The sequence below is a fragment of the Streptomyces sp. NPDC059909 genome, from assembly GCF_042730885.1.
Classification (GTDB): domain Bacteria; phylum Actinomycetota; class Actinomycetes; order Streptomycetales; family Streptomycetaceae; genus Streptomyces.
Map to the genome: position 1 here is coordinate 1 of NZ_JBHWKX010000019.1, position 112,100 is coordinate 112,100.

A 112,100-nucleotide genomic window follows, 5' to 3' on the forward strand; every position below is an offset into this window, starting at 1 on the left:
GCGGCCAGTACTTCATCGAACGCACCGGCCGGGCCAGGCAGACCCGACGCCTGGTGAGCCAGCTCAACCAACTCGGCTACCAAGTCACCCTCCAAACAGAAGGAGCTGCCTGACCAGCGGCTACGGACACGGAACGGGGGATTTTCGAATCAGGCGACCCCTTCTCCGAGCTCTTCAACCGCTTCTTCGGCATGAGCCCGGCGGCCTCTCCGCCGGCTGTGCAACGGGTGCCCATCGGCCGCCTCCTCAGCGAGTCCTCGCACGAGCTGCTGGCGGCTGCGGGCGCCCGTGCGGCTCAGGACGGCTGTGACCTGGACACCGTGCATCTGCTGTGGGCCGCCACCCGGACACCGTCGGCCCGGCATGTGCTGGAACAGGCCGGTGCCGATCCGGACAAGATCGCGGAGGATCTGAGCGAGGCACTGCCGTCCGGCACCGGGTCGGGGGACCCCGCCCTCACTCCTGCCGCGAAGCGCGCGCTGCTCGCCGCCCACGCGCGTTCCCAGGCAGCCGGGGCCTCGTACATCGGCCCGGAGCACATCCTCGCCGCGCTGCTGGAGGACCCGCGCTCCGACGCCGGACGGGCGCTGCGATCCGAAGGAGCATCGCCCGGCGCGCTGGGGGCGCGCCCGGGAGGGCAGCGGGCGGCCGCGGGCGGTCACAGCGGCACCCCCACGCTCGACGAATACGGCCGCGACCTCACCGACGAGGCCCGCAGCGGACGGCTCGACCCGGTCGTCGGGCGCGCCGAGGAGATCGAGCAGACCGTGGAGGTCCTCTCCCGCAGGTCGAAGAACAATCCCGCCCTGATCGGCGAACCCGGCGTCGGCAAGACCGCCATCGTGGAGGGCCTCGCCCAGCGGATCGTGTCCGGTGACGTACCCAAGGCGCTGAAGGACCGGCGGGTCGTCGCCCTCGACATGGCGGGACTCGTCGCCGGGTCCCGGTACCGCGGCGACTTCGAGGAACGGCTGAAGAAGGTGATCGACGAGGTCACCGCCGCGGAGAAGAACATCATCCTGTTCATCGACGAGGTGCACACCGTCGTCGGCGCCGGGAGCGGAGGCGAGGGCGCCATGGACGCCGGCAACATCCTCAAGCCCGCCCTGGCCCGCGGCGACCTCAGTCTCGTCGGGGCGACCACCATCGACGAGTACCGCAAGAACATCGAGAAGGACGCCGCCCTCGAGCGCCGCTTCCAGCCCGTGATGGTGCGGGAGCCCACGGTGGAGGAGACCATCGAGATCCTCCGCGGGCTGCGCGACTCCTACGAGGCGCACCACCAGGTGCGCATCACCGACGAGGCCATCGACGCGGCGGCCGCGCTCTCCGACCGCTACATCACCGACCGCTTCCTGCCCGACAAGGCCATCGACCTCATCGACCAGGCGGGGGCGCGAGTGGCACTGCGCGGCGCGGGCGGCAGCACCGAGGCCGCCGACCTCCAGGACCGCCTGACCGGACTCAGCAGGGAGAAGGACGAGGCCGTCAGCAATGAGGACTACGAGCGCGCGGCCGAGCTCAAGCAGCGCATCCAGGAGACCGAGCGCCAACTCGCCGGTCTCGGCGAGGAGCGGGAGCAGGTCGGCGCCGTCACCGCCGAGGACATCGCCGAGATCCTCTCCCGGCGCACCGGGATTCCCGTCTCGCAGCTCACCGAGACCGAGCGCGAACGGCTGATGAAGCTCGAGGAAGCCCTGCACAAGCGAGTGATCGGCCAGGACGAGGCGGTCACCGCCGTCGCCCAGGCCGTACGCCGCGGCCGGGCCGGCATGGGCGACCCGGACCGTCCCACCGGCAGCTTCCTCTTCCTCGGCCCCACCGGTGTCGGCAAGACCGAACTGGCCAAGGCGCTCGCGGAACTGCTCTTCGGCGAGGAGGACCGGATGGTCCGCTTCGACATGAGCGAGTTCCAGGAGAAGCACACCGTCTCCCGGCTCGTCGGCTCCCCGCCGGGATACGTCGGCTACGAGGAGGCCGGGCAGCTCACCGAGGCGGTACGCCGCAAGCCCTACAGCGTCCTGCTCTTCGACGAGGTCGAAAAGGCGCACCCGGACATCTTCAACCTGCTGCTGCAGGTCCTGGACGACGGGCGGCTGACGGACGCGCAGGGCCGCACGGTCGACTTCCGCAACACCGTGGTGATCATGACCAGCAACATCGCGTCGAAGCACATCCTCGACCACGAGGGCTCGGTCGACGAGATCAGGGACGACCTCATGGCCGAGCTGCGGGCGCACTTCCGGCCCGAGTTCCTCAACAGGATCGACGAGATCGTCGTCTTCCACGCCCTGACCCGGGCCGACCTGATCCGGATCGTCGATCTGCTGCTGGAACGCAGCCGCCGCAGGCTGCACGCGCAGAAGATCGGTCTCGAGATCACCGAGACGGCAAAGGAGTGGCTGGCCAACCGCGGCTACCAGCCCGAGTTCGGTGCCCGGCCGCTGCGCCGCACGATCCAGTCCGAGCTGGACAACCGGCTGTCGAACATGCTGCTCGACGGGACCGTCAGCCCCGGCGACACGGTCGTCTGCGGCGTCCGGGACGGCGAGCTCACCTGCTCCGTCGAGGCCCCGGATAGCTCGGGCGAGGAGGCCGTGAGCGAGCCGTCCTGACCCCGGATCCCCGCAGCCCGATCCCGCCGACCGGCTCGGGGACAGACCTTCCCCGGCGCCCCCTTACCCTGGAGGAATGACCAGCAGCGACCGGAGCGAAGCAGTGGACGTCAAGGGAACATACGAGGTGCGCACCTACGGGTGCCAGATGAACGTCCACGACTCCGAGCGGCTCTCGGGCCTGCTGGAGGACGCAGGTTATGTGCGTGCGCCCGAAGGCACCGGCGAGGGTGAGGCCGACGTCATCGTCTTCAACACCTGCGCGGTGCGGGAGAACGCCGACAACAGGCTGTACGGCAACCTCGGCCGGCTCGCCCCCATGAAGGCCGCCCGCCCCGGGATGCAGATCGCCGTCGGTGGCTGTCTGGCCCAGAAGGACCGCGACACCATCGTCAAGAAGGCGCCCTGGGTCGACGTCGTCTTCGGTACGCACAACATCGGCAAGCTGGCGGTCCTGCTGGAGCGCGCCCGGGTCCTCGAAGAGGCACAGGTCGAGATCGCCGAGTCGCTGGAGGCGTTCCCCTCCACGCTCCCGACGCGACGCGAGTCCGCCTACGCCGCCTGGGTCTCGATCTCCGTCGGCTGCAACAACACCTGTACGTTCTGCATCGTCCCCGCCCTGCGCGGCAAGGAGAAGGACCGCCGGCCCGGCGACATCCTCGCCGAGGTCGAGGCGCTCGTCGCCGAGGGCGTCTCCGAGATCACCCTGCTCGGCCAGAACGTCAACGCGTACGGCTCCGACATCGGCGACCGAGAGGCGTTCAGCAAGCTGCTGCGCGCCTGCGGAAAGATCGAGGGCCTGGAGCGGGTCCGCTTCACCTCGCCGCACCCGCGCGACTTCACGGACGACGTGATCGCCGCGATGGCGGAGACCCCGAACGTGATGCCGCAGCTGCACATGCCGCTCCAGTCGGGCTCGGACACGGTGCTCAGGGCGATGCGCCGCTCGTACCGGCAGGACCGTTACCTCGGCATCATCGAGAAGGTCCGCGCCGCGATCCCGCACGCCGCGATCTCGACCGACATCATCGTGGGCTTCCCCGGCGAGACCGAGGAGGACTTCGAGCAGACCCTGCACGTCGTGCGCGAGGCACGCTTCGCGCAGGCCTTCACCTTCCAGTACTCCAAGCGGCCCGGGACCCCGGCCGCCGAGATGGAGGGGCAGATCCCCAAGGAGATCGTCCAGGCGCGCTACGAGCGGCTGGTCGCCCTCCAGGAGGAGATCTCCTGGGAGGAGAACAAGAAGCAGGTCGGCCGGACCCTGGAGGTCATGGTCGCGGAGGGCGAGGGCCGCAAGGACGGCGCCACCCACCGCCTGTCGGGCCGGGCCCCCGACAACCGCCTCGTGCACTTCACCAAGCCCGGGACCGAGGTGCGTCCCGGCGACGTCGTCACCGTCGAGATCACGTACGCGGCCCCGCACCACCTGCTGGCCGAGGGCCCGACGACGGCGGTTCGGCGCACCCGCGCGGGCGACGCCTGGGAGAAGCGCAACGCCGCCCCGCCCCAGCCGGCGGGCGTCATGCTGGGCATCCCGACGATCGGCGTCCCGGCACCGCTCCCGGCCGCGATGGGCGGCTGCTCGGCGGTCGGCTGACCACGGCCACGTCCTGGGGCCCGTCCAGCGGACGGGCCCCAGCCACTAGGCTGCGATCATGCTCGTCGCCGCCGCCGTCTGCCCCTGCCCTCCGCTCCTCGTGCCCGATGTGGCCTCAGGAGCCGCACCCGAGCTCGACGCCGCCAGGACCGCGTGCGCGGATGCGCTGAGCGTGCTCGCCGCGTCGCGCCCGGACCGGCTCGTCGTTGTCGGCCCCGCCGCGGGCGACGAGCAGGGCGCGTACCCCCAGGGTGCGTGGGGCTCCTTCAAGGGCTTCGGGGTCGATGTCGGCGTACGTCTCGGGGGGCCCGGTTCTGCGGAGTCCGGCCCGGATGCGTCCGGATCCACGGCGTCGCCCGGTTCCGGGGTGCCCGAGCGTCCGCTTCCCGCGTCGCTCGCCGTCGCCGCCTGGCTGCTCGAGCGGGTGCGATGGGCCGACGCCCCGGTCGAGGGCATGGGCGTCGACCAGGAGCTGGCGGCGGAGCGCTGCGCCGAGACCGGCCGTGAGCTCGCCGCCCTCGCGCCGCGCGTCGCGCTGCTGGTCATGGGCGACGGCAGCGCCTGCCGCACCCTGAAGGCGCCCGGCTACCTGGACGAGCGGGCCGCCGCCTTCGACGCCGGGACGGCCCGGGCCCTCGGCGCGGCGGACACCGCGGCGCTCAAGGCGCTGGACGCGTCACTCGCGTACGAGCTGAAGGCGGCGGGCCGCGCTCCCTGGCAGGTGCTCGCGGGCGCCGCCGAGGGCGCGGACCTCGCCGGGCAGCTGCTGTACGAGGACGCTCCGTACGGCGTCGGCTACTTCGTGGCCGCCTGGTCCTGAGGACCACCGGGAGCGTCCCGGCGGCAGGGCTCAAGGCCCACGGCTGATCGCTGACCGCCAGGGACAACCCCCGCCGCGAAACGGCGGACGGCCGCGAAGTTTTTGACTCCGCGGCCGTCCGCCGTTCCTCCGCCCACGCCTCGTCGCGTCGGCGCGTCACCGTCTCAGGAGGCCGGGGGCATCGTCCCCTCGTCCTTCCGCTCGGTGCCTTCGTCCCTGTGGGCGAGACGGTCCAGTGCCTCCTTGGCCTTGCCGGTGCCCGACTCGATCTTGTCGCTGTACTTGCCTTTGGTCCGGTGGTCGACCTTCTGCGCCGCCTTCTCCAGACCGTGCTCGATCTTCTCGATCTTGTCCCCGTGCTGGTGCGCGAAGTCGGAGACCTTGTCCTTCGCGGGGGCGAGCTTGGTTTTCAGCGTGTCCAGGAAGCCCATGGGTCACCTTCGCTTGTGGGATCTCTCGTGGGATCTACTTCCGGGCGCCCTCTCCGGCTTCGTTGTCCGCGGCCTCCTCGGCGGACTGCTGCTTCGGAATCTCGACGCTCTCCGCGGCGGGTGCCCCCGCCTCCTCGGACGCGGACACCGAAGCGGCCGCTGCCGCCTCGGGCGCCTCCGCGGACGCCGCCCCGGAATCGGACTCGGTGCCGGCCGCAGCCCCGCCCTCGGAATCGGACTCGGCCGTCAGAGTGCCGGCCGAGCCACCCGCGGTTGACGCCTCGGCAGTTTCCTTGCCCTTCCGGCGAAACCTTGCAAAAACGCCCATATCCACTCCATAGCGTACTCGTGTGGGCGAAATTCCGCCCCGCCCGGGGCGTCCCATGGCGCCGCCCGGGGGTGCCGGTCCGAAACCGGCCGCCGGAACCTCGCAACAGGCAACGACCATGGTCGTACGCCGTCACGTAGCTCGTTCGGGGACGGCCCGCGAGGTTTGCGAGACTGGGGCGGTGAGAAGTGCAGCTCCCGCACCGCGGGTCATCGCCGTCGTCGGTCCCACCGCGGCCGGAAAGTCCGATCTGGGCGTCCATCTGGCCCAGCAGCTCGGCGGCGAGGTGGTCAATGCCGACTCGATGCAGCTGTACCGCGGGATGGACATCGGCACCGCCAAACTGACACCGCAGGAGCGCGCCGGCATCCCGCACCACCTCCTCGACATCTGGGACGTCACGGAGGCGGCGAGCGTCGCCGAGTACCAGAAGCTGGCCCGCGCGGAGATCGACCGGCTGCTCTCCGAGGGGCGCACCCCCGTGCTCGTCGGCGGCTCCGGGCTGTACGTACGCGGAGCGATCGACGCCCTCGAGTTCCCCGGCACCGACCCCGAGGTGCGTGCGCGACTGGAGGCCGAGCTGGAGGAGCGCGGCTCCGGCGTCCTGCACGCCCGCCTCGCCGCCGCCGACCCCGATGCGGCCCGCGCGATCCTGCCCAGCAACGGCCGCCGCATCGTCCGCGCGCTCGAGGTCATCGAGATCACCGGCAAGCCCTTCACCGCGAACCTCCCCGGCCATGACGCCGTGTACGACACCGTCCAGATCGGCGTCGACGTCGAGCGTCCCGAACTCGACGAGCGCATCGCCCTGAGGGTGGACCGCATGTGGGAGGCGGGACTCGTCGACGAGGTGCGCGCCCTGGAGGCGCAGGGACTGCGCGAGGGGCGCACGGCATCCCGCGCGCTCGGCTATCAGCAGGTCCTCGCGGCGCTCGCGGGAGAGTGCACCGAGGACGAGGCGCGCGCCGAGACCGTACGCGCCACCAAACGCTTCGCGCGCCGCCAGGACTCGTGGTTCCGCCGCGACCCGCGTGTCCACTGGCTGAGCGGGGCCGTCGCCGACCGCACGGAACTCCCCGGGCGTGCCCTGGCGTTGGTCGAACGAGCGGTCACAGCCTGATCACGTGATGGCATCGGGACGCCCTGCCCGTCATTCCGGCGGCCGGGGCCATGCCATCATCAAGCATCGATCCACCAGTGGAGTCCGAGTTGGGAGGGCGCGTGGCGATGGAGGCCGGCCCTCGCGAAAGAGATCAGGAAGCTCGGCAGGGCGCACCGCGTCTGAGCCCGGACGGTCCTGACGACGCTCTGGACGTCACGCTGGACCTGCCCCTGGACGACGCCGGGACCGGGGTCGTGGTCGGCGCGGAGGTCGAGGTCGAGCTCCGGCCGCAGCGCCGGCTGAGGATCTGGCAGCTCGCTCCCATCGTCGGGCTCGCGGCCGTCGGCTCGCTCATGTTCGCGTTCCCCCTCGCCTTCGGCTCCGGGGACGGCGGCGCGGTCGTCGCCATGCTCGGACTGCTGATCAGCAGCTGCGCCGCCGGCTGGGGCATGATGGCCGCCCGCCGGGTCGGCCACACCTGGCCAGGACTCCCGGAGCGGGGCTCGGGGGAGCGGCCGGACTGGCGTGTGATCGCCCTATATGTCGTCGTCGTGGGCGCGCTGGTCGCGCTCGCGGTCTGGCGGGTCGCCCGGCTCCGCTGAGTGCCGGACCCGGGAGAGCCCCGTTGGGTGCCGGACCTGGCGGGTCGCCCGGCCCCGCAGGCTGTCGGAGCCGCCCCGTACGATGGGCGAGTGACCATCTCCGAGACCTCGCCGATCGCCTTCCTCAAGGGCCACGGCACCGAAAACGACTTCGTGATCGTCCCGGACCCGGACAACGCGATCGAGCTGCCCGCGTCCGTCGTCGCCACGCTCTGCGACCGGCGCGCGGGCATCGGCGGGGACGGCCTGCTGCACGTCGTGCGCTCCGCCGCCCACCCCGAGGCGCGCTCCCAGGCCGGCGAGGCCGAATGGTTCATGGACTACCGGAACGCGGACGGCTCGATCGCCGAGATGTGCGGCAACGGCGTACGGGTGTTCGCCCGCTATCTGCAGCGTGCCGGCCTGGTGGACGCCGGCGATCTCGCGGTCGCCACGCGCGGCGGCGTGAAGCGGGTGCACATCGCCAAGGCCGTGTCCGACAGCGGCTCCGCCACCGGCGACATCACGGTCTCCACGGGCCGTGCCGTCCTCCCCGAGGACGGCGTCACGGTCAGCGTCGGCGGCCGCAGCTGGCCGGCCCGCAATGTGAACATGGGCAATCCGCACGCGGTCGCTTTCGTCGAGGATCTGGACCATGCGGGCGAACTGCTCTCCGTGCCGCCCTACTCCCCGGCCGAGGTGTATCCCGAAGGGGTGAACGTCGAGTTCGTCGTCGACCGCGGCCCGCGTCATGTTGCCATGCGCGTCCACGAGCGCGGCTCGGGCGAGACCCGCTCGTGCGGCACCGGCGCCTGCGCCGTCGCTGTCGCGGCGGCGCGCAGGGACGGCGCCGACCCGGCCGTGACCGGGTCCCCGGTGACGTACACGGTGGATCTTCCCGGCGGGCGGCTCGTGATCACCGAGCACCCCGACGGCGAGATCGAGATGACCGGCCCGGCGGTGATCGTCGCCGAGGGCCTGATCGACCCCGGCCTGATCGAGCCTGCCTGAGCGACGTGGTCCGGGCTGCCTGGTTCTGGCCTGGCCCGGGCGGCCCGGAGCGGCCCGGACACGTCGGACAGCCAAACGGCAGTCGCATAGAGCTTCGCTCGAATGGGTGATCCGGTTCACGCTGAGCGAGAGCCGGACTCCGCCACGTGGTGGGCTCGGTAGCATCAAGCACCGGCCCGGAGGGCAAGCCTGCCGCTCCCACCGCCGGTCGACGCTGCCGGAGGTGCCCCATGAGTGCAGAGGCCACCAACCCTGATGCGCCCAGTCGCCGGCGCGGCCGCCCGAGGATCGACCTCCGTCGGCTGGGCCGGGCGGCGCTGCTCGGCCCCGCGGCACGGGACCGGCTGCCCGACGCGATCGGACACGTCGCGGAGGCTCACCGCGCCCACCACCCCGACGCCGATCTCGCCATCCTGCACCGGGCCTACGTCCTCGCCGAGTCCTCGCACCGCGGCCAGTTCCGCAAGAGCGGCGAGCCGTACATCACGCATCCGCTCGCCGTGACCCTCATCCTCGCCGAACTGGGCGCGGAGACCACGACCTTGACAGCATCGCTGCTCCACGACACCGTCGAGGACACCGAGGTGACGCTCGATCAGGTGCGCGCCGAGTTCGGCGACGAGGTCTGCTACCTCGTCGACGGCGTCACCAAGCTGGAGAAGGTCGACTACGGGGCCGCGGCCGAACCCGAGACCTTCCGCAAGATGCTCGTCGCCACCGGCAACGACGTCCGGGTCATGTCGATCAAGCTCGCCGACCGGCTGCACAACATGCGCACGCTCGGCGTGATGCGCCCCGAGAAACAGGCCCGCATCGCCAAGGTGACCAGGGACGTGCTCATCCCGCTCGCCGAACGGCTCGGCGTACAGGCCCTCAAGACCGAACTGGAGGACCTGGTCTTCGCGATCCTCCACCCCGAGGAGTACGAACGCACGCGTGCGGTCATCGCGGAGAACGCCGACGCCGCCGACGCGCTCGGAGCCATCGCCGAGAGCGTACGGTCCGTGATGCGGGAAGCCGGGATCCAGGCCGAAGTCCTCATCCGGCCCCGCCATTTCGTCTCCGTGCACCGCGTCCGGCTCAAGCGCGGCGAGCTGCGCGGGACGGACTTCGGGCGGCTGCTCGTCCTCGTCGGCGAGGATGCCGACTGTTACGCGGTCCTCGGTGAGCTGCACACCTGCTTCACCCCGCTGATCTCGGAGTTCAAGGACTTCATCGCCGCCCCCAAGTTCAACCTGTACCAATCGCTGCACACCGCTGTCGCCGGCCCCGACGGCTCCGTGGCCGAAGTCCTCATCCGCACCCACCAGATGCACAAGGTCGCCGAGGCGGGCGTGATCGCCCTCGGAAATCCGTACGCGGCGACGGACGGTCCCGAGACGGACGGCCCCGACCCGGGCGAGGCCCGCCGCCAGGAACAGTCGGACAACGCCGACGGAGAGCGCGCCGACCCGACCCGGCCCGGCTGGCTCTCCCGGCTGCTGGAATGGCAGGAATCCGCCCCCGACCCCGACACCTTCTGGACCTCGCTGCAGGCGGACCTCGCCGAGGACCGCGAGATCACCGTCTTCCGCGCCGACGGCGGCACACTCGGCCTCCCCGCCGGGGCGAGCTGCGTGGACGCGGCGTACGCGCAGTACGGCGAGGCGGCGCACGCCTGCATCGGCGCCAGGGTCAACGGCAGACTCGCCACGCTCAGCACCCAGCTCGGCGACGGCGACACCGTGCAGCTGCTGCTCGCCCAGGACGCCCCGTCGGGGCCGTCGCCCGAATGGCTGGAGCACGTCCGGACACCCGCCGCGCGGATCGCCATCAGCAGCTGGCTGGCCGAGCACCCGGAGGACGCGAAGCCGCCGGCCGCCGCGCCGCGTGCGCCCATGGCCACGGCCGTCACCGCGGGCCGCCGGGCCGCCGTGAACGCGGTGACCGACCTGCCGGGCGCGACCGTACGCCTCGCGGGCTGCTGCACTCCCGTACCGCCCGACGCGGTCACCGGCTTCGCGGTGCGCGGCGGTGCCGTCACCGTGCACCGCGTGGAGTGTCCCGCGGTGGCCCGGATGCAGGGACTGGGGCGGGCACCCATCGGTGTGCGCTGGGGCGACGCGGCCGAGTGCCGGGTCACGCTCGTCGCCGAGTCGTTCGGGCGGCCGCGACTGCTCGCGGATCTCACCGAGGTCATCGCGACGGCGGGCGCGGCGATCGTCTCCGCCATGGTGGAGCCGCCGAGCGAGCAGCGCGTACGGCACACGTACACCCTGCAGCTCCCGGACGCGGCCGGGCTTCCGGGGCTGATGCGGGCGATGCGCGACGTGGCCGGGGTGTACGACGTGAGCCGCGCGCAGCATCCGGCGGGCACGACCTGATCCACGGGGCGGACGCCTGTCACGGAATCCGCGGGCGGACGTCTGCCGCCCCCCGGGCGGAGCCCGTTCGGGTGGGCGCGGAGCGCGCCGTCGCCGAACCGGATCATCGCACTGGTAGCGGTGGTGCATGCCGCTCACCTCTCGACGCCTGCGAGCCGCCCTGCTCGCCGCCGCCTCGGTCACCCTGGTGGCCGCCGCACTGCCCGCGCCCAAACCCGTACCGCTCGGCATCGGCGACCCGCTCTTCCCGCACCTCGGCAACCCGGGGTACGACGTCCTCGCGTACGACATCGCGCTCACTTACAAGGGTTCGAACAGCAAGCTTCTGGATGCCGTCACGAAGATCGACGCGCGGGCGACCAAGCGCCTGGAGCGGATCAACCTCGACTTCACCCGCGGCACCGTGCGGAAGGTCGAAGTGAACGGCCGCAGTGCCGAGTTCGCAACCGCCGGTGAGGACCTCGTGATCGCGCCCGCCGGCGGCGCGGTCGCGGCAGGTGCACCGCTGAGGATCACCATCACCCACACGAGTGACCCGAAGGGCAAGGGCGACGGTGGCTGGGTCCGCACCACCGACGGGCTGGCGATGGCGAACCAGGCCGATGCCGCCCACCGCGTCTTCCCCTGCAACGACCACCCGGCCGACAAGGCCTACTTCACGTTCCGCATCACGGCCCCGGCCGAGTTGACGGCCGTGGCCAACGGACAGTTCGCGGCGAAGGCCCGGGCCGGTTCGACCGCGACCTGGCTGTACCGCACCCGGCACCCGATGGCGACCGAGCTCGCCCAGGTCAGCATCGGAAAGTCGGCCGTCGTCCGCCGCCAGGGCCCGCACGGGCTGCCCGTGCGGGACGTCGTCCCGACGGCCGACCGCGAGAGCCTCGAACCCTGGCTCAAGAAGACGCCCGCGCACATCGAGTGGATGGAGCGCAAGGTCGGGCGCTACCCCTTCGAGACGTACGGTGTGCTCGTCGCCGCCGCCGACACGGGATTCCAGCTGGAGACCCAGACGCTGTCGCTCTTCGAGCGGTCGCTCTTCACGCGCCCCGAGTTCCCCAAGTGGTACGTCGACTCGATCATGGTCCACGAACTGGCCCACCAGTGGTTCGGGAACAGCGTCACACCGCGCGGCTGGTCGGATCTCTGGCTCAACGAGGGACACGCCAGCTGGTACGAGGCCCTGTACGCGGAGGAGCACGCAAAGCAGTCCCTGGAGACGCGGATGCGCCAGGCGTACACGCACTCGGACAGCTGGCGTGCGGCGGGCGGGCCGCCCGCGGCCCCCAAGCCGTCGAAGCCGGGGCAGCAGATCGGACTGTTCCGGCCGGTCGTGTACGACGGGAGTGCACTGGTGCTGTACGCGCTCAGGCAGAAGATCGGGAAGAGCGCCTTCGAGCTGCTGGAGCGTCGCTGGGTCGCCGAGCACAGGGACGGGACGGCGACGACGGCGGACTTCACGAAGCTCGCATCGAAGGTCGCCGACCGTGATCTGTCCGGCTTCTTCAAGGCGTGGCTGTACGGGAAGAAGACCCCGAAGATGCCCGGGCACGCCGACTGGCGCAGCGCAGCGCCGAAGCCAAAGGCGTAACCGGGGCCGGGCCGTCGGCGGGGGGCGAAGCCCCCTGCCGGGACTCGGGCGGCCCGGCGTGGACCGGTGACCGGGGGTCGACCGTGGCTTCGGCGGGTAAAACCGGGGTGACGGCCGTGGTGGCACCGTGCGACCATCGACACAACGGGCGGTGCCGCCGGGCCGTGGCCTGCCGGAGTCCATCGGGAATCTTTCCGGCCCGTCACGCGTTGTGACCGGCGTACTGTACTTTCCGTACCGTATTTCCATCGACGTAAGGATCCAATGACCTCCTCTTCATCCCCTTCCAGGAACGCGCAGAGCTTCGCGGACACGAACCGCACCGAGAGCCTTCGGGCCGATGCCCTGATGGAAGAGGACGTCGCCTGGAGCTACGAGATCGACGGAGAGCGGGACGGCGATCAGTTCGACCGCACCGAGCGTGCCGCGCTGCGGCGCGTGGTGGGCCTCTCCACCGAGCTCGAGGACGTCACCGAGGTCGAGTACCGGCAGCTGCGCCTGGAGCGCGTGGTGCTGGTCGGCGTCTGGACTTCGGGGACCGTGCAGGATGCGGAGAACTCCCTGGCGGAGCTCGCGGCGCTCGCCGAGACGGCGGGTGCGCTCGTGCTCGACGGCGTCATCCAGCGCCGTGACAAGCCGGACCCTGCCACCTACATCGGCTCGGGCAAGGCGCAGGAGCTGCGCGACATCGTGCTCGAGAGCGGAGCCGACACCGTCGTCTGCGACGGTGAGCTCAGCCCCGGCCAGCTGATCCAGCTGGAGGACGTCGTCAAGGTCAAGGTGGTCGACCGCACCGCCCTGATCCTCGACATCTTCGCGCAGCACGCCAAGTCCCGAGAGGGCAAGGCACAGGTGGCGCTGGCACAGATGCAGTACATGCTTCCCCGGCTCCGGGGCTGGGGTCAGTCGCTGTCCCGGCAGATGGGTGGCGGCAGCGGCGGCATGGCCACCCGAGGCCCCGGTGAGACCAAGATCGAGACGGACCGGCGACGGATCCGCGAGAAGATGGCGAAGATGCGCCGGGAGATCGCGGACATGAAGACGGGCCGCGAGATCAAGCGGCAGGAGCGCCGGCGGAACAAGGTCCCGTCGGTCGCGATCGCGGGATACACCAACGCGGGCAAGTCCTCGCTGCTCAACCGACTCACCGGCGCCGGTGTCCTGGTGGAGAACGCACTGTTCGCCACGCTGGACCCGACCGTGCGCCGGGCCGAGACCCCGAGCGGCAGGCTCTACACGCTGGCGGACACCGTCGGATTCGTCCGGCATCTGCCGCACCACCTGGTCGAGGCGTTCCGCTCCACCATGGAGGAGGTCGGCGAGTCCGATCTGATCCTGCACGTGGTGGACGGCTCGCACCCGGCTCCGGAGGAGCAGCTCGCCGCCGTGCGCGAGGTGATCCGTGAGGTCGGCGCGCTGGACGTGCCCGAGATCGTGGTGATCAACAAGGCGGACGCGGCCGATCCGCTGGTGCTGCAGCGCCTGATGCGGATCGAGCGGACCGCGATGGCCGTATCGGCCCGCACGGGTCAGGGCATCGACGAGCTGCTCGCGGTGATCGACGCCGAACTGCCGCGTCCCGAGGTCGAGATCGAGGCCCTCGTGCCGTACACGCAGGGCGCGCTCGTCTCGCGGGTGCACGCCGACGGGGAGGTGCTCTCCGAGGAGCACACCTCCGAGGGCACGCTGCTCAAGGCGCGCGTCCACGAGGAACTGGCCGCGGCACTCGGGCCGTACGTACCGGCGACGCACTGATCCGCCACACGGCGGACGGACCCGGACCAAGGCCGAAGGCCCGCCCCCTCCAGGTGAGGGGGCGGGCCTTCGATCGTTCAGCGTTGCCGGAGGGGACTCACTGGCCGGCGAACTTGTCGCTCATCATCGTGTAGATCTCCTCGGCGCCCTCGCCCAGGCGCGGCCCGGCCAGCCAGCCCGCGGTCACCGGACCGATCGAAGTGTTGGAGACCAGCGCCGGCTTGCCGTTCGGCTGCTCGGCGAACCAGCCGCCGCCGGAGGAACCGCCGGTCATGGTGCAGCCGATGCGCCACATCGTCGGCGTGCCGGGGCTGATGGACAGCCGCCCGGGGCGGTCGACGCACTTGTGCATGAGCAGGCCGTCGAACGGCGGGGCTGCCGGGTAGCCCCAGGCGCCCATGGCGTCGATGTCCTTCGCCTCGGGGGCGTCGAAGTTGACGTCGAGGGCGGCGCCCACGGTCTCCTCGAGGGACTTGCCGCCGTTCTCGGGCTTGACGTGCATCACGGCGTAGTCGTACGGAGCACCCGCGCCACCGGTCGGGCCGCCCTGGGTGATCCATTCGGCCGAGGTCGAGACCCAGTCCGCCCAGTAGACGCCGTACGGGGCGATCTCCTGCGGCTTCGCGTTCTCCAGCTGGGCCGAGGACTTGCCGAGGTCGTTGTAGGCCGGGACGAAGGCGATGTTGCGGTACCAGCCGCCCGCCTGGCCTGCGTGCACGCAGTGGCCCGCGGTCCAGACGAGGTTGGACCTGCCCGGGGCCTTCGGGTCCTTGATCACGGTGGCCGAGCAGACCATCGTGCCCTCGGGGGCATCGAAGAACACCTTGCCGACCGGCGCCGCGTTCTTGTGGTACGGCTTCTCCTCCGGTTCGGCCTTCACCGGGGCCGGCTCCGGGTCCGTGACGCCCTGGTCGCCCGAGATGTCACCGGCGGCCATGGTCTTCTGCGGGGACTTGGCCTCCTTCATCCGCTCGGGCTTCCACAGGCCCTCGATCACCGGGTTGACGAAGTCCTTGGCCTCACTCAGCCACTTGTCCTTGTCCCAGTTCTTCCACCCGCCGTTCTTCCACTTGTCCAGGTCGACACCGTGCTCCTTGAGCTTGTCGGCCAGGTCGGCGGGGAGGTCGGCATCGCCGCCGGCGTCCCCGACGGTGGCGGAGGCGGCGGGCTTGTCGGCCGCGCTGTTCTCACTCGGGCCGCAGGCCGTGGCCGTCAGCGAGAGGGCCGCGGCGAGGCCCGTGACGGCCAGCAGCGGACGTATGGATCGCATGGAAACGAGTCCCCCTGATGTGAATTGCCATGAACGTGTCACGTGACAGGCACGCGAAAGGGCGGTCGTCAGCGGACCGCCCGTGGTGCGCCCCCACTTTATTCCCGTAAGGCCCACGCCAGTTGAAAGGGGTGCCCACCTGCACGGAGTCTCCACGCGCGGCTTACGGCGGGCGCTGACCCGGGCGGCTGACGTGGCGTGGGAACGATGGAGAGGGCGCGGGGGCGCGCGGGTGGGGTGTGGGGCGGGAGCACAAGGGGGCCTCCGGAGAAGCTCCGGAGGCCCCCTCGGACGAGCGGGGCGCCGCTGCCACCCGCTGCCTTCTACCGGCCCGCGAACTTCTCGCTGACCGCGTCGTAGATGCCCTTGGCCTCGGGACCGAGCCGCGGTCCGGCCAGCCAGCCGGCCGTCACCGGGCCGATGGACGTGTTCGACACCAGTGCGGGCTTGCCGTCCTTGCCGGCCGCGACCCAGCCGCCGCCGGACGAACCGCCGGTCATCGTGCAGCCGATGCGGTACATCGTCGGCTGGTCGGCCTTGAGGGACAGCCGGCCCGGCCGGTCCTCGCACTGGAACATCCGCTCACCGTCGAACGGCGGCGCCGCCGGGTATCCCGTGGCCGTCATGCTGCTGATCTTCGGCGCGGCCGAAGCGTTGAACTCCACGGGAAGCGCCGAACCGACCGTCTCCTCCAGCGACTTGCCGGTGCTGCCCTTCTCCGGGGTCACATGGATCACCGCGAAGTCGTACGGCGCACCCTGTCCGCCGGTCGCGGCACCCTGGGAGATCCACTGCTCGGAGGTCTGCGCCCAGTCGCCCCACCAGACGCCGAACGGAGCGATCTCCTCCTTCGTCGGCTTCCGCTGCTCGGCGGCGGACTTCGCGTCGTTGTTGTAGGAGGGAACGAAGGCGATGTTGCGGAACCAACCGCCCTCCTTGCCGGCGTGCACGCAGTGGCCGGCCGTCCAGACCAGGTTGGACTTGCCGGGGTTCGCAGGGTCCTTCACGACGGTCGCGGAACAGACCATCGAGCCCTGGGGTCCGTCGAAGAACACCTTCCCCGCCTCGGCCACGTTGTCGTGGTACGGGGCCTTCACGGCCTGCGCCTCGACCGGCTGCGGCGTCGGGTCGGTGACACCCTCGTCACCGGAGATGTCCTCCTCCTCGACCGGCTGGTCGGGCTGTTCGGCGTCCCGCATCCGGTCCGGGTCCCAGAGGTCCTCGATGATCGGGTTCACGTAGTCCTTGGCCTCACGCAGCCAGGTCTCCTTGTCCCAGTTCTTCCACTCGCCGTTCTTCCACTTGTCCAGGTCGATCCCGTGCTCCTTGAGCCGGTCCTTGAGATCGTCCGGAATCGTGATCTTGTCGTCGGCGGACGGGGCGCTCGCGCTGGGTGTGCCCCCCGCGGTGTCCTCGCTCGGACCACAGGCCGTGGCCGTCAGTGCGAGCGCCGCGGCGACAACGGCCGCAGCGAACGCCGGAGTTCTGCGACCGGCGCTCCTCCCACGGCGTGCTGCGAAGGTCGGGCGATTGAGTCGCATGTCGTGATCCCCCTGGGACTTCATGAATTCCGTACCTGCTGGAACGAACTGCCGTCGCACACCGGGCGGCCCTGCCCGGTGCCGGAAGTGCAGCCCCCCACTATGCCGGTGCCGATGGGGACGGTGTGCGGCAGGGCGCGGTTCCCCCGCCGCAACGATCTTTCGAAGAACCGTGATCCCTCGGTGCCGTCGTCGTTGGTACGTACGGGCAACACAAGGTCAGCGTTCAGCCCCGCGGTCCGGCGCAGGAACTCCGTACCGACGTGGAACGCAACTGTGACAGCTGGAGGACACAGAGCAGTGGCCGTGACCGAACCTGCCCCTGTGGCGCAGCCCGCCGCGCACGAAGGGATCCTCCGGCGCCAGTCGCTCCGCGAGTCGGCGGCCCGTACGTATGCGCGCTCGCTCCCGATCGTTCCCGTACGGGCGAGGGGGCTGACGATCGAGGGGGCCGACGGCCGCCGGTACCTCGACTGTCTCTCCGGCGCGGGCACCCTGGCCCTCGGCCACAACCACCCCGTCGTCCTGGAAGCGATCAAAAAGGTCCTCGACTCGGGTGCGCCCCTGCACGTCCTCGACCTCGCCACTCCGGTCAAGGACGCCTTCACCACGGAGCTGTTCGCCACGCTGCCTCGCGCGCTCGCGGACAACGCCCGCATCCAGTTCTGCGGACCGGCCGGCACCGACGCGGTCGAAGCGGCACTCAAACTCGTCCGCACCGCCACCGGCCGTACGGGCCTGCTCGCCTTCACCGGCGCCTACCACGGCATGACCGCCGGAGCCCTCGACGCCTCGGGCGGTGCCACCGACGTCCGTGTGACCCGGCTGCCCTACCCGCACAACTACCGCTGCCCGTTCGGGATCGGCGGTGAGCGCGGCGCGGAACTCGCCGCGCGCTGGACCGAGAACCTCCTCGACGACCCCAAGGGCGGAGTCCCCGCCCCGGCCGGAATGATCCTCGAACCGGTGCAGGGCGAGGGCGGAGTCATCCCGGCTCCCGACGCCTGGATGCGGCGGGTGCGCGACATCACCGCGTCCCGCTCCATCCCCCTGATCGCCGACGAGGTACAGACGGGTGTCGGCCGCACCGGCACCTTCTGGGCGGTCGAGCACAGCGGAATCGTCCCCGATGTAATGGTCCTGTCCAAGGCCATCGGCGGCTCCCTCCCCCTGGCCGTCATCGTCTACCACTCGGATCTCGACGCCTGGCAACCCGGAGCCCACGCGGGGACGTTCCGCGGCAACCAGCTCGCCATGGCCGCGGGCGCGGCCACCCTCGCCTACGTCCGCGAGAACCGCCTCGCCGAACGGGCAGCCACCCTCGGCGCCCGTATGCTCGGCCGGCTCCAGGGCCTCGCCGCGACCCACCGGTGCATCGGTGACGTTCGAGGCCGCGGCCTCATGATCGGCGTCGAACTTGTCGATCCCGACGTCGACGCCCCGCATGCCGTCGCCCCACCGCCCGACACCGCCCTCGCCGCCGCAGTCCAGCAGGAATGCCTGAGCCGTGGCCTCATCGTCGAACTCGGCGGCCGCCACTCGGGCGTTGTCCGCCTGCTGCCTCCTCTCACCCTCACCGACGAACAGGCCATGGCCGTCCTCGACCGCTTCGCCGACGCCCTGGCAGCGGCCGAACGCTCCCCCCGGCGCCGGAACGAAACCGGACCGGCTCACTGACCCCGTCTCCTGATCCCGGACGACATCACAAGGAAGTCCCCCGTGAACCCCACTTCTGCACCCGACGCTCCCGAGCCCGACAACCGCCCCACCGCCCACGCCGGAGTGCAGAGCAGTACGCGCAGCCCCCTCACGGTCGAGCAGGCGACGGTGCCGCGACAGATGTCGGGGTCCCCCGGCGAGCGGACTGCCCCAGCCCCCACTCACGTCGCCACCGTTCCCGCATCGGCGTCCGCCGCGACGGGCGCGCCGGCCTCGGTTCCGGTTCCTGCCCTGGCCGGTGTCGAGGCGCCCGACCCGCTCGACCACCCCGAGCCGCACATCGCGGGGGACGCGGCCACGGTCGAGAGCCTGCTGCGCTGCTGGGTCCGGGAGAACGATCTCCCCCGGCCGGACGGCCACACCTTGCGTATCCCGCTCGATGCCAGCGGCACCGCCCTCCTCGTTCCCGTCCTCTACTGGTCCGCCACCGGCTGGCACCGCTTCGGCCCGCCCTTCCTCGAAGGCGCTCCCCACGATGCCCCGCCGGCCGACGCCGTCACCGTCGCCGCCTTCCTCACCCGCGAGACGGGCGGCACCGACCAGGCCGCCGCACTCCCCGAGACCGCCGGTCCCCGTTCCGGCCGTGAGGAGCCCCTCCTCGGGCGGCTTTCCGAAGGCGCCGATCTCGTCGGCAGGGTCGCCGACTCGCTCCGGCGGACCGCCGATTTCATCGCCGACCGCAGGCAGCGCCCCGGCCCACGCCCCGATGCCGATCTGTTCCTCACCGCCGAACAGTCGCTGATCCTCGGACACCCGCTCCACCCCACGCCCAAGAGCCGGGAAGGACTCTCCGAGGCCGAGGCACGCCTCTACTCACCTGAGTTGTACGGTTCCTTTCCGCTCCACTGGATGGCCGTCGACCGGAGCGTCGTGGCCACCGACTCGGCCTGGACGGAAGAGGGCCGCGTCGTCCCCGCCGAGCGGCTCATCCACCGCCTCGCGGGCGACCTCCGACTCCCGCCCGGCACCGTGCCGTTGCCGCTTCACCCATGGCAGGCCCGTGAACTCGGCCACCGCCCCGCAGTCGCCGAACTGCTCGACGCCGGCCTGCTCCACGATCTCGGCCCGAGCGGCGACCCCTGGCATCCCACGTCATCGGTCCGCACCGTTCACCGGCCCGGTGCCCCCGCCATGCTCAAGCTCTCCCTCGGCGTACGCATCACCAATTCCCGCCGGGAAAACCTCCGCAAGGAACTCCACCGCGGAGTGGAGGTCCACCGTCTGCTCCGGACGGGTCTGGCCGAGCAGTGGCAGGCTGCCCACCCCGGCTTCGACATCGTCCGCGACCCGGCCTGGCTCGCAGTCGACGCACCCGACGGCCTGCCCGTGCCGGGACTCGACGTCATGCTGCGCCACAACCCCTTCGGCCCCGGAGACGACGCCGTCTGCATCGCCGGACTCACCGCACCCCGGCCGTGGCCGGGCCGGACCGGGATGCACTCGCGCCTCGCCGACGTCGTGAACCGGCTGGCCATCCGCACAGGCCGGCCCAGCGCCGCCGTCGCCGCCGAGTGGTTCCTGCGCTACCTCGACCAGGTGGTGCGCCCGGTGCTCTGGCTGGACGCCAAGGCCGGAGTCGCTCTCGAAGCCCACCAGCAGAACACCCTGGTGATCCTCAGCCCCGAGGGCTGGCCGGTCGGCGGCCGCTACCGAGACAACCAGGGCTACTACTTCCGAGAGTCCCACCGCGTGTCTCTCGAAAGCCGGTTCCCCGGCATCGGCAGCGCGAGCGACACCTTCGTTCCCGACTCCGTCACGGACGAGCGCTTCGCCTACTACCTCGGCATCAATAACGTCCTCGGCCTGATCGGGGCCTTCGGCGCCCAGCGCCTCGCCGACGAGCGCGTACTGCTCGCGGCCTTCCGCCAGTTCCTCACCTCCGCCGTCGCACTCGGCTCCCCCCTTCCCGCGCTGCTGCTCGAGACCCCCACCCTGCGCTGCAAGGCCAATCTGCTCACCCGGCTCCACGGCCTCGACGAGCTCGTCGGACCCGTGGACACCCAGTCCGTCTACGTCACGATCACCAATCCCCTTCACTCCGGAATGACATCGACCCCTCCGAACCGCTGAGAGGAGAGCTCTTCCATGCCTCCCACCGACTCGAGCACCGACACCGGACCGTTTCCCGCCCCCCACTCAGGGGGGAGCACCGAGGACACGCTGGACCTTCGGCTGCCCGACGAACTCCTCGCGCTGTTCGGACAGGACGGGCTGATCGACGACCGATCGCAGGCACCGGACGCGAGGAACCCCGGGGATGCTGCCGACGCGGGGCTCGACCACGAAGACCTCCTCGACTGCCTTGCCAGCTGGGGCACGGCCACCACCCCGCTCGGCTCCTTCCAGCTCCTCCCCGTCCGTATCGACCGCGACCTCCAGCTGATCAGCCGCTGGATGAACGACCCCGCCGTCGCGGCCTTCTGGGAACTGGCCGGACCCGAGTCGGTCACCGAAGCCCACCTCCGCCCCCAGCTGGACGGCGACGGCCGCAGCGTCCCCTGCCTCGGCGTCCTCGACGGCACGCCCATGAGCTACTTCGAGATCTACCGCGCCGACCTCGACCCGCTCGCCCGCCATTACCCGGCCCGACCCCATGACACCGGGCTGCACATTCTTATCGGCGGTGTCGCCGACCGCGGACGAGGCGTCGGCACCGCGTTGCTCCGCGCCGTCGCCGAACTCGTCCTCGACAACCGTCCCAGCTGTGCACGCGTCATCGCAGAACCCGACTTGCGCAACACCCCCTCCGTGTCCGCCTTCCTGAGCGCCGGCTTCCGCTTCTCCGCGGAAGTCGACCTCCCCGACAAGCGAGCCGCGCTCATGGTCCGCGACCGAGCCTTGACCAGGCTGCTGTGATCGACCCGCTGCTTTACATACACCGCTCGCCCTGCATCGGTTCCATTCGAGGAGTCCCCGTGCCGAAGTCCCCTGCCAGCCCAGACTCCGACGAGCCGCCTGCCCTTCTCTCCCCGCCCGAGCTGAACCCGGAAACGTGGCGCCGCGCATCCCGCCGTCTCCTCGCCAAAATGATCGGTGAGTTCGCGTACGAGGACCTCATCCAGCCACTTCCGCACGGCAGCGCCAATGACGACCGCACAGCAGAGGGCAACGGCCACGTCGACGGCAATGGCAACGCAGACGCCCACGGCGACGGAAACGGCCAGGGGGACCGTGACCGCTACACCCTCAGCCTCGATGACGGCGGGACTCTCACCTTCCGCGCCAGGCGTGGCGCGTACGGCAGCTGGCGCGTCGCACCCGACTCGATCGAACACGGCGGAGAGCCCTTCACCGATCCGCTCCGGTTCCTCGTCGCAGCCCGTCGCCTCCTCGCCCTCGACGGGGCGACGCTCGGCCATCTCATCCGCGAACTGAACACGACACTCGCGGCCGACTGCAGGCTCGACAGCACTGCTCTCCCCGCCACGCTCCTCGCCGACCTCGACTACGCGTCACTCGAAGGCCACCAGACCGGCCACCCATGGCTCGTCCTCAACAAGGGCCGCATCGGCTTCTCCGCCCGCGACGCCGCCCGCTGGGCCCCGGAGGCCCGCACGCCGGCCCGCCTGCCCTGGATCGCGGTGAGCACCACCCTCGCCACGTACCGGGGAGTCCCCGCGCTCGCCACCCCCGACCGCCTCTACACCCAGGAACTCGACGCCGCCCTACGCGACACCTACGCGGCAGAACTCCGCGCCCGCGGCCTCGACCCCGAGAGCTACCTCCTCCTCCCGGTGCACCCCTGGCAGTGGGACCAGGTGCTGCTCCCCCTCTACGGGGCCTCGGTCGCCAAGGGCGACATCGTCCCGCTGACCACCGCGGACAACGATCTCCGGCTGCCCCAGCAGTCCGTCCGTACCTTCCTCAACACCAGCCGGCCCGACAGGCACACCGTCAAGCTCCCGCTCTCCGTCCTCAACACCCTCGTCTGGCGCGGACTGCCCACCGAGCGCACCCTCGCGGCGCCCGCCGTCACCGCCTGGGTCCACGGCCTGCGCGACACCGATCCCTTCCTGCGCGACGAATGCGGCGTCATCCTGCTCGGCGAGGTCGCCTCCGTCACGGTCGAGCACCCGCACTACGACCGGTTGCCCGAGGTCCCGTACCAGTACAAGGAGCTCCTCGGCGCCATCTGGCGCGAACCCCTGCGGCTGCCACCGGGCGAGCGGGCGCGCACCCTCGCCTCGCTCCTGCACACGGACCCGGAAGGACGCGCCTTCACCGCTGAGCTCGTCGAGCGCTCCGGACTCGCTCCGACCGCATGGCTGCGGCATCTCTTCGCCGCTCTCCTGCCACCCCTGCTCCACTTCCTCTATCGCTACGGCACCGTGTTCTCCCCTCACGGGGAGAACGCCATCGTCGTCTTCGACGACCACGACGTGCCCGTACGGCTGGCGATCAAGGACTTCGTCGACGATGTGAACATCAGCGCCCGCCACCTGCCGGAGCACGATGGGATGCCCGACGAGGTCCGGGCGATCCTGCTCACCGAGGAGCCCGCCTTCCTCACCCAGTTCATCCACTCCGGGCTCTTCGTCGGCGTCTTCCGTTTCCTGGCCCCGCTCTGCCAGGAACAACTGGGTGTGCCGGAGCGCGACTTCTGGTCCCTCGTACGGGCGGAGATCCTGCGCCACCAGGCCCGCTTCCCCCGGCTCAAGGACCGCTACGAGACGTTCGACCTGCTCACGCCCCGCATCGAGCGGCTCTGCCTCAACCGCAACCGGCTTCACCTCGACGGCTACCGCGACCGGTCCGAGCGCCCGCACGCCGCCGTCCACGGAACCGTCCCCAACCCGCTTGCCGAGGGCTGAGACCGGGCCCCGATCGGCCGTGTTCGGCGTTCACACCTGCTATCGAAGCGGGCTCAACTGCGCTCCCCTCCTCACCCGTCCGGCTGGACAAAGTGCCCTCCCGCCTACGACGATGATCCGCGCAGCAGCGCGGCACTGCTGGGGGAGCAAACCGCACACAATGTGAAGTCCCTCCGCCCGGACCGCCTTTGTCCCAGATTCGCCAACGGAGGGAAATCGCCATGAGCTTCGGCGACCCGAACAACCCGTACAGCCGGCAGCCTCCGCAGGGCCAGCCCCCTTACGGCTACCCGCAGCAGGCGCCGCAGGGCGTGCCGCACCAGTACGGCCAGCCGCAGCAGCAGGGCCGGCCCCAGCCGTACGGCTACCCGCAGCAGCAGCCCTCCCCGTACGGGGCCTACCCGCCGGCCGGCATGCCGGGCATGCCCGGAGCCAGCCTGCCCCCGCTGGCCCACTGGGGCCTGCGCGTCGGCGCGTACCTGCTCGACATCCTGATCATCGCGGGTCCGATGTACGCGCTGGCGTTCGTCGACCTCGCCACCAGCGACGATCCGTCCAGCCCGCGGGTCCTCGGCGTGATCGGCATGCTGTACGCCCTCGGCATGTGCATCTTCCAGCTCTACAAGGAAGGCAAGACCGGCCAGACGATCGGCAAGAAGGTCCTCGGGATCAGCCTCCACCGGGAGAGGGACGGCAGCACCCTCGGCTTCGGCATGGCCTTCGTCCGTAAGCTGGCCCACTTCCTGGACAGCCTCGCCTGCTACCTCGGCTGGCTGTGGCCGCTGTGGGACGACAAGAAGCAGACCTTCGCCGACAAGGTGTGCGGCACCGTCGTCATCCGCGTGAAGTAGGGGCCGAGCCCCAGGCAAGCAGGGGCCCGAGCACCGGGCCCGCGGCGGACTCCACCGCTCGAACAGCCCGTAACAAGGTCTCGTCTCGTCCGGGACTGTCAGAGCGACGGATTAGGGTGGACGGCCTATGACGAAGCCATCCCTCCCCGAGCTCCTCCACGCCGCCGTCGCAGCCGTCGGCGGGATGGAAAGGCCTGGCCAGGTCACCATGGCCGAGTCCGTCGCCGCGGCCATCGACGACGGCTCCCACCTGCTCATCCAGGCCGGTACGGGCACCGGAAAGTCCCTCGGCTATCTGGTGCCCGCCCTGGCTCACGGGGAGCGGGTCGTCGTGGCCACGGCGACGCTGGCGCTGCAGCGCCAGCTCGTGGAGCGCGACCTTCCGAGGACGGTGGAGGCGCTGCATCCGCTGCTGCGCCGCCGCCCCGAGTTCGCCATGCTCAAGGGGCGGTCGAACTATCTCTGTCTGCACCGCCTGCACGAGGGCGTGCCGCAGGAAGAGGAGGACGGCCTCTTCGATCAGTTCGAGGCCGCCGCGCCCACCAGCAAGCTGGGCCAGGACCTGCTCCGCATGCGGGACTGGGCGGACGAGACGGAGACCGGCGACCGCGACGACCTTACCCCCGGCGTCTCCGACCGCGCCTGGTCGCAGATCTCCGTGTCGTCCCGGGAGTGCCTGGGCGCCAGCAAGTGCGCGTACGGGGCGGAGTGCTTCGCCGAGATGGCCAGGGAGCGTGCCAAGCTCTCCGATGTCGTGGTCACGAACCACGCCCTCCTCGCGATCGACGCGATCGAGGGCGCTCCAGTGCTCCCGCAGCACGAGGTGCTGATCGTCGACGAGGCCCATGAGCTGGTCTCCCGGGTCACCGGCGTCGCCACGGGCGAGCTCACACCCGGCCAGGTCAACCGCGCGGTGCGCCGTGCCGCCAAGCTCGTGAACGAGAAGGCCGCCGACCAACTGCAAACGGCGGCCGAGGGCTTCGAGCGGCTGATGGAGCTCGCCCTCCCGGGCCGTCTGGAGGAGATCCCGGAGGATCTGGGGTACGCACTGATGGCGCTGCGCGACGCGGCCCGTACGGTCATCTCCGCCCTCGGCTCCACCCGCGACAAGTCCGTCCAGGATGAGGACGCCGTGCGCAAGCAGGCCCTCGCCTCGGTCGAGAGCATCCATGACGTCGCCGAGCGGATCACCAACGGCTCCGAGTACGACGTCGTCTGGTACGAGCGCCATGACCGCTTCGGGGCGTCCCTGCGCGTCGCACCGCTCTCCGTCTCGGGGCTGCTCCGCGAGAAGCTCTTCGCCGACCGGTCGGTGGTCCTCACCTCGGCGACGCTCAAGCTGGGCGGCGACTTCAACGGTGTCGGCGCGTCGCTCGGGCTGGCCCCGGAGGGCACGGAGAGCGAGGACATGCCCGTATGGAAGGGCATCGACGTCGGCTCTCCCTTCGACTATCCGAAGCAGGGCATCCTCTACGTCGCCAAGCATCTGGCTCGACCCGCGCGCGACGGCGATCGCGGGGACATGCTCGACGAGCTGACTGAGCTGATCCAGGCGGCGGGCGGCCGCACGCTCGGTCTGTTCTCCTCGATGCGAGCCGCCCAGCTCGCGGCCGAGGAGCTCCGCTCCCGCATCCCGGAGTTCCCCATCCTGCTCCAGGGCGAGGAGACACTCGGCGAGCTGATCAAGAACTTCGCGGCCGACCCCAAGACCTGTCTGTTCGGCACGCTTTCGCTCTGGCAGGGCGTGGATGTCCCGGGTCCCAGCTGCCAGCTGGTCGTCATGGACAAGATCCCGTTCCCGCGGCCCGACGACCCGCTGATGAGCGCCCGCCAGAAAGCGGTCGAGGACGCCGGCGGCAATGGCTTCATGGCCGTCGCGGCCACGCATGCGGCGCTGCTGATGGCACAGGGTGCCGGCCGTCTCGTACGGGCGACGGGGGACCGCGGTGTGGTCGCCGTGCTGGACCAGAGGCTGGCCACGGCCCGCTACGGCAGTTACCTGAAGGCGTCACTGCCCGGCTTCTGGTACACGACGGACCGTAATCAGGTGCGCCGTTCGCTGGCAGCCATCGACGCCGCGGCGAAGACGGACGGCGCTTAACACGCAAGAGCGCTTAACACGCAGGAGCGCGTCAGGCGTAGGAACGTGGGCCCAGCCGGCCACTGGCCGTGGACACAGCTGGGCCCCGGGACCGGCGCAGTGGTTCCCGGGGCCCGGTCAGAGCCGACGAGGTGGGGTCACACCCGCCGGAGCACCGCCACCACCTTGCCGAGGATCGTCGCCTCGTCGCCCGGGATCGGCTGGTAGGCAGCGTTGTGGGGGAGCAGCCAGACGTGGCCGTCCTCCCGCTTGAAGCGCTTGACCGTGGCCTCTCCGTCCAGCATGGCCGCGACGATGTCACCGTTCTCCGCGACCGGCTGGCGGCGGACCGTCACCCAGTCACCGTCGCAGATCGCCGCCTCGATCATCGAGTCACCGACGACCTTCAGCACGAAGAGCTCACCGTCGCCGACCAGCTGCCGGGGGAGGGGGAAGACATCCTCGACGGACTCCTCCGCGAGGATCGGGCCACCGGCGGCGATACGGCCGACCAGCGGTACGTACGACGCGGCGGGCTTGCCGGTCGTGTCCGTCGGCTGTGCGCTCGGCTGGTCGGAGCCGCGCACCTCGTACGCCCGCGGCCGGTGCGGGTCGCGGCGGAGGAAGCCCTTGCGCTCCAGGGCCATGAGCTGGTGGGCGACGGACGACGTGCTGGACAGGCCCACCGCCTGACCGATCTCGCGCATCGACGGCGGGTATCCCCTGCGCTGCACGGAATCGCGAATGACCTCGATGACCCTCCGCTGCCGGTCCGTGAGACCCGAGCTGTCCGCACGGATCCCTGGAGGTCGGCCGGGCAGCGAGCGCGTGGGCTTGGGCCCCTCCGGGGTCGTGGCTGCGTCATTCATGGCATGCACCGGCTCGAATCGGTTCTGGGAGCGGTCCTGGGCAGTGATGGTGGCACTGTCTGCGGTGGTGGTCACGTCGGCCCCTCTCGAGATGGTCTCCCTAGCTGGACAACGGTAGTTGCTTTCGAAAGGTTGCGCCAAACACACGTTCGAGTGAAAAATCGCAGATCACCTGACGTGTGTATGTGACCGGGTGTATAGGCGGGTGTGACCGCGTCGGCTGTCGCGTCGGCGGTCCCGGCTACGACGGTAGCCTTCGTCGCCGGCAGCGAGGCCCTGGGGGTGGGTGTGTCTCCAGTGTGTCACCCAGGGGCCCGGAATCGGGGGAGCGGAGCGTTTCCCGTACCCTCGTGGCCGGCCGCTGGCGCCCGGCCCCGCCCCGCTTCCGTGGCCGTCGCGCGCCGCGCCGCGCGACACGCGCTGGGCCGTAATGGGCGACCAGACCCCAGATCTAGTGGTTGGATTGTGGCAGCCGCCCAGAAGTTGTGGTCCCCGGTCATCAAGACCGCGGCCATCGCCTATGCTTGTGGCTGCTTCGAGGGGGCCCGTCCGGTCCTTCCGGGGCTATTCAGTCGTGCTGTGAAGGAGGGTTGGGAGCCATGCACTGCCCCTTCTGCAGGCACCCGGACAGCCGTGTCGTCGACAGTCGGACCACCGATGACGGAACGTCGATCCGGCGTCGCCGCCAGTGCCCCGACTGCTCCCGTCGCTTCACGACGGTGGAGACCGCGTCGCTGATGGTGATCAAGCGCAGCGGGGTGACCGAACCCTTCAGCCGTACCAAGGTCATCTCCGGCGTGCGCAAGGCATGCCAGGGGCGGCCGGTCACCGAGGACGCCCTCGCTCAGCTCGGCCAGCGGGTCGAGGAAGCGGTGCGCGCCACCGGCAGCGCCGAGCTGACCACCCACGACGTGGGGCTGGCCATACTCGGCCCCTTGCAGGAACTCGACCTCGTCGCATACCTGCGCTTCGCGTCCGTGTACCGAGCATTCGATTCGCTCGAAGACTTCGAGGCCGCCATCGCGGAGCTCCGCGAGCAGCGGCCCCCCGCAGAAGAGAGCGGGCCCGGCGTGACCTCCGAGGTCCCCGTGCCCGCCACCGCCGCCGCCGACTGACCGACCGGCCCCGCGAGGGGCCCGGCGATCGGCCGCAGAGCGGCAAAGGACCTGCCACGGGCGCTGTGTGCGGCGCCGGTGGCGACAGACAGAGACTGTGCCACGGGAAGATCTGGGCACTTCAGGGCGTTTTTGCCCGTATATGGGAGGCGGCATGACAGAGACGACGAGCGGCCCGGCACGGGGCTCCCGAGCCAAGGGGTCCAAGGCCGCAGCGGCCCGGCAGGGTCTGCGTATCGAGCGCATCCACACCACGCCCGGCGTGCATCCGTACGACGAGGTCGTCTGGGAGCGCCGTGACGTCGTCATGACCAACTGGCGCGACGGCTCGGTCAACTTCGAGCAGCGCGGCGTCGAGTTCCCCGACTTCTGGTCGGTGAACGCGGTCAACATCGTCACCAGCAAGTACTTCCGCGGGGCCGTCGGCACGCCGCAGCGCGAGGTGAGCCTCAAGCAGCTCATCGACCGGATCGTGAAGACCTACCGCAAGGCCGGCGAGGACTACAACTACTTCGCCTCGCCCGCCGACGCGGAGATCTTCGAGCACGAGCTGGCGTACGCCCTCCTGCACCAGATCTTCAGCTTCAACTCGCCGGTGTGGTTCAACGTCGGCACGCCCCAGCCGCAGCAGGTCTCCGCCTGCTTCATCCTGTCCGTCGACGACTCCATGGAGTCGATCCTCGACTGGTACAAGGAAGAGGGCATGATCTTCAAGGGCGGCTCCGGCGCCGGCCTGAACCTCTCCCGCATCCGCTCCTCCAAGGAGCTGCTGTCCTCCGGCGGCAATGCCTCCGGCCCGGTCTCCTTCATGCGCGGCGCCGACGCCTCCGCAGGAACGATCAAGTCCGGTGGCGCGACCCGCCGCGCCGCCAAGATGGTCATCCTCGACGTCGACCACCCCGACATCGAGGACTTCATCGAGACCAAGGTCAAGGAAGAAGAGAAGATCCGCGCGCTGCGCGACGCGGGCTTCGACATGGACCTGGGCGGCGACGACATCACGTCCGTCCAGTACCAGAACGCCAACAACTCGGTCCGTGTGAACGACGAGTTCATGAAGGCCGTCGAGGCCGGCGGCAAGTTCGGGCTGCGCGCCCGCATGACCGGCGAGATCATCGAAGAGGTCGATGCCAAGGGCCTCTTCCGCAAGATGGCCGAGGCCGCCTGGGCCTGCGCCGACCCGGGCATCCAGTACGACGACACGATCAACCACTGGCACACCTGCCCCGAGTCCGGCCGGATCAACGGCTCGAACCCGTGCAGCGAGTACATGCACCTGGACAACACGTCCTGCAACCTGGCCTCGCTGAACCTGATGAAGTTCCTGAAGGACGACGGCAAGGGCACCCAGTCCTTCGACGTCGAGCGCTTCCAGAAGGTCGTCGAGCTCGTCATCACGGCGATGGACATCTCCATCTGCTTCGCCGACTTCCCGACCCAGAAGATCGGCGAGAACACCCGCGCCTTCCGCCAGCTCGGCATCGGCTACGCCAACCTCGGCGCCCTGCTGATGGCGACCGGCCACGCCTACGACTCCGACGGCGGCCGCGCCCTGGCCGGCGCGATCACCTCCCTGATGACCGGCACGTCGTACCGGCGCTCCGCCGAGCTCGCCGCGGTCGTCGGCCCGTACGACGGCTACGCCCGCAACGCCGAGCCGCACAAGCGCGTCATGAAGCAGCACTCCGACGCCAACGGCAAGGCCGTCCGCATCGACGACCTGGACACGCCGATCTGGGCCGCCGCGACCGAGGCCTGGCAGGACGTGATCCGCCTCGGCGAGAAGAACGGTTTCCGTAACTCCCAGGCGTCCGTCATCGCCCCGACCGGCACCATCGGTCTCGCGATGTCCTGCGACACCACCGGCCTGGAGCCCGACCTCGCGCTGGTCAAGTTCAAGAAGCTCGTCGGCGGCGGCTCGATGCAGATCGTCAACGGCACCGTGCCGCAGGCGCTGCGCCGCCTCGGCTACCAGCCGGAGCAGATCGAGGCGATCGTCGCCCACATCGCCGAGCACGGCAATGTGATCGACGCCCCGGGCCTGAAGACCGAGCACTACGAGGTCTTCGACTGCGCCATGGGTGAGCGCTCCATCTCTCCGATGGGCCACGTCCGCATGATGGCCGCGATCCAGCCGTGGATCTCCGGTGCCCTCTCCAAGACGGTCAACATGCCGGAGTCGGCGACCGTCGAGGAGGTCGAGGAGATCTACTTCGAGGCGTGGAAGCTGGGCGTCAAGGCGCTCGCGATCTACCGCGACAACTGCAAGGTCGGCCAGCCCCTCTCCGCCAAGAAGAAGGAGCAGGAGAAGGCCGAGATCACCGAGAAGGCCGAGGAGACGATCCGCACCGCGGTCGAGAAGGTGGTCGAGTACCGCCCGGTCCGCAAGCGCCTCCCGAAGGGCCGCCCCGGCATCACCACCTCCTTCACCGTCGGTGGCGCCGAGGGGTACATGACCGCCAACTCCTACCCGGACGACGGTCTCGGCGAGGTCTTCCTGAAGATGTCGAAGCAGGGCTCGACCCTCGCGGGCATGATGGACGCCTTCTCGATCGCCGTCTCGGTCGGTCTGCAGTACGGCGTGCCGCTGGAGACGTACGTCTCGAAGTTCACCAACATGCGCTTCGAGCCGGCGGGCATGACGGACGACCCGGACGTGCGGATGGCGCAGTCGATCGTCGACTACATCTTCCGCCGCCTGGCGCTCGATTTCCTGCCCTTCGAGACCCGCTCGGCGCTCGGCATCCACTCGGCCGAGGAACGCCAGCGTCACCTGGAGACCGGTTCGTACGAGCCGGCGGACGACGAGGTGGACGTCGAGGGCCTGGCCCAGTCCGCTCCGCGCGCGCAGGAGACGCTGAAGGCGGTCGCCCCGCCGAAGGCCGAGGTCCCGGCCCCGAAGCAGGCGCACACCTCGGCCGAGCTCGTCGAGATGCAGCTCGGCATCAGCGCGGACGCGCCGCTGTGCTTCTCGTGCGGTACGAAGATGCAGCGCGCCGGCTCCTGCTACATCTGCGAGGGCTGCGGCTCGACCAGCGGCTGCAGCTGATACGGAGAACCGAGGGATCCACCGGATCCAGTGGATCCGCTGCGGAGGCCCACCGCGCCTGAAAAGGTCCGCGGCTCGCTGATCCGTTGCTCACGGAGGGCGTCGACCGGTGGTCGGCGCCCTCCGCCGCGTCGTCGGTTCGGACGGCCGCCACGAGCGTGAGGGCGGTACGGGAGCCGGGGCTCAGGGAGACGCGGAGCCCATCAGCTCCGCGAACTCGGCCGGGTCAGCGGCGAAGCCGCGCACGACGGTACGGAGCTGCCATGTGCCGCTGCCGTCACGGGTGAACTCCGCGACCGTCGCGGCGGTGGCGTCGGGCACGCCCGAGAGGTCGTCGTTCGCCAGCTCGACAGGGCCTTCGAGTATCCGCACACCGGTGTTCCTGATGTCGGAGAACGTCCGCTCGGCGCTGCGCTGCTGAATGACCACACCGACCACGACCCGGGCGTATCCCTCGGCCAGGCGGTCCAGTTCCAGGGTCATCACCTCGTCCGCGCCGAAGCCCTGGCCGGTCCGGCTGTCCCTGTTGAGGGTGATCGTGCCGTCGGGGGACCGGCTCCCGAAGTGCACCAGATAGGCGGGCTTGCCGTGCGGAGCGTCCGCGCTGTAGGTCGCGGCCACGATGTCGAGGTCGATGGACGGTGCGCCGATGGGGCTGGGGTCCCACTTGAGCGACACCTGGACCTTGCGGAGCCCCTTGCTGAGACTGCTCACCCTGCTTCCCTTCCTCGTGGACGGTCGTTGTGAACGTCAACGCCCCCTATGGAAGGCCATGTTGTCACGCGAGAGAGCACGCACTCCGATCACTTTCGGCCGCTCGGTAGGTGTCAGTGGGGGATGTGCCGGGGCGGGCGCTGCCGTGCGACCCCCTCCCGGAAGAGCGCGATGGCGCTGCTCACCTGGCGGATCAAGTGTGTCTCCTCTATCTCTTCGAGATAGAGGCAACGCCGTGCAATGCCTTCCAGTTCGAAGGCGAAGTAGAGCGACATCAGTGGGTTGATGAAGAGTTCGCTTGCGCGAGTGCGTGAAGTGAACTGGACGTCTCCGAACGCACCTCGGACCGCGGCGGCTATGGAGCCGTTCACGATGCTCGGGTGCTCGGGAGTGTGTTCCTGGGCGTGCGCGACCGCGTCCACGAAGAGGGCGCCCTCCCGGGTCGTACGGGAGACCGAGAAGCTGCCCAGATAGGCGCCGTCGCGCTCCAGCGCCGCGATGTTCTCCAGAACGAGGCCGTGGCTCACCCCGTGATACGCGTCCACGCCGAAGCCGAGCGAGAGGACCAGGCGTTCCGGTACGTCGAGTCCATGGAGGGCGGCAACGCTGGTCAGGTCCTCCTCGGGTGTGCCGAGCCCCGATTCGTCACCGCGCATGAGGATGTCGGTGCCGCCGTCGACGAGGACGACCGCGTCGATCCCGTACCGCTCGATCAGTGACCGGTAGGCGGCCCGCAGCGGCTGCACTCCGACGCGTGCGAAGGCGTGGACCGTGCTGGGGTAGCCGTGGCGGTCGAGCCACTGGGCGAGGGTGCGCTCCGGGAAGTAGGTCTGGTGGAGAGCGGTCGTGGGCGTCACGACGGCGACGTCCGGGGCGAGCCAGGCCTCGAGCGGCAGCCCTTCGACCGCGCTGAAGGACAGGTTGGCGAGATGGACGTCCTTGCCCTGGTGGAGCAGGGAGAGCGCCACGGGCAGCCCGGCGTAGATGTCGAAACCGCCACCCGCACCCGCGACGAGGATGCGCTCGGCGGACTCCAGGCGTGCGAAGAGGGGATTCATGTGAAGCGCGGTCATGTCGATCATTGTGCGGAGGATGTGCCGGACGCTGTGCGGAATTTCCGGCAGACCGTGTGGCCGGTGCCGGTGCCGGATCTGGAGCCCGTGCCGGTGTCCGTTCCCGTAAGGAGTGACGGCGGGTATCGGCTTCTGCCGGAGAGTGACCAGAGCCTCACTCCGGGCCGTACGATGGCGCGGTGCTGGTCAAGTGGATTCGCTGCACCGTGGTGGACCGTCGAGGGTTCGAGCGGGGGCAGCGGAAGTGGGCGGGGCTGCTGGGTGAGCCAGGATTCCGGGGACAGGGCGGGGGATGGAGTCGGCTGCGGCCGGACGTCGCCCATGTCTTCGCGTTCTGGGAGACCCGTGCGTTCTACGACTCGTTCATGGCACGCTCGCACGACCGGTTGGCGGCCGCCCAGTCGGGCACGTACAAGAACGGTCAGGTCAAGCTCTTCGACCACCGCTTCGACGTGAAGACGGGCTTCGAGCCCCGCTTCACCGACGCCGACGTCGTACGGGTCGCGCACTGCAAGGTGCACGAGCACCGGGTCGAGCACTTCGCACTGATGCAGGAGAAGGTGTGGAACCCCGCGATGGCGGGGTCGCCGGGGATGGTGCGCGGGTTGTTCGGGGAGGCGCCCGGGAGCGAGTTTCTGGTGCTCTCGATGTGGCAGTCGGCCGCGGAGCACGGCAAATACCGCGCGGAGCGGGTGGAGCGCCTCTCGTTGCGCGCGCAGACGGAGGCGGACGTCGCCGCCCTGGCCGGGGACGTCGTGGCGCTCGAGCCTTCCTGGTCGGTGTGAGGGAACGGTGTGGTCGACGGTGGCAGCGATTCATGGCGCTCCACGAGGCTCCACGGCCTCCACGCCTTCCACAACGCTCCACGGCGCTTCCATGGGAGGACACGCCGGTCACGGATCGGACAGGTGCTCGGCCCGGGCCCTTCCAGATCTAGGGTTTGTCGTATGGCACGACCGCGGCGCATCGTTCTCGTCCGGCACGGCGAGTCAGAGGGGAACGCCGACGACTCGGTGTACGAGCGAATGCCCGACCACGCCCTGCGGCTCACCGAGCGCGGCTGGCGCCAGGCCGAGGAGGCCGGGGAGCGGCTGCGTGAGGTGTTCGGGCGGGAACAGGTCAGCGTCTACGTCTCGCCGTACCGCCGTACCCATCAGACCTACCGGGCCTTCCGCCTCGACCCGGCGCTCGTCAGGGTCAGGGAGGAGCCCAGACTGCGCGAGCAGGACTGGGGAAACTGGCAGGACAGGGACGACGTACGGCTGCAGAAGACCTACCGCGACGCCTACGGACACTTCTTCTACCGTTTGCCGCAGGGCGAGTCGGGTGCCGATGTGTACGACAGGGTGGGGGCGTTCCTGGAGAGCCTCTACCGGAGCTTCGAGGCGCCGGACCATCCCCCCAACGTCCTGCTCGTCACCCACGGGCTGACCATGCGGCTGTTCTGTATGCGCTGGTTCCACTGGACGGTGGCCGAGTTCGAGTCGCTCTCGAACCCGGGCAACGGGGAGATGAGGATGCTGCTGATGGGCGAGGACGGGCGCTACGCGCTGGACCGGCCGTTCGAGCGCTGGTGCATTCCCGAGTCGTACGGGACCACCGGATAGAGTGGCCGTTGCGATGACCGCTGACTCCTTTCCCGCCTCTCCGGACTCTTCCGGCTCTTCCGCGTCCGCCGACCGGCGCTTCGACCGCGCCCTGGCGAGTCTGCGCGGGCTGTCCGTGGGCGATGCCCTGGGCTCCCAGTTCTTCGTCCCCTCGAACTATCCGCTGCTGAAGCGGCGCGAGCTGCCGCCCGGCCCCTGGCAGTGGACCGACGACACCGAGATGGCGTGCTCCGTTGTGGCCGTGCTCGCCTCCCACGGTCGGATCGACCAGGACGAACTCGCCCGTTCCTTCGCCGAGCACCATGACTTCGACCGCGGCTACGGGCCTGCGGTGAACCGGATGCTCCGACTGATTCGTGAGGGCGGCGACTGGCGTGAACTCGCCGCGGCGTTGTTCAACGGACAGGGCTCGTGGGGAAATGGTGCAGCGATGCGGATCGCCCCGCTCGGCGCCTGGTACGCCGACGATCCGGAGCAGGCCACGCACCAGGCCGAGATCTCGTCGTACACGACGCATCAGCATCGCGAGGCCGTGGTGGGCAGCATGGCGGTCGCGGCGGCCGCGGCCCTGGTCGCCTCCCCGGCAGGGCCGCCCACGCCCACCGAGCTGCTCGACGGGGTGGTCGCGCTCGTGCCGCGCAGTGCGGTGGGGGCGGGACTGCGCAGGGCGCGGGACATGCTGGACTACGGCGACGCGAGCACGGTCGCCGCGGTGCTCGGCAGCGGGCGGCGTACGAGCGCGCACGACACGGTGCCGTTCGCGCTCTGGTCGGCGGCCCGGGCGCTCGGCGACTTCGAGCAGGTCTTCTGGACGACCGCCCAGGTGGGTGGGGACGTGGACACGACCTGCGCGATCGCCGGCGGAGTGGTCGCAGCGGCGGAGGCGGGCTCCCCGCCGGCGGAGTGGCTGGACCGCACCGAGGACCTGCCCGCCTGGCTCCCGACCCGGGTGGTCTGAGCTCCGGCCCCGGCGCTGGTCGGTTCTGGTCAGATCGATGGTGGGGTGGCTTGAGGTGTGGCGGCGGGCCGAGGTCCGCACGGCCCGGCCGACACGAGCCGTCCGGACGCCTGGCCAGTAAGGCCCGGCGGTACGGCGCCGGGTGGCAGGTCGCCCGGAGGCGGCGCACCCGGGGGCGGTGCATCCGGCAGTGCGACCCGTTGCGGCCGGCCTGAGACCTTTGACCGGGCCTGAGACGGGACGGCTCGTACGACTCGGCGCACCGGAGCCAGTGGTGCGGTCCGACTGTCACGGTCCTGCCACAGCACGGCCGCGGACGACCGTGCCGGTTTGCGGCGGGCTACCCTTTCGGCCACGCGACTGCGTTGATCATGAACGGCGCACGCCAATGAGACGCCGGGACCTCAGTGCCGCCATAGGGCAGGGCAGGGGCCACCCGGTGGGGAGGGGGTTCCCGTGTCAGACGTATCGTCCACACCATCCGGCCTCGGGCCGGAACCGGAAGACCGGCCCGGCGGCGAGGCGCCCGGTCCGCGCCAGGGCGGGGTCCAGGCACCTGCCGTGGGATCGGCCCCGGAGCCTGCGGGTGACCAGGGTCCGAATGCGCATGCGGACGCGGGGCTCAGCCTGCGTCCGGGGCCCGGCTCGGACGAGGCCGGTGATCGAATACCGGATCAGGAGCGAGACCAGAGCCAGGAGTCGGGGCACGTCACGGGCTCCGACCGGACCGAGGAGCGGAAACGGGGGCAGGAGGCTTCCGGGCCGAGCGCCTCGGCCACGGTGACGCCGCCGCAGTCGCACGGCCCGGTTCCGCAGCCGGCACCGGGACCGGGATACGCGCCCCCGTCGCCCTGGCCCCACCACACACAGTCCTGGCCACCGAAGGCGCCGACGGCCCCGTCCCGGCTTGCCGGCATACGGCCCGCACCACCCTCTCCCGTACGCGTGGCCACGCTCTGGTCCGCCCTCGCCACCGCGCTGCTGAGTGCCCTGCTGCTCGGCGACGGGATCGGGGTGAATCTGCTGATCGTGGCCGTGCCGACCGCCCTCGCCGCCTTCTTCGCCGCCCGGGCTGCCGGTCGTCGGCTCCGCCCCTGGACTGCCGTCTGGGCGATCGGTGTGCTGGCCCTGCTCGTCGTTCCCGCACTTCGCGACGCAGGATGGCCCACATTCCTGGCCGTTGTGTCCGCGCTCGCGGTCGGCTCGCTCGCCCTGCACGGTGGGCGCGGCTGGCCGGGCGTGCTCTTCGGCTCGGTGGGACTGGTCGACTCGCTCGTCTCCGGGCCGGTCTGGGGCTGGCGCGGGCTGCGTGAGCGTGCGGACGGCTCCCGCGGCCGCTGGGGGCCCGTCGTCCGGACGATCGCCGTGGCGGCGGTGCTGCTCGTCGTGTTCGGCGCCCTGTTCGCGGGCGCCGACGCCGCCTTCGCCGATCTGCTCGGCGAGCTGATTCCCGACGTCTCGATCGTCGATGGTCCCTGGCGGTTCTTCCTCTTCCTGCTCGGCCTCGTCGGCGCACTCGCCGCGGCCCGCACCGCCGCCGCCCCGCTCCGCTGGGACAGCCTCACCATGGGACCAGGGAAGGCCCGGGGCCGGTTCGAGTGGGCGCTGCCCCTCGTCGTCCTCAACCTCCTCTTCGCCGCCTTCATCGCGGTCCAGCTCGCCGTCCTCTTCGGGGGCTACGACAAGGTCCTGAGCGAGACGGGACTGACCTACGCGGAGTACGCCCGCCAGGGCTTCTGGCAACTGCTCTGGGCCACCCTGCTCACGCTGATCGTCATCGGGCTCGCCCTGCGCTGGGCCCCCCGCGACGGCGCCCGCGACCGCACCCTGGTGCGCGCGGTGCTCGGCACGCTGTGCGTGCTCACCCTTGTCGTTGTGGCGTCCGCGCTGCGCAGGATGGACCTGTACGTCGACGCGTACGGGCTGACACGGCTGCGGGTCTCCGTCGCCGCGATGGAACTGTGGCTCGGTCTGGTGATCGTGCTGATCATCGCAGCGGGGCTCTTCGGCAGCCGCTGGCTGCCCCGCGCCGTCGTGGGCAGCGCCGCGGCCGCCGTGCTGGCCTTCGGCCTCGCGTCCCCGGACGCATTGATCGCCGAGCGGAACGTGCAGCGCTACGAGAGGACCGACAAGATCGATGTCGACTATCTGCGCGATCTGTCGGCAGATGCCGTGCCCGCCCTCGACCGGCTGCCTGAGCCACTGCGCTCCTGCGCGCTGACGAGCCTCGAGGCCGATCTCGACGAAGCGGAACCCTGGTATGCCACCAGTTGGGGCCAGGTACGGGCCCGGTCGATCCTGGAGAAGCGGCCTGCCGAGGTCGACCGGGACGCTTGTCCGGGGGAGGGGCTGTACGGCGGGGAACGGGACGAATACGACGGGGACGCCGAGTTCGGCGACGGCGACAGCTACGACGATTACGACCCCGGCACCGGCATGGACTGAGGCCAGGGCGCGTACGGCAGGGTGTGCGGTCCGTCCCCCCGTGGGACGGACCGCACACCCTTGCTCGGGCACCCGCTATGCGGCGGGTCCGGCCGCCCCCGCCGCGCCGCTCAGCGCATCCAGGTCGCTCTTGCGGACGCGTATCACCACGACCGCCGTGAGCAGCGCCAGAAGCACCATCCCCACCGCCGCCGTGAACGACGTGGAGATGCCTTCCGTCAGCACCTCGTGGCCCCAGGGCGCGGGCAGCTCCTGCGTCTTGGCGAACTCCGCCTGCTGCTCCGGTGTCGCCTGCGCCAGGAAGGACGGAACCTGCTTCCCCGCTTCGTCCCGGCTCGCCGTACCGAACACGGTGACCAGGATCGAAAGACCCAGCGATCCGCCCACCTGCTGCGTCGCGTTGAGCAGCCCCGAGGCCGCACCCGCCTCGTGCTGGGCCACCCCCGAGACGGCGGTCAGGGTCAACGTCACGAAGTTGAGGCCCATGCCGAAGCCGAAGAGAACCATCGGGCCGAGGACGCCGCTCACGTACGAGCTGTCCGGGCTGATGAGGGTCTGCCAGAAAAGGCCGATGCCGGTGAGCAGGGAACCCGTGACCATGAACGGCTTGGGGCCGAGCACCGGCAGCAGCCGCTGGGACAGCCCCGCGCCGGTGATGATCGCGACCGTGACGGGAAGGAATGCCAGACCGGCCTCGATCGGGCTGTAACCGAGCACATTCTGGACGAACAGCACGATGAAGAAGAACATGCCGAACATCGCCGCGGCCAGGCTCAGCATGATGACGTACGTACCCGATCGGTTCCGGTCGGCGAACATCCTGAGCGGAGTGATGGGTTCCCGCGCCCGCGACTCGACGATCGCGAAGGCCGCGAGCAGCACCACCGCAGCGCCGAAGGACCCGAGGGTGAGCGAGTCCCGCCAGCCCTCCTCCGATGCCCGGATGAATCCGTAGACCAGCGAGGCCATACCGGCGGTGGAGGTGAGTGCGCCCGCTATGTCGAACCGGCCGGGATGGCGCTCCGACTCGGTGATGTACAGCGGGGTGAGGAAGGCGATCAGGATGCCGATCGGGACGTTGACGAAGAGCACCCAGCGCCAGTCGAGCCACTCGGTGAGCATGCCGCCGGCCAGCAGTCCGATCGCGCCACCGCCGGCGGAGACGGCGGCGAACACGCCGAACGCCCGGTTGCGCTCCGGTCCTTCGGGGAACGTCGTCGTGATCAGGGCGAGTGAGGTGGGTGAGGCGATCGCGCCGCCGACGCCCTGGAGCGCTCGCGCGGCGAGCAACTGCCACGGCTCCTGGGCCAGTCCGCCGAGCAGCGAGGCGAGCGTGAAGATCAGGATGCCCGCCATGAACACCCGGCGGCGGCCCAGGATGTCACCCGCCCGACCGCCGAGCAGCAGCAGTCCGCCGAAGGTCAGGGTGTAGGCGCTGAGTACCCACGAGAGGTCGGTGGTGGAGAAGCTGAGCGCGTCCTGAATATGCGGAAGCGCGATGTTCACAATCGTCGCGTCGAGTACCACCATGAGTTGGCAGGCGGCGATGACGGTGAGGGCGATGCCGGGGCGCCCCTCCCGGCGTGGCGCGCCCGGCTTGCGCTGTGCTTCTAGCTGAGAGGTTGTCACTATGGTCCCCCCGCACTTGAGTTAGTGAACGGATCCGTTCACTGTGTTCTCAACGGTAGTGAGTCCCCGACAGTGAACGCAAGCGTTCACTGGAGCTACCGCACTGCTGCGATGGAGAGTTGTTGATGGTTACTTCGCGATCTGCGGCCACCGCTCGGCCGCGGTCGATGTCGTTGCGACGCCGTGGACCTGTGCTGGAGCGGGCGATCCTCGACGCCGCGCTCGACCAGCTGAGCACCGTCGGCTGGAACGGGCTGACCATGGAGGGAGTCGCCGCCGGCGCCCAGACCGGCAAGGCCGCGGTCTACCGCCGCTGGCCGTCCAAGGAGGATCTCGTCGCGGACGCGCTGCAGGCCGGACTCCCCAGTCTCGGTGACGCACCCGATCACGGAAGTGTCCGCGAGGACCTCTATCAGCTCTGCCGGCGGATGCGGGCGGCGATGTACTCCAAGCCGGGGTGTGCGCTCCGCTCGGTGCTTCACGAATGTGATACCTCCACGGCCGAGCGCTTCCATGCCCTGATCTTCCGGGGGGTCATCGAACCGTCGGTCCGCCTTTTCCAGGAGGTGGTGCACAGGGGTATCAAGCGGGGTGACGTCCGCGCCGGCGCCACCGGCGGCCTGGTCCTCGATGTGATTCCGGCGATGATGATGTATCGCGCCAAGGTGTGCGGAAGCGAATGGAGCGACGCTGATATTGCCGAGATGATCGACCAGATCATGGTGCCCCTGCTGAGCCCGCGTACACGATGAGACCCGGTCGGGGTCCGGGGATCGGGATCCGGGGTGTTGTGGCCCGTCCGGGCGGCGTAACCTGTCTGGCGCCATGCCGTACGAACCACCCACCCACACCGTTGAGCGCTCGCTCCGGGCCACCACCGGTGCCAAGATCATCGCCGGAGTCGATGAGGTCGGGCGCGGGGCGTGGGCCGGGCCGGTCACGGTATGCGCAGCCGTCACAGGGCTGCGCCGGCCCCCTGCCGGACTCACCGACTCCAAGCTGATCACTCCCAAGCGCCGTACGGAGTTGGCGAAGGAACTGGAGACGTGGGTCACGTCGCATGCCCTCGGGCACGCGTCCCCGGAGGAGATCGACGAGTTCGGGATGACCGCTGCGCTGCGGCTGGCGGCCGTGCGTGCCCTGGACGCACTGCCGGTGCGGCCCGACGCGGTCATCCTCGACGGCAAGCACGACTACCTGGGTCTGCCCTGGCGCGTTCGTACGGTCATCAAGGGCGACCAGTCCTGTGTTGCGGTCGCGGCCGCCTCGGTGATCGCCAAGGTGCACCGGGACGCGATGATGACCGAGCTGGGGCTGGAGCCGGTGTGCGAACCCTTCGGGTTCGCGGAGAACGCCGGCTATCCGTCGCCCGTGCACAAGGCGGCGCTCGCGGAGCTGGGCCCCACGCCGTACCACCGGCTGTCCTGGGCCTTCCTCGACGCGCTGCCGCAATGGCGACACCTGAAGAAGGTCCGGATCTCCCCGGAGGCGGCCGCTTTGGAGAGTGGGGGCCAACTCGGCTTCGACTTCTGATCCGGCCGGTCGACCGACCGCTGTGCGAGCGGCCTGACGAGTCCGGTCGCACTTATGTGCCTACCCGCCGATGTCAGACGCATCGGCGTTTGATAGACATCCACCCATGCCTCTCATCCCCGAGGAGCCTCAGATTCACGAGAGTGCCCAGGGTCCCCGCGCTACTCCGGCCGCCGGCCGCACCGCGCCGACCCCCCGTCCCGTACCCGGTCCGCGTACCGCGGCCGCGCCCCGTCCCGGTCGCCCGGGCCCCGGTCCGGCCAGGCCCACGCCGCCTGCACAGCGCACGCACCCCTCTGTCGGGCAGAGCGCTTCTCCCCGGCAGGAGAATCGTTCCGTACCGCAGATCCAGCTGATCCCGGCCACAGCCACGGGCGCGCTCGACGCCGCCGACGAGGCTGTCGACCTGCTGCTCGACTCCGGTCGGGCGCCCGGCGACATCCTGGTGCTCACCACGGGTGAACAGCATCCGTGGGCGGCGCACGAGCTGTCCTTCGGCGAAGGCGCCTACTGGGCGCAGCACGACGCCCGTGACGACGTCTTCTACGCGGACGCCGCCTCGGCGGGACGTGCTGCGACCCGGCACGTGGTCGTCGTCGCCGTCAACGGCGGCAGCGACGACGAGGCCGCCCGGGCCCTGCCCGTCGCCATGAGCCGCGCGGGAGCGCTGCTCATCGTGTGCGGAGATCCGCAGCGCATCAACGCCGTGCTCGGCGCGGGCGTCTGAGTCAACGCCGCGCCGCTGCCACGGTGCCGCCCGCGCCCAGTGCGTGGTGCGGTCGTCGTGTCAGGCCGGCCGTGCACCGCGGCCGGTCACTTCGACGTACGCGTACGGGGACAGCCCCGGCGGGGAGGGACCCGGAGAGGTGACCGACGTCCCGCGGCGCCCGGCTCAGCGGGCCGCCGTCCGGCGCAGCACCTCGGCCGCCCCGCTCGCCGTGCGCAGCGGAAGCACCGCCGGATCCTTCACCTCGTCACCGAAATCGCCGGGCCGGGACTCGGAGTGGGGCCGGCGCCCGCCGCGCCCCTCACCGAGCACCTGCCACCCACCACGCGTCAGCGTGATGTACGCGCCGCAGCGGAGCCCGTGCAGGGTGCAGGCGTCGCGCAGGCCCCACATCCACGCCCCGTCCTCCTCCGTCCAGCGCTCGTCGCCCTCGCGGCAGTAGAGCAACACGGCGGTGCGGACCGGGGTGCGGCGGCGCAGATCGTGCGGGATGACCCGGCGCAGTTGGGCCAGCAGCGCGTTGCGGAACTCCCAGCCGTCGGCAGGGGCGGCACGCCGGGTGAACGAGGCGCTGGCCGCCAGTCGTTCCTCCTGGTCCAGCACGGCCACGACGGCTGTCGACGGAGTCGGCCGGTGGCGGGTGTGCAGGCCGCTGACGACGTCGCGGGGATTGCGCAGCAGAGGGATCCCGGCTGCCGCCCACTCGGCCGGCTCCAGCATCCTGGCGAGGCCGGCGGAATTGGCCGATCCGTTGATCGAAGTGGCTGCGGACGAAGCGAATCCGAAGGTCACGTTCCTCCCTTCGCATACGCGCCCACAGAGCGGGCAGGGGTCGGTGAGTCGCACCGCAGCACAGCCCTTCGGGACCGCGAACGGGCCGTGCGGGGGACAGTTCCAATTCTTGCGGGCCTGCGGGCGAGCGGCAACGAGCAATTGAGCACGCTGACTGGAATAGGCAGGTATGACGCTCATATCCCTGCCCAATCGGGCCAACCACCACGCCTTTCAGGCTTGAACCGCGAGGACCAGCGGAAACACCCCCTCTGCTCCGGCTCGGCGCAGCAGCCGCGACGCGATGGCGAGAGTCCAGCCGCTGTCCGAGAGATCGTCGATGAGCAGAACCGGCCCGGCCGCCGCCTGGACCGCTGCGGCAAGCGCGGGCGGAACGACCAGCGCATCGTGCAGCCCCCGCACCCGCTGTGCGCTGTTCGTTCGCGAGATGTGCGTGTCCTGCCACTCCGGCGCGTACTCGACCGTACCGAGCAGCGGCAGACGACCGGCTTCGGCGATGCGGGACCCGAGCGAGGCGACGAGCCGTGGCTTGCTGCGCGAGGCGATGGTGACCACGCCGACCGGGCGGGGCGGTGCGTCCGCTGCGCCCGACGACCAGCCGCCGGGCCCTTTGGCCCAGTCGGCCAGGACGCTCACGACCGCGTTCACCACATCGTCCGGAACCTGTCCGTCCTGAGCCTGCGGGGCAAGCATCGGGCGGAGCCGGTTGCCCCAGCCGATGTCGGACAGCCGACCCAGCGCCCGGCCCGTGAGCGACTGCTCGCCGATCGGGATACGGCCCTTCAGATCGACTCCGACGGCCGCCAGTCCGGTGGGCCACATCTTGCGCGGCTCCACCTCCACACCGGGCCGGCCCAGCTCCCCGCGCGCTGCGTCCAGCGCCCCGGTCGACACGCCGGTGTCGAAGCGGGCTCCCGCACAATTGTCGCAACGGCCGCATGGGGCCGCCTCTTCGTCGTCCAGCTGCCGCCGCAGGAACTCCATCCGGCAGCCCACCGCCGACGCGTAGTCACGCATCGCCTGCTGCTCGGCCTCCCGCTGCCGTGCCACCCAGGCATAGCGCTCCGCGTCGTACACCCAAGGCTCGCCCGTCGTCGTCCAGCCACCCTTCACCCGGCGCACCGCGCCGTCCACGTCGAGCACCTTGAGCATCGTCTCCAGCCGCGTGCGCCGCAGTTCGACCAAGGGCTCGAGGGCGGGCAGCGAGAGTGGCCTGCCCGCGTGGGCGAGCACGTCCAGGGTGCGCCGCACGAGCTCCTCCGGGGGGAAGGCGACCGAGGCGAAGTACTGCCAGATCGCCTCGTCCTCCTTGCCAGGCAGGAGCAGCACCTCGGCGTGCTTCACGCCTCGCCCGGCCCGGCCCACCTGCTGGTAGTAGGCGATGGGGGAGGAGGGCGAGCCCAAGTGGACCACAAATCCGAGGTCGGGCTTGTCGAAGCCCATGCCCAGGGCGGAGGTGGCCACCAGAGCCTTGACGCGGTTGGCGAGCAGGTCGTCCTCGGCCTGCTGCCGGTCCGCGTTCTCCGTACGTCCCGTATAGGACGCGACGGTGTGTCCGCAGTGCCGCAGATATGTCGTGACCTCTTCGGCCGCCGCGACCGTGAGCGTATAGATGATGCCGGAGCCGGGCAGGTCGCCGAGATGGTCCGCCAGCCAGGCCAGCCGGTGAGCGGCATCGGGGAGTTGAAGCACGCTCAGGCTGAGGCTTTCCCGGTCGAGCGGACCCCGCAGGACCAGCGCGTCGGTGCCCGCACCCGTCCCGAGCTGCTCGGCGACATCCGCGGTCACGCGGGCGTTGGCGGTGGCAGTCGTCGCGAGCACCGGAACACCCGGTGGCAGGTCGGCGAGCATCGTGCGCAGTCGCCGGTAGTCGGGCCGGAAATCGTGGCCCCAGTCCGAGATGCAGTGCGCCTCGTCGACGACCAGGAGCCCGGTCGCGGCGGCGAGCTTGGGCAGCACCTGGTCCCGGAAGTCCGGGTTGTTGAGCCGCTCCGGACTGACCAGCAGCACGTCGACCTCGCCGGCGGCGACCTCCGCCTGGATCGTGTCCCACTCCTCGGTGTTCGACGAATTGATCGTCCGGGCCCGGATACCCGCGCGGGCTGCGGCCTCCACCTGATTGCGCATGAGCGCGAGAAGTGGCGAGACGATCACCGTCGGACCGCTTCCGCGCTCCCGCAGCAGAGAGGTCGCGACGAAATAGACGGCGGACTTGCCCCAACCGGTCCGCTGGACGACCAGGGCTCTGCGCTTGTCGGCGACGAGCGCTTCGATGGCACGCCACTGGTCCTCGCGCAGCCTGGCGGAGCCGGTGGCGTCCCCGACGAGGCGTGCGAGGACGGAATCGGCCGAGGCCCTCAGATCTGCGCGGTCTGTGTTGGTCATGCCCCCATGCAACCCGATGGCACGGACAATGCGCGAACGTGGCGGCCAGCCTGTGGATAACGTTATCCACAGGGCTGGCGAGGATGTCTTGATCACGGGACCGTCGAGGCATGCGAAACAGCAACGAACACAACAGCTCCCATGAATCCCACGAGCCCGACGGCCGGGCTGAGTCGCGCGATCGGGCGGAGTCCGGTGGTCTGGCCGAGCCTCACGGCCGGGCGGAGGCGGGCGGCCGTGGCGGTCGGGGCGAGTCGCGCGATCGGGCCAGGTCCGACGGTCGGGCAGGCGAGCGCCGCGCCGCGCCGACTGAGTCCCACGGTCGGACGGAGGCAGAAGATCGGACCGAGTCCGACGTTCTGGCCGCCGGCGATCCTCATGGCGCGCCCGCTGAGTCTCATGGTCGGGTCGGAGAATCCCGCGATGGGGCAGGTGAGCCTCTCGGCCTGGCGGCCGGGTCCGGCGGTCGGGCCGACGAGCCGTCCATCACCCTGCGCGGCCCCGCCGAGCTCGCCGATGCCCTGCCGTATCTGATGGGATTTCACCCGACCGATTCGGTGGTCCTGGTCGCCCTCCACGGCCCGCGAGGCCGCTTCGGCGGACGGCTCAGGGTCGGCATTCCCTCCGCTCAGCGGGAGTGGCTGCCGGTGGCCGAGCAGCTTGCCGAGTGTCTCGTCGAAGCCAGCGAGCGGCGGGGAGCCAGGCCGGACGGCATTGTCGTCTTCCTCTGCCAGGATCCGGCGGAGGGAGAGACCGGCCAGTCGGTGATGGAGCGGCTCCGACCGCTGGCGCAGTGGCTGCGGACGGCTTGCGGCTCGCTCGACGTGCCCGTGTACGAAGCACTGTGCATCTCCGGCGGCCGCTTCTGGTCCTACTGCTGTCCGGACTCCCGGTGCTGTCCGGTGGAGGGGACTGCCATGGCGATGCAGGGCACGTCCGTGATGGCCGCGGCCGCCGCCTACGCCGGGATTCAGGTGCGGGGGTCGCTGCGGGAGTTGGAGGCACGGCTGGAGCCGCGGACGCCCATGTCGGCCGAGCAGGAGCGAGCGCTCGACACCACGGCTTCCGCGATGGTGCCCAGGATTCTGGACCAGGAGAGCCGGGAGCAGGTCGGTGCGGAGACGCTGCGGCTCGCCCGCCGCCTGATGAAGCGGCTAGGGGAGAAAGCGACCCTGGGTGTCGGATGGCCGGAGGCGGACGCTGGGGACGACAGACTCATCTCGCACGATGAGGCGGCCGCCGTCATCCTCGGGCTCCAGGACCGGGACACCCGGGACCGTGCCGCGGCGTGGATGGAGGGGCAGGAGGCCGATCAGGCGCTGCGGCTCTGGCGGGCGCTGTCGCGGCGTTGCGTCGGGCCGTACATGGAGCATGCGGCCGCACCGCTCGCCCTGGCCGGGTGGGTCTCCTGGTCGATCGGCGACGAGCCCGGTGCCCGAGTGGCTCTCAGTCTCGCCCTGCGCACGGACCCGGAATACGTCTTCGCGCGGTTGCTTCACCAGGCGTGCAACGACGGGCTGGATCCGGAGTCGCTGCGTCGCTGCCTGCGGGGGGAGCGACACGCATCGGAAGGCGCCGCCCCGGCCGCGGCCGGGGATGTGCCGGGCGGCCGGACCGCGACGCCGACGCAGTCGTCCCGGTCGCGCTCGGGGACAGGGCGCTTGCCGGAGAAGGCTGTGAAGAGGAAGGTCCCGCGGCCCGGTCCCTCGGCACCGGGGGCGGCCACCCCGTCCCGGCGCCGCCCAGCTCCGAGCCCCGGCACGGTGGCCGGCCGAGGCAGGACACGCACGGTGGGTCGTGGCGGTGGGCGGCGCAGTTCAGGAGACGGACGATGACGGGCGTGACCCTTGCGGGTGCGGGGCCGTTCATGTGTGTGGCGGTGTCGTTCGACCCGTGCCGCCGTACTCGTAGCGGCTGTCCTGAGCGCACAGAAGGCACAGCAGAATCCACATGGCCCTCAGCGACCATTTCCAGGCCTCCGCCCAGGTCCCTGCGTCGGCATCGGCCTCCGGCACACCTGGATTCACCCTCGCGTCCTCCGCTTCCACCCCCGGCACCGGGCGCGCATCACTCGCCACAGGCGCGCCACCCGGAGCCGGGCCACCCGGCACGAGGCGGCCCATGGCTCCGCCTCCGCTGCACCACACGCTCATGTGTGTCGCGCTGCCGAGCCTGGCCGTGTCGGCGGAGCACGGTCAGCTCACCGGACTGGGCCTCGAGGGTGTCTACCGCTCGGGCCGCAGACTCCTCTCCCGCAGCCGGTTGCGGATCGCAGGGACCGAACCGGTCGTCGTCCAGGGGAGGTTGGTCTCGGCGGACAGGGCCGTGTTCTTCGCCCTGGCACGTACCCCCGCCGACGCCGGACCCGACCCCGAGATCGGCGTCGAGCGGTCGAGGGACGCCGACGGCACCGAGCGGATCACGCTGCGCAGCTGGTCCGGCCGCACCCTCCGGTTCCCCGTCGAGCTTTCGCTCGGCACCGATCTCGCCGACCTGGGCGCGGTGGCGGCGGGCCGCGCCGGACCCGAGCTGCCCGCCGGCGTCCACGCCTCGGGCCTGCGCTGGTCCGCGCCCGGTGGCCACCACACCTCCGTCACCGCGGTCCCGCCACCGGCGGACGCCCTGGCCTCCGCGGGGCTGCTGCGCTGGGATTTCGAGCTGGCGCCCGGAGAGAGCCGGACCATCGAGCTCCGGGTCGGCGGCGCCGGCCGGCCCGCCGGACCGTCCGGCAGCACCGGAGGGAGTCCCCTGGCGGATGCGCGGGCCGAGAGCGACGATCCGCGCGTGGCGAGCCTGCTCCAGGCATGCCTCGCCGACCTCGGCGCGCTGTTGCTGCGCGACCGTGACCAGCCCCTGGACGTGTATCCGGCCGCCGGTGCGCCCTGGCGCTGCGGGCTCGCACCCGCCGAGGCGCTCTGGGCGGTGCGCATGGCGCTGCCGGCCGGCACGCGACTCGCGGCGGCCACTCTGCGCACGCTCGCCCGCAGCCAGATCGGCGGCACGGGACCTGACTGCGGCCGTATCCCCGGACCCCTGCGGGACGTGGGCCCGCACCTTCCCCCAGGCTGCACAGGAATCGAAGCGACGCTCGCCTTCCCGGCAGTCCTCGCCGAGGCGTGGCGCTGGGGGCTGCCCGAGCGGGAGCTGGAGGAACTGCTGCCGGTGGCGGAGCGCTGTCTGGCCTGGCTGCGCGAGGCCGCCGGCGACGACGGGCTGCTGCGCGAGCCGGGCCCCGCCGCCGTCGAGCGCGCCGAGACGCAGGCGCACGCGCATCGTGCCGCGTTGCTGGGAGCGGATGTCCTGGAAGCATGCGGGCGGCCGGGAGCCGGGTGGTGGCGGGAGTGGGCGAGCAGACTGCGCCGAAGCTTCCGTGAGGGGTTCTGGCTGGACGACCGCAGTGGCGGGCGGCCGGCGGCGGCCCGCACCCGCGGCGGCAGGCCCGTGCTCCACCTGGGCGGCGCAGCGGTGCACCTCCTGGACACGGGCTTGCAAGGCGGCGGCCGGCAAGCCCTCGGACTGCTCGACCACGTACAGACGGAAAAGGTGGCGAGACTGCTCGGCGGCCCCGGCCTGGACTCCGGCTGGGGGCTGCGCAGTCTGGACGCCAAGGAGCCCGGACACAATCCGTTCGGACACCGCTCGGGAGCGGTGCGGGTGCACGAGACGGGCGTGGCCGTCGCGGGTCTGGCGGCCGCCGGATACGAGAGAGAGGCGAGTTCCCTGCTCCGCGGTGTCCTCGACGCGGCTGAGTTTTTCGGGTACCGGCTCCCGGAGATGTACGCGGGGAGCAGCGGACCGCCGGTGCCGTGCCCGTTCCGCACCCAGCGGCCTGCCGTCCGGCGGCGGTGTCCGCCGCTGCGGGGATCCAGTTGCTGACCGCCCTCGTCGGCATCCGCCCCGACGCACCGGCCGGCACGGTCGCGCTGCACCCGATGCGCTCCGCTCCGCTCGGTGCCGTTCAGTTCTCCGGGCTGCGGGTCGCCGGGGAGCCCTTCTCCGTACGGGTCAGCAGACTCGGGCTCGGCATGGTCGAGGAAGCCGCCGACGGACTTCAGTTGGGAGTCGGAGGGAGAGCATGAGGGGGATGGCCACGACGATCCGAACAGGGCACGGGGTGCGGGAAGAAGTCATCGCTACCGATCACGAAGGGAGTGTTTATCGTCAGGAAGACGACTATGATCGCGGCATGTCGCCCTACGACCCGTCGGCCTTTCCGCCCTTCGCAGTCACCGTCGACCTGGTCGTGCTCACCGTGCGTCGCCACGCGCTCTGCGCCCTGGTCGTACGCCGCGGGGAGCCGCCGTTCCAGGGCCGCTGGGCGCTGCCCGGAGGATTCGTACGGGCCGATGAGGACTTGGCGGCGGCAGCGGCGCGGGAGCTCGTCGAGGAGACGGGGCTGTGTGTGCACGACCCCGGTTCGCCCGAGCCGGACAACGGTGCCCACCTGGAGCAGCTGGCCACCTACGGCGACCCGAAGCGCGACCCCCGGATGCGGGTGGTGAGCGTCGCCCATCTCGCGCTCTCACCGGATCTGCCGTCGCCTCGCGCCGGCGGCGACGCGAACAGTGCGCGCTGGGCTCCCGTCGAGTCGCTGCTGAACCAGGAGCACGGCGGACGCGAAGGTGAGCCGCCCGCGCCGCTCGCCTTCGACCATGCGCAGATCCTGGCGGACGGTGTGGAGCGTGCCAGGTCCAAGATCGAGTACTCGTCGCTGGCGACGGCGTTCTGCCCGCCCGAGTTCACGGTGGGCGAGCTGAGGCGGGTGTACGAGGCGGTGTGGGGTGTCGCCCTGGACCCCCGGAACTTCCATCGGAAGGTGACCGGGACGCCGGGCTTCCTGGTGCCCGCGGGCGGGACGACGACCCGCCAGGGCGGTCGCCCTGCCCAGTTGTTCCGGGCCGGTGGCGCGACGCTGCTCAACCCGCCCATGCTGCGGCCCGAGGTCTGAGGCGGCGGGTCTCCGCCGGATCGTCATCGGTTCGCTGTCGGATTGCTGCGGGATCGCGGTTGGACGTGCGCCGACGTATGCCGGCGTCGTGGGGCGAGGTCGTGCGGCTGGGGCGTCCGACAGGGACCGTGCGCGGTTGGCCTGCCCACCACCCGGGCCGTCTTGCCCTAAAAGTCGGAAATGTCGCGTTATCTTTCTGCGGTACCCGCATGCGACCGCGTACCCGCCCTGCCCGCTCAGCGGTCTCACCTCCCGCGAGAGAAGCGATGCTCCAGGCCATCGGACTCACCAGCATCCCGCGCCAGGGCGCCCCGCCCGCCGTGGACGACCTGACCTTCGAGGCGCTGCCCGGCACCGTCACCGCACTGCTGGGCGTGCGGGGCTCCGGCAAGACGACGGCCCTGCGTCTGATGCTCGAACTCGAAGCGGGCCGCGGGGTCGCCTACTTCCGAGGTCGCCCCCTGCACCGCATCGCACACCCCGCGCGTGAGGTGGGGGTGCTGCTCGGCGATGTGCCCGGGCATCCGGCCCGTACAGTGCGCGGCCAGCTCCGAATGCTCTGCGCCGCCGCAGGAGTGCCTGCATCGCGCGCCGACGACATGCTGGAGGTCGTCGGGATCGGCGCCCTGCGGGACGCCCGGCTCGGCAGCCTTTCCCTCGGTATGGACCGCAGACTCGGCGTGGCCTGCGCCCTGTTGGGGGATCCGCACACGCTGCTGCTCGACGATCCGGCCAAAGGGTTGTCCCCGCGGGAGAGCAGCTGGCTGTTCGGGCTGCTGCGTGCCCATGCGGCGCAGGGCGGCACAGTCCTGTACACCACCGAGGACCCCAAGGAGGCGGCCCGGACCGCCGATCGCGTCGTCACCGTCGACGGAGGGCGCCTGGTCGCCGACCAGGACATCGCCGCATTCGCCCGCACGCGGTTGCGGCCGCGCGTCGTGGTGCGTACCCCGCACGCCGCGCGGCTCGCCGCCGTGGTGAGCCGCGAAGCCCGGGCAGCGCAGCGCTCCGTCGAAGTGGTCACCGAAGATGGCAACCGACTCTTCGTCTTCGGCAGCAGCTGCGCCGAGATCGGCGACACCGCATACCGGCACGGCGTCCTCATCCACCAGCTCGCCGACGAGATCGGCGACACCGCGCCCCCGCCCCCTCCCGCCCCCACTCCCACCACCGCCTCCTCAACCGCCCCCACTCCCACCCTTGCCCCCGCGCCGAGGCCCGTCCCGGACACCCCCGTCGTCCCCACCTCCACTCCTCCCCCGGCCGCAGAGGCCAGGAGGTCGTCGCCTCCGCTCCTCGTCCGCCCGATGCGCACGCCTCTCCAGCCCGTGCGTTACGAGCTCCGCCGCCTCATCGGCGTCCCGACAACCCATCTGCTCGTGGCGGCCGTTCTTGTCGTCTCCGCCGGCCTCTCGGCGCTGCTCGCCCACACCGGCGGCACCCCGCTCCCGGGCCTCCTCGCCGCCTGGCCCAGGGTGCTGCCGCTGCCGCCCGCCGCCCTCGGGGCAGGACTGCTCGGCGCCCTCTCCTTCGGCAACGAGTTCCGCTACCCCGCCCTCGCGTCCGGTCGCGGGACCGTCCCGCGCCGCCTCGGGCTGCTGCTTGCGAAGCTCGCGGTGACGGCAGCGGCCGCGCTTGTGCTCGGGTTTCTCGTCGCCGTACTGAACTGGCAGGTACTCGGCCTCGCCTACGGACGCGACTTGGCGTCCGTCCCGGAAAACTGGGGGGCACTTTCGGCGAGTTGGTCGGGCCTGGTGGTCGGCTGTGCCTGGTCGGGCCTGCTCGCCGCCGGGATCTTCCGGTTCACTGCTGCGGGAGTGGCGGCCGTGCTCGCCGTACCCGTGCTGGTCGTACCACTGGTGCAGAAGGCACTCGCAGGGCCGTCCGCGCGTTCGATCGCCGGACTTCCGGGCCGTTTGCGCGAGCTGGCCTGGCTGCAGTGGCCGTACGAGATGGACCGCTGGTTGCTCGCAGGTCTGCGCGTGCTCGCTCAACCTGTGGGCGCGGCACTGGCGTTGTCGCTGTGCGCGCTGCTCTGCGGGTATTTGCTCACCGGCCTTCGCGGGAGGGTCCGTTGGTGACAGAAAGGGCCCGTGAAAGCAATGAGCGCCACGCAGCTCCCCGGCGAATGACCGTTTCTTCCTGATAAGTCGTCAATTGTGGAGTGGGCGGCGATCACCCTTTCGTGTGCTTTTCACCAAAGACCTCAAGGGTCGAGAGGGGCACGCCGACAAAGGATGCGTGAGTACCCTTGCGCACACCATGATGACCGCCGCCCGCCCCGCCGAGTCCGGCCTCGCCGGCCCGGGCGATCTCGACCGATACCCCTACCCGGAGGTGCCCGGCGTCGACCGCGTGGACCGTGTCGGCCCCCCGGCCTGGGACACCTCGGACGCCGATCTCGGCCGGGCGGCCGGCCGCCGCGCGGCGGGCAGCCGGGGCCGCGGCCTCCACGGCCAACTCGTCCAGCAGCTGGGGCAGATGATCGTCTCCGGCGACCTCGGGGCCGACCGTCCGCTCGTACCCGAGGAGATCGGCCAGCGCTTCGAGGTCTCCCGGACCGTCGTCCGCGAGTCGCTCCGCGTCCTCGAGGCCAAGGGCCTCGTCAGTGCCCGCCCGAACGTGGGCACCCGGGTCCGTCCCGTCAGCGACTGGAATCTGCTGGACCCCGACATCATCGAGTGGCGCGCCTTCGGCCCGCAGCGCGACGACCAGCGCCGCGAGCTCACCGAGCTCCGCTGGACGATCGAGCCGCTCGCCGCCCGTCTCGCCGCCGGACACGGCCGGGAGGACGTGCAGCAGCGCCTCGGCGACATGGTGGAGATCATGGGTCACGCGCTCACTCAGGGTGATGGCATCACCTTCGCGCGTGCCGACGCCGAGTTCCACTCCCTCCTGATCCAGGTCGCCGGCAACCGCATGCTGGAGCACCTGTCCGGGATCGTCGGCGCCGCCCTCCAGGTGTCGGGTGGCCCCGCCGCCGGATGCGACCGCGCCTCCGAGCCGTCCCTGACGCACCACGCTCGCATCGTCGACGCCCTTGCCTCGGGCGACGCGAACAGCGCCGAGACGGCCATGCGTCAACTTCTCACCGTCCACCCGGAGGTCGAGCGCGTCGTGCCCGCTCCGCGCGAGCACTGATCGCTGACGCGGCCGGGGCGTTCCAGGGCGTACCCATCGTGTGTCGCCGGACCTCAGGGGTCCGGCGACACGATCATGGAAACGTTCCAGCGGACAGCCGTACGAATCGCCATGCGGAGCGCTGTTCGAAGTGTCGTGCGGAACGTTCCATGCGGAACTCCGTACGGAATCGGCGTCCAGACGCCGTACGGAACCCGTCCGGACGCCGTACGAAGCCCCGTGTGCAGGCCGCGCGAAGCGTCGTGCAGGATCGCCCGGACGGTGTAGGGCAGTGGCGGCTGGGTAGGCAATCGTCGAGGCGATTGCGGAGTGAACTTCCCATCTGGTCGTTTTGTCGCAAATGAGGTGTGACTCGGGCCACGCGGATTGGGCGTAACACTCCTCGAAACAGTGCGATGACCTAAGAGGTGACAGCCGCAGAAGGGAATACAGACGCCGTTCACGGCGCTGTCCAGCTCTGAGGTTCAGCCCGCGCCGTCGGTACATCCCCAACCGGCGGTCGTCGGCTCCGGCCCGATCATGGGCGGGGCCGGAAGCCGTTTTCCATCGTTCCGAGAGGTTGTTCGTGTCGGCCAGCACATCCCGTACGCTCCCGCCGGAGATCGCCGAGTCCGAGTCTGTGATGGCGCTCATCGAGCGGGGAAAGGCTGATGGGCAGATTGCCGGCGATGACGTGCGTCGGGCCTTCGAGGCTGACCAAATTCCGCCAACCCAGTGGAAGAATGTTCTGCGCAGCCTCAACCAGATCCTCGAGGAAGAGGGTGTGACGCTGATGGTCAGTGCCGCGGAGTCGCCCAAGCGCACCCGCAAGAGCGTCGCAGCTAAGAGCCCGGCAAAGCGCACCGCCACCAAGACCGTCGCGGCCAAGACGACCACGACGAAGACCGTCGCGGCCGCCACCGCGGCACCGGCGGTCACGTCCGAGGAGATCGCGGCGGCCACGTCCGACGAGACCGCAGCGCCCGAGAAGAAGGTGGCCGCGAAGAAGACCGCGGCCAAGAAGACGGCGGCCAAGAAGACCGCCGCGAAGAAGACGACGGCCGCGAAGAAGACCACGGCCGCCAAGAAGGACAGCGACGAGCTGATCGAGGGTGACGAGGTCCTCGAGGAGGCGCAGCCCGGCAAGGCCGGCGCCGACGAGCCCGAGGGTGCCGAGAGCGCGGGCTTCGTACTCTCCGACGAGGACGAGGACGACGCTCCCGCACAGCAGGTCGCCGCGGCCGGTGCCACCGCCGACCCGGTCAAGGACTACCTCAAGCAGATCGGCAAGGTCCCCCTGCTCAACGCCGAGCAGGAGGTCGAGCTGGCCAAGCGCATCGAGGCGGGACTGTTCGCCGAGGACAAGCTGGCGAACTCCGACAAGCTCGCCCCGAAGCTCAAGCGCGAGCTGGAGATCATCGCCGAGGACGGTCGCCGCGCCAAGAACCACCTGCTGGAGGCCAACCTCCGACTGGTCGTCTCGCTGGCCAAGCGCTACACCGGCCGCGGCATGCTCTTCCTGGACCTGATCCAGGAGGGCAACCTCGGTCTGATCCGCGCCGTCGAGAAGTTCGACTACACCAAGGGCTACAAGTTCTCCACGTACGCCACCTGGTGGATCCGTCAGGCGATCACCCGCGCCATGGCCGACCAGGCCCGCACCATCCGTATCCCGGTGCACATGGTCGAGGTCATCAACAAGCTCGCGCGTGTGCAGCGCCAGATGCTCCAGGACCTGGGCCGCGAGCCCACCCCGGAGGAGCTGGCCAAGGAGCTCGACATGACCCCCGAGAAGGTCATCGAGGTCCAGAAGTACGGTCGCGAGCCGATCTCCCTCCACACCCCGCTGGGTGAGGACGGTGACAGCGAGTTCGGTGACCTGATCGAGGACTCCGAGGCGGTCGTCCCGGCCGACGCGGTCAGCTTCACGCTCCTCCAGGAGCAGCTTCACTCGGTGCTCGACACCCTGTCGGAGCGTGAGGCGGGCGTGGTCTCCATGCGCTTCGGCCTCACCGACGGTCAGCCGAAGACGCTCGACGAGATCGGCAAGGTCTACGGCGTGACGCGTGAGCGGATCCGCCAGATCGAGTCGAAGACGATGTCGAAGCTGCGCCACCCGTCCCGTTCGCAGGTGCTGCGGGACTACCTCGACTGAGTCTGCGCACTGCGCAGGACAGCCGCGTGACCGAGGGCCCGGTTCCCATGAGGGAGCCGGGCCCTCGGTCGTCGTGCGGCAGGCAGGGCGGCGTCGTGCAGTGGGCTTCGGTCGTCGTGCAGCGGGTGCGGGCCGACGTGGGCTGACTGACTCTGAGTGGACGGAGTCCACCGGAGAGTCAGGAGATCTGTATGAGTCGCCCCATCGCCCGAGCACTGGCAGGACCCATGGCCCTGGCGGCTGCAGCGGTCCTGGTGCCACTCGCCCACCCGGCTCCCGCATCCGCCGACAGTGTGGTCATCGGCGGCCGCCCGGCGCGGTCCGTGGACAGCCCCTGGGTCGTCGCCCTGTCCAGCCGTGACCGGTTCGGAGGTATGCGGGCCGGGCAGTTCTGCGGCGGAGTCGTCGTGGCGCCGACCAAGGTGCTCACCGCCGCTCACTGCCTCAGTCGCGAAGTGCTGGGGACGGCCGTGAAGGAGGTCCGCGATCTGCGCGTCATCGCGGGCCGGGAGGAACTGCGCGGAGCGGAAGGCCAGGAGATTCCCGTACGGGAGGCACGGGTCGCGCCCGCGTACGACCCGCACACCAACACCACCGATGTGGCCGTACTGACGCTGGCGAGCGCGCTGCCGGCCGGCCATGTGATCAGGACTGCGGGCGACGGAGACCCGGCGTACAAAGCCGGCACCTCCGCCGAGGTCTACGGATGGGGCGACACGACCGGGGTCGGCACCTACGCGCACGCGCTGCGCGTCGCACCCGTGCGGGTGCTGCCGGACGAGGCGTGCGCTCAGGCATACCCGGGGGGCGCGGTCGGCCGCTACGAACCGTCCACGATGCTCTGCGCGGGAGACGAGCGAGGTGGGCACGATGCGTGCCAGGGGGACAGCGGAGGGCCACTGGTGGCGGGCGGCCGGCTGATCGGCCTGGTCTCCTGGGGCAGCGGCTGCGGACGGGCGGAGAGCCCCGGGGTGTACACCCGGATCTCGGCGGTGCTGCGCTCGGCGGCCGATCTGCTGTGAGAGCCGGGTAGTTGGTCATCCGCTGTGCCAATTGCTCCAGCGCGTACGGTGATCGAGCGAGCGCAAAGGGTTATGAGAACGGGCGGTCGCCCCGGTGGGAGGGGCGGCCGCCCATCGGCCGGTCCTGGACCGGCCCTTGGCTCGTCGTCGGACGCGAGAGTCAGCGTTCGTCGTCGCCGGTGCTTGCCGGAACGGCGGTCAGCCGGTCGGTCTCATCCAGTATCTCCGCGGCGATCTTCTTGAGTTCCGGCTCGAACTTGCGCCCGTGGTGGGCACAGAAGAGCAGCTCACCGCCGCTTGTCAGGACGACGCGCAGGTACGCCTGGGCGCCGCAGCGGTCGCAGCGGTCAGCGGCCGTCAGCGGGCTCGCGGGGGTCAGAACAGTAGTCACGTCGCCTCTTCTCTAGCTCGACGAGCTGTCGTACCAGGGTCAACATCCAACCAGGCCGAAAACGTTCCCGCCCGGGCCTTTTCCTTGAAACTTCTTCGTCAAGGTGGCTGTCTGCTGCCGGTTGGCGGCGAATGTGCCGTATCGCTGCTTCGCTTTACGGTTTCGCTTGGCTTGCTGGGCTTGCTTGTCTCGTTCAGTCCTCCCGGCTGGGTTGCCGGTTGTTCATGAGGACGTGCCCGGAGCCTAAATGGTTCATGCCCGGAAGGGAACGTGATGTGCGCTTCACTCCATCGAGGGATCGAACGTGTATGCGACTCTGGACTAGCATGAGGAATCACGAGGGTGGCGTTACATCGGCTCTACCAAGCCTCGGTACCCTCTGACCGGCGACCGACGCCGGGGCCTTTACCCCACAGGGGCCAGATTCAAATTCAGCGAGGAGCGAACCGCGTGACCGCCGAAACGTCCGTGCCGTCCAGTGCGCTGCTGACCGCAGACCGTGACGGTTCCAACTACACCGCGCGGCACTTGCTGGTTCTCGAAGGGCTCGAGGCGGTCCGCAAGCGGCCCGGCATGTACATCGGGTCGACCGACAGCCGCGGCCTGATGCACTGCCTCTGGGAGATCATCGACAACTCCGTCGACGAAGCCCTCGGGGGCTACTGCGACCACATCGAGGTGATCCTCCACGACGACGGCTCCGTCGAGGTCCGGGACAACGGACGGGGCATCCCCGTCGACGTCGAGCCCAAGACCGGACTGTCCGGCATCGAGGTCGTCATGACCAAGCTGCACGCCGGCGGAAAGTTCGGCGGCGGTTCGTACGCGGCCTCCGGCGGTCTGCACGGCGTGGGCGCCTCCGTCGTGAACGCCCTCTCGGCCCGCCTCGACGTCGAGGTCGACCGCAACAGTGCCACGCACTCGATCAGCTTCCGCCGCGGTGTCCCCGGCATCTTCACCGAGTCCGGCCCCGACGCCCCCTTCGACCCGGCCAACGGGCTGATCAAGGGCAAGCGGGTGCCCAAGACCCGCACCGGCACCCGCGTGCGCTACTGGGCGGACCGCCAGATCTTCCTCAAGGACGCCAAGCTCTCCCTGGAGACGCTCCACCAGCGCGCCCGCCAGACCGCCTTCCTCGTCCCCGGCCTCACGATCGTCGTCCGCGACGAGCGCGATCTCGAGGGCGAGGGCAAGTCGGAGGAGATCTTCCGCTTCGACGGCGGCATCAGCGAGTTCTGCGAGTACCTCGCCCAGGACAAGGCCGTCTGCGACGTCCAGCGCCTCACCGGCCACGGCACCTTCAAGGAGACCGTCCCGGTCCTCGACGACCGCGGCCACATGACGCCGACCGAGGTCACGCGCGATCTCGCCGTCGACATCGCACTGCGCTGGGGCACCGGCTACGACACGATGGTCAGGTCGTTCGTCAACATCATCGCCACGCCCAAGGGCGGTACCCACGTCACCGGCTTCGAGCGATCCCTCACGAAGACGGTCAACGAGGTGCTCCGCTCCACGAAGCTGCTGCGCGTCGCCGAGGACGACATCGTCAAGGACGACGCCCTCGAAGGTCTCACCGCCGTCGTGACCGTCCGGCTCGCCGAGCCGCAGTTCGAGGGCCAGACCAAGGAGGTCCTCGGCACCTCCGCGGCCAACCGCATCGTGGCCAACGTCGTCGCCAAGGAGCTCAAGGCGTTCCTCACGTCGGTCAAGAAGGACACCAAGGCGCAGGCCCGGGCCGTCCTGGAGAAGGCCGTGGCCGCCGCCCGCACGCGTATCGCGGCGCGCCAGCACAAGGAGGCGCAGCGCCGGAAGACGGCCCTGGAGACCTCGTCCCTGCCCGCGAAGCTCGCCGACTGCCGCAGCGACGACGTCGAGCGCAGCGAACTCTTCATTGTCGAGGGTGACTCCGCGCTCGGTACGGCCAAGCTCGCCCGGAATTCCGAGTTCCAGGCGCTGCTCCCGATCCGCGGCAAGATCCTCAACGTTCAGAAGTCCTCGATCTCGGACATGCTCAAGAACGCCGAGTGCGGAGCGATCATCCAGGTCATAGGAGCAGGCTCGGGCCGGACCTTCGACATCGACGCCGCCCGGTACGGCAAGATCGTCCTCCTCGTCGACGCCGATGTCGACGGCGCGCACATCCGCTGTCTGCTGCTCACGCTCTTCCAGCGGTACATGCGCCCCATGGTCGAGGCGGGCCGGGTCTTCGCCGCCGTCCCGCCGCTGCACCGGATCGAGCTCGTCCAGCCCAAGAAGGGCCAGGACAAGTACGTGTACACGTACTCGGACAACGAGCTGCGCTCCACGCTGCTGGAGTTCCAGCGCAAGGGCATCCGCTTCAAGGACTCCATCCAGCGCTACAAGGGCCTCGGCGAGATGGACGCCGACCAGCTGGCGGAGACCACGATGGACCCGCGGCACCGCACGCTGCGCCGGATCAACATCGGCGATCTGGAGGCCGCGGAGCAGGTCTTCGATCTCCTGATGGGCAATGAGGTCGCCCCGCGCAAGGAGTTCATCACCAGCTCCGCCGCGACGCTCGACCGTTCGCGCATCGACGCCTGACGACAACCCGGGTGGCGGTTGCGGCCGTCACCTGATGGGGTGAAGCGAGGGAAGAGAAGAGTCCTGGATCTCCCCGTTCTGTCCATCCTTGGGCAAGCGGCCGAAACGGTTCGCTGACAAGGAGAGTTGAGCGTGGAGATGCAGGAAGGCCGGGACGCCGGGGCGGTGCGGCTCGACGACCCGTGGTACGACGCGCTGGCCTCCGGCTGGGGCGAACTGGACGGAACGGGCGTGCCCGCGACGCCGGCCCCGGAGACCGCGGGCGGCGAGCCCCGGCACAGCGCGACGGACATCTATCAGGAAGTCCAGCGCAGTGCGGCCTTCCAGGAAGTCCGCAGCCGCTACCGGCGATTCGTCGTCCCGGCCACCGCCGCCTTCTTCGTCTGGTACGTGGCGTACGTCGTCGCCGCCATCGCCGCTCCGGGGGTGATGGCCAGGCCCGTGGCGGGCGCGGTGAACGTGGCCATGGTGGCGGGGCTCGGGCAGTTCCTCAGCACCTTCCTGCTCACCTGGGCGTACGCCCGGCACGCCCGGCTCCGCAGGGACCGTGACGCACTCGATCTGCGGTGGACGGTCTTCGACCGGACCCGCTCCAAGGAACCGGTCGAAGCCGGGGAGACGGCGCGGGGGAACGAGCGTTGACCGGCGACCACCAGACCCTCGCCCTGCTGCTCTTCAGCGGCTTCATCGCGGTGACCCTGGCCATCACCACCTGGGTCAGCCGCAACCGGCACGGCTCGGCGGAGGAGTTCTACGCCGGCGGTCGGCTGTTCTCGCCCATGGAGAACGGATTCGCCATCGCCGGCGACTACATGTCGGCGGCCTCCTTCCTCGGTATTTCGGGGCTCATCGCGCTGTACGGCTACGACGGAATGCTCTACTCCGTCGGTTTCCTCGTCGCGTGGCTGGTCGTTCTGCTCCTGGTAGCCGAACTCGTGCGCAACTGCGGCCGGTTCACGCTCGCCGATGTCGTCGCCGCCCGGATGAGCGAACGGCCGGTCCGTATCGCGGCGGGAACTTCCTCGGTCACCGTGTCCGTTCTCTATCTGGTCGCACAGATGGTGGGGGCGGGCAGCCTGGTGGCGCTGCTCCTGGGCGGGACGAGCGAGGCCGCGCGCTCGTGGACCGTCATCGGTGTCGGCGCCCTGATGGTGATCTATGTGTCGTTGGGAGGGATGCGAGCCACTACGTGGATCCAGATCGTCAAGGCCGTGCTGCTGCTGGCGGGCACGATCGCGCTCACCGTGCTCGTCCTCATGCGCTTCCAGGGCAATATCAACGAGCTGCTCAACTCCGCTGCCGAACAGAGCGGCCACGGCAAGGACTTCCTCTCGCCCGGCTTGCGCTACGGCGGGGACTGGACCGCGCGTCTCGACTTCATCAGTCTCGGACTCGCGCTGGTGCTCGGCACCGCCGGTCTGCCGCACATCCTGTCCCGCTTCTACACCGTGCCGACCGCGCGGGCCGCCCGCCGCTCGGTCGTCTGGTCCATCGGTCTCATCGGGGGCTTCTACCTGATGACGATCGTGCTCGGCTTCGGCGCCGCGGCCATCCTCGGCTCGGACGAGGTGCGCGCGTCCAACGCCGCGGGAAACACGGCGGTTCCGCTGCTCGCGTTCGACCTCGGCGGGGGAGCGGGCTCCACCGGAGGCACGGTGCTGTTCGCCGTCGTAGCGGCGGTGGCCTTCGCGACGATCCTGGCCGTCGTCGCGGGGATCACGCTCGCCTCCTCGGCCTCGGTCGCCCACGATCTGTACGCGTCGCTGAAGCGCCGCCACGCGAAGCAGCGCAGCGAGGTCGCCGTGGCACGCGTCGCCGCGGTCGGTATCGGCGCGGCCGCGATCGCCCTCGGTCTGCTCGCACGCGATCTGAATGTGGCGTTCTTGGTGGGCCTGGCCTTCGCGGTCGCCGCCTCGGCCAATCTTCCGGTGCTGCTCTACTCGCTCTTCTGGCGCGGCTTCACGACGCGCGGCGCCGTGTGGTCGGTGTACGGCGGGCTGATCCCCGCGGTGCTGCTGGTGCTGCTCTCGCCGGTGGTGTCGGGCAGCCCCGAATCCCTCTTCCCCGGCGTGGACTTCCATGTCTTCCCACTGCAGAACCCGGGGCTCGTCTCCATTCCGCTCGGCTTCCTGGCGGGCTGGATCGGCACGGCCACCTCCTCCGAGGAGCCGGACGAGGCGAAGCACGCCGAGACGGAGGTACGGGCGCTGACGGGGGCGGGCGCGGTCTGAGAACGAGAAGCGTCGGGGGGACGGGGCGCAGTGACGCGGGACCGGGAGACGGGGGCCGGGGGAGGGTCTAGATGCTCGCCGCCCACGTGTACCGGTGCTCCGGGCGCCCCGTCTCGCCGTATCTCAACGACAGCCGCACCCGGCCGGAGCGTTCCAGGAGCTTCAGATAGCGCTGGGCGGTCTGGCGGCTCACGCCGGCCCGTTCCGCGATCTCCTGGGTGGACAGTGGGGCGTCGGCGGCCATGAGGACCTTGCGGACCAGTTCGGCAGTGGTCGGGGAGTGGCCCTTGGGGAGGGCGGGGGTGCCGGCGCTGGAGAGGGCGCCGAAGATCCGGTCCACCTCGGCCTGCTCGGCCTCGCCGCCGCCCGCCAGGGTCCTGCGGAGCCCGGCGTAGGCCTCCAGCTTGGCGCGCAGTCCCGCGAAGGTGAAGGGCTTCACCAAGTACTGGAGGGCGCCGTGCCGCATCGCCGCCTGGACGGTGGCGACGTCGCGGGCCGCCGTCACCATGATCACGTCGGTCTGATGACCCTGCCGGCGCAGCTCCCGGACCACCGAGAGCCCGTTGTCGTCCGGCAGATAGTGGTCCAGCAGGATCAGATCCACCGGCACTTCGGCAACCCGGGCGAGTGCCTCCGCGGCCGTGTGGGCCAGGGCCACGACCCGGAAGCCCGGCACCTTGGCCACGTACGCCGCGTTGATCTCCGCGACCCGGACGTCGTCGTCCACGACCAGGACGTTGATCAGCGCGTCGGCGTGCGCGTCGGCGTGGGCGTCGGGCAGGGCAGTCATCGTGTCTCTCCCACGGTCGCGAGTCCCGGCTCCAGCCCCGGCTCGGTCAGCGCCTCGGGGAGGACGACGGTGAACTCGGCGCCGCCGCCCACGGCCGCCCCCGCCTCGGTCACCCGGGCGCTGCCGCCCTGCCGTTCCGCGAATCGCCGCACCAGCGCCAGCCCGAGGCCCCGCTTGCCGTGCGCGGGGAGTTCCTTGGTGGACCAACCCTCGGTGAAGATCAGTTCGCGCTGGTCGGCCGGGACGCCGGGTCCGCTGTCGGAGACCCGCAGGACGACCGTGCGTCCCTCGCCGCGCAGCTCGACCTCGATGCGCGGATCGTCGGAGCCGGCGGCCGCGTCCAGTGCGTTGTCGACGAGATTGCCGACGACCGTGACGAGACCGCGCGGGTCGACCAGCCGGTCCGGCAGCAGCGTCCCGGGCGCGATCCGCAGCGACACGCCACGCTCCGCCGCGACCGCCGCCTTGCCGACCAGCAGCGAAGCCAGCAGCGGATCGTGGACCTTCTCGGTGACCTGCTCCGCGGTGGCCCGGTGCACACCGACGACCTCGGTCACGAACTCCACGGCCTCCTCGTGCATCTCCAGCTCCAGCAGCCCGAGCAGCGTGTGCATACGGTTCGCGTGCTCATGGTCCTGGGCGCGGAGCGCGTCGATCAGTCCGCGCGTGGAGTCCAGCTCACGGCCCAGCTGCTCCAGCTCAGTGCGGTCGCGGAGCGTGGCGACGGCGCCGCCGTCGTGGGTCGGCATCCGGTTGGCGATCAGTACGCGATGGCCGCGTACGGTCACCAGGTCCTCGCCGGTGACCCGGCCGGCCAGCACGTCCGTCGTGCGGCCCGCGCCGAGCACCTCGTCGAGCGGCTGCCCCGTGGCCTCGGGCCCCAGGCCGAGGAGTCGCTGTGCCTCGTCGTTCATCAGGCGGATCCGGCCGGCCCCGTCGAGGGCGACGACCCCCTCCCGGATGCCGTGCAGCATCGCCTCGCGCTCGGCGAGCAGAGCCGAGATGTCGGAGAACGCCAGGTCGTGGGTCTGCCGCTGGAGCCGCCTGGAGATCATGTACGCGGCGAGGGCACCGACGGCCAGGGCGCCGCCCGCGTAGGCGAGGAGCCCCGGGATCGCGGCGAGGAGCCGGTCGCGGACGCTGGCGTACTCGATTCCGACCGAGACGGCACCGATGATCCGGCCCTGGTCGTCGCGGAGCGGGACCTTGCCGCGGGCGGAGCGGCCGAGTGTGCCGCTGTCGATCTCCATGACATGCTCGCCGGCGAGCGGCTGGCTGGGGTCGGTGGAGACGACCCGTCCGATCTCTCCGGGGTCGGTGTGTGACCAGCGCACTCCACGGGTGTCCATGACCACGACGTACTCGGCGCCCGCGGCCTGTCGGATGCGCTCCGCCTCCCGCTGCACCGGGCCGCGGACGGACGGCTGCGAGGTGAGGAGGTCCTCGGCGACCCGTGGCGAGGCGGTCGTCTCGGCGATCGCCAGCGCACGCCGCATCGCCTGGTCGTCGAGCTGTTCGCTCAGCGGGGCCAGGAAGAGGCCGGTGGCCAGCACGGTGACGCCGGTGGCGATGGCCAGCTGCATCAGCAGGACCTGTGCGAAGACCCGCCGCGGCCAGCCGAACCGCCGCCGTCTCGCGGGTGCGCCTGCGGGGCCGGTCGGTGCGGGGCTCATACATATGCACGGTAGAGGGCCGGGCCACGCTTCCGGAAATCCCTCCGCACCGCCCTCCGCAATTCACGCAAGCCGCTTGCGTGAATTGCAAGCCCGTTGCCGCGTCCGGACGAGCCCGCCGAAAGCTGCTGGTACGTGGTGCAACAGCCCGGCAACGGAGACGCTCACGTTTCACATCGGCCACTGTTGGCCGACTTGGACGGTGGACGACGTGGCATATCTCTGCAACTCTCCAACCGCAGACCGCAAATAGCTCAGTTTCTCCATGCACAAACGCATGTCGACCCAGGGATCGGGGACCGATGAGAAACCCATGCTTGAGCCGGCGGGCTCTGACCGCCATGATCGCCGCCTGTCTGATGCTGCTCGGGCTGCCGTTGACGGGAGCGTCCGCGGCCGGCGGACCCAATGCCGCCGCCGGGCGCCCCGCAGCCGCCAGCAGCGCGCACAGCGAGTACGGAGCCGCCAACATCACCGACGGAAACCCGGCCACCTACTGGCAGAGCGCCGGGACCGCCTTCCCTCAGTGGGTCCAGGCCGACCTGGGCACCGCCACCCGCATCGACCAGATCGTGCTCCGTCTCCCCGCAGGGTGGGAGAGCCGCAGCCAGACCCTCTCCGTGCAGGGCAGCACCGACGGCACCGCCTTCGCGACCCTCAAGACCTCCGCGGCGCACAGGTTCGCACCGGGCGACGGAAACGCGGTGACCATCGCCATCCCGGCCACCGACGCGCGGTACGTACGCATCCACATCACGGCCAACACCGGCTGGCAGGCCGCCCAGCTGTCCGAGCTCGAGGTGTATGCGGCCGGCACGTCCTCCGGGAACCTCGCCCTCGGCAAGACCCTCACGGCCGCCGGCCATACCCAGACGTACGCCGCGGCCAACGCCAACGACGGCAACAAGGCGACCTACTGGGAGAGCGAGAACAACGCGCTGCCCCAGTGGATCCGGGCCGACCTGGGCGCCTCCGTCCGTATCGACCGCGCCGTGCTGCGGCTCCCCGACGGCTGGGGGACCAGGACCCAGACGCTGCAGCTCCAGATCAGCTCGAACGGCACGGACTTCACCGACCTCACCGCCTCCCAGGGGTACGAGTTCGGCGCCGCCAACGGCCAGTCCGTGACGATCTCCTTCGGCGCCGTCACCACCCGCCATCTGCGGGTCCTCTTCACCGCCAACACCGCGCAGCCCGCGGGGCAGCTGTCCGAGCTGGAGATCTACGGTCCGGCGGGCGGCGACACCGAGGCACCGGCCGCGCCCGCGAACCTCGCCTACACAGAGCCCGCCACCGGCCAGATCCGGCTCACCTGGGACGCCGCCACCGACAATGTCGGCGTCACCGGCTACGACATCTACGCCGACAACGAGCTGCGCACCAGCGTCGCCGGCAATGTGACCACGTACACGGACACCCAGCCCGCGAGCGCGACCGTCTCGTACTACGTGCGCGCGAAGGACGCGGCCGGGAACCAGTCCGCGAACAGCAACACCGTCACCCGCAACGGTGACAACGGCGACACCCAGGCGCCCACCATCCCCGCGAACCTGACCTTCACCGAGCCGGCCGCCGGCCAGATCCGGCTGACCTGGGGCACCTCCACGGACAACGTGGGCGTCACCGGCTACGAGATCTACGCCAACAACTCCCTGCGCGCGAGCGTGGCCGGGAACGTGACGACGTACACGGACACCCAGCCCGCGAGCGCGACCGTCTCGTACTACGTGCGCGCGAAGGACGCGGCCGGGAACCGGTCGGGGAACAGCAACACCGTGACCCGCAACGGCAGCGGCGGCACCGGCTCCAACCTCGCCGTCGGAAAGCCGATCACGGCCTCGGGCCACGTCCACACCTTCGTCGCCCAGAACGCCAACGACAACAGCGCCACCACCTACTGGGAGGGCGCACCGGGCAGCTACCCGAACACCCTCACCGTCAAGCTCGGCGCCAACGCCGACATCAGCAGTGTCAAGCTGCTGCTCAACCCCGACAGCGCCTGGGGCACCCGGATCCAGAACATCCAGGTCCTCGGCCGGGAGCAGGACGAGACCGGCTACAGCAGCCTCGTGCCCGCCGCCGACCACACCTTCGACCCGGCGGCCGGGAACGCCGTGACCATCCAGGTCTCCGCACGGGTCGCCGACGTCCAGCTGAAGATCACCTCCAACACCGGAGCGCCGGCGGGACAGGTCGCGGAGTTCCAGGTCGTCGGCGTCCCGGCGCCGAACCCCGACCTCCAGATCACCGCGCTGACCGCAGCCCCCGTCGCACCGGTCGAATCGGATCCGGTCACCCTGACCGCGACCGTACGCAACACCGGACCGGCGCCCTCCGGTGCCACGGCCGTGGCCTTCCGGCTCGGCGGATCCACCGTCGGCACGGCGTCGGTCGGCGCACTGGCCGCCGGCGCGTCCACCACGGTCAGCGCCGGAATCGGGGCACGGGACGCAGGTACGTACCCGCTCGGCGCGGTCGTCGACGAGGCGAACGCGGTCATCGAGCAGAACGAGACCAACAACTCCTTCACCGCCGCCGCTCCGCTGGTCGTGAAGCCGGTCGACAGCTCCGACCTGGTCGCCGGCGCGGTGAGCTGGTCCCCGAGCGCCCCGGCCGGCAGTGACACCGTCACCTTCTCCGTCGCGCTCAGGAACCAGGGCACGGTGGCGTCCGCGGGCGGCAGCCACGGCATCACCCTGACCGTGGCCAACGCGTCGGGGGCGACGGTGAGGACCCTGACGGGCGCCCACACCGGAACCATGGCCCCCGGTGCCACGGCCGCCCCGGTGAACCTCGGCACCTGGCCGGCCGCCGACGGCAAGTACACCGTCAAGGTCGTGATCGCGGACGACACCAACGAACTGCCGGTGAAGCGCGCGAACAACACCAGCACCAAACCGCTGTTCGTCGGGCGCGGCGCGAACATGCCGTACGACATGTACGAGGCGGAGGGCGGAGTCGCGGGCGGCGGCGCCAAGGTCATCGGCCCGAACCGGACCATCGGCGATCTCGCGGGCGAGGCGTCGGGACGCAAGGCCGTCACCCTCGACAACACCGGCAACTACGTCGAGTTCACGACCCGGGCCGCCACCAACACCCTGGTCACCCGCTTCTCCATCCCCGACGCACCCGGCGGCGGAGGCATCAGCTCCACGCTCAACATCTACGTCGACGGCACCTTCCGCAAGAGCATCGACCTCACCTCGAAGTACATGTGGCAGTACGGCGCCGAGGCGAGCCCTGGCAACTCGCCGGGCGCCGGGGCACCGCGTCACATCTACGACGAGGCGAACGTCATGCTGGGCGAGACGGTCCCGGCGGGCAGCACGATCCGGCTGCAGAAGGACGCGGCCAACGGGCACACCTACGCCATCGACTTCGTCAGCCTGGAGCAGGTCACGGCGCTGCCGAACCCGGACCCGGCGGCGTACACCGTCCCGGCCGGAACCAGCCACCAGGACGTTCAGAACGCCCTGGACAGGGTGCGGATGGACACGACGGGCACGCTCGTCGGCGTGTATCTGCCGCCTGGCACCTACCAGACGTCCAACAAGTTCCAGGTGTACGGAAAGCCGGTCAAGGTCGTGGGCGCGGGGCCGTGGTTCAGCCGCTTCGCCACCCCGGCCGACCAGGAGAACACGGATGCCGGCTTCGACGTCCAGGCGACCGCGAACGGCTCGACGTTCTCCGGCTTCGGCTTCTTCGGCAACTACACCGCACGCAACGACGGCCCGGGCAAGGTCTTCGACTGGGCCAACGTCTCGAACATGACCATCGACAACGTGTGGGTCGAGCACATGATGTGCCTCTTCTGGGGCACGGACACGGACCGGATCACCATCAAGAACTCGCGGATCCGTGACATGTACGCCGACGGTCTCAACTTCACCAACGGCAGCAGCGACAACCTGGTCGGCAACGTCGAGGCACGGACGACCGGGGACGACGCCTTCGCGCTCTTCCCGGCCGTGGACATCGTCAACGCGGACGAGACCGGCAACGTGTACGAGAACATCACCTCGCTGCTGACCTGGCGGGCGGCCGGCATCGCCGTCTACGGCGGCAGCGACAACACCGTGCGCAACGCCTATGTCGCGGACACGCTCACGTACTCCGGACTCACCATCGCCACGCTGAAGTTCGGTCCGATCCCGGCACTCGGCTTCGGCAGCACCCCGTCGACATTCGAGAACATCACGCTGGAACGGGCCGGAGGGCACTTCTGGGGCAACCAGACCTTCCCGGCGCTGTGGATGTACTCGGCGGAGTACGAGTTCCAGGGCATCCGGATCACCGGCCTGGACATCACCGATCCGACCTACTCCGGGATCATGTTCCAGACGAAGTACAACGGCAGCCAGTCGCTGTACCCGATCAAGGACAGCATCCTGACCGATGTGTCGATCAGCGGGGCGAGGAAGAGCGGTGACGCCTTCGACGCCAAGTCCGGCTTCGGGCTCTGGGCGAACGAGATGCCCGAGTCCGGCCAGGGCCCCGCGGTCGGTGACGTCACCTTCAACGGGCTGAGGTTCAGCAACAACGCCCAGGACATCAGGAACACCACGTCCACCTTCAGGATCACCGTCAACCCCTAGAAGCACCGCCTGAACGACTAGCGCAAGCCACTTGCATGGCTTGCGCTAGTCTTGCGTCCATGACACGACGACTTGCTCAGGTGGCGAAGAAGGTTGGAGTCAGCGAGGCCACGGTCAGCCGGGTGCTCAACGGCAAGCCCGGTGTCTCCGACGCGACCCGGCAGGCCGTGCTGACCGCTCTCGACGTGCTCGGCTACGAGCGGCCCACCCAGCTCCGCGGCGAGCGCGCCCGGCTCGTCGGGCTGGTCCTGCCGGAGCTGCAGAACCCGATCTTCCCCGCGTTCGCCGAGGTCATCGGCGGTGCGCTGGCCCAGCAGGGGCTGACCCCGGTGCTCTGCACCCAGACCAAGGGCGGGGTCTCCGAGGCGGACTACGTCGACCTGCTGCTCCAGCAGCAGGTGTCCGGGGTCGTCTTCGCCGGTGGTCTCTTCGCGCAGGCGGACGCCCCCCACGACCACTACCGCAGGCTCGCCGAGCGCAAGATCCCGGTCGTCCTCATCAACGCCTCGATCGCGAACCTGGACTTCCCGTGCATCGCCTGCGACGACGCCGTCGCCGTCGAGCAGGCCTGGCGCCATCTGGTCTCGCTCGGGCACGAGCGGATCGGCCTCGTCCTCGGCCCGCCCGACCATGTGCCCTCGCGGCGCAAGCGGGCTGCGGCCCAGGCCGCGGCCACTGCCGCCGGGCGGGAGCTGCCCGAGGAGTTCCTCGAGAGCTCGATGTTCTCCCTGGAGGGCGGGCAGGCGGCTGCCACGCGCCTGCTGGACCGCGGGGTCACCGGCATCATCTGCGCGAGCGACCCGCTCGCCCTGGGCGCCGTACGGGCCGCGCGCCGGCGCGGGCTCGCCGTCCCCGGACAGGTCTCGGTCGTCGGGTACGACGACTCCGCGTTCATGAACTGCACCGAACCGCCGCTGACCACCGTGCGCCAGCCGATCGAGGCGATGGGCCGGGCGGCCGTCGAGCTGCTCTGCGCACAGATCCAGGGTGGCGTCGTCCCGCCCGACGAGCTGCTGTTCGAGCCCGAGCTGGTCGTGCGCGGCTCCACGGCGCAACCGCCTCGTTGATCTGCGCCTCGCTGTCGAAGTTTTACAAAGTCTGCGCGACATATTGCGGCCGTCTGTTGGCGGTGGTTGAGTGAGCGGCGCCCCAGCAGTGCGCCTGCCGAGGGCCTTCCACGCTCATGCCCGAAGGGGACCACCGATGAGAAGTGCCCGGTTCCGTCGTACGCGTCGTGCTCGCCGCACCTCCGCGGCCGCCCTCCTCTCCGCCCTCGCCCTGACCGCGCTCGCCGCCTGCGGCACGAGCAGCAGCGACAACAACGGCGGGGACTCCGAGGGCGGCGGCTCCTCCGATCCGTCGGCGCCCCTGGACCCCAAGGCCAAGGTGACGCTGACCATCGACTGCATGCCGCCTGCCGCCAAGGCCGCCGAGCTCAAGGAGTGGAACGAGGACGTCAAGGCGTTCAACAAGACGTATCCGAACGTCAGGATCGAAGGAAAGTCGACCCCGGGGCAGTGCCTGGAGCCGCCGCGCTTCACCGCCATGCTCAAGGCCAAGTCCCAGCCCGACGTCTTCTACACCTACTTCACCGACCTGGAGCAGGTGCTCGACAACGACGGCGCAGCGGACATCACCGCCTACGTCACCGACAAGTCCGTCCCGGCCCGGGGGGACATCGACCCGGACGTGATGAACTCGCTGACCAAGGACGGCAAGCTCTACGGCCTGCCGACCAGCAACTACACCATGGGGCTGCTGATCAACCGGAAGCTGTTCCAGCAGGCCGGCCTCAATCCCGACGCCCCGCCCCGCACCTGGGCCGAGGTCCGCACGGCCGCCAAGGCCATCGCGGGACTCGGCAAGGGCATCGCGGGCTTCGGCGAGTACAGCGCGGGGAACACCGGCGGCTGGCACTTCACCGCCACCACCTACGGCCTCGGCGGCGACGTCGTCAACGCGAGCGGCAAGAAGGCCGCGTTCAACAACGAGCTGGGCAAGCAGATCGTCGAGAACCTCCACGCCATGCGCTGGGAGGACAACAGCATGGGCCAGACCCAGCTGCTCAAGTGGGGCGACCTGCAGAAGCAGATCGCGACCGACAAGCTCGGGATGTTCCTCGCCGCGCCCGACGACATCACGTACATGGTCCAGCAACTGGGCGCGAAGTACGAGAACTTCGGCATGGGTCCGATCCCCGGCGAGAAGACCACCCTCTTCGGCGGCAACAACTACATGATCAAGAAGGGGAGTTCGCCGGACAAGATCAAGGCCGCGATCGCCTGGCTGAACTTCAAGAACCTCACCGTGGACAAGGGCCAGTTCGACTGGGCCCGCACCAAGGCGGACGGTCTGCCCGTCGGACTCCCGCAGCCGAACTTCTGGCTGAACGAGAGCAAGACCCAGGACGACGCCCAGCGCGCCCAGCACGCCACCATGCCGGTCGCCAACTTCAAGACCTTCATGGACAACCCGGTCACGGGCAAGGCCGAGCCGCCCAAGGCCCAGGAGATCTACAAGGTCCTCGACAACGTGATGTCCGGGGTCCTCACCAACAAGGACGCCGACGTCGACAAACTCCTGTCGACGGCGGAGCAGCAGGTGAACCAGATCCTGGCGAACCAGTAGCCCATGTCCGCCCCCACCCTCCCCGCCGGCGAGCAGCGGGAGGCATGCGTCAGCGACGCCGCCTCCCGCTCTCGCCCGGCCCCGCGGCGCGAGGCGTTCGTACGGGCCGTCGGCCGCAACCTGTCCGCGCACGCCTTCCTGATCGGCGCCGTCCTGTGCTTCTCGTTCTTCTCCTGGTACCCGATGGTCAGGGAGTTCCTCCTGGCCTTCCAGAAGACCGAGGACGGGCGGACGACCTGGGCCGGCTGGGACAACCTCCGGACGGTCTTCGCCGATCCCGCCATCTGGCAGGCCTGGCGCGGCACGCTCCTCTTCACCGGCCTCGCCCTGGTCCTCGGGTTCGCCGTCCCCTTCGTGGTCGCGCTCGTGATCAACGAATTCCGGCACGCCCAGGCCTATTTGCGGCTGCTGGTCTATCTGCCGGTCATGCTGCCGCCGGTCGCGTCCGTGCTGCTCTTCAAGTACTTGTACGACCCCGGGTACGGACTCTTCAACACCGTCCTGGACGCCCTCCACCTACCGCAGCAGCAGTGGCTCCAGGACCCCGACACCGCGATGCTCTCCGTCGTCATCGCCGCCACCTGGATGAACATGGGCGGCGCGACCCTGATCTACCTGGCCGCGCTCCAGTCCATCCCCGGCGAGCTCTACGAGGCGGCCGAGCTGGACGGCGCGGGAGTGCTGCGCAAGATCTGGCACGTCACCATCCCGCAGACCCGGCTCATCCTCTCGCTCCTGCTGCTGATGCAGATCGTCGCGACGATGCAGGTCTTCACCGAGCCGTTCCTGCTGACGAACGGCGCGGGCCCGGAGGGTTCGACGACCACCGTCGTCTACCTCATCTACCAGTACGCCTTCAACTTCAACGACTACGGGGCCGCGGCGGCGCTCGGCCTGCTCCTGCTCGTACTGCTGGCCGGCTTCTCGGCCGCGTACGTACGGCTGAGCCGCACCGCCGACGACACATGAACGGGGGAGCGCGACGCACATGACCACTCGGACGCTCATTTCACCCGCACAGCTGGCCCGGCCCCGCGCCCGCTATGCCTACTGGACCGTCCTCGCCCTGGTCCTCGTCCTCTTCACGACCGTCTTCCTCGGACCGCTGTACTGGATGGTCACGGGCGGGCTGAAGACCACCCAGGAGGCCGTGCAGTCACCGCCGACCCTGGTCCCCGGCTCTCTGCACCCGGAGACGTACGCCAGGGCGTGGGAGGTGATGGACCTCGCCCGGCTGCTGTTCAACACGCTGTACTACGCCTTCGGGGCGCTCGCCTTCCAGCTCGTGCTCAATGTCGCGGCCGCCTACTCGCTGTCCAGGCTCCGGCCCGTCCTCGGCAGGGCGATCCTCGGGATGATGCTCGTCACGCTGATGATCCCGGCGACCGTCCTCGTCGTACCGCAGTACCTGACGGTCCTCGACGTGCCGATCGTGGAACGCAACCTGCTCAACTCGCCCTGGGCGATCTGGCTGCCGTCCGTCACCAACGCCTTCAACATCTTCCTGTTGAAGCGGTTCTTCGACTCGATCCCGCAGGAGCTGCTCGACGCCGCCTCGATCGACGGGGCATCGCGGCTGCGCACCCTGTGGTCGGTGGTGCTGCCCATCTCCCGGCCCATCCTGGGCGTCGTCTCCATCTTCGCGGTGGTCGGCGTCTGGAAGGACTTCCTCTGGCCGATGCTCACCCTGCCCGACCCCACGAAGCAGACGCTGAACGTGGGGATCTACTCGCTCGCCAGCGGAGTGCCGGAGAACGTCCTCATCGCGGCCCTCACGATCGCGTCCGTGCCCACACTCCTGATCTTCCTGATCTTCCAGCGGAACATCATGAGCGGCCTGACGGCAGGCGGACTCAAGGGCTGACGCTCTCGGACGCGACGGCCGACGCCCCTCCCACCCCGAAAGGATCCACGTGTCCGCATCGGATTCGGACTGGTGGCGCTCCGCCGCCATCTACCAGGTGTACGTACGCAGCTTCGCCGACGGCGACGGGGACGGCACGGGCGACCTCGCCGGCGTACGGGCGGGACTGCCCTACCTCGCCGAACTGGGCATCGATGCGCTCTGGTTCACGCCCTGGTACCTCTCGCCGCTCGCGGACGGCGGGTACGACGTCGCCGACTACCGCTGCATCGACCCCGCCTTCGGCACCCTCGTCGAGGCCGAGAAGCTCATCGCCGAGGCACGCCAGGCGGGCATCAGGACAATCGTCGACATCGTCCCCAACCACGTCTCCGACCAGCACGCCTGGTTCAGGGCCGCGCGTGCGGCCCGCCCGGGCAGCCCCGAGCGGGCCCTCTTCCACTTCCGGCCCGGCCGGGGCACGGACGGCGAACTGCCCCCCAACGACTGGGAGTCCGAGTTCGGCGGCAGCGCCTGGACCCGGCTGCCCGACGGCGAGTGGTACCTGCATCTCTTCGCGCCCGAACAGCCCGATCTGAACTGGGCCCATCCCGCGGTGCGCGGCGAGCACGAGGAGATCCTGCGCTTCTGGTTCGAGCGCGGCGTCGCGGGCGTACGGATCGACTCGGCCGCGCTGCCGGTCAAGGACGCGGACCTGCCCGACCTCGGGGCGGGCCGTGACCCGCACCCGTACATCGACCGGGACGAGCTGCACGACATCTACCGCTCCTGGCGGGCCGTCGCCGACGAGTACGGCGGGATCTTCGTCGGCGAGGTCTGGCTCCCGGACTCCGAGCGCTTCGCCCGTTATCTGCGCCCCGACGAGCTGCACACCGCGTTCAACCTGAGCTTCCTCGCCTGCCCCTGGGACGCGGAGAAGCTGCGCCGCACCATCGACGAGACCCTGGCCGAGCACGCGCCCGTCGGCGCCCCGGCGACCTGGGTCCTGTGCAACCACGACGTGACGCGCACGGTCACACGCTACGGACGCGAGGACACCGGCTTCGACTTCGCGACCAAGGTCTTCGGCACCCCGACGGACCTCGCGCTCGGGACCCGGCGCGCCCGGGCAGCGGCCCTGCTCTCGCTGGCGCTGCCCGGATCCGTCTACGTCTACCAGGGCGAGGAGCTCGGCCTCCCGGAGGCGGAGATCCCACGGGACCGGATCCAGGACCCGATGCACTTCCGCTCCGGCGGCACCGACCCGGGGCGCGACGGCTGCCGGGTGCCGCTGCCGTGGACCGGCACGCCCCCGGCCGCCGAACCCTGGCTGCCGCAGCCGGCCGGCTGGTTCGCGTACGCCGCCGACCGTCAGGCGTCCGACCCCGGCTCGATGCTCAGCCTCTACCGCACGGCGCTGCGGCTGCGGCGCACCGAACCGGGCTTCGGGGACGGGCCGATGACATGGCTGCCCTCCGCTCCCGGCGTCCTGGCCTTCGCCCGGCCGCACGGGCTGGTGTGCGTGGCCAACCTGGGCGCGGACCCGGTCGCCCTGCCGCCCCACGAGTCGGTGCTCCTGACGAGCGGACCACTGACGTCGGGCGAGCTGCCGGGGGACACGGCGGTGTGGCTGCGGGCCCGAGGAGGGGGCCGCTGACGCCGGGGCCGGCTCAGGGCATCCGCGCTGCGGCCCGCTCCGTGGGACCGCAGCCGCCCCAGCCGCTCCCCGGTGGTCTGCCGGCCCCGCCTCTATCCTGGGCCCGACGCGTACCGGAGCCCCACAGGAGTCGTCTTGAGCAATCCGCAGATCCCCGTCATCGTCCTCGCGGGCTTTCTGGGATCCGGCAAGACGACCTTGCTCAACCATCTGCTGCGGGCGAGCCGCGGCACCAGGATCGGTGCGATCGTCAATGACTTCGGGGCGATCGAGATCGACGCCATGACCGTGGCCGGGCAGCTCGGCGACTCCACGGTGTCCCTCGGCAACGGCTGTCTGTGCTGCGCCGTCGACGCGAGCGAGCTGGACGTCTTCCTCGAGAAGCTCACCCGGCCCGCCGCCCGGCTCGATGTGATCGTCATCGAGGCGAGCGGGCTCGCGGAGCCGCAGGAGCTCATCCGGATGCTCCTGGCCAGCGAGAACGAGCGGATCGTGTACGGCGGTCTCGTCGAGGTCGTCGACGCGGCCGAGTTCGACGCGACCCGCGAGCGGCACCCCGAGCTCGACCGGCATCTCGGTATCGCCGATCTGGTCGTGCTGAACAAGGCGGACCGGGTCGACGACGCGGCCGGGCAGCTGCTGCGCGAGCGGATCGCCGGCCTCTCCGAGGGGGCCGCGGTGATCCCGGCGACGTACGGGCGCGTCGATCCCGAGCTGCTCTTCGAGTGCCGCCCGCGCGGCGAGCGCGTGGGCCAGCTGTCGTTCGAGGACCTCTACGACGACGAGCACGAGCACACGCACCAGCACGAGCACGAGCACCAGCACGACGAGCGCGACGGCCATCTGCACGCCGCCTACGAGACCGTCTCGTTCACCTCCGCCGAGCCGCTCCACCCGCGCAGACTGCTGGACTTCCTCGACGCACGGCCCGAAGGGCTCTACCGCATCAAGGGACATGTCGACTTCGGAGAGGGCGACCCCCGCAACCGGTACACCGTCCACTCCGTCGGACGGTTCCTCCGGTTCTACCCGGAGCCCTGGCCCGCCGGTGCGGAGCGCGCGACCCGACTGGTCCTCATCGGCGCTGGCATCGACACGGGGAGCCTGCTCAAGGAGCTCGACGCCGCCAGGGTGAACGGCCCGCAGGACGCCCCGGAGGAGCACACCATGTGGGGCATCCTCCGTTACGTACCGGAGCCGGAGCCGGAGCCGGAGCCGGAGCCGGAGCCCGAGGACGAGTCGGAGCCCGAGCCGAGGCAGGCCGTCCCGCAGGACACGGACGGCTGGTAGGGGAGCGGAAAACGGCGAAGCGCGCCCACCCGCCAGTGGGCGCGCTTGCGTGCTCGAGGTGCCGCGGTTACGACGCCGGGCCCGCCAGTGCCGCCACCGGCTTCGACAGCGGCGTACCCGAGCCGTCACGCCGCGGGTCGATCTCCGGCAGCTCCGACGGGGTGCCGTTCTTCTGCGCCGCGTGGGCCGGGTTCGCACCCGCCCAGGCCAGGACCAGGACGTCCTCGCCCTTGAGGAACCGCTGGCAGCGCACGCCACCGGTCGCCCGGCCCTTGCGGGGGTACTGGTCGAAGGGCGTCAGCTTCGCGCTCGTCACCGAGTCGTCCAGCGTGCCGGTGGAGCCCGCGGCCGTGAAGACCACCGCGTCCGCCGCCGGGTCGACCGCGGTGAAGGAGATCACCTCGGCGCCCTCCGTGAGCTTGATGCCCGCCATACCGCCCGCCGGCCGGCCCTGCGGCCTGACCTGCGAGGCCTGGAAGCGCAGCAGCTGGGCGTCGGAGGTGATGAAGACCAGGTCCTCCTCGCCCGTACGCAGCTCGGTGCCGCCCACGATCCGGTCGCCCTCCTTGAGGGTGATGACCTCCAGCTCGTCCTTGTTGGCCGGGTAGTCCGGCACGACCCGCTTCACCACGCCCTGCAGCGTGCCCAGCGCCAGACCGGGAGAGGCCTCGTCGAGGGTGGTCAGGCACACCACCGTCTCGTCCGCCTCCAGGGACAGGAACTCGGACAGCTGTGCCCCGCCCGACAGATTCGGCGCTGCGGCGGTGTCCGGCAGCTGCGGGAGGTCGATCACCGAGAGCCGGAGCAGACGCCCGGCCGAGGTCACGACTCCCACGTCGCCGCGCGCGGTCGCGGGAATCGCGGAGACGATCACATCGTGCTTCGCGCGCTTGCCGCCGGCGTCCGGCAGCGGCTCCCCGGTGACCGTACGGGCCAGGAGCCCCGTCGAGGACAGCAGCACCCGGCACGGGTCGTCCGCGACCTGCAGCGACGCGGCCGGAAGGGGCGTGCCCGCGGACTCCAGCAGCACAGTGCGCCGCTCGGTGCCGAACTTCTTGGCCACCGCGGCCAGTTCGGCCGAGACCAGCTTGCGCAGCTCGGCGTCCGACTCCAGGATCCGGGTCAGCTCCGCGATCTCCGCGGTCAGCTTGTCGCGCTCGCTCTCCAGCTCGATGCGGTCGAACTTGGTGAGCCGGCGCAGCGGGGTGTCCAGGATGTACTGCGTCTGGACCTCGCTGAGCGAGAAGTGCGCGATGAGCCGCTCCTTGGCCTGCGCCGAGTTGTCACTGGAGCGGATGAGGCGGATGACCTCGTCGATGTCCAGGAGCGCGACGAGCAGACCCTCGACGAGGTGCAGCCGGTCGCTCTTCTTGCCGCGCCGGAACTCGCTGCGGCGGCGGACGACGTCGAAGCGGTGGTCGAGGTAGACCTCGAGCAGCTCCTTGAGGCCCAGCGTGAGCGGCTGGCCGTCGACCAGCGCCACGTTGTTGATACCGAAGGACTCCTCCATCGGCGTCAGCTTGTACAGCTGCTCCAGGACGGCCTCGGGGATGAAGCCGTTCTTGACCTCGATGACCAGACGCAGTCCGTGCGCACGGTCCGTGAGGTCCTTGACGTCCGCGATGCCCTGCAGCTTCTTCGAACCGACCAGGTCCTTGATCTTCGCGATCACCTTCTCCGGGCCGACCGTGAAGGGCAGCTCGGTGACGACGAGGCCCTTTCGGCGCGCCGTGACGTTCTCCACGGTCACCGTGGCGCGGATCTTGAAGGTGCCGCGGCCCGTCTCGTACGCGTCCTTGATCCCGGACAGGCCCACGATCCGGCCGCCGGTCGGCAGGTCGGGACCGGGCACGTACCGCATCAGCGTCTCGAGGTCGGCGCCCGGGTGCCTGATCAGATGGCGGGCCGCGGCGATGACCTCGCCCAGGTTGTGCGGCGGCATGTTCGTCGCCATGCCGACGGCGATTCCGGAGGCGCCGTTGACCAGCAGGTTCGGGAACGCTGCCGGCAGGGCGACGGGCTCCCGCTCCTGCCCGTCGTAGTTCGGCGAGAAATCGACGGTGTCCTCGTCGATCGACTCGGTCATCAGGCTCGTCGCGTCGGCCATCCGGCACTCGGTGTAACGCATCGCGGCCGGAGGGTCGTCATTGCCCAGGGAGCCGAAGTTGCCGTGGCCGTCGACCAGCGGCAGACGCATCGAGAAGGGCTGGGCCATGCGCACCAGCGCGTCGTAGATCGACGCGTCGCCGTGCGGGTGGAGCTTGCCCATGACCTCGCCGACGACGCGGGCGCACTTCACGTATCCGCGGTCGGGGCGCACCCCCATCTCGTTCATCTGGTACACGATCCGGCGGTGCACGGGCTTCATTCCGTCCCGGGCGTCCGGCAGGGCCCGGGAGTAGATCACCGAGTACGCGTACTCGAGGAAGGAGCCCTGCATTTCGTCGACGACGTCGATGTCGAGGATCCTCTCCTCGAAGTCGTCGGGCGGCGGCGTCTTCGTGCTGCGGCGGGCCATCGCTGCTGCGGCTCCTTCACCAACATGAACCATGAACGTGATCTGACGCGGACCATTGTGGACCGTCCCACCGACAACGCCGACCGCGACCCGGAACACCGGGTGGAAGCTGGGGGAACTTCGCCAGGTTCCGACCGGCTTGCATACAGTGGCAGGACATCCAGCAACGCGATCGAAGGGACTACATGCCCATGGGTCACACGGCCACAGCCCAGGCCGGCTCCGGCGGCCTGACAGCGACCGAGCACCGCCTGGCCAACGGTCTGCGCGTGGTGCTCTCCGAGGACCACCTGACCCCGGTCGCCGCGGTCTGCCTCTGGTACGACGTCGGCTCGCGCCACGAGGTCAAGGGGCGTACGGGCCTGGCTCACCTCTTCGAGCACCTGATGTTCCAGGGCTCCGCGCAGGTGCCGGGCAACGGCCACTTCGAGCTGGTCCAGGGTGCGGGCGGCTCGCTCAACGGCACCACCAGCTTCGAGCGCACCAACTACTTCGAGACCATGCCCGCCCACCAGCTGGAGCTCGCGCTCTGGCTGGAGGCCGACCGCATGGGATCGCTCCTCGCCGCGCTCGACGAGGAGTCCATGGAGAACCAGCGGGACGTCGTCAAGAACGAGCGCCGCCAGCGCTACGACAACGTTCCCTACGGAACGGCCTTCGAGAAGCTGACGGCTCTCGCCTACCCGGAGGGCCACCCCTACCACCACACCCCGATCGGCTCGATGGCCGACCTGGACGCGGCGACGCTGGAGGACGCGCGGAACTTCTTCCGTACGTACTACGCGCCGAACAACGCGGTGCTGTCGGTCGTCGGCGACATCGACCCGGAGGAGGCCCTCGCCTGGATCGAGAAGTACTTCGGCTCCATCCCGACGCATGACGGCAAGCAGCCGCCGCGCGACGGCGCCCTGCCCGAGATCATCGGGGAGCAGCTGCGCGAGGTCGTGGAGGAGGAGGTCCCGGCCCGCGCGCTGATGGCCGCCTACCGCCTTCCGCAGGACGGCACGCGCGAGTGCGACGCCGCCGACCTGGCGCTCACCGTCCTCGGCGGCGGCGAGTCGTCCCGGCTGCACAACCGCCTGGTGCGCCACGACCGCACGGCCGTCGCCGCGGGCTTCGGTCTGCTGCGGCTCGCCGGGGCGCCCTCGCTCGGCTGGCTGGACGTGAAGACGTCCGGCGGGGTCGAGGTGCCCGACATCGAGGCCGCCGTCGACGACGAGCTGGAGCGGTTCGCCGCCGAGGGCCCCACGGCCGAGGAGATGGAGCGCGCCCAGGCCCAGCTGGAGCGCGAGTGGCTCGACCGGCTCGGCACGGTCGCGGGCCGCGCCGACGAACTGTGCCGGTACGCGGTGCTGTTCGGCGACCCCCAGCTGGCGCTCAGCGCCGTCTCGCGGGTCCTCGACGTCACCGCCGAGGAGGTGCAGGCGGTCGCCCAGGCCCGGCTGCGGCCGGACAACCGGGCGGTGCTGGTGTACGAGCCCATCGCGGCCGGCGAGGACGACGCCGCCGACGACAACGACGACGCAGAGGGGGCGGACCAGTGACCGACGCTGCCGTGACCATGGACTTCCACCCGCAGCCGCAGGCGGGCGAGGCCAGGCCGTGGGCCTTCCCCGCCCCCGAGCGCGGTCTGCTCGACAACGGACTGACCGTCCTGCGGTGCCACCGCCCCGGCCAGCAGGTCGTGGCCGTGGAGATCTTCCTCACCGCCCCGCTGGACGCCGAGCCCGAGGGCCTCGACGGCGTTGCCACGATCATGGCCCGGGCGCTCTCCGAGGGCACCGACAAGCACACGGCCGAGGAGTTCGCCGCCGAGCTTGAGCGCTGCGGCGCCACCCTCGACTCGCACGCCGACCACCCCGGCGTCCGTGTCTCCCTCGAGGTGCCCGTCTCCCGGCTCCCCAAGGCGCTCGGCCTGCTCGCCGAGGCCCTGCGCGCGCCGCTCTTCGCCGACAGCGAGGTCGAGCGGCTCGTACGGAACCGGCTGGACGAGATCCCGCACGAGACCGCCAACCCCGCCCGCCGCGCCGCCAAGGAGCTCTCCAAGCAGCTCTTCCCGGCCTCCTCCCGGATGTCCCGCCCCCGCCAGGGCAGCGAGGAGACCGTCGAGCGCATCGACTCCGCGGCCGTCCGGGCCTTCTACGAGGCCCATGTCCGGCCCGCATCGGCCACCGCCGTGGTGGTCGGCGACCTGACCGGCGTCGACCTGGACGCCGTGCTGGCCGACACCCTCGGCGCCTGGACCGGTGGCCAGGCCGGGACCCGTCCCATGCCGCCGATCACCGCCGACGACACGGGCCGCGTCGTCATCGTCGACCGCCCCGGCGCGGTCCAGACGCAGCTCCTCATCGGCCGCGTCGGCCCGGACCGGCACGACCGGGTCTGGCCGGCCCAGGTCCTCGGCACGTACTGCCTCGGCGGCACCCTCACCTCCCGCCTGGACCGCGTCCTGCGCGAGGAGAAGGGGTACACGTACGGGGTCCGGGCCTTCGCCCAGGTCCTGCGCTCCGCCGCCGACGGCACGGGCGCGGCCACGCTCGCCATCAGCGGCTCCGTCGACACCCCGCACACCGGCCCGGCGCTGGACGACCTCTGGAAGGTGCTGCGCACCCTCGCCGCGGAGGGCCTGACGGACGCCGAGCGCGATGTCGCCGTTCAGAACCTGGTGGGTGTGGCCCCGCTGAAGTTCGAGACCGCGGCATCGGTCGCGGGCACGCTGGCCGACCAGGTCGAGCAGCACCTCCCGGACGACTACCAGGCCCAGCTGTACGCGCGCCTGGCCCAGACCGGCACCGTCGAGGCGACGGCCGCGGTCGTCAACGCCTTCCCGGTGGACAGGCTCGTCACGGTGCTCGTCGGCGACGCGTCCGAGATCGAGGAGCCGGTCAAGGCGCTCGGAATCGGTGAAGTGACCGTTGTCACGGGCTGATTGACTGCCGGTCGGCTCCGGCGCACTCGTGGGGCCCCGTTGGCATCGTGCCAACGGGGCCCTTCCGTATGTCCGTTTTGTTGGAGAGGCTGCGCTTCTGCCCTGTGGCATGTACAACAAATCTCTGTGTCCGTTTGGTGATTGAAAGATGTCCGGCTTAGCGTCATCTGCGCTGTCCGCCGGTTGCACCAGCCGCATTCGCGGCATCGGACAGCCATCGCCGAGTCCCCGTCGGGCGCGAGCCCGGGGAGCCGGGGACCCACATGTCCCCTGGGGTGAATCGGACGCCTTCGCACCCGTGCGGAGGGGCCCGTAGGAGACCTTCCTGCTCCGAACCCGTCAGCTAACCCGGTAGGCGAGAAGGAAGGAAAGGATCAGCCACTACATGGCGTTCACCCGTGCCACCGGGAAGCATCGTGGTCCGAGCCGGCTGACGCGCAAGCGCGTGGGTCTCGCCGGCGCCGCGGCCCTCGCCACCACCGGCGTCATCGGAAGCCTCGCCTCCCCGGCGCTCGCCGCCGACACGGAACTCCCCTCCCTCGAGGACACCGGCCTCAACCAGGCCTTCGTCGCCGCCGACACCCTCGCCGAGCAGATCGACGCCCAGGCCGACGCCCAGCAGCGTGAGGCCGACCTGGCCGCGGCCCGCGCGAAGGCCGAGGCCGAGGCGAAGCGCAAGGCGGAAGCCCGCCTCAAGGCGGCCCGCGAGGCCAAGGAGCGGGCCGCCCGCGAGGCCGAGCGCAAGCGCCTGATGTCCTACACGCTCCCGGTCGCCGGCTCGTACATCAGCACCGGCTACCAGGCGGGCGGCGCGGTCTGGTCCTCCGGCGGCCACACCGGCGTCGACTTCCACGCCCCGTCCGGCACTTCGGTCGTCGCCGTCGGCATGGGCACGGTCGTGGAGGCCGGCTGGGGTGGCGCGTACGGCAACAACATCGTGATCAAGATGAAGGACGGCACGTACACCCAGTACGGCCACCTGTCGTCCATCGGCGTCTCGGTCGGCCAGACCGTCACCCCTGGCCAGAAGATCGGTCTGTCCGGGTCCACCGGCAACTCGACGGGGCCGCACCTCCACTTCGAGGCCCGCACGAGCCCCGACTACGGCTCGGACATCGACCCGGTCGCGTATCTGCGCGGCCACGGCGTCCGCGTCTGACACCTGCCTCCGCGGCGTGGGCCCCGGCCCGGTCATGAAGACCGGCCGGGGCTTTCGGCCAGCGTATTCCGGCCAAAAGATATCCATGGATTCCCGTAGGCCATCGGAATTTCCGGCTCACTGCAATAGAGTCACCGAACAGACGTCGCTCGACGGGGTTTCGCGCGGATTAAAGGCGGAGGTTCGGTATGCGCATTCCTGCGCGCTCGGTATGCACGGCGATCCGCGACGACATCGTCTCCGGTGTCTTCGAGCGCGGCAGCCGGCTCACCGAGGAGCAGTTGGCGCGCCGCTACGGCGTCTCACGCGTCCCGGTGCGCGAAGCGCTGCGGACCCTGGAGGCGGAGGGCTTCGTCGTCACCCGCAGGCACGCGGGAGCGTGCGTCGCCGAGCCCACCGAGCAGGAGGCCGCCGATCTGCTGGAGATCCGGATGCTGCTGGAGCCGCTGGGCGCCGCGCGGGCCGCGCAACGGCGCACCGAGGCCCACCTCAAAGTGCTGCGCGGCCTGGTCAGGCTCGGCCAGGAGCGGGCGCGCCGGGGCCAGGGCGAGGACCTGCGCTCGCTCGGGGCCTGGTTCCACGAGACCCTCGTGCAGGCATCCGGCAGCCCCGGCCTCATCGCGCTGCTCACCCAGCTCCGGCACAAGATCGCCTGGATGTACGCCGTCGAGCAGCCCGCCCGGCCGGTGGAGTCCTGGGCCGAGCACGGCGCGATCGTGGACGCGGTGTCGCGCGGCGACGCGGAGCGGGCGCGGGCGCTCACCATGATGCACGCCGAGCGGATGACGGGTGCGCACCGGCTGCGCATTCCGGCGCGCGGGACGGTGAGGACTTCGCAACATGCCGTAAACACGGCGAGCGCCCGCAATTAACAAAAGCGCCGTATACAAAGAGGGGCTATTTCAAACAGCAGAGCCGCAGACCGGTAATTCCCGGTGACTGCGGCTCCGCCGTTTTCCATTCATTTGTGATTGCCGGCCGGGGTGCGGTTCCCGGGTCGACTCCGGCGTACGGCGGGGCGCGACGCCCGGGACCCGGATCCGGCCCGGACCGGGTCAGACGGTCTCGGGAAGCTCCTCGAGACCCTCGGCGACCAGCTTCGCCAGACGGTCGAGGGCGGCGTCGGCGCCGTCCGCGTCCGAAGCGAGCACGATCTCCTGTCCGCCCTCCGCGCCCAGGCCGAGCACCGCGAGCATCGAGGCGGCGTTGACGGGGTTGCCGTCGGCCTTGGCGATCGTCACCGGGATGCCGGAGGCCGTGGCGGCACGGACGAAGATGGAAGCGGGGCGGGCGTGGAGGCCCTCGGCCCAGCCGACATTGACGCGGCGCTCAGCCATGGTGATGCCCTTCAAGTCCTAGCGGTTGTCTAGACCAGTCTCTCATGTGTCCCGCAGTGCTCGGAAACGTCTCGGCCGGTGTCCGGGCACTCGCGGGTGCCCTAAGACTGCACCCGCCCCACGGGCTTCGCGACCGGTGCCCGAGCCGTACTCTTTCCCCATGCAGACCCCGTCGGACCACGCGTACCCCGACCACTGGGAAGCCGACGTGGTGCTGCGCGACGGTGGCACCGCGCGCATCAGGCCCATCACCACCGAGGACGCCGACCGGCTCGTCAGCTTCTACGAGCAGGTCTCGGACGAGTCCAAGTACTACCGCTTCTTCGCGCCGTACCCCCGGCTCTCCGCGAAGGACGTGCGCCGTTTCACGCATCACGACTACGTGGACCGCGTGGGTCTCGCGGCGACGGTCGGCGGCGAGTTCATCGCGACCGTCCGCTACGACCGGATCGACACGCGCGGAATGCCCGCGTCCGCGCCCGCCGACGAGGCGGAGGTCGCCTTCCTGGTACAGGACGCGCACCAGGGGAGGGGAGTCGCGTCCGCGCTCCTCGAGCACATCGCGGCGGTCGCGCGGGAGCGGGGCATCAGGCGCTTCGCGGCGGAGGTGCTGCCCGCGAACGGCAAGATGATCAAGGTCTTCACGGACGCCGGGTACACGCAGAAGCGCAGCTTCGAGGAAGGCTCCGTCCACCTCACGCTGGACCTGGAGCCGACCGCCGAGTCGCTCGCCGTGCAGCGCGCCCGTGAGCAGCGCGCCGAGGCGCGGTCCGTGCAGCGGCTGCTCGCGCCCAGGTCGGTGGTGGTCGTCGGGGCCGGGCGGGCGCTGGGCGGCGTGGGCCGCGCCGTCCTGCGCAATCTGCTCGACTCCGGATACACCGGGCGCACGTACGCGGTGAACCGCAACCTCGCGCCGGACGTGCGCGAGCTGGACGGCGTCCCCGCATACCGCTCGGTCGCGGAAATCGTCAAGGAGACGAGGGAGCCCGTCGACCTCGCCGTCGTCGCCGTTCCGGCCGAACGGGTGCCGGAGGCCGTCGCCGACTGCGGCGAGCACGGGGTGCAGGGTCTCGTCGTACTGGCCGCGGGATATGCGGAGAGCGGGGCGGAGGGGCGGGAGCGGCAGCGCGAACTGGTGCGGCAGGCCCGTTCGTACGGGATGCGGATCATCGGGCCGAACGCCTTCGGGATCATCAACACCTCACAAGCGGTCCGGCTCAACGCGTCGCTCGCACCCGAGTCGCCGGCGCGCGGCAGGATCGGGCTGTTCACCCAGTCGGGCGCGATCGGGATAGCTCTGCTCTCGGGGCTGCACCGGCGGGGCGCCGGGCTGTCGTCGTTCATCTCGGCGGGGAACCGGGCGGACGTGTCGGGAAACGACTTCCTGCAGTACTGGTACGAGGACCCCGACACCGACGTCGTCCTGCTGTACCTCGAATCGATCGGCAACCCGCGGAAGTTCACGCGTCTCGCGCGGCGCACGGCGGCGGTCAAGCCGGTCGTCGTCGTGAAGGGCGCACGGCACAGCGGGAGCGCGCCGCCCGGGCACGCGGTGCCGACGACGCGCGTGCCGTACGCGACCGTGTCCGAGCTGCTCGCGCAGGCGGGCGTCATCCGCGTCGACACGGTCACGGAGCTCGTGGACGCGGGCCTGCTGCTCGCGGGCCAGCCGCTGCCCGCGGGGCCGCGCGTCGCCATCCTCGGCAACTCCGAGTCCCTCGGCCTCCTCACCTACGACGCCTGCCTGACGGAGGGGCTGCGCCCGCTCCCGCCGCGCGATCTGACGACGGCGGCGACGCCGGACGACTTCCGGGCGGCGCTCGCGGAGGCGCTGCGGGACGAGGCGTGCGACGCGGTCGTCGTCAACGCGATCCCCTGGGTCGGCGACGGCGGAGTCACCGAGTCCGGCGACGGCGAGATCCTCGCGACGGCCCTCCGTGCTGCGGCGGCCACGGGACCGGCCAAGCCGGTGCTGGTCGTCCACGTCGAACTCGGCGGCCTGGCGGACGCCCTCGCCGCGGCGACGAGCTCGGCCCCACCGCACCGGCCGTTTGCGGCCGACCCGTCGGGGCCGCCTGCCGCAGGCGCCCCGGGAGATACCGGCGCGGGCGGGACCTCTTCCCCGTCCGGCCCGCTCCCGGATCCGGGGGCAGGCCGCCGGCCCCCGGTCGCCGGCGACGCGGCGTCGCCGGCGTCGCCGGTCGCTTCCGGCACGTCGCCGTCGGGTGGGTCCGAGGTGGGACCGGCGGTCAGTGGTGGGGGTCGGCCGAGTCACGATCCGAGGTCGGGCTCTCTGCCTTCCGCCGGCGGCGCGGCGTCGCCGGCATCGGCTGGCGTCCCGGGCGGCACGTCGCGGCCGGGCGTATCCCGGGATGGAACCGCGGCCGCTGCACCGGGTGGGTTCACTCAGGGTACGGGGGGAGAGCCCCCTGCCGCCGGCTCGGCCGCGCACCCGCCGGTGGCCGGTGCAGGGCCACGGCCGGGTGAGTCTGCGGGCGGTCCTGCGTCGCCGTCGGGTGGGCGGCATCCTGCCCACGGTTCGCCATCGTCCGGGCCGAGCGGCCCGGTCGGCCGCGGTCCCGCCGCCGCCGGTCACGCGGCGTCCGGCCTGCCGGGCAGCGCCGCGTCTCCGGGCCCCGTCGGCCCTGCCGATGGAGTGGACAGCGGTGCCGGAGGTGCCGGCGGCGCCGAGGCCGGCGGGCCGGGCGCCCCATCGGCGCGTCCCCTGTCCGCGACGCGGATCCCCGCCTACCCCGCCGCCGAGCGGGCCGTGCGCGCGCTCGGGGAGGTCGTGCGATACGCGCAGTGGCGGCGGGAGGCCGCCGAGCCGGGCAAGGTGCCGGAGTACGAGGACATCGACGAGGGCGGGGCCGCCGCGCTCGTCGCGCGGTTGCTCGGCGACATGCCGGGGGAGCGCGGGATCACCCTGCGCGACCAGGACGCGCGGGAGCTCCTCGCGCGGTACGGGATCCACGTGCGCCCCACCCTGCCCGCCCCTGGCCCCGACGCGGCCGTCCGCGCCGCCGAGTTCCTCGGGTACCCCGTCGCGCTCAAGACCACCACCCCGCACCTGCGCCACCGCGCCGACCTCGGCGGCGTACGCCTCGATCTCGCCGACGAACAGCAAGTGCGACAGGCGTACGCCGAGTTGACCGAGACCCTCGGCAAGCCGGAGGAGCTCCAGCCCGTCGTCCAGGCCATGGCCCCGCGCGGCGTCGACACCGTCGTACGCGCCGCCATCGACCCCGCCGTCGGCGCCGTGCTGTCCTTCGGTCTCGCCGGCCCCGCGACGGAGCTGCTCGGCGACACGGCCCACCGCCTCGTCCCCGCCACCGACCGCGACGCCGCCGAGCTCATCCGGTCCATCCGGACCGCCCCGCTGCTCTTCGGCTGGCGCGGCGCCGCCCCCGTCGACACCGCCGCCCTCGAGGAACTGCTGCTCCGCGTGTCCCGGCTGGTCGACGACCACCCGGAGGTGGTCTCCATCGGCCTCGAACCGGTCGTCGTCGCCCAGCAGGGGCTCTCCGTGCTCGGCGCCACGGTCAGGCTCGCCCCGCCCCCGCCCCGGACCGACCTGGGACCGCGCACGCTCCCCAGTTACTGAGCGCACTCCCGGGTCCCGCGGCCCCGTAGGATGGACCGCATGGCGAAGACCGGTACGACGACCCAGGGGCTGCGAGCGGCGATCGAGCGCAGCGGCTACTACCCGGCTCTCGTGGCCGAAGCGGTGGAGGCCGCTGTCGGTGGTGAGCAGATCGCGTCGTACCTGGTCCATCAGGAGACCACGTTCGACGCGAACGAGGTCCGCCGCCATGTCACCGTCCTCGTCCTGACCGGCACGCGCTTCATCGTCAGCCACACCGACGAGCAGGCCGCCGACAGCAGCTCGCCGACGCCGTACGCCACGACCTCGACCGAGTCGGTCAAGCTCGGCCGGATCTCGTCCGTCGTGCTCAGCCGCGTCGTCGCCAATCCCGAGTCGTACACCCCGGGCACCCTCCCCCGTGAAGTCGTCCTCACCATCGGCTGGGGCGCCGTCTCGCGGATCGACCTGGAGCCCGCCGCCTGCGGCGACCCCAACTGCGACGCGGACCACGGCTACACGGGGAACTCCACCGCGGACGACCTCAGCCTGCGCGTCAGCGAGGCCGGCGACGGCCCGGAGGCGGTCCGGCAGACGCTCGTCTTCGCGCAGTCGCTGTCCGAGGCCACGGCCGCGACGCCTCCCACGGCGACCGCCCGCTGATGGCCCAGCCCCAGCTCGCCTCCGTCTGGCCCGAGGAACCCGTCCCGCTCGCAGTCGGCACCGCGCCCGTCCCCGCGTACGGCTCCGCCTCGCTCGCCGATCTGCTGCCGACGATCGCCGCGGGCCAGGGCGTGCCCGGACTGCACTCCGCGATCACGCAGCTCGAGCCCGCCGACCGGAACTGCGTCTTCCTCATCGACGGCCTCGGCTGGGAGCAGCTCAAGGCCCACCCCGAGGACGCCCCGTTCCTGACCTCGCTGCTCGGCTCCTCGTGCGGCGGCACGGGCGCACCGATCACCGCCGGCTTCCCCGCCACGACGGCCACCTCGCTCGCCTCCTTCGGCACCGGCCTGCCGCCCGGCGCGCACGGCCTGCCCGGCTACACCGCCCGGAACCCGGAGACCGGCGAGCTGATGAACCAGCTGCGCTGGAAGCCATGGACCTCGCCGCGCGTCTGGCAGCCGTACCCGACGGTCTTCCAGCTGGCCGACGAGGCCGGGGTGCACACCGCACAGGTCTCGTCCCCGACCTTCCGGGACACCCCGCTCACCAAGATCGCACTGAGTGGCGGAACGTTTCACGGCCGGCTCAGCGGCGAGGAGCGGATGGACTTCGCCGCCGAGCAGCTCGCCGCCGCCGACCGGTCCCTCGTCTACACGTATTACAGCGAGGTCGACGGCAAGGGCCACCGCTTCGGCGTCGACTCCGACGCCTGGCGCGGCCAGCTGATGTACGCCGACCACCTCGCCCAGCGCCTCGCCGAACAGCTTCCGCCCCGCACCGCGCTGTACGTCACCGCGGACCACGGCATGATCGACATCCCCTTCGACGAGGAGTCGAGGATCGACTTCGACGAGGACTGGGAGCTGCGCGCCGGTGTCGCCCTGCTCGGCGGCGAGGGCCGGGCCCGGCATGTGTACGCCGTCCCGGGCGCCGAGTCCGATGTGCTCGCCGTCTGGCGTGAGGTGCTCGGCGACCGGTTCTGGGTGGCGAGCAGGGACGAGGCGATCGCCGCGGGCTGGTTCGGCCCGCAGGTCGACGAACGCGTCCACGGACGCATCGGGGACGTCGTCGCGGCGGCGAGCGACGACGTCGTGATCACCGCTTCCGTCAACGAGCCGCACGAGTCCGCGATGGTCGGCATGCACGGCTCCATGACCCCGGTCGAGCAGTTCGTCCCGCTCATCGAAGTCCGTTCGTAGGCACCGACCCCTCCGCCCTCCCTTCGAGACAACTGAAAGGCCGTCACGCTCCCATGTCCGAACTCGTGTTCTTCTCCGGAACGATGGACTGCGGAAAGAGCACCTTGGCGCTCCAGATCGAGCACAACCGTTCGGCTCGCGGCCTGCAAGGTGTGATCTTCACCCGCGACGACCGGGCGGGTGAGGGCAAGCTGTCGTCCCGGCTGGGGCTCGTCACCGAGGCCGTCGAGATCGTGGAGGGCATGGACGTGTATGCGTACCTCGTCGATCACATGACCCGCGGGGGCAAGGCGGACTACCTGATCGTGGACGAGGCGCAGTTCCTCGCGCCCGAGCAGATCGACCAGCTCGCCCGGATCGTGGACGACCTGGACCTGGACGTCTTCGCCTTCGGTATCACCACCGACTTCCGCACGAAGCTCTTCCCCGGCTCCCAACGGCTCATCGAGCTGGCGGACCGCATCGAGACGCTCCAGGTCGAGGCCATGTGCTGGTGCGGTGCCCGCGCCACCCACAACGCCCGCACGCTGGGCGGGGAGATGGTCGTGGAGGGTGAGCAGGTCGTCGTCGGTGACGTGAACCGGCGCGCGGAGGAGATCAGTTACGAGGTACTGTGCCGCCGCCACCACCGGCGTCGCATGACCAGCGCCACAGCCCGCGCCGGTGCGCTGTCGCCGGACGTTCTGCCGGTCAGAACGTCCTGACGCGCGGTTCCTCGTCCGGCTGCCGTGCCGTGCGGGGACGGCCCGGGTCCTCCGGGACGCCGTCCTCGCCCTCGGGCAGACGCCCGGCGGCCGCGGGCCCTCACCCCCCGGCCCGGGCTACAGACGCGTCGTGCTCCGCACGATCGTGAAGACCGCGCCCTCCGGATCCGCCACCGTCGCGATCCGTCCGCATGTTCCCTCCCGCGGCTCGTGCAGGACGTGCCCGCCGAGGTCCACCACCAGCGCCGCGGTCTCGTCGGCGTCCTCGACCTCGAAGTACGTCATCCAGTGCGAGCCCCTGTCGCGGGGCAGGGCCGTGCCGACGCCGTGCAGGGAGGCCACCGGGCGGCCCTCCAGGTGCAGGGTCAGATAGTCGAAGTCGGCGGAGACGACCGGCTCCACCTCGTACCCGAAGACGGACCGGTAGAACTTGCTGACCGCCGACGTCTCCCGCGTCACCAGCTCGTTCCAGACCGGTGTGCCGTGCGTGCCGAACAGGGCGATGCCCGCGTGCGCAGCGGCCTGCCAGATCCCGAAGACCGCGCCCTCCGGGTCAGAGGCGATCGCCAGCCGGCCCGCGTCCGCCGCGTCGAGCGGCCCGACGCCGACCGTCCCGCCGCACATTCTGATCTGCTCGGCGGTCTCGTCGGCGTCGTCGGTGGCCAGGTACGTGGTCCACGCGATCGGCAGATGACGATCGGGCGGGAGCTGGCCGATGCCCGCGACCTCCTTGCCGTCGATCAGCGCCCGGACATAGGGACCGAGCTGCTGCGGGCCCGGGACGAAGTCCCAGCCGAACAGTGCCCGGTAGAAGTCCTGTGTCGCGGCAAGTCCGTGCACCATCAGGCTGACCCAGCAGGGCGTGCCGGGTCTGCGCCGAGTCGCCTCGGTCATCGTCACTCTCTCCTCGGACCATCGTCGTGGCCGTGCGGCGGGGGACCGGATGCGGGCCGTCGTGCGGCGGAGGCCCTGTGCCCCGTGCAGATGCTCGCACCACCGGCGTGCCGCGCGCCCCGGCCGCGCCGCATCACCGGGGATCCCACAGGGGAGGATGCCCGTTTTGGCTTCGCCCATCCGTTCCGCCGCCGTTACGGGCCCGCCGTGCCCTGCGCGAGGATGGCTCCTATGACCCCCATCATCTCCGCAACAGAACTCGCGAGCGAGTCGGCCGGTCCGCGGCCGCCGGTGCTCCTCGACGTCCGCTGGCAGCTGGGCGGCCCGCCGGGACGACCCGCGTACGAGGCCGGGCATCTGCCCGGTGCCGTGTACGTCGACCTCGACAGCGAGCTGGCAGGGCCCCCCGGAGCGGGTGGCCGGCATCCGCTGCCCGAGGTGGCGGCTTTCGGCGCGGTGATGCGCCGCGCGGGAGTGTCGGGCTCCACCCCGGTCGTGGCGTACGACGGCGGCCAGGGCTGGGCGGCGGCGCGGGCCTGGTGGCTGCTTCGATGGACCGGCCACGAGGACGTACGGGTCCTGGACGGGGGCCTCGCGGCGTGGGACGGCCCGCTGACCACGGACATCCCCGCTCCGGAGCCGGGCGACTTCACTCCGGTACCGGGCGCCCTGCCCCTGCTCGACGCGGACGGCGCGGCGGCCCTGGCGCGTACCGGGCTGCTGCTGGACGCCCGGGCCGCCGAGCGCTACCGCGGTGACGTCGAGCCCATCGACCGCGTCGGCGGCCACATCCCGGGCGCGGTCTCGGCACCGACGACGGAGAACGTCACCCCGGGAGCCACCACCTTCCTCCCCGCGGGTGAGCTGGCCGCCCACTTCAAGCGCCTGGGCGCGTCGGACGCAGCCGAGGTGGGCGTCTACTGCGGCTCGGGCGTCTCCGGCGCGCACGAGGTCCTGGCGCTGGAGATCGCGGGCGTCCGGGCCGCGCTGTACGCGGGCTCCTGGTCGGAGTGGTCCTCCGACCCCACCCGCCCTGTGGCCACGGGCCCCGACCCGGACGCGTCCTAGCCGCGGGGTCGCCCGGTGCCGGGTCGGACGCCGTTGCGCGTCGGCGTGACCCGGTCCCGGGTCGGCGGCCGGTGTGCCCGTACCGGCCCTGGGTCGGCGGCCGGTGTGCCCGTACCGGCACCGCGCGGTTGGCCGGTGTGCCGGTCCTCGAGCGCCGGACGGGCTTGAGGTATGCCCGGCACCGCACCCCCACCGCCGGAGCCGTGCCCCCGCTACTCCTGCTTCTTGCGGCGCGTGCCGAACACGATCTCGTCCCAGCTCGGCACAGCCGCCCGGCGGCCCGGCCGGACGCCGTCCGCCTCGGCCTGACGGTCGGTCGTGCCGGTGAGCCGGTCGCGGTGGCCGCTGACGGAACGGGGCATGAGCACGTCCGCGTACGCCGAACCCGCGCCGGCCGAGGCCGCAGGGGCCGGCGGCTCCTCGGAGTCGGGCTCCTGCGCGGCGGGGTCGGCCGCGGGCGGGTCGACCGGGGCGGGGCGGTCCGGGACCACCATGTCGCCCCGGAAGCTCGGCACCGCTTCCAGAAGGCTGGTCAGGGAGTCGCGCTCGCTCTCGTCCGGCTCGGCAGCCGGGACGACCGGCGCGGGCCGCTCCAGGGCACGGTCGAGCGCCCGGTCGAGTCCTCGGTCGAGCGGCCGGTCCCGCGGCAGCCGGGCAATGCGCGGCACGAACGGGAAGCTCGGCTCCTGCGCGATCGCGATGGCGTCGTCGGTCTCACCGATCAGCGCCCGCGCCTCGTCGTCGACGGCCTGGACGAGCCGCCGCGGCGGGTCGTACGTCCAGCTCGCCGAGTGCGGCTCGCCCGCCACCCGGTAGACCAGCAGCACCTCCCAGGTGCCGTCGTCGCGGCGCCAGGAGTCCCACTGGACGGAGTCCTTCTCGGCGCCGCGCAGCAGCAGCCGCTCCTGGACCGCCTCGCCGAGCTGCGGTCCCGCGTTCTCCCCGGGACGCCGCACGGGAGTCTTGCGCGCCCGCTCCGCCATGAACGCGCGCTCCGCGAGTACGGGGCCCTCGAAACGCCGCACCCGGTCGACCGGAATGCCGGCGAGCTGGGCGACCTCCTCGGCGGAGGCGCCTGCACGTATACGCGCCTGGATGTCGCGGGGGCGGAGGTGGCTCTCCACCTCGATCTCGATCTGGCCGAGGCGGGCGCGGTCGTTGCGCACGGCAGCGCGCAGCCGCTCGTCAATCGGAAGCGTGTACTCCGTGCTGTCCGCAGCCTTCAGCACCAGTCGTGTGCCGTCGTTGGAGACGGCCACGACACGCAGTTCGGGCATGGGGACCTCCCGGGTGGTGCCTGCCGACGTCACGTACGTCGCTGCTTCCGCTAGTCGAGTGTGGCCTGCCCGGGTGCAGCCTGCCACAACCTTGCCGAGTTCCTCCGGCGTGTCGGGCATGCGCCCTTGATCGCCGTTATGGCACGGTTACCTATTCGCCACGCATAGTGACGGTTGGTCACTCTGTGCAGCCGGTGTCCGTGCGGTACCGCGGCGCCGCCGGTTCGAGTGCCGCTTTCGGCCCCCTCCCGTAAGTCCGGACACCCGTGAGGGAGACCGGTCCCAGGGCTCGCCACAGTACTCCATTCGGGCCACGGGGGTGGACCGGCGCGCCGCCGAACTTGTCGCAGGGGGTGGGAGTTGGGCCTGCGGGCCCGGTTCCGACGGTGGCGAGCTTCACAGAATCGCCTGAATTGGAACTATTCGATTCGCTCATATGTCCCTTCCTGGTGCATGGCGGGACAGATGGGTAGGCGGATGCTGAAGGCGGACCAGAAGCGGCACGTTGACGAGCGGGGACGAAGGAACAGAAGGAGCGGCGGCTCGATCTGAGCGTCCCCCAGGTCGCCGGGAGCGCGCTCGCGGCGATCGCGGCCGCGGTGCTCGCCTCTCAGCTCGGTGTCTGCGGAACCATCGTCGGCGCCGGCGTGGTCGGTGTCGTGGCGACGTGCGGCGGTTCGGTCTTCCAGCATCTGTTCCGGCGGACCGGTGAACAGCTCCGCGACGCCGCGAAGTCCCGTCCGCCGGTGCGCGCACCTCACGAGGCGCCTCTCGTAGGGGAGTTCGGTGAGGCGACGACCTACGGCAGGCGGGTCCGTGGCCGGAAACGGCCCGCACTGGCCGCGGTTGTCGTCTACGCGGTGGCGATGCTCGGCATCACGGCGTACGAACTCGCCTCGGGCAAGGATCTGAGCGGCGGCACCGGCACGACGGTCGGATCGGTCGTACGTGGCGGTGGCGGTGGCGGTGGCGGTGGCGGAAGCGGCGACGACTCCGCGCCGACCCCGTCCGCCTCCGCGGATGCGGGCGTCGCGGACGCCCCTTGGAGCACTGGGGTCGGCCTTCCGGATCAGGCCTAGGCGCCCAGGACCCGTCGCAGGTAGTCGTTCGCGAACAGCCGCCCGGGATCCAGCCGGTCCCGCAGTGCCATGAATTCGCCGAAGCGCGGATACACGCCCTCGAAGTACTCCGCGTCGCGCGTGTGGATCTTGCCCCAGTGCGGCCTGCCGCCGCGCGCGACCATGATCTGCTCGACCGCGGTGAAGTACGAGCGGTACGGCGTGCCCTTGTACATGTGCACTGCGATGTACGCGGTCTCGCGGCCCGAGGCCGTCGACAGCGTGATGTCGTCCGCCGGGGCGGTCCGCACCTCGACCGGAAAGCTGATGCGCAGCGGTGAGCGGTCGACCATGGACTTCACCTCGCGCAGGGCCTCGACCGCGGCCTCCCTCGGAAGTGCGTATTCCATCTCGACGAAGCGCACCCGGCGGGGACTTGTGAAGACCTTGTAGGGGATGTCCGTGTACGTACGAGCGGACAGGGCCCGGCTGGCGAGGCTCGCGATGGACGGGATGGTCGCGGGCACCGCCCGGCCGAGCGAATTGACCACCTGGAACAGCCCGTTGGAGAGGAGCTCGTCCTCGATCCATGCGCTGACGGGGCCGGGAGGGGCGGCGGGGCCGGCGCTGCGGTTGTTGCGCTTGGTGTTGCAGTTGCCCGTGTGGGGGAACCAGTAGAACTCGAAGTGCTCGTTCTCCGCGTGCAGCTCGTCGAACTCGGCCGTGACCCGGTCGAAGGACATCGGCTCCTCGCGGGCCGTCAGCAGGAACAGCGGCTCCACGGCGAACGTGATCGCGCTGACGACACCGAGCGCGCCGAGGCCGATCCGGGCAGCGGCGAAGACCTCCGGATTCTCCTTCTCGGAGCAGTGCAGCACCGAGCCGTCCGCCGTGATCAGCTCGAGGCCCCTGATCTGCGCGGCGATCGAAGCCGATTCACGGCCGGTGCCGTGCGTCCCGGTGCTGGTCGCGCCGGCGACCGTCTGTTCCATGATGTCGCCCATGTTCGTGAGCGACAGGTCCTCACGGGCGAGTGCGGCGTTCAGCCGCTTCAGGGGCGTACCCGCCTCGACGGTCACCGTCATCGCCGTGCGGTCGATCTCACGGATGCCGGTGAGCAGGTCGGGCCGTATCAGCACGCCGTCGGTCGCGGCGATCGAGGTGAACGAGTGGCCCGTACCGACCGTCTTGACCCGCAGGCCGTCCTCGGCCGCCCGGCGCACGGCCTCGGCCAGTTCGTCGGCCGTGGCGGGGGAGACCTCCCGCACCGGGCGGGAAGTCACCGTCCCTGCCCAGTTACGCCACGCGCTCCCCGTCCTGGATGTGCTGGTCATCCTGCCCCTCCCGCGTCGGCACCGGCCTGCGCAGCCGGCGGTACCCCAGGAACGCCACCACGGCCGCGAGCGCTCCCGCCACCGCGGGCACCGCGTACGCCGCACCGGCGCCTCGCTCGTCCACCACCCAGCCGGCGGCCGACGAGCCGAGCGCCACGCCGACCGCGAGCCCGGTGCCCGTCCAGGTCATGCCCTCGGTCAGCTTGGTGCGCGGTACGTGCGCTTCGACGAGGGCCATCGTGGTCACCATCGTCGGTGCGATGGCCAGGCCGGCGACGAAGAGCGCCACGGCCAGGAACGGCAGGTTCCCGGCCAGTTGGAGGGGGATCATACTCACGGCCATCGCGAGGACACCCAGTACCCACCTGCGGGACGGTTCGCCCTTGAGATGGAGCAGCCCGAAGACCGCGCCGGCCAGGCAGGAGCCGAGCGCGTACACCGCGAGGACCAGGCTCGCCGCCGCCTTGTGCCCCTCCTGCTCGGCGAAGGCCACCGTCACCACGTCCACCGATCCGAAGATCGCGCCCGTCATGACGAAGGTGGCGACGAGCACCTGCAGCCCGGGGGAGCGCAGCGCGGAGCCGCCGGAGTGCTCCTCGCGCGGATGCGGCACGGGCTCGGTGGCGCGCTGGGCCGTCAGCCACAGCACGCCGATGACGAGGAACACGGTGGCGAGCAGCGGGCCCGACTCGGGGAACCAGATCGTGGACAGGCCGATGGAGACGATCGGGCCGACGATGAAGCACACCTCGTCGACGATCGACTCGAAGGAGTACGCGGTGTGCAGCTCGCGCGGGGAGCCCCGGTGGATCTCGGCCCAGCGGGCCCGGGTCATCGCGCCGACGGCCGGGATACAGCCCGCGCCGGCGGTGAAGGCGAAGAGGGTCCAGTCGGGGGCGCCCTGCTGGGCGCAGACGAGCAGTCCCGTCACCGCGGCGACCGTGACCAGCAGGGCCGGGCGCAGCACCCTGCGCTGGCCGTGCCGGTCGATCAGCCGGGAGACCTGGGGGCCGAGCACCGCCGCCGAGAGCGCGAGGGTCGCGGAGAGCGCTCCGGCCAGTCCATAACGCCCCGTCAGCTGGGAAACCATGGTCACGATGCCGATGCCCATCATGGACAGGGGCAGCCGGCCGAGGAAGCCTGCGGCGGAGAACGCCACGGTGCCGGGGGCGGCGAATATCGTGCGGTAGGGACTGGGCAAGGGGTGCTCCGTAAGGAATGTGAGTGGCCCGTACAGCTTACGGGTTAGGTAACCCTTACTGCAGTGCGGTTTCCTGCCTGTCGGAGCCGGGTGGGAGGATCGGGACCATGGCCGAACAGCTCGATCCCGCTCCCCGCGACCCAGCGCCCTACGACGCCCTGCTGCTGCTCTCCTTCGGTGGTCCGGAGGGCCCGGACGACGTGGTCCCGTTCCTGGAGAACGTGACGCGGGGCCGCGGAATCCCGAAGGAACGCCTCAAAGAAGTCGGTCAGCACTACTTCCTGTTCGGCGGGGTCAGCCCGATCAACGGCCAGAACCGTGCGCTGCTCGACGCGCTCCGCAAGGACTTCACGGACGCGGGCCTCCACCTGCCGGTCTACTGGGGCAACCGGAACTGGGCGCCGTATCTGACCGACACGCTGCGGGAGATGGTCCTGGACGGGCGCAGGCGCGTCGCGGTGCTCGCGACCAGTGCCTACGCCTCGTACTCGGGTTGCCGGCAGTACCGGGAGAACCTGGCGGACGCGCTCGCGGCGCTGGATGCGGAAGGGCTGCCGCTGCCGCACGTGGACAAGCTGAGGCACTACTTCAACCACCCGGGGTTCATCGGCCCCATGGTGGACGGCGTGCTCGCCTCGCTCGCCGACCTGCCCGAGGACGTACGGGCCGGGGCGCACCTCGCCTTCACCACGCACTCCATCCCCGAGTCCGCCGCGGACGCCTCCGGTCCGGCGTGGGAGCACGGCGAGGGCGGGGCGTACGTGAGGCAGCACCTCGACGTGGCCCGCGTGATCGCCGAGGCCGTACGGGACGAGACGGGCACCGAGCACCCCTGGCAGCTCGTGTACCAGTCGCGCAGCGGGGCGCCGCACATCCCGTGGCTCGAGCCGGACATCTGCGACCACCTGGAGGAGCTGCACGGGGCCGGGGCGCCGGCGGTCGTGATGGTGCCGATCGGGTTCGTCTCGGACCACATGGAGGTCCTGTACGACCTGGACACGGAGGCCACGGCCAAGGCCGCCGAGCTGGGGCTGCCGGTGCGGCGCTCGGCGACGGTCGGCGCGGACCCGCGGTTCGCGGCCGCGATCCGGGAGCTGGTGCTGGAGCGCGCGGCGACCGCGCGCGGGGCCGTCGTGGAGCGGTGCGCGCTCGGGGCGCTCGGCCCCTCGCACGACGTGTGCCCGATCGGCTGCTGCCCGGCCCGAAGCGAGCGTCCCGCAGCTGCGGGCGCCGACAGTCCGTACGCGTGAGGAGCACCGTGACCGACCCCCTGCTGGACGAACTCCTCGCCCTGGCCCTGGAGGCCGGGCGCAGGGCCGGCGAGCTGCTGCGCGACGGGCGGCCCGACGATCTTTCCGTGGCGGCGACCAAGTCGAGCCCCATCGACGTGGTCACCGAGATGGACATCGCGGCCGAGAAGCTGATCACCGGCTTCCTGGCCGGGCACCGCCCGGACGACGGCTTCCTCGGCGAGGAGGGGGCGTCCACGGAGGGCACCAGCGGGATCCGCTGGGTCATCGATCCGCTGGACGGCACCGTCAACTATCTGTACGGGCTGCCGACCTGGGCGGTGTCCATCGCGGCGGAGCGGGACGGCGAGACGGTCGTCGGTGTCGTCGAGGTGCCGATGCGGGGCGAGACGTACCGCGCGGTGCTCGGCGGCGGCGCCTTCTGCGGCGAGCGGAAGCTGCGCTGCAGGCCCGCGCCGCCGCTGGACCAGGCGCTGGTGTCGACCGGCTTCAACTATGTTCAGTCGGTCCGCAGCCACCAGGCGGACGTCGCCCAGCAGCTGATCCCGCGCCTGCGCGACATTCGCCGCAGCGGCTCGGCGGCCGTCGACCTGTGCGACGTCGCCGCGGGCCGCCTGGACGGCTACTACGAGCGTGGTCTCAACCCCTGGGACCTCGCGGCCGGTGACCTGATCGCCCGCGAGGCGGGCGCCCTCACCGGCTCCCGCCCGGGCGAGCCGCCGTCCGGTGACCTGGCGGTCGCCGCGTCACCGGGCGTCTTCGAACTGCTGCAGCCCCTGCTCGACGCCCTGGGCGCCTGGCACGACTGACCCCAGCGCGGTCGAAGCCCGTCCGGCGATCGAGGACGGACACACCGGCCAACCTGCCGGCACCGGGCAAGCTCCGCGCCCGTCCGGCGTTCGAGGACCGGGGGCGGGGCGGAGCCCGGGGACCCACCTCCTGGACAGGAAGCGCCCACCCGGGCACAGCAAGGGCCCGGCACCCATACGCGGTGCCGGGCCCTTCCCGGGGTCGTCAGGCGCTCGCGGCGCCGACTTCTACGCCGTGCTCGGCGGCAAGGCGGTGCAGGTCGTCCAGCTCGGCCTGCTCGACATCCACCAGGAAGTCGTCGCCCGTTTCGCGAGCCCGTGTGAGGTCGGTCTCCGTGGCCTTGATGCGCTGCAGGAGTCCTGCGGTGAATGCGTCCATGGTTGCGCCCCCTCGTCGTGGGTCGGTGGCACGGGGGTGTGCCTACGGCGGGTTGATCACGCCGCCTCCCTGGGGGACAGAGAGCGGGGTGTGGCAAGCCACATACGTGGCGTGATCGCGGGTGTGCTGTCCACCTCCCCAGGCCCACCCTCCGAGAAACCTCAACTCCACCGGGAATCCGGTGAATTCCCGGTGCCCCCACCGCGTTCCCGCCGAGACCGCGCCGCGCCACAGCCCGCGCCCCCCGTGGGTGACGGCGACTTACAGCCGGTTTACGCGCGTAAGGGGCAGGATGGAGGCACACACTCAGTGCCGGACATCACTACACACCTGCCCTGATCACGGTCCGGGCGGGCCCAGAGGAAGGACCAGCCACGTGCGCGTACTCGTCGTCGAGGACGAGCAGCTGCTCGCCGATGCGGTGGCCACCGGACTGCGCCGGGAGGCCATGGCCGTCGACGTCGTGTACGACGGCGCCGCCGCCCTGGAGCGCATCGGGGTGAACGACTACGACGTGGTCGTCCTCGACCGTGACCTGCCACTCGTCCACGGCGACGACGTCTGTCGCAAGATCGTCGAGCTGGGCATGCCCACCCGCGTCCTCATGCTCACCGCGTCCGGCGACGTCAGCGACCGCGTCGAGGGCCTGGAGCTCGGCGCCGACGACTACCTGCCGAAGCCGTTCGCGTTCACCGAGCTCATCGCCCGCGTCCGCGCTCTCGGCCGGCGTACGACCGTCCCGCTGCCGCCCGTCCTGGAGCGCGCCGGCATCAAGCTCGACCCGAACCGCCGCGAAATCTTCCGCGAGGGCAAGGAGATCCAGCTCGCCCCGAAGGAGTTCGCCGTGCTGGAGGTGCTCATGCGCAGCGAGGGCGCGGTCGTCTCGGCCGAGCAGCTGCTCGAGAAGGCCTGGGACGAGAACACCGACCCGTTCACCAATGTCGTGCGGGTCACCGTCATGACCCTGCGCCGCAAGCTCGGCGAGCCGCCCGTGATCGTCACGGTCCCCGGCTCCGGTTACCGGATCTGATCCCGTGGCGGCAACACCCGCGCCCCCCGAGGCGCCCCCGAAACCCACCTGGGACCCGCGCCAGCCGGAGCCCGTGTTCCCCTGGCTGCGGCCGACCATCCGGATAAGGCTCACGCTGCTGTACGGCGGGATGTTCCTGATCGCCGGCATCCTGCTGCTCTCGATCATCTATCTGCTGGCCGCGCAGGCGCTCCACTCGGGCAACGAGATGCCGTTCAAGCTGCTGCCCGAGAGCACGGTCGAGCTGACCGGCAACGCCTGCCCGGCGTTGAAGCCCGGCCTGACCGCTGACCAGGCCAACAACGCCCTCAAGGTCTGCTTCGCCGAGCAGCGCCAGCATGCCCTCGACGACCTCCTCACCCGCTCCCTCTTCGCCCTCGTCGGCCTCAGCGTCATCGCCTTTGCCTTCGGCTACGCGATGGCCGGCCGCGTCCTCTCCCCGCTCGGCAAGATCACCCGCACCGCGCGCCGCGTGGTCGGCTCCGACCTCACCCGGCGGATCGAGCTGGACGGCCCCGACGACGAGCTGAAGGAGCTCGCCGACACCTTCGACGAGATGCTGGAGCGGCTCGAGCGGGCCTTCACGGCGCAGCAGCGGTTCGTCGCCAACGCCTCGCACGAGCTGCGGACGCCCCTGGCGATCAACCGCACGCTGCTGGAGGTCCACCTCTCCGACCCCGGCGCGCCCGACGAGCTGCGGCAGCTCGGCAAGACCCTGCTCGCCACCAACGAGCGCAGCGAGCAGCTCGTGGAGGGCCTGCTGCTGCTCGCCCGCAGCGAGAACCAGATCGTCGAGCGCAAGCCCGTCGACCTCGCCGAGGTCGCCACCAGGGCCGTCGACCAGGCACGCGGCGAGGCCGAGGCCAAGGGCGTGGAGTTCCGCGGCCGCCGCGCACCCGTCATCGTCCAGGGCAACGGCGTCCTGCTGGAGCGGATCGCCCTGAACCTCGTGCAGAACGCCGTGCGGTACAACGTGCCGGACGCAGGCTGGGTGGAGGTCACCACGGAGGCCGCGCACGGCCATGCGGTGCTGGTGGTGTCGAACACGGGCCCGGTCGTCCCGGCGTACGAGATCGACAACCTGTTCGAGCCGTTCCGGCGGCTGCGCCAGGAGCGGACCGGCAGCGACAAGGGCGTGGGTCTCGGCCTGTCGATCGCGCGCTCAGTTGCGCGCGCCCACGGGGGCCGTATCATCGCGGAGCCGCGCGAGGGCGGCGGGCTCGTGATGCGTGTGACCCTGCCGGTCTGACGTGCCGGTCCCGATGCCGCCCCCACCGCTGCCGGCCGCTCGTCGGCCGGTGACGGGCGGCGCAGGTCGAAAATTTTCTGCGTTCGCTTTACGCGGAATTTTCGGGACTCGCACCCGCAAAGTCCGTGTGTGATCGATCACAGAGGCGAATTTTCGGCCATCTACTCTCCGTGATCAAGGCCCGTCGGAAAGCCGGTAAAAGTCCGGGTTTTCAGGGGTCCGGATCACGGGAAGTACACGGGGTGGCGCCCGTGAAGTGCAGTATTCGGACCGTGTACGGTCCCGATCGCCGTCCAACCCGATCACTCTTGAGGGGTCCGGTTGGGTGTCGATTGAGTAACAGACCTTGATGTGAGGCAAAATCTCCGCCTCGGGTCGGGCACAAGTCCGGCCTCTCACGCGTTACGTGCGCTGGAGACACCGCAGACACCCAGAGGGGGAGAGGCACACATGGCAACGGATTACGACACCCCACGCAAGACCGATGACGACCTCAACGAGGACAGCATCGAAGAGCTCAAGGCTCGTCGGAACGACAAGACGACGTCGACCGTCGACGTCGACGAGTTCGAGGCCGCCGAAGGCCTGGAGCTGCCCGGAGCGGACCTCTCGAACGAGGAGCTGGCCGTCCGGGTGCTGCCCAAGCAGGCGGACGAGTTCACCTGCATGAGCTGCTTCCTCGTGCACCACCGGAGCCAGCTGGCCCGTGAGAAGAACGGCCAGCCGATCTGCCGCGACTGCGACTGAGGTCCGTCGGTCGTGGCAGGCGGGACACCGCCCAGGAAACCCGGGAAGCTGCGCCGGTGGCGGAAGGGTTCCCCGGAGCCGGAAGCGCTCCAGGGCGCTCCCGGCCCGCTGGACGCTGCCCGGGCGCCCGACGAACCCGGGCAAGGGCACACCGGCCACCTGCCCCTTCCCGGCGACGCACGTGACGACGAGCGAGGCCTCCCGGCCTCGCTCGAGGCAGCCGGACAGGAAGGGCCCCCGGCCAAGGCCGGGCGCCTGGAGGCGGTCCGGGCCGGCGTGCGCAGGAGCGGTCAGGCCGCCAAGGCGGCGCTCGGCTTCGTGGCCGACCGCCTCATCGAGATCACGCCGCGCATCCCGGTGCGCGATCTCACGACCCTGCGCGAGCAGTTCCCGGGCCTCGGCCCCGAGCAGCTCGCCGACAAGCTGATCACGGGCGCGGCCAACGGCACGTCCGCCGTCGGTGCCGGTATCGGTGCGGCGGCCATGATGCCCGTCCCGCCCGCGCTCCCCGCCGAGCTGGCCACGGAGATCGTCGGCGTCGCCGCGATCGAGCTGAAGCTCATCGCCGAGCTGCACGAGGTCTACGGACAGCGGCCGCCCGGCAATCTCAAGGAACGCGCCGCCGCGTATCTGCACTCCTGGTCGGAGGAGCGCGGCATCGACGTGGCCAAGCCGATGACGATCAACGCCGCCCTCGGCGGGCAGATGAAGCGCGAGCTGCGCCAGCAGATCATGAAGCGCATGGTCCGCAACCTGCCGAACCTGATGCCGTTCATGGTCGGCGCCGCCGTCGGAGCCGTGATGAACCGGCGGGACACCAGGAGGCTCGCCGAGCGCATCCGGAAGGACCTGCGTGCCCGCCAGGTCCCCTGGGACGCGCTGACCGAGCTGCCCCGGCTGGAGAAGCGGGAGCTGCCCGAGGAGCTTCCGCCGGAGCTGCGCAAGCAGCTGGAGGGCTGACCCCCCGCCCCGGGCCCACCGCCTGTCGCGCCGCCCCGCGCTCACGGGCCCCGCACCCCCGCGCTCGCGGTGCCGGTCCGACCGTACGGCGTTCGGTACGTCCGTACGCAGCCTTCTGTCCGTACGGCGTGTCAGTCCGTCCGCACGCCCTGTCCGCCCATGCGGTGTGTCAGCCCGCTTCCGCCCGTACGGCGTCGAGCGCGGCCACCAGAGCCCGCGGATCCCGGGTCGAGACGTACACGTACGGCGTCGGATCCTCCGGATCCGTGACCAGCACCCGCACCGCCGTCGGGATGTAACTGCGCAGCAGCATGTACGCGCGCGGATCCGCCTTGTACGAGCGCCAGGCCCGCGCCTCCTCGGCGTCGAGCACCTCGGCCTCGCCGAGCGCCGACACCGGGATCCGCGCATCGCCCGCCACGAGCGAGCCCGCCACGACCCGGATCCGGGCGGAGCCGTACGAACTGACCGCGGCCGCCGCCAGCGCGCCCGCGCCGATCAGCCCGGCCAGCATCGGCAGCGGACCCAGCGGAAGCAGCACGAGACCGCCGGAGAGCGCGACCAGGGCGGTGATCACCCACCACGAGCGGGGGGCGGTGAGACGTTCGTCGTGGCGCGGCGCGGAGGAGGGGCCGGCCGGCGGGCCGGAGGGCGTGGCGGGAGGCTGCATGAATCCAAGCTTGGCACGGCGCGACCTGCGGCTACCCGCGCGGGTAAGGTCTGCGCCTGTGAGTACTGCACTGACCCCTCCCGCCGACGCCATATCGCCGGTACGGCACCCCGACGCCCCCGCCCCGGGCGAGCTCCTCGGCGCGCACTACGAGTACTGCTTCGGCTGCGGCGGAGGACAGGCCCACGGGCTGCACCTGGAGGCGCGGGCCGGCGAAGGCGTGAGTCTCACCGCCGAGTTCACCGTCGCCCCGGCCCACCAGGGCGCGCCGGGCCTCGCCCACGGCGGCGTACTGGCCACGGCGCTCGACGAGACGCTCGGCTCGCTGAACTGGCTGCTGCGGGTCATCGCCGTGACCGGGCGGCTGGAGACCGACTTCGTCCGCCCTGTCCCCGTCGACACGGTCCTCCACCTGGAGGCCGAGGTCACCGCGGTCAGCGGCCGCAAGATCTACTCCAGGGCCACCGGCCGGATCGGCGGCCCCGAGGGGCCCGTCGCCGTCCGCGCCGAAGCCCTCTTCATCGAGGTCAAGGTCGACCACTTCATCGAGAACGGCCGCCCGGAGGAGATCCAGGCAGCCATGGCCGACCCCGACCAGGCCAGGCGCGCCCGCGCCTTCGAGGTGAACCCCTGATGCGCAACCCTGTCGACGTACTGATCCGGCGCGTGGACCCGGAAGTACCGATTCCCTCATACGGACATCCGGGCGATGCCGGTGTCGATCTGGTGACCACCGAGGCCGCCGAACTCGCTCCCGGAGAGCGCACGATTCTGCCCACGGGAGTGGCTGTCGCCCTCCCTGACGGGTATGCGGCCTTCGTGCATGCCCGCTCGGGGCTGGCGGCCCGCTGTGGTCTCGCCCTCGTGAATGCCCCAGGGACGGTGGATGCCGGGTACCGTGGGGAGATCAAGGTGATCGTGGTCAATCTGGACCCGCGTGAGAGCGTGCGGTTCGAACGGTTCGACCGGATTGCTCAACTGGTCGTCCAGCAGGTCGAGAAGGTGCGCTTCCACGAGGTGGCGGAGCTTCCCGGCTCGGCGCGGGCCGAGGGGGGCTTCGGGTCCACCGGCGGCCATGCCGCCGTTGGCGGGTCGGCCGTGGGCAGCGCACAGGGTGGGAATCGATACGCTTCGGTCGTATCCGACCGGGAAGGACAGTGACGTGTTCGGACGTCGCAAGAAGAGCGGTACCGCCAAGGACGTGGCGGGCGAGGCCGAGCAGGTCGTCGACGAGCTCGACACGCAGGACGCGGCGGAGCAGGACGAGCCGCGCCGGGTGAACCTTCCGCCGGCGCCCCGGCCCGACGGCCCGTGGGACGTCTCCGAGGTCTCCAGGCCCGGCGAGGGCCGCGTGGACCTGGGCGGTCTCTTCGTGCCCGGAGTCGAGGGCATGGAGCTGCGCGTGGAGGTCGCGGGCGACGCCATCGTCGCGGCGACCGTCGTACTGCGGGACAGCGCGATCCAGCTGCAGGCGTTCGCCGCACCCAAGAAGGAAGGCATCTGGGGCGAGGTCCGCGAGGAGATCGCCTCGGGCATCACCCGTCAGGGCGGCATCATCGACGAGGTCGAGGGCCCGCTGGGCTGGGAGCTGCGGGCCCAGGTCCCGGTCCAGCTCCCGGACGGGACCGGAGGCGTGCAGCTGGTGCGCTTCGTCGGGGTCGACGGGCCGCGCTGGTTCCTGCGCGGTGTGATCTCCGGTCAGGGCGCGGTGCAGCCGCAGGCGGCCGGCCTGCTGGAGCAGGTCTTCAGGGACGCGGTCGTGGTGCGCGGCGAGGGCCCGATGGCGCCTCGCGACCCGATCGTCCTCAAGCTGCCGAACGACGCCCAGATGGTGCCCGAGGGCGTCCAGCAGGAGGAGCAGGAGACGTCCCGCTTCTCCGGTGGCATGGGACAGCTGCAGCGCGGGCCGGAGATCACCGAGGTGCGCTGAGGCCCGCGCCCTGCGGTGCGGGTCGGCCTCCGTGCCTCTGGCCGGGGGTGTGTCCGGGGTGTCCCCCGGGAGACAAGCGGTCCGGTGGGCCGCACTCCGCGGACGGAGTGCGGCCCACCGGCGTTCCCGGGCGGCTGTACGAGCCGGCGGCGCCCGGTCATTGTCCCAACGGGTGCCGCCTGCACATACTGGCGCCGCATCGCTTCACCCAGGGGGACCGCATGACGGAGACCACGGCCGGACACCCGGCGTACTCGACGGGCACGGCCGTCGCGGAGAGCCCGGCCCGCGGGCCCATGGTCCGCGTCGAGAACCTGCACCGCTCGTACGGCACCGGAGCCGCAGCCGTGCACGCCCTGCGCGGGGTGTCCTTCGAGATCCCGCGCGGCGAACTCGTCGCCCTCAAGGGCCGGTCGGGCTCCGGAAAGACCACGCTGCTCAACCTGGTCGGCGGCCTCGACAGCCCGGACGAGGGCCGGAGCACCGTCGACGGCACGGACCTGTCCACGCTCGGCGAGAACGGGCTGCTGGAGCTGCGCCGGGACCGGATCGGCTTCATCTTCCAGTCCTTCGGTCTGATCCCGATCCTCACGGCCGCCGAGAACGTCGGCGTACCGATGCGGCTGCGCAAGACCGATCCGCGTGAGCGCGAGGAGCGTGTCGAGCTGCTGCTCTCGCTGGTCGGCCTGGCCGAGCACGCCGCCCAGCGGCCCGGCGAGCTGTCCGGCGGCCAGCAGCAGCGGGTGGCCATCGCCCGCGCGCTCGCCAACCGCCCGGCCCTGCTGATCGCCGACGAACCGACCGGCCAGCTGGACGCCGAGACCGGGCTCGCGGTGATGGAACTGCTCCGCGCCGTGGTCCGCAGCGAGGGCGTGACCGCCCTCGTCGCCACGCACGACGCCCAGCTGCTCGGACTCGCCGACCGGGTGCTCGAACTGAGCGACGGCGAGATCACCGAGCAGACCGGGCGGACGGCGCAGTAGCGGGCGGCGCAGTAGGGGGCATCAGAATCCCGTCAATACGTCCCTGAGCAGCGCATCCTGCCCGATTTGCCGATTTTGATGGCTGTAGCTTCGAGGAGGCGTCCACAGCGGACGTCACCGCCGCCTCGCAGCAGCATGGTGCGGCTGTCGTTCAAGGACAATGGGGCCATGGGACGGGGCAAGCTACGGATCTACCTCGGAGCGGCACCGGGCGTCGGCAAGACGTACGCGATGCTCTCCGAGGCGCACCGTCGCGTCGAGCGCGGCACCGACTGCGTCGTCGGCTTCGTGGAGCACCACGACCGGCCGCGCACCGAGGTCATGCTGCACGGCCTCGAGCAGGTCCCCCGCCGCGTGATCGACTACCGCGGCACCACCTTCACGGAGATGGACGTGGACGCGGTGCTGGCGCGCCGGCCCGCCGTCGCCCTCGTGGACGAGCTGGCCCACACGAACGTCCCGGGTTCACGCAACGCCAAGCGCTGGCAGGACGTCGAGGAGCTGCTCGCCGCCGGGATCGACGTCGTCTCGACCGTCAACATCCAGCACCTGGAGTCGCTCGGCGACGTCGTCGAGTCGATAACCGGCGTACGGCAACGGGAGACCGTGCCGGACGAGGTCGTCCGCCGGGCCGACCAGATCGAGCTCGTCGACATGTCGCCCCAGGCACTGCGCCGGCGCATGGCGCACGGCAACATCTACACGTCCGACAAGGTCGACGCGGCCCTGTCCAACTATTTCCGGCCCGGGAACCTGACCGCCCTGCGCGAGCTGGCCCTGCTCTGGGTCGCCGACCGCGTCGACGAATACCTCCAGCAGTACCGCGGCGAGCACAACATCCGCTCCACCTGGCAGGCCCGCGAGCGCATCGTCGTCGGCCTCACCGGCGGCCCCGAGGGACGTACGCTCATCCGCCGTGCCGCCCGGCTCGCCGAGAAGGGCGCCGGCGGCGAGGTGCTCGCCGTCTACATCGCCCGCAGCGACGGGCTGACCTCCGCCTCGCCCAAGGAGCTGGCGGTCCAGCGCACCCTCGTCGAGGACCTCGGCGGGACCTTCCACCACGTCATCGGCGACGACGTCCCGGCCGCGCTGCTCGACTTCGCGCGCGGCGTCAACGCCACCCAGATCGTGCTCGGCGCCAGCCGCCGCCGCGCGTGGCAGTACGTCTTCGGACCCGGCGTCAGCGCGACCGTCGCCCGCGAGTCGGGGCCCGATCTCGACGTCCACATCGTCACGCACGACGAGGTGGGCCGTGGCCGGGGCCTCCCCGTCACCCGCGGTGCCCGGCTCGGCCGCTCCCGGATCATCTGGGGCTGGGTCGTCGGCGTGGCGGGCCCGGCACTGCTCGCGCTGCTGCTGACACACATCAACGCCGACCTCGGCCTCGCCAACGACATGCTGCTGTTCCTGTCGCTGACCGTGGCCTCCGCACTGCTGGGCGGGCTGTTCCCTGCCCTGGCCTCGGCCGCCGTGGGCTCACTGCTGCTGAACTACTACTTCACCCCGCCGATCCACCTCTTCACGATCGCCGACCCGAAGAACATCGTCGCCATCGTGGTCTTCGTGGCCGTCGCCGTCTCGGTGGCCTCCGTCGTCGACCTCGCGGCGCGCCGCACCCACCAGGCCGCACGGCTGCGCGCCGAGTCCGAGATCCTGTCGTTCCTCGCCGGCAGCGTGCTGCGCGGCGAGACGAGTCTGGAAGCCCTGCTGGAGCGGGTCCGCGAGACGTTCGGCATGGAGTCCGCGGCCATGCTGGAGCGCTCGAGCGACGTCGACCCCTGGGTGTGCGCGGGCAGCGTGGGACCGGCCCCCGCCGAACGCCCCGAGGACGCGGACGTGGACATGCCGGTCGGCGAGCACATGGCGCTTGCCCTGTCCGGACGGGTCCTGCCCGCGGCGGACCGCCGGGTGCTCGGTGCCTTCGCCGCCCAGGCCGCCGTCGTCCTCGACCGTCAGCGCCTCGTCGGCGAGGCCGAGGAGGCCCGCAAACTCGCCGAGCGCAACCGCATACGCACCGCGCTCCTCGCCGCCGTCAGCCATGACCTGCGCACCCCGCTGGCGGGCATCAAGGCCGCTGTCAGCTCGCTCCGCTCCGACGACGTCGAATGGTCCGACGAGGACCGTGCCGAGCTCCTCGAGGGCATCGAGGACGGCGCCGACCGGCTCGACCACCTCGTCGGCAACCTGCTCGACATGTCCCGCCTCCAGACCGGCACCGTCACCCCGCTGATCCGCGACATCGACCTCGACGAGGTCGTGCCCATGTCGCTCGTCGGGGTCCCCGACACCGCGGTCGAGCTGGACATCCCGGAGACGCTGCCGATGGTCCGCGTCGACAAGGGGCTGCTCGAGCGGGTCGTCGCCAACATCGTCGAGAACGCCGTCAAGTACAGCCGCGACGCGACACCCGTCGTGGTGTCCGCCAGCGCGCTCGGCGACCGTGTCGAGCTACGGGTCGTGGACCGCGGCAGCGGCGTACCGGACGAGGCGAAGGAACGGATCTTCGAGCCGTTCCAGCGCTACGGCGACGCCCCGCGCGGCTCCGGCGTCGGGCTCGGCCTCGCCGTCGCCCGCGGATTCGTCGAGGCGATGGACGGCACCCTGACCGCCGAGGACACTCCCGGCGGCGGGCTGACGATGCTCCTCACCCTCCGGGCGGCCACGCCCGGGCTCGCACCGGCCGGCGGCCAAGGACTCCCCGCCCGGATCACCGGCTGACCCGCCCCAGCCCCAGCCGACGGCCCACCGGCCCCCGGACGCACGGACGAGAGACGAAAGGAAGGCACTCCATGACCCGAGTGCTCGTGGTCGACGACGAGCCGCAGATCGTACGCGCCCTCGTGATCAACCTGAAGGCGCGCAAGTACGAAGTCGACGCGGCCCCCGACGGGACGACCGCGCTGGAGCTCGCCGCGGCACGCCACCCCGACGTCGTCGTTCTCGACCTCGGCCTGCCGGACATGGACGGCGTCGAGGTGATCAAGGGCCTGCGCGGCTGGACCCGCGTGCCGATCCTGGTCCTCTCCGCCCGGCACACCTCCGACGAGAAGGTCGAGGCCCTGGACGCGGGTGCCGACGACTACGTGACCAAGCCGTTCGGCATGGACGAGCTGCTGGCCAGGCTGCGGGCCGCGGTGCGCAGGGCCGAGCCCGCGGGCGGCAGCGACGACGAGATCGTCATCGTCGAGACCGAGGACTTCACCGTCGACCTCGCCGCGAAGAAGGTCAACCGGGACGGCAAGGACGTACGCCTCACGCCCACCGAGTGGCACCTGCTGGAGGTGCTGGTCCGCAACACCGGGCGGCTCGTCAGCCAGAAGCAGCTGCTCCAGGAGGTGTGGGGGCCCTCGTACGGCACCGAGACGAACTACCTGCGGGTGTACATGGCCCAGCTGCGGCGCAAGCTCGAGGCGGACCCGTCGCACCCCAGGCACTTCGTCACGGAGCCCGGCATGGGGTACCGCTTCGAACGCTGAACCCGGTACCGGCGTGGTCGCATCCGACGCATGATCGGCACGTGCCCGGCACTTGACCGGGGCCGGGTGGCACCCCGGTACGCTTTCTGTATGAGTGCTGCACCCCGATCCGAGAACGCCGAGAAGCCGGCAGGCCGCTTCCGCCGGATGCTCGACCGCCTGTCCAGCTCCCAGGAGGACCTCGAGTCCGAGGAGCTCCAGGAGGACTCGCAGGCGTCGGGTTGCACGCGCATCTCCGACTGCGACGACCGCCAGATAGTCAAGGTGACTGGTACCTTGCGCACGGTCACCCTGCGACCGAGGGCCGGAGTGCCGGCCCTCGAGGCTGAGCTGTTCGACGGCTCCGCCGCGCTGGACGTGGTGTGGCTGGGCCGGCGCTCGATCGTGGGCATAGAGCCGGGCCGCAAGATGATCGCCTCGGGCCGGATCGCGATGAGCCACGGCCGACGGGTGCTGTTCAATCCCAAATACGAGCTCCGACCGCTCGGACAGGAGTAGCCGGTGACGTCTCTCGACAAGCCGACCACGCAGGAACAGGAAGACGGCGGCCACCGCGACGCCAAGGCCGTCACGGAAGCGGCCCTGTTCGAGGCCTTCGGCGGGCTCCGGGGCATGGTGGAGACGGTCCTGCCCGGGCTCCTCTTCGTCACGATCTTCACGATCAACAAGGATCTGCATCTCTCGGCGATCGCGGCACTCGGCGTCTCGCTGCTGCTCGTCGCCGTACGGCTGGTCCGCAGGGACACCGTGAAGCACGCGTTCAGCGGGGTCTTCGGGGTCGCCTTCGGTGTCGTCTTCGCGATGATGACCGGCAACGCGAAGGACTTCTATCTGCCGGGCATGCTGTACACGCTGGGCCTGGCCCTCGCGTACATCATCACGACCCTCGCGGGCGTCCCGCTGATCGGCCTCATCCTCGGCCCGGTCTTCAAGGAGAACCTCTCCTGGCGCACCCGCAACCCCGGCCGGAAGAAGGCCTACGCCAAGGCCAGCTGGGCGTGGGGCCTGATCCTCCTCACGAAGTGCGCGATCCTCTTCCCCCTCTACTGGTGGGCGGACACCACCCAGTTCGGCTGGGTCCTGGTCACCCTCAAGATCCCGCCGTTCCTCCTCGCGGTGTACCTGACCTGGGTCTTCCTGGCGAAGGCGCCGCCGCCGATCGACGTCTTCGCGGAGATGGAGGAGAAGGAGCGCGAGGAGGAGGCCCGCAAGGCCGCCGCCGCCCGCGACCACGAGGCGTAAAGCCCACCCCGCGGCACGGGGTACAGCAGCCGCAGGCCGTGCACACAGCGGGGCCCGGGGGGGGGGGGGGGGGGCCCCGGCCCCCTCCCCCCCCGTCCCCGCGCGCGCTTCCCTTCCTCTCTCTCTCCCCGGAAACAAAAAAGACCCCCCCCCCCCTCCTCCCCTTCCCCCCCCCCCC

The 112,100-nt window shown here is 70.9% G+C and carries 86 protein-coding genes, 1 pseudogene and 1 riboswitch; of the genes and pseudogenes, 65 read left to right on the forward strand and 22 right to left on the reverse strand.

The window, feature by feature from the left end:
* Positions 1 to 191: 191 nt before the first annotated feature.
* The 3 genes from ACFV9O_RS15495 to ACFV9O_RS15505 all read left to right on the forward strand — a co-directional run bounded on the left by ACFV9O_RS15495 (position 192) and on the right by ACFV9O_RS15505 (position 5,032).
* Positions 192 to 2,615, forward strand: a complete 2,424-nt coding sequence (locus ACFV9O_RS15495; RefSeq protein ID WP_385417439.1) for an ATP-dependent Clp protease ATP-binding subunit — start codon at positions 192 to 194, stop codon at positions 2,613 to 2,615.
* A gap of 76 nt (positions 2,616 to 2,691) precedes the next feature.
* Complete coding sequence (gene miaB / locus ACFV9O_RS15500) at positions 2,692 to 4,212, forward strand: tRNA (N6-isopentenyl adenosine(37)-C2)-methylthiotransferase MiaB (RefSeq protein WP_385417442.1); 1,521 nt, start codon at positions 2,692 to 2,694, stop codon at positions 4,210 to 4,212.
* Between the two features lie 58 nt (positions 4,213 to 4,270).
* Positions 4,271 to 5,032, forward strand: a complete 762-nt coding sequence (locus tag ACFV9O_RS15505) for a class III extradiol dioxygenase subunit B-like domain-containing protein (RefSeq protein WP_385417444.1) — start codon at positions 4,271 to 4,273, stop codon at positions 5,030 to 5,032.
* Between the two features lie 164 nt (positions 5,033 to 5,196).
* On the opposite strand, the gene ACFV9O_RS15510 is transcribed toward ACFV9O_RS15505, so the two are convergent.
* Together ACFV9O_RS15510 and ACFV9O_RS15515 are read right to left on the reverse strand one after the other, a co-directional pair.
* Positions 5,197 to 5,463, reverse strand: a complete 267-nt coding sequence (locus ACFV9O_RS15510; protein ID WP_385417446.1) for an antitoxin — start codon at positions 5,461 to 5,463, stop codon at positions 5,197 to 5,199.
* A gap of 34 nt (positions 5,464 to 5,497) precedes the next feature.
* The gene (locus ACFV9O_RS15515) at positions 5,498 to 5,791 is read right to left on the reverse strand and encodes a hypothetical protein (protein ID WP_385417448.1); all 294 of its coding nucleotides are present in this window, start codon (positions 5,789 to 5,791) and stop codon (positions 5,498 to 5,500) included.
* Positions 5,792 to 5,972: 181 nt separating this feature from the next.
* On the opposite strand from ACFV9O_RS15515, the gene miaA reads away from it, so the two are divergent.
* The 6 genes from miaA to hflX all read left to right on the forward strand — a co-directional run bounded on the left by miaA (position 5,973) and on the right by hflX (position 14,191).
* The gene (gene miaA, locus ACFV9O_RS15520) at positions 5,973 to 6,911 is read left to right on the forward strand and encodes a tRNA (adenosine(37)-N6)-dimethylallyltransferase MiaA (protein ID WP_385417451.1); all 939 of its coding nucleotides are present in this window, start codon (positions 5,973 to 5,975) and stop codon (positions 6,909 to 6,911) included.
* 107 nt (positions 6,912 to 7,018) lie between these two features.
* A complete protein-coding gene (locus ACFV9O_RS15525) occupies positions 7,019 to 7,495 on the forward strand; it encodes a hypothetical protein (RefSeq protein ID WP_385417677.1) in 477 nt (158 codons plus the stop codon).
* A gap of 90 nt (positions 7,496 to 7,585) precedes the next feature.
* Positions 7,586 to 8,485: a diaminopimelate epimerase gene (dapF, locus tag ACFV9O_RS15530; protein ID WP_385417455.1), complete on the forward strand. Its 900-nt coding sequence runs from the start codon at positions 7,586 to 7,588 to the stop codon at positions 8,483 to 8,485.
* A gap of 230 nt (positions 8,486 to 8,715) precedes the next feature.
* Positions 8,716 to 10,848 (forward strand): RelA/SpoT family protein, encoded by a 2,133-nt coding sequence (locus ACFV9O_RS15535; protein WP_385417458.1) that lies wholly within the window; start codon positions 8,716 to 8,718, stop codon positions 10,846 to 10,848.
* A 127-nt stretch (positions 10,849 to 10,975) separates the two neighbouring features.
* On the forward strand, positions 10,976 to 12,436 hold the full coding sequence (locus ACFV9O_RS15540) for a M1 family metallopeptidase (protein ID WP_385417461.1): 1,461 nt from the start codon (positions 10,976 to 10,978) through the stop codon (positions 12,434 to 12,436).
* Positions 12,437 to 12,700: 264 nt separating this feature from the next.
* Positions 12,701 to 14,191 carry a GTPase HflX gene (hflX, locus tag ACFV9O_RS15545; protein ID WP_385417464.1) on the forward strand — a complete coding sequence of 497 codons (1,491 nt, stop codon included), beginning with the start codon at positions 12,701 to 12,703 and terminating at the stop codon, positions 14,189 to 14,191.
* 97 nt (positions 14,192 to 14,288) lie between these two features.
* Here the strand turns inward: hflX and ACFV9O_RS15550 are convergent, their stop codons facing one another.
* Both ACFV9O_RS15550 and ACFV9O_RS15555 read right to left on the reverse strand, forming a co-directional pair.
* Complete coding sequence (locus ACFV9O_RS15550; protein WP_385417466.1) at positions 14,289 to 15,461, reverse strand: trypsin-like serine peptidase; 1,173 nt, start codon at positions 15,459 to 15,461, stop codon at positions 14,289 to 14,291.
* Positions 15,462 to 15,784: 323 nt separating this feature from the next.
* On the reverse strand, positions 15,785 to 17,002 hold the full coding sequence (locus ACFV9O_RS15555) for a trypsin-like serine peptidase (RefSeq protein ID WP_385417468.1): 1,218 nt from the start codon (positions 17,000 to 17,002) through the stop codon (positions 15,785 to 15,787).
* 300 nt (positions 17,003 to 17,302) lie between these two features.
* Between ACFV9O_RS15555 and ACFV9O_RS15560 the strand changes: the two genes are divergently transcribed.
* The 6 genes from ACFV9O_RS15560 (at position 17,303) to ACFV9O_RS15585 (ending at position 26,484) form a co-directional block, all read left to right on the forward strand.
* Positions 17,303 to 18,679 carry a diaminobutyrate--2-oxoglutarate transaminase family protein gene (locus tag ACFV9O_RS15560; RefSeq protein WP_385417470.1) on the forward strand — a complete coding sequence of 459 codons (1,377 nt, stop codon included), beginning with the start codon at positions 17,303 to 17,305 and terminating at the stop codon, positions 18,677 to 18,679.
* Positions 18,680 to 18,721: 42 nt separating this feature from the next.
* Positions 18,722 to 20,791 (forward strand): IucA/IucC family protein, encoded by a 2,070-nt coding sequence (locus tag ACFV9O_RS15565; RefSeq protein WP_385417473.1) that lies wholly within the window; start codon positions 18,722 to 18,724, stop codon positions 20,789 to 20,791.
* Between the two features lie 15 nt (positions 20,792 to 20,806).
* Entirely contained in the window at positions 20,807 to 21,577 is a 771-nt protein-coding gene (locus tag ACFV9O_RS15570) for a GNAT family N-acetyltransferase (RefSeq protein ID WP_385417474.1), read from the forward strand.
* 59 nt (positions 21,578 to 21,636) lie between these two features.
* The gene (locus tag ACFV9O_RS15575; protein WP_385417477.1) at positions 21,637 to 23,532 is read left to right on the forward strand and encodes an IucA/IucC family protein; all 1,896 of its coding nucleotides are present in this window, start codon (positions 21,637 to 21,639) and stop codon (positions 23,530 to 23,532) included.
* 221 nt (positions 23,533 to 23,753) lie between these two features.
* On the forward strand, positions 23,754 to 24,383 hold the full coding sequence (locus tag ACFV9O_RS15580; protein ID WP_385417480.1) for an RDD family protein: 630 nt from the start codon (positions 23,754 to 23,756) through the stop codon (positions 24,381 to 24,383).
* Positions 24,384 to 24,510: 127 nt separating this feature from the next.
* Positions 24,511 to 26,484, forward strand: coding sequence for an ATP-dependent DNA helicase (locus tag ACFV9O_RS15585; RefSeq protein ID WP_385417483.1), 1,974 nt, complete (start codon positions 24,511 to 24,513; stop codon positions 26,482 to 26,484).
* Between the two features lie 137 nt (positions 26,485 to 26,621).
* Here the strand turns inward: ACFV9O_RS15585 and lexA are convergent, their stop codons facing one another.
* Positions 26,622 to 27,407 (reverse strand): transcriptional repressor LexA, encoded by a 786-nt coding sequence (gene lexA / locus ACFV9O_RS15590; RefSeq protein WP_385417486.1) that lies wholly within the window; start codon positions 27,405 to 27,407, stop codon positions 26,622 to 26,624.
* A 524-nt stretch (positions 27,408 to 27,931) separates the two neighbouring features.
* On the opposite strand from lexA, the gene nrdR reads away from it, so the two are divergent.
* Positions 27,932 to 28,447 (forward strand): transcriptional regulator NrdR, encoded by a 516-nt coding sequence (gene nrdR / locus ACFV9O_RS15595; protein WP_385417489.1) that lies wholly within the window; start codon positions 27,932 to 27,934, stop codon positions 28,445 to 28,447.
* A 154-nt stretch (positions 28,448 to 28,601) separates the two neighbouring features.
* Complete coding sequence (locus tag ACFV9O_RS15600; RefSeq protein WP_385417492.1) at positions 28,602 to 31,496, forward strand: vitamin B12-dependent ribonucleotide reductase; 2,895 nt, start codon at positions 28,602 to 28,604, stop codon at positions 31,494 to 31,496.
* A gap of 183 nt (positions 31,497 to 31,679) precedes the next feature.
* On the opposite strand, the gene ACFV9O_RS15605 is transcribed toward ACFV9O_RS15600, so the two are convergent.
* Together ACFV9O_RS15605 and ACFV9O_RS15610 are read right to left on the reverse strand one after the other, a co-directional pair.
* Entirely contained in the window at positions 31,680 to 32,210 is a 531-nt protein-coding gene (locus ACFV9O_RS15605) for a TerD family protein (protein WP_385417494.1), read from the reverse strand.
* A 113-nt stretch (positions 32,211 to 32,323) separates the two neighbouring features.
* Positions 32,324 to 33,283 carry a DUF1152 domain-containing protein gene (locus ACFV9O_RS15610; RefSeq protein ID WP_385417497.1) on the reverse strand — a complete coding sequence of 320 codons (960 nt, stop codon included), beginning with the start codon at positions 33,281 to 33,283 and terminating at the stop codon, positions 32,324 to 32,326.
* A 179-nt stretch (positions 33,284 to 33,462) separates the two neighbouring features.
* On the opposite strand from ACFV9O_RS15610, the gene ACFV9O_RS15615 reads away from it, so the two are divergent.
* From ACFV9O_RS15615 to ACFV9O_RS15630, 4 genes are all read left to right on the forward strand, one after another.
* Positions 33,463 to 34,068, forward strand: a complete 606-nt coding sequence (locus ACFV9O_RS15615; RefSeq protein WP_385417500.1) for a YdbC family protein — start codon at positions 33,463 to 33,465, stop codon at positions 34,066 to 34,068.
* A gap of 162 nt (positions 34,069 to 34,230) precedes the next feature.
* Entirely contained in the window at positions 34,231 to 34,890 is a 660-nt protein-coding gene (locus tag ACFV9O_RS15620; RefSeq protein WP_385417503.1) for a histidine phosphatase family protein, read from the forward strand.
* Between the two features lie 13 nt (positions 34,891 to 34,903).
* On the forward strand, positions 34,904 to 35,848 hold the full coding sequence (locus ACFV9O_RS15625) for an ADP-ribosylglycohydrolase family protein (protein ID WP_385417505.1): 945 nt from the start codon (positions 34,904 to 34,906) through the stop codon (positions 35,846 to 35,848).
* A gap of 456 nt (positions 35,849 to 36,304) precedes the next feature.
* Positions 36,305 to 38,293, forward strand: a complete 1,989-nt coding sequence (locus ACFV9O_RS15630; protein WP_385417508.1) for a DUF4153 domain-containing protein — start codon at positions 36,305 to 36,307, stop codon at positions 38,291 to 38,293.
* Between the two features lie 75 nt (positions 38,294 to 38,368).
* On the opposite strand, the gene ACFV9O_RS15635 is transcribed toward ACFV9O_RS15630, so the two are convergent.
* Positions 38,369 to 39,922: an MFS transporter gene (locus ACFV9O_RS15635; protein ID WP_385417510.1), complete on the reverse strand. Its 1,554-nt coding sequence runs from the start codon at positions 39,920 to 39,922 to the stop codon at positions 38,369 to 38,371.
* A gap of 125 nt (positions 39,923 to 40,047) precedes the next feature.
* Here ACFV9O_RS15635 and ACFV9O_RS15640 point away from each other — a divergent pair, with 125 nt between their 5' ends.
* The 3 genes from ACFV9O_RS15640 (at position 40,048) to ACFV9O_RS15650 (ending at position 42,182) form a co-directional block, all read left to right on the forward strand.
* Entirely contained in the window at positions 40,048 to 40,674 is a 627-nt protein-coding gene (locus ACFV9O_RS15640; protein WP_385417513.1) for a TetR/AcrR family transcriptional regulator, read from the forward strand.
* Between the two features lie 73 nt (positions 40,675 to 40,747).
* Positions 40,748 to 41,455, forward strand: coding sequence for a ribonuclease HII (locus ACFV9O_RS15645; protein WP_385417516.1), 708 nt, complete (start codon positions 40,748 to 40,750; stop codon positions 41,453 to 41,455).
* Positions 41,456 to 41,561: 106 nt separating this feature from the next.
* Complete coding sequence (locus tag ACFV9O_RS15650) at positions 41,562 to 42,182, forward strand: hypothetical protein (protein WP_385417518.1); 621 nt, start codon at positions 41,562 to 41,564, stop codon at positions 42,180 to 42,182.
* A 165-nt stretch (positions 42,183 to 42,347) separates the two neighbouring features.
* Here ACFV9O_RS15650 and ACFV9O_RS15655 read toward each other — a convergent pair whose 3' ends face one another.
* The 3 genes from ACFV9O_RS15655 to ACFV9O_RS15665 form a co-directional block, all read right to left on the reverse strand.
* Complete coding sequence (locus ACFV9O_RS15655; RefSeq protein WP_385417521.1) at positions 42,348 to 42,974, reverse strand: hypothetical protein; 627 nt, start codon at positions 42,972 to 42,974, stop codon at positions 42,348 to 42,350.
* Positions 42,975 to 43,187: 213 nt separating this feature from the next.
* Entirely contained in the window at positions 43,188 to 45,359 is a 2,172-nt protein-coding gene (locus ACFV9O_RS15660; protein WP_385417523.1) for a RecQ family ATP-dependent DNA helicase, read from the reverse strand.
* Between the two features lie 92 nt (positions 45,360 to 45,451).
* Complete coding sequence (locus tag ACFV9O_RS15665; protein WP_385417526.1) at positions 45,452 to 45,904, reverse strand: hypothetical protein; 453 nt, start codon at positions 45,902 to 45,904, stop codon at positions 45,452 to 45,454.
* On the opposite strand from ACFV9O_RS15665, the gene ACFV9O_RS15670 reads away from it, so the two are divergent.
* The 7 genes and pseudogenes from ACFV9O_RS15670 to ACFV9O_RS15700 all read left to right on the forward strand — a co-directional run bounded on the left by ACFV9O_RS15670 (position 45,893) and on the right by ACFV9O_RS15700 (position 56,604).
* Positions 45,893 to 47,194: a DUF4192 domain-containing protein gene (locus tag ACFV9O_RS15670; protein WP_385417529.1), complete on the forward strand. Its 1,302-nt coding sequence runs from the start codon at positions 45,893 to 45,895 to the stop codon at positions 47,192 to 47,194. The genes ACFV9O_RS15665 and ACFV9O_RS15670 overlap by 12 nt on opposite strands.
* 316 nt (positions 47,195 to 47,510) lie before the next feature.
* Positions 47,511 to 49,438, forward strand: a pseudogene (locus ACFV9O_RS15675) (glycogen debranching N-terminal domain-containing protein).
* Between the two features lie 107 nt (positions 49,439 to 49,545).
* On the forward strand, positions 49,546 to 50,307 hold the full coding sequence (locus ACFV9O_RS15680; protein ID WP_385417530.1) for an NUDIX domain-containing protein: 762 nt from the start codon (positions 49,546 to 49,548) through the stop codon (positions 50,305 to 50,307).
* Positions 50,308 to 50,573: 266 nt separating this feature from the next.
* Positions 50,574 to 52,388 carry an ATP-binding cassette domain-containing protein gene (locus ACFV9O_RS15685; RefSeq protein WP_385417532.1) on the forward strand — a complete coding sequence of 605 codons (1,815 nt, stop codon included), beginning with the start codon at positions 50,574 to 50,576 and terminating at the stop codon, positions 52,386 to 52,388.
* Between the two features lie 106 nt (positions 52,389 to 52,494).
* Positions 52,495 to 53,448: a FadR/GntR family transcriptional regulator gene (locus ACFV9O_RS15690; RefSeq protein WP_385417535.1), complete on the forward strand. Its 954-nt coding sequence runs from the start codon at positions 52,495 to 52,497 to the stop codon at positions 53,446 to 53,448.
* A gap of 565 nt (positions 53,449 to 54,013) precedes the next feature.
* Entirely contained in the window at positions 54,014 to 55,582 is a 1,569-nt protein-coding gene (locus ACFV9O_RS15695; RefSeq protein ID WP_385417537.1) for an RNA polymerase sigma factor, read from the forward strand.
* A gap of 191 nt (positions 55,583 to 55,773) precedes the next feature.
* Positions 55,774 to 56,604, forward strand: coding sequence for a S1 family serine peptidase (locus tag ACFV9O_RS15700; RefSeq protein WP_385417540.1), 831 nt, complete (start codon positions 55,774 to 55,776; stop codon positions 56,602 to 56,604).
* 160 nt (positions 56,605 to 56,764) lie between these two features.
* Here ACFV9O_RS15700 and ACFV9O_RS15705 read toward each other — a convergent pair whose 3' ends face one another.
* Entirely contained in the window at positions 56,765 to 56,995 is a 231-nt protein-coding gene (locus ACFV9O_RS15705; protein WP_385417543.1) for a hypothetical protein, read from the reverse strand.
* A 450-nt stretch (positions 56,996 to 57,445) separates the two neighbouring features.
* Here ACFV9O_RS15705 and ACFV9O_RS15710 point away from each other — a divergent pair, with 450 nt between their 5' ends.
* The 3 genes from ACFV9O_RS15710 (at position 57,446) to ACFV9O_RS15720 (ending at position 61,794) form a co-directional block, all read left to right on the forward strand.
* Positions 57,446 to 59,563, forward strand: a complete 2,118-nt coding sequence (locus tag ACFV9O_RS15710) for a type IIA DNA topoisomerase subunit B (RefSeq protein WP_385417544.1) — start codon at positions 57,446 to 57,448, stop codon at positions 59,561 to 59,563.
* Between the two features lie 138 nt (positions 59,564 to 59,701).
* On the forward strand, positions 59,702 to 60,205 hold the full coding sequence (locus ACFV9O_RS15715) for a DUF485 domain-containing protein (protein WP_385417680.1): 504 nt from the start codon (positions 59,702 to 59,704) through the stop codon (positions 60,203 to 60,205).
* Positions 60,202 to 61,794 carry a cation acetate symporter gene (locus ACFV9O_RS15720; RefSeq protein WP_385417546.1) on the forward strand — a complete coding sequence of 531 codons (1,593 nt, stop codon included), beginning with the start codon at positions 60,202 to 60,204 and terminating at the stop codon, positions 61,792 to 61,794. The genes ACFV9O_RS15715 and ACFV9O_RS15720 overlap by 4 nt, the downstream gene beginning before the upstream one ends.
* Positions 61,795 to 61,861: 67 nt before the next feature.
* Here the strand turns inward: ACFV9O_RS15720 and ACFV9O_RS15725 are convergent, their stop codons facing one another.
* Together ACFV9O_RS15725 and ACFV9O_RS15730 are read right to left on the reverse strand one after the other, a co-directional pair.
* Positions 61,862 to 62,539, reverse strand: a complete 678-nt coding sequence (locus ACFV9O_RS15725) for a response regulator (RefSeq protein WP_385417682.1) — start codon at positions 62,537 to 62,539, stop codon at positions 61,862 to 61,864.
* A 41-nt stretch (positions 62,540 to 62,580) separates the two neighbouring features.
* Positions 62,581 to 64,257 (reverse strand): ATP-binding protein, encoded by a 1,677-nt coding sequence (locus ACFV9O_RS15730; protein WP_385417547.1) that lies wholly within the window; start codon positions 64,255 to 64,257, stop codon positions 62,581 to 62,583.
* A 302-nt stretch (positions 64,258 to 64,559) separates the two neighbouring features.
* On the opposite strand from ACFV9O_RS15730, the gene ACFV9O_RS15735 reads away from it, so the two are divergent.
* The 7 genes from ACFV9O_RS15735 (at position 64,560) to ACFV9O_RS15765 (ending at position 76,270) form a co-directional block, all read left to right on the forward strand.
* Positions 64,560 to 68,852: a discoidin domain-containing protein gene (locus ACFV9O_RS15735; RefSeq protein ID WP_385417548.1), complete on the forward strand. Its 4,293-nt coding sequence runs from the start codon at positions 64,560 to 64,562 to the stop codon at positions 68,850 to 68,852.
* A gap of 59 nt (positions 68,853 to 68,911) precedes the next feature.
* Entirely contained in the window at positions 68,912 to 69,919 is a 1,008-nt protein-coding gene (locus tag ACFV9O_RS15740; protein WP_385417551.1) for a LacI family DNA-binding transcriptional regulator, read from the forward strand.
* A 136-nt stretch (positions 69,920 to 70,055) separates the two neighbouring features.
* The gene (locus ACFV9O_RS15745) at positions 70,056 to 71,480 is read left to right on the forward strand and encodes an extracellular solute-binding protein (RefSeq protein WP_385417554.1); all 1,425 of its coding nucleotides are present in this window, start codon (positions 70,056 to 70,058) and stop codon (positions 71,478 to 71,480) included.
* Positions 71,481 to 71,483: 3 nt separating this feature from the next.
* On the forward strand, positions 71,484 to 72,449 hold the full coding sequence (locus ACFV9O_RS15750; RefSeq protein WP_385417556.1) for a carbohydrate ABC transporter permease: 966 nt from the start codon (positions 71,484 to 71,486) through the stop codon (positions 72,447 to 72,449).
* Positions 72,450 to 72,468: 19 nt separating this feature from the next.
* Positions 72,469 to 73,344 (forward strand): carbohydrate ABC transporter permease, encoded by an 876-nt coding sequence (locus ACFV9O_RS15755; protein ID WP_385417558.1) that lies wholly within the window; start codon positions 72,469 to 72,471, stop codon positions 73,342 to 73,344.
* 49 nt (positions 73,345 to 73,393) lie between these two features.
* Entirely contained in the window at positions 73,394 to 74,980 is a 1,587-nt protein-coding gene (locus ACFV9O_RS15760) for a glycoside hydrolase family 13 protein (RefSeq protein WP_385417561.1), read from the forward strand.
* Between the two features lie 135 nt (positions 74,981 to 75,115).
* Positions 75,116 to 76,270 carry a CobW family GTP-binding protein gene (locus tag ACFV9O_RS15765; protein ID WP_385417563.1) on the forward strand — a complete coding sequence of 385 codons (1,155 nt, stop codon included), beginning with the start codon at positions 75,116 to 75,118 and terminating at the stop codon, positions 76,268 to 76,270.
* 67 nt (positions 76,271 to 76,337) lie between these two features.
* Here ACFV9O_RS15765 and ACFV9O_RS15770 read toward each other — a convergent pair whose 3' ends face one another.
* Complete coding sequence (locus ACFV9O_RS15770; RefSeq protein ID WP_385417566.1) at positions 76,338 to 78,788, reverse strand: DNA topoisomerase (ATP-hydrolyzing) subunit A; 2,451 nt, start codon at positions 78,786 to 78,788, stop codon at positions 76,338 to 76,340.
* A 191-nt stretch (positions 78,789 to 78,979) separates the two neighbouring features.
* Between ACFV9O_RS15770 and ACFV9O_RS15775 the strand changes: the two genes are divergently transcribed.
* From ACFV9O_RS15775 to ACFV9O_RS15790, 4 genes are all read left to right on the forward strand, one after another.
* Positions 78,980 to 80,332 carry a M16 family metallopeptidase gene (locus ACFV9O_RS15775; protein WP_385417568.1) on the forward strand — a complete coding sequence of 451 codons (1,353 nt, stop codon included), beginning with the start codon at positions 78,980 to 78,982 and terminating at the stop codon, positions 80,330 to 80,332.
* On the forward strand, positions 80,329 to 81,717 hold the full coding sequence (locus tag ACFV9O_RS15780) for a M16 family metallopeptidase (protein WP_385417571.1): 1,389 nt from the start codon (positions 80,329 to 80,331) through the stop codon (positions 81,715 to 81,717). Before ACFV9O_RS15775 ends, ACFV9O_RS15780 begins: the two co-directional genes overlap by 4 nt.
* A gap of 208 nt (positions 81,718 to 81,925) precedes the next feature.
* Positions 81,926 to 82,089, forward strand: a riboswitch (cyclic di-AMP (ydaO/yuaA leader).
* Between the two features lie 13 nt (positions 82,090 to 82,102).
* Complete coding sequence (locus ACFV9O_RS15785) at positions 82,103 to 82,876, forward strand: M23 family metallopeptidase (RefSeq protein ID WP_385417574.1); 774 nt, start codon at positions 82,103 to 82,105, stop codon at positions 82,874 to 82,876.
* Between the two features lie 188 nt (positions 82,877 to 83,064).
* Positions 83,065 to 83,748 carry a GntR family transcriptional regulator gene (locus ACFV9O_RS15790; RefSeq protein ID WP_385417576.1) on the forward strand — a complete coding sequence of 228 codons (684 nt, stop codon included), beginning with the start codon at positions 83,065 to 83,067 and terminating at the stop codon, positions 83,746 to 83,748.
* 183 nt (positions 83,749 to 83,931) lie between these two features.
* Here ACFV9O_RS15790 and ACFV9O_RS15795 read toward each other — a convergent pair whose 3' ends face one another.
* The gene (locus ACFV9O_RS15795; protein WP_385417579.1) at positions 83,932 to 84,213 is read right to left on the reverse strand and encodes an HPr family phosphocarrier protein; all 282 of its coding nucleotides are present in this window, start codon (positions 84,211 to 84,213) and stop codon (positions 83,932 to 83,934) included.
* A gap of 160 nt (positions 84,214 to 84,373) precedes the next feature.
* Here ACFV9O_RS15795 and ACFV9O_RS15800 point away from each other — a divergent pair, with 160 nt between their 5' ends.
* Genes ACFV9O_RS15800 through ACFV9O_RS15815 form a run of 4 tightly spaced genes read left to right on the forward strand, consistent with a single transcriptional unit; the run spans position 84,374 to position 90,365 of the window.
* Complete coding sequence (locus ACFV9O_RS15800; protein WP_385417581.1) at positions 84,374 to 87,817, forward strand: GNAT family N-acetyltransferase; 3,444 nt, start codon at positions 84,374 to 84,376, stop codon at positions 87,815 to 87,817.
* Between the two features lie 39 nt (positions 87,818 to 87,856).
* On the forward strand, positions 87,857 to 88,459 hold the full coding sequence (locus ACFV9O_RS15805) for a DUF5998 family protein (RefSeq protein WP_385417584.1): 603 nt from the start codon (positions 87,857 to 87,859) through the stop codon (positions 88,457 to 88,459).
* Positions 88,459 to 89,661, forward strand: a complete 1,203-nt coding sequence (locus ACFV9O_RS15810) for an alkaline phosphatase family protein (protein WP_385417587.1) — start codon at positions 88,459 to 88,461, stop codon at positions 89,659 to 89,661. Before ACFV9O_RS15805 ends, ACFV9O_RS15810 begins: the two co-directional genes overlap by 1 nt.
* Before the next feature lie 53 nt (positions 89,662 to 89,714).
* Positions 89,715 to 90,365 (forward strand): thymidine kinase, encoded by a 651-nt coding sequence (locus ACFV9O_RS15815; RefSeq protein ID WP_385417590.1) that lies wholly within the window; start codon positions 89,715 to 89,717, stop codon positions 90,363 to 90,365.
* A gap of 117 nt (positions 90,366 to 90,482) precedes the next feature.
* On the opposite strand, the gene ACFV9O_RS15820 is transcribed toward ACFV9O_RS15815, so the two are convergent.
* Complete coding sequence (locus ACFV9O_RS15820) at positions 90,483 to 91,259, reverse strand: VOC family protein (protein WP_385417594.1); 777 nt, start codon at positions 91,257 to 91,259, stop codon at positions 90,483 to 90,485.
* A 231-nt stretch (positions 91,260 to 91,490) separates the two neighbouring features.
* Between ACFV9O_RS15820 and ACFV9O_RS15825 the strand changes: the two genes are divergently transcribed.
* Positions 91,491 to 92,327: a sulfurtransferase gene (locus ACFV9O_RS15825; protein ID WP_385417596.1), complete on the forward strand. Its 837-nt coding sequence runs from the start codon at positions 91,491 to 91,493 to the stop codon at positions 92,325 to 92,327.
* Positions 92,328 to 92,539: 212 nt separating this feature from the next.
* Here ACFV9O_RS15825 and sepH read toward each other — a convergent pair whose 3' ends face one another.
* Positions 92,540 to 93,604 carry a septation protein SepH gene (gene sepH / locus ACFV9O_RS15830; RefSeq protein ID WP_385417599.1) on the reverse strand — a complete coding sequence of 355 codons (1,065 nt, stop codon included), beginning with the start codon at positions 93,602 to 93,604 and terminating at the stop codon, positions 92,540 to 92,542.
* A gap of 599 nt (positions 93,605 to 94,203) precedes the next feature.
* On the opposite strand from sepH, the gene ACFV9O_RS15835 reads away from it, so the two are divergent.
* Positions 94,204 to 94,683, forward strand: coding sequence for a hypothetical protein (locus ACFV9O_RS15835; protein WP_385417602.1), 480 nt, complete (start codon positions 94,204 to 94,206; stop codon positions 94,681 to 94,683).
* Here the strand turns inward: ACFV9O_RS15835 and ACFV9O_RS15840 are convergent.
* Positions 94,680 to 95,996 (reverse strand): D-arabinono-1,4-lactone oxidase, encoded by a 1,317-nt coding sequence (locus tag ACFV9O_RS15840; protein WP_385417605.1) that lies wholly within the window; start codon positions 95,994 to 95,996, stop codon positions 94,680 to 94,682. The genes ACFV9O_RS15835 and ACFV9O_RS15840 overlap by 4 nt on opposite strands.
* Positions 95,959 to 97,197 carry an MFS transporter gene (locus ACFV9O_RS15845; protein WP_385417608.1) on the reverse strand — a complete coding sequence of 413 codons (1,239 nt, stop codon included), beginning with the start codon at positions 97,195 to 97,197 and terminating at the stop codon, positions 95,959 to 95,961. The genes ACFV9O_RS15840 and ACFV9O_RS15845 overlap by 38 nt, the downstream gene beginning before the upstream one ends.
* A 107-nt stretch (positions 97,198 to 97,304) precedes the next feature.
* Between ACFV9O_RS15845 and ACFV9O_RS15850 the strand changes: the two genes are divergently transcribed.
* Positions 97,305 to 98,447 (forward strand): ferrochelatase, encoded by a 1,143-nt coding sequence (locus tag ACFV9O_RS15850; RefSeq protein WP_385417611.1) that lies wholly within the window; start codon positions 97,305 to 97,307, stop codon positions 98,445 to 98,447.
* A gap of 8 nt (positions 98,448 to 98,455) precedes the next feature.
* On the forward strand, positions 98,456 to 99,256 hold the full coding sequence (locus tag ACFV9O_RS15855) for an inositol monophosphatase family protein (RefSeq protein WP_385417614.1): 801 nt from the start codon (positions 98,456 to 98,458) through the stop codon (positions 99,254 to 99,256).
* A 205-nt stretch (positions 99,257 to 99,461) separates the two neighbouring features.
* Here the strand turns inward: ACFV9O_RS15855 and ACFV9O_RS15860 are convergent, their stop codons facing one another.
* Positions 99,462 to 99,635: a hypothetical protein gene (locus ACFV9O_RS15860; protein ID WP_385417616.1), complete on the reverse strand. Its 174-nt coding sequence runs from the start codon at positions 99,633 to 99,635 to the stop codon at positions 99,462 to 99,464.
* Positions 99,636 to 100,011: 376 nt separating this feature from the next.
* Here ACFV9O_RS15860 and ACFV9O_RS15865 point away from each other — a divergent pair, with 376 nt between their 5' ends.
* The 4 genes from ACFV9O_RS15865 (at position 100,012) to ACFV9O_RS15880 (ending at position 103,621) form a co-directional block, all read left to right on the forward strand.
* Positions 100,012 to 100,665 (forward strand): response regulator transcription factor, encoded by a 654-nt coding sequence (locus ACFV9O_RS15865; RefSeq protein WP_385417619.1) that lies wholly within the window; start codon positions 100,012 to 100,014, stop codon positions 100,663 to 100,665.
* A 4-nt stretch (positions 100,666 to 100,669) separates the two neighbouring features.
* Positions 100,670 to 101,914 (forward strand): sensor histidine kinase, encoded by a 1,245-nt coding sequence (locus ACFV9O_RS15870; protein ID WP_385417622.1) that lies wholly within the window; start codon positions 100,670 to 100,672, stop codon positions 101,912 to 101,914.
* A gap of 450 nt (positions 101,915 to 102,364) precedes the next feature.
* Positions 102,365 to 102,661, forward strand: a complete 297-nt coding sequence (locus ACFV9O_RS15875; protein ID WP_166632484.1) for a DUF4193 domain-containing protein — start codon at positions 102,365 to 102,367, stop codon at positions 102,659 to 102,661.
* 12 nt (positions 102,662 to 102,673) lie between these two features.
* Positions 102,674 to 103,621, forward strand: a complete 948-nt coding sequence (locus ACFV9O_RS15880) for a hypothetical protein (protein WP_385417625.1) — start codon at positions 102,674 to 102,676, stop codon at positions 103,619 to 103,621.
* Between the two features lie 169 nt (positions 103,622 to 103,790).
* Here the strand turns inward: ACFV9O_RS15880 and ACFV9O_RS15885 are convergent, their stop codons facing one another.
* Positions 103,791 to 104,291 (reverse strand): DUF3093 domain-containing protein, encoded by a 501-nt coding sequence (locus tag ACFV9O_RS15885; RefSeq protein WP_385417628.1) that lies wholly within the window; start codon positions 104,289 to 104,291, stop codon positions 103,791 to 103,793.
* A 58-nt stretch (positions 104,292 to 104,349) separates the two neighbouring features.
* Between ACFV9O_RS15885 and ACFV9O_RS15890 the strand changes: the two genes are divergently transcribed.
* From ACFV9O_RS15890 to ACFV9O_RS15925, 8 genes are all read left to right on the forward strand, one after another.
* The gene (locus ACFV9O_RS15890) at positions 104,350 to 104,925 is read left to right on the forward strand and encodes a PaaI family thioesterase (protein WP_385417631.1); all 576 of its coding nucleotides are present in this window, start codon (positions 104,350 to 104,352) and stop codon (positions 104,923 to 104,925) included.
* Positions 104,925 to 105,452 carry a dUTP diphosphatase gene (gene dut / locus ACFV9O_RS15895; RefSeq protein WP_385417634.1) on the forward strand — a complete coding sequence of 176 codons (528 nt, stop codon included), beginning with the start codon at positions 104,925 to 104,927 and terminating at the stop codon, positions 105,450 to 105,452. The genes ACFV9O_RS15890 and dut overlap by 1 nt, the downstream gene beginning before the upstream one ends.
* Before the next feature lies 1 nt (position 105,453).
* Complete coding sequence (locus ACFV9O_RS15900) at positions 105,454 to 106,221, forward strand: DUF3710 domain-containing protein (RefSeq protein ID WP_385417637.1); 768 nt, start codon at positions 105,454 to 105,456, stop codon at positions 106,219 to 106,221.
* 221 nt (positions 106,222 to 106,442) lie between these two features.
* Positions 106,443 to 107,204: an ABC transporter ATP-binding protein gene (locus ACFV9O_RS15905; RefSeq protein WP_385417640.1), complete on the forward strand. Its 762-nt coding sequence runs from the start codon at positions 106,443 to 106,445 to the stop codon at positions 107,202 to 107,204.
* Between the two features lie 168 nt (positions 107,205 to 107,372).
* Positions 107,373 to 109,922 carry an ATP-binding protein gene (locus ACFV9O_RS15910; protein WP_385417643.1) on the forward strand — a complete coding sequence of 850 codons (2,550 nt, stop codon included), beginning with the start codon at positions 107,373 to 107,375 and terminating at the stop codon, positions 109,920 to 109,922.
* Positions 109,923 to 109,993: 71 nt separating this feature from the next.
* A complete protein-coding gene (locus tag ACFV9O_RS15915) occupies positions 109,994 to 110,680 on the forward strand; it encodes a response regulator (RefSeq protein WP_385417646.1) in 687 nt (228 codons plus the stop codon).
* A gap of 90 nt (positions 110,681 to 110,770) precedes the next feature.
* Positions 110,771 to 111,178, forward strand: a complete 408-nt coding sequence (locus tag ACFV9O_RS15920; protein ID WP_385417649.1) for an OB-fold nucleic acid binding domain-containing protein — start codon at positions 110,771 to 110,773, stop codon at positions 111,176 to 111,178.
* Positions 111,179 to 111,181: 3 nt separating this feature from the next.
* Positions 111,182 to 111,922 carry a DUF3159 domain-containing protein gene (locus tag ACFV9O_RS15925; RefSeq protein ID WP_385417652.1) on the forward strand — a complete coding sequence of 247 codons (741 nt, stop codon included), beginning with the start codon at positions 111,182 to 111,184 and terminating at the stop codon, positions 111,920 to 111,922.
* The last annotated feature ends 178 nt before the right edge of the window (positions 111,923 to 112,100 follow it).

Excerpts from the sequence above, each read along its gene's own strand:
- ACFV9O_RS15495 (WP_385417439.1), top strand. The coding sequence starts at position 192 with ATGAGCCCGGCGGCCTCTCCGCCGGCTGTGCAACGGGTGCCCATCGGC.
- miaB (WP_385417442.1), top strand. The coding sequence starts at position 2,692 with ATGACCAGCAGCGACCGGAGCGAAGCAGTGGACGTCAAGGGAACATAC.
- ACFV9O_RS15505 (WP_385417444.1), top strand. The coding sequence starts at position 4,271 with ATGCTCGTCGCCGCCGCCGTCTGCCCCTGCCCTCCGCTCCTCGTGCCC.
- ACFV9O_RS15510 (WP_385417446.1), bottom strand. The coding sequence starts at position 5,463 with ATGGGCTTCCTGGACACGCTGAAAACCAAGCTCGCCCCCGCGAAGGAC.
- ACFV9O_RS15515 (WP_385417448.1), bottom strand. The coding sequence starts at position 5,791 with ATGGGCGTTTTTGCAAGGTTTCGCCGGAAGGGCAAGGAAACTGCCGAG.
- ACFV9O_RS15525 (WP_385417677.1), top strand. The coding sequence starts at position 7,019 with ATGGAGGCCGGCCCTCGCGAAAGAGATCAGGAAGCTCGGCAGGGCGCA.
- ACFV9O_RS15535 (WP_385417458.1), top strand. The coding sequence starts at position 8,716 with ATGAGTGCAGAGGCCACCAACCCTGATGCGCCCAGTCGCCGGCGCGGC.
- ACFV9O_RS15540 (WP_385417461.1), top strand. The coding sequence starts at position 10,976 with ATGCCGCTCACCTCTCGACGCCTGCGAGCCGCCCTGCTCGCCGCCGCC.
- hflX (WP_385417464.1), top strand. The coding sequence starts at position 12,701 with ATGACCTCCTCTTCATCCCCTTCCAGGAACGCGCAGAGCTTCGCGGAC.
- ACFV9O_RS15550 (WP_385417466.1), bottom strand. The coding sequence starts at position 15,461 with ATGCGATCCATACGTCCGCTGCTGGCCGTCACGGGCCTCGCCGCGGCC.
- ACFV9O_RS15555 (WP_385417468.1), bottom strand. The coding sequence starts at position 17,002 with ATGCGACTCAATCGCCCGACCTTCGCAGCACGCCGTGGGAGGAGCGCC.
- ACFV9O_RS15570 (WP_385417474.1), top strand. The coding sequence starts at position 20,807 with ATGCCTCCCACCGACTCGAGCACCGACACCGGACCGTTTCCCGCCCCC.
- ACFV9O_RS15580 (WP_385417480.1), top strand. The coding sequence starts at position 23,754 with ATGAGCTTCGGCGACCCGAACAACCCGTACAGCCGGCAGCCTCCGCAG.
- ACFV9O_RS15585 (WP_385417483.1), top strand. The coding sequence starts at position 24,511 with ATGACGAAGCCATCCCTCCCCGAGCTCCTCCACGCCGCCGTCGCAGCC.
- nrdR (WP_385417489.1), top strand. The coding sequence starts at position 27,932 with ATGCACTGCCCCTTCTGCAGGCACCCGGACAGCCGTGTCGTCGACAGT.
- ACFV9O_RS15600 (WP_385417492.1), top strand. The coding sequence starts at position 28,602 with ATGACAGAGACGACGAGCGGCCCGGCACGGGGCTCCCGAGCCAAGGGG.
- ACFV9O_RS15610 (WP_385417497.1), bottom strand. The coding sequence starts at position 33,283 with ATGACCGCGCTTCACATGAATCCCCTCTTCGCACGCCTGGAGTCCGCC.
- ACFV9O_RS15620 (WP_385417503.1), top strand. The coding sequence starts at position 34,231 with ATGGCACGACCGCGGCGCATCGTTCTCGTCCGGCACGGCGAGTCAGAG.
- ACFV9O_RS15625 (WP_385417505.1), top strand. The coding sequence starts at position 34,904 with ATGACCGCTGACTCCTTTCCCGCCTCTCCGGACTCTTCCGGCTCTTCC.
- ACFV9O_RS15640 (WP_385417513.1), top strand. The coding sequence starts at position 40,048 with ATGGTTACTTCGCGATCTGCGGCCACCGCTCGGCCGCGGTCGATGTCG.
- ACFV9O_RS15645 (WP_385417516.1), top strand. The coding sequence starts at position 40,748 with ATGCCGTACGAACCACCCACCCACACCGTTGAGCGCTCGCTCCGGGCC.
- ACFV9O_RS15650 (WP_385417518.1), top strand. The coding sequence starts at position 41,562 with ATGCCTCTCATCCCCGAGGAGCCTCAGATTCACGAGAGTGCCCAGGGT.
- ACFV9O_RS15660 (WP_385417523.1), bottom strand. The coding sequence starts at position 45,359 with ATGACCAACACAGACCGCGCAGATCTGAGGGCCTCGGCCGATTCCGTC.
- ACFV9O_RS15670 (WP_385417529.1), top strand. The coding sequence starts at position 45,893 with ATGGGATTTCACCCGACCGATTCGGTGGTCCTGGTCGCCCTCCACGGC.
- ACFV9O_RS15680 (WP_385417530.1), top strand. The coding sequence starts at position 49,546 with ATGTCGCCCTACGACCCGTCGGCCTTTCCGCCCTTCGCAGTCACCGTC.
- ACFV9O_RS15685 (WP_385417532.1), top strand. The coding sequence starts at position 50,574 with ATGCTCCAGGCCATCGGACTCACCAGCATCCCGCGCCAGGGCGCCCCG.
- ACFV9O_RS15700 (WP_385417540.1), top strand. The coding sequence starts at position 55,774 with ATGAGTCGCCCCATCGCCCGAGCACTGGCAGGACCCATGGCCCTGGCG.
- ACFV9O_RS15715 (WP_385417680.1), top strand. The coding sequence starts at position 59,702 with ATGCAGGAAGGCCGGGACGCCGGGGCGGTGCGGCTCGACGACCCGTGG.
- ACFV9O_RS15730 (WP_385417547.1), bottom strand. The coding sequence starts at position 64,257 with ATGAGCCCCGCACCGACCGGCCCCGCAGGCGCACCCGCGAGACGGCGG.
- ACFV9O_RS15735 (WP_385417548.1), top strand. The coding sequence starts at position 64,560 with ATGAGAAACCCATGCTTGAGCCGGCGGGCTCTGACCGCCATGATCGCC.
- ACFV9O_RS15740 (WP_385417551.1), top strand. The coding sequence starts at position 68,912 with ATGACACGACGACTTGCTCAGGTGGCGAAGAAGGTTGGAGTCAGCGAG.
- ACFV9O_RS15745 (WP_385417554.1), top strand. The coding sequence starts at position 70,056 with ATGAGAAGTGCCCGGTTCCGTCGTACGCGTCGTGCTCGCCGCACCTCC.
- ACFV9O_RS15750 (WP_385417556.1), top strand. The coding sequence starts at position 71,484 with ATGTCCGCCCCCACCCTCCCCGCCGGCGAGCAGCGGGAGGCATGCGTC.
- ACFV9O_RS15755 (WP_385417558.1), top strand. The coding sequence starts at position 72,469 with ATGACCACTCGGACGCTCATTTCACCCGCACAGCTGGCCCGGCCCCGC.
- ACFV9O_RS15770 (WP_385417566.1), bottom strand. The coding sequence starts at position 78,788 with ATGGCCCGCCGCAGCACGAAGACGCCGCCGCCCGACGACTTCGAGGAG.
- ACFV9O_RS15775 (WP_385417568.1), top strand. The coding sequence starts at position 78,980 with ATGGGTCACACGGCCACAGCCCAGGCCGGCTCCGGCGGCCTGACAGCG.
- ACFV9O_RS15785 (WP_385417574.1), top strand. The coding sequence starts at position 82,103 with ATGGCGTTCACCCGTGCCACCGGGAAGCATCGTGGTCCGAGCCGGCTG.
- ACFV9O_RS15790 (WP_385417576.1), top strand. The coding sequence starts at position 83,065 with ATGCGCATTCCTGCGCGCTCGGTATGCACGGCGATCCGCGACGACATC.
- ACFV9O_RS15795 (WP_385417579.1), bottom strand. The coding sequence starts at position 84,213 with ATGGCTGAGCGCCGCGTCAATGTCGGCTGGGCCGAGGGCCTCCACGCC.
- ACFV9O_RS15800 (WP_385417581.1), top strand. The coding sequence starts at position 84,374 with ATGCAGACCCCGTCGGACCACGCGTACCCCGACCACTGGGAAGCCGAC.
- ACFV9O_RS15805 (WP_385417584.1), top strand. The coding sequence starts at position 87,857 with ATGGCGAAGACCGGTACGACGACCCAGGGGCTGCGAGCGGCGATCGAG.
- ACFV9O_RS15810 (WP_385417587.1), top strand. The coding sequence starts at position 88,459 with ATGGCCCAGCCCCAGCTCGCCTCCGTCTGGCCCGAGGAACCCGTCCCG.
- ACFV9O_RS15815 (WP_385417590.1), top strand. The coding sequence starts at position 89,715 with ATGTCCGAACTCGTGTTCTTCTCCGGAACGATGGACTGCGGAAAGAGC.
- ACFV9O_RS15820 (WP_385417594.1), bottom strand. The coding sequence starts at position 91,259 with ATGACCGAGGCGACTCGGCGCAGACCCGGCACGCCCTGCTGGGTCAGC.
- ACFV9O_RS15825 (WP_385417596.1), top strand. The coding sequence starts at position 91,491 with ATGACCCCCATCATCTCCGCAACAGAACTCGCGAGCGAGTCGGCCGGT.
- sepH (WP_385417599.1), bottom strand. The coding sequence starts at position 93,604 with ATGCCCGAACTGCGTGTCGTGGCCGTCTCCAACGACGGCACACGACTG.
- ACFV9O_RS15840 (WP_385417605.1), bottom strand. The coding sequence starts at position 95,996 with ATGACCAGCACATCCAGGACGGGGAGCGCGTGGCGTAACTGGGCAGGG.
- ACFV9O_RS15850 (WP_385417611.1), top strand. The coding sequence starts at position 97,305 with ATGGCCGAACAGCTCGATCCCGCTCCCCGCGACCCAGCGCCCTACGAC.
- ACFV9O_RS15860 (WP_385417616.1), bottom strand. The coding sequence starts at position 99,635 with ATGGACGCATTCACCGCAGGACTCCTGCAGCGCATCAAGGCCACGGAG.
- ACFV9O_RS15875 (WP_166632484.1), top strand. The coding sequence starts at position 102,365 with ATGGCAACGGATTACGACACCCCACGCAAGACCGATGACGACCTCAAC.
- ACFV9O_RS15885 (WP_385417628.1), bottom strand. The coding sequence starts at position 104,291 with ATGCAGCCTCCCGCCACGCCCTCCGGCCCGCCGGCCGGCCCCTCCTCC.
- dut (WP_385417634.1), top strand. The coding sequence starts at position 104,925 with ATGCGCAACCCTGTCGACGTACTGATCCGGCGCGTGGACCCGGAAGTA.
- ACFV9O_RS15905 (WP_385417640.1), top strand. The coding sequence starts at position 106,443 with ATGACGGAGACCACGGCCGGACACCCGGCGTACTCGACGGGCACGGCC.
- ACFV9O_RS15910 (WP_385417643.1), top strand. The coding sequence starts at position 107,373 with ATGGGACGGGGCAAGCTACGGATCTACCTCGGAGCGGCACCGGGCGTC.
- ACFV9O_RS15915 (WP_385417646.1), top strand. The coding sequence starts at position 109,994 with ATGACCCGAGTGCTCGTGGTCGACGACGAGCCGCAGATCGTACGCGCC.
- ACFV9O_RS15920 (WP_385417649.1), top strand. The coding sequence starts at position 110,771 with ATGAGTGCTGCACCCCGATCCGAGAACGCCGAGAAGCCGGCAGGCCGC.